This window comes from Methanothermobacter thermautotrophicus (genome assembly GCF_014889545.1).
GTDB classification, from domain to species: Archaea; Methanobacteriota; Methanobacteria; order Methanobacteriales; family Methanothermobacteraceae; genus Methanothermobacter; species Methanothermobacter thermautotrophicus_A.
The window spans coordinates 1-115,343 of sequence record NZ_QKOF01000005.1; the positions used below are offsets into that span (position 1 = coordinate 1).

The window sequence follows — 115,343 nt, forward strand, 5'->3', positions numbered from 1 at the left end:
GGCACATCCTATACACAGCCACCCACCAAACACAAACAAAATCGAAAAAATTGCAGTGCCGGTGGATGTCCCCAAATCCAGGTAATTGTGTAGGAGGTAATTTAATGATATAATGATCACAGCATATAAAGATTGCGGTTCAACTTCTTAGTTGATCAAGTATGATTACCACAGATTCACCCTAGACCTGAAGTCCATCAATATCTGATCATGATGATCCCTGGTCATTGTAGACCAGAGAGTCATCAAAGTAAAGGTGGGATTTATATGACTCAAAGACGTAAAAACAGCTGACTAGCTGATCTTTAAATCAAAAAGTTCATCCTATGGCCTGACATTCTTATTTAAAACTTTCGATTATCTTTAAATAACAAATTATTTTTATAGGCCGGATAAAGTTTTAAATGGTGATAAATTATGAAGTTTGGTATCGAATTTGTTCCAAATGAGCCAATAGAAAAGATAGTGAAGCTAGTGAAACTGGCTGAAGACGTGGGCTTCGAATACGCCTGGATCACAGACCACTACAACAACAAGAACGTATACGAAACCCTTGCCTTAATCGCAGAGGGAACAGAAACAATAAAACTTGGACCCGGTGTGACAAACCCCTACGTGAGGAGCCCTGCCATAACAGCCTCAGCCATAGCCACACTTGACGAACTTTCAAACGGAAGAGCAACACTAGGTATTGGCCCAGGTGACAAAGCCACCTTCGATGCCCTCGGAATTGAATGGGTTAAACCCGTTTCAACAATAAGAGATGCCATCGCAATGATGAGGACACTCCTTGCCGGTGAAAAAACCGAAAGCGGTGCCCAGCTAATGGGTGTTAAGGCCGTCCAGGAAAAAATCCCAATATACATGGGTGCACAGGGTCCAATGATGCTCAAAACAGCAGGTGAAATCTCAGACGGTGCTCTTATAAATGCATCCAACCCAAAGGACTTTGAAGCAGCAGTTCCACTCATAAAAGAGGGTGCTGAATCCGCAGGTAAAAGCCTATCCGACATTGACGTTGCAGCCTACACATGCTGTTCAATAGATGAAGACTCAGCTGCAGCTGCAAACGCAGCAAAAATAGTTGTAGCATTCATCGCTGCAGGATCACCACCACCAGTATTTGAAAGACACGGCCTCCCAGCTGACACAGGAGCAAAATTCGGTGAACTCCTTGGTAAAGGTGACTTTGGTGGAGCAATAGCAGCAGTCGATGACGCCCTCATGGAAGCATTCTCAGTTGTTGGTACACCTGACGAATTCATACCAAAAATTGAGGCCCTCGGCGAAATGGGCGTAACCCAGTACGTTGCAGGATCACCAATAGGTCCAGACAAAGAAAAATCAATAAAACTCCTGGGAGAAGTTATAGCAAGCTTCTAATCCCAGAAAAATTTTATTTTAAATCTTTTTATACCTTAATAAGCTGATTTTACAGGACTTAACATAATCATTCACCTCCTTTTCAACAAGCTACTTCAGTCTCATTCCTTCCCCATCAACCCATGATGGCATTTAGCCACTGAATAAGTTTAAATAAACCTGAAACAAATTAACAATAAAAACTGTTTTAAGATTCAGATGATGGATAGGTTAACATTCACGAGCAGAAAAAGGGCTTTGAAGAGAATAAAAAGAAGAAGTATCAGTGAGCTTGCAGCGAGCTGGGTTCAGGACGATATCCTCTATTCTGGCAGGGGTCGGGCCCTATTCATGATCCTACCAACAATTGGATGTTCATGGGCCCTCTCAGAGAGCGGTGGCTGTAACATGTGCAGCTACATCTCAGACTCATTCCTCGAACCGGTGAAGTCCAGTGAAATCACAGCAATCTTCGATGAAATCATTTCACGCCACGAATTTGATGGTAAGATGGCTGTTAAGATATTCACATCAGGAAGTTTTCTTAACCCCGAAGAATTCCCAGAGGATGCGAGGACATATATACTTAAGAGACTCAGCAGGATTGACGCCGTTGAGGAAATCATCTTCGAATCAAGGCCCGAATATATTGAAGAGAATGTCCTTCGTGAATGCTGTGAACTTGTACCTGAAAAGATAGTTGAGGTGAGCATAGGCCTTGAGACCTGTGACGAAAAAACCAGACTCCTCAAGATAAATAAGGGTTTCACCGGCAGCGAATTTGAAAGGGCCGTGGGCGTCATTCGTGACCTTAAAGACGATTTCAGGCTAAAATCCAAGGCATACATCCTTGTAAAGCCTGTCCTGGTCTCAGAGAAAAGGGCAATAGATGAGGCTATTTCAACAGCCATCTACGCTGAAAAAACCGGTGTTGATAGGGTATCATTCTGTCCATCCACTGTGCACAGGGGGACCATCATGGAGGACCTCTGGAGGAGGGGGTCCTACAGGCCGCCGTGGATATGGAGTCTTGTTGAGATAATTAACAGGACCAGAGAGACCGTTTCAATACCATCAATAATGGATACCTCAGGTTTTGGGACGTCAAGGGGTCCCTACAACTGCAAGAAGTGTAACCGGGACCTGAAGAAGCTCATAATAAAATCAAACCTTGAACAGGCAAGGGTTCCTCCCTATGAATGTGAGTGCAGGGAGCGGTGGAGTGCGGAGCTAAAATTCTCAGAACTCACAGGCTCAACTGACATAAAATATAATGATTACAGCTAGTGATGTAAATCAGGACAAAGACTGATACACATGATAGGTATAAGCGCTGATTTTGACCCTGTACATCTTGGACACGCCAGACTCATAGAAAAGGGACGTGAAATAGCTGATGAAACAGGGGATGATGTAGTTATCTACCTTAACAAGGACTTCAGCGCAAATCACGCGCCCTTCTTCGTCCCCTATGAGGCCCGGAAGGAGATGGCCCTTAAGGCCGGAGCAGACAGGGTTGTTCCCGTTGAGGGCCTGCACCACCGCCTCACCCTCGCCTACACTGTCCCCATAAGGATAGCCATGATGATAGAGGATGGTGTTGTTGACTATGTCGATGCAGCCAATGTTTCAACTGACCTCATAACCAGAAAGGCCAGGGAATTTGCATCAAGGGGAATATTCAGTGGAATACCCCGTGAACTGCCAAACAGGAATGTTATAAGATGGTTTGCTGTCAATGAATTCCTCTATGGTAAGTACGGCCGTAAAATGAGGTTCCATATCATTCCAGAACTCACTGTCGATGGTTCAAAGATTTCAGGCAGGGAGATAAGGCAGAGAATAATTGAAAATAACCTTGAGATCCCTGCCGATGTTGAGAGGGTACTGCCTGATTCAACCATACGCATACTTGAAAGGGAAATAGAGAGGGGTGCTGTTCCAGGCCGTCGAAACCTTGAAATCATAAAGGACAGGATGAACAACCTGTCACAGGCTGATCTCATGGAAATAGCATACCTCAACGCTGACGCTGTGAATTCCATAGTTAGAAACAGGAGATTTTACAGGGAGAATCAGATATGGGCAGCCTTCAGAAAGGCAGGGTATGGGCCAGTCCTCACAAGGCTTGCCATGAGTTCCCTTGAGATGAACGTCACGAGGTCCGAGGTGCGGGACCTGATCGAGCACTACACTGAGAGGGGGTGGATCCCTCCTGATCAGAGCGTGATAAACGTTATAAGGAGGGCCTGGTTCGTATCAGAGAGAGTGGCTGAGGGTGTCAGTTCAAAGAGGGCCAATGAAATGTTTCAGAGCGGTAAACACCATTTGAAGCCCCCATTGAAGGTTGAGGCTGGCCTGAATCTGCGAAGGGATGAGGTTAAACTGGTCAGGGATGGTATGGATGCAAAGATATACGTTGACAGGAGGGGTATGCTCTCCTGTCAGATAAGGGATGGTGTAAAGATAAAAAGCCCCATGCACCTGCCTGCCCAGATGGCAACCTATCTCAGGCTCATAATAGACTCACAGATAATACCCTTCATCGGGAAGGTTAAAAGGAGAAAGGGAGGACTCAGAGTCCTCATAAAAATCAACTGAGCAGACACTATAAAAATCAACTGTCCAGAGAAAGGGCGAAATCAGGGGGCATCTATCCTATCCCTCTTCTCCACAACCGGGCATTTCCAGTCGCGACAGAAGGTCATGACTATCATCCCGGACTCCGTCCTGATGTGTATCCTCCAGCATTCATCATCGTATGAACTGAAGTCAACATCGACTATCCTTTTACCCACAAGTTCCATGAGGTTCTCAGCACACTCCTTCTCAATGTCTGAACTCATTTCCCCACCACAGAATATTATCTATCTTCACACTTATAACTCCATCTAACTCACAGGAATGCATCGATGACCCCATCGAGTACCTCCCGGTAGTCTTCATCTGCAGATACCTCCGCATCCAGCAGTCTCTCAAATACCCTCATAATACATGGGGGCATGACAGGATCTATGACCTCCCCCAGCATATTCTGAACCTCATTCATCTCCTCATATCTTCTTCTGGCATGGATGCATGAACTTTTAAGCCTTGAAATAGCTGATTCCCTGAAATCACGGCCCTCAGTGTATTCAAGCATCTCAAGTACGTCCTCCTCAAGGCCCATCCTGCGAGCTGCAGTGAGTGTCTCCCATAGAAGCGCTGAAACACCCTTTGTGTAGCTGCTCCTCAACATTTTAATTGCCGATGCATCCCCGGGTTCACTTCCCCTTACCTCAATGTTCAATCCATACATGTTGAGCTTCATGAATTCCGTTGCGTCCCTTCCAGAGGCTATGATAAGTACATCGGCGCCCTTCCGCCTCACACTGCCCATTATGGCTGCATCCACAAATCCTCCATTTTCGATGAGGGATGATGCCATCCGCACAGTCCCGGGTGATATGTTGTTCATGTCCACATATATCCCCCTTACATGTCTGCCTGCCCTCCTTGCGGCCTCCAGTGCAACATCGGGTGTCACCGCAGATATGACAACCTCACATGAATAAACATCCTCCTCTGATGCTTCGGTCACCCCCAGGGCCCTGGCCCTCTCGATGGTGGATGGGCTCCTGCCCTCCAGTGATGTGACAACCTCAGCACCCCTGCTAATTAAACGTGAAGCAAGGGTGTATGCGACTTCACCAAAACCTATAAATCCAACTCTCAAAGAATCACCCCTTCATGTCAATGGAATAAGCTGACATTTAAATACCTGCAAGTGTTATCAGTGCCCCTGAAGCCCCCTTAGGTCTCTGGGGCCTCTTAAAAGTCTCCCTAATATCTTTTCAGACATCAGGGCCACTGCTATGAGGGTTATGGTAATTCCCGGGGTGTAAAGTGCCATGTTAATAAGGGCCCCTTTGATTCCTGAATATGCTGAAGAGGCAGTGACGCCTAGAGGTCGGGACTGTAGCATGGTGTCCATGCATGGCATTATCGTGGTCACTGTACCATCTGAAATCATCTTCATTCACTGGAGGGATCTGAGGCGCTCTGGCTGGGCTGCATAGATGATAAGTACAAGGATGAGCCCCGCGAGAAGGCCGCATATGGCCCACTTCCTTACTTTATCCAAATTTACCACCCCCTCTGCAGTTAACGAGGACATCAGTCAGATCTTAACAGCAACATTGTCGCCAACATCAACACCAAGGTCCCTTGCGATTGCAGAGCATTTCGCATTTAGAAGACAGAATATGTCCCTGGAACCATCCGATACCTCTGTTAGGCCCTCATAGTTACCCATACCCTTGGCTATTACGAGTTCTGTTTCATCCAGCATCCTCCGGAATTCATCTGACAGATCCCCGTATACGATTCCCACAGAGTCTGTGCCGGTTGTTACGATTTCAGCCACTTCATCAAGGCCCGCCTCTAGGGCGTCCTCCATGCATGCATCATTGAGTATCGGCTCGCCCTTAACAGCAACCTTCACGCTGACACCGTATTCTGCCAGTTTTTCAATTAGTGGTCTGTCGAATAGTATCTCACCTGTGTTGTCGAGGAGGTAGAGAACCTCTGATGCATCCCTCAGTCTCTCCTCAAGGATTGGCACGTGGTTTATCCTGAGGGGTGCCCTGAGGGATTCATGGATGCCCCTGTCATGATCAAAGTCCAGGCCCAGTGCCCCGAAGTCTATTATGTTACCTGTTATTGCCACTCGAACATGGCTCTCAAGGTCGCTGTGGGCTTCCAGATATTCCCTTACAGCTGGGAGGAACCTCCATGCGATCTCATTGCATCTCCTCTTCTCCTCACGGTAGGGGTCCTCTGAACCTGTCATATCCTTTATGAGTCTGTGCATCCTGGTTCCGAGTTCATTTGATACCTGGCCCCTCCTGAACCTCTCACTGAGGAGTTCAAGGATATTCTCCATGACCCTAATTTTGAGTTCCTCATCATCTGTTGCAAGGTCCAGGGCCTCCCTGGCCTGTCTCAGGAAACATGGTGCGCATTCATAGTATACCTTCATCTACCCACCTTAACCTCCATAGATAACCCTTATGACCTCTATGATATCCCCATCAGAGATCTCCTCTTCCTCTATGACTATTTCACCGTTCCTTTTCACAACAACCGTTTCAACTGGAATCTCAAGATCCCCGAGGATATCCTTTATCCTCCGTGGAACCCTTGATTCAAGTATCTTCTTTCCATCGTCTGTGATTACTGTAAATTTCATGATTCTCACCTTGTATAGCAGTTCATCCCTTTAACTCATCTATAAATGTGCATGCCTTGCAGAGTTTTCCTGAAGCCGGTTCACCGCATTCGGCGCAGACCCCCGACTTTCTGGAGCCCTGCAAATCCCTTCTGAGGATCTCCTTTATCCTGTCGAATCCCCTGAGTGTTGAGTACATTATGGTTGGACGTTTCACTGATATCTGCTTGAGGAAGTCACCTATCTCCCTCCTGAATGAACCTGATGCATAGGGGCACCCTGCAAGGTGGACTTCGAGGCCCCTTGCAAGTACATAAAGGGCCACCTCCTTTTCGGGTATCTCCCTCAGGGGCTTGATCTTTGGTATGAACCTTCCCCCTGCAGATGATGTCATGGGGCCTATCCTCGTGAGGTTCTCAAGATTTCCCTCAAGGTAATTCATGACTATTGCCTGGGTCTCATCGTCGAGGTTGTGACCTGTTGCTATCTTTGTTGCCTGGCTCTTCCTGGCCTCCCTGTTAAGTATCCACCGCCTGAATACCCCGCAGTAGGTGCATGCGCTCCTTGAAGGGTTTTCCATGATCTCATCCAGTGTTATCCCTGCATAATCCTTCAGGCTGACAACCCTGTGGGGTATGCCCCGCTCGGCACATATTTTCCCCGCAATCTTTACCCCATCCTCACGGTACCCGCCTATACCCTCATCGATGGTGACTGCCTCAAGTTCTATTATGTTCCTCTCCCTGAGTTCATCAAGGATGTCAATGACCATCACACTGTCCTTTCCGCCCGATAAACCAACAAGTACCCTGTCTCCGCGTTCTATTAGTTTATATTTCCTTATATCCCTCATTACCTTCTTTCTTGTTGTTTCTATGAAGCAGTCACTGCAGAGTAGCTGTCCTGAGTATTTCCTGTTTATTATGACACCCTCTGATCCACATCTGGTGCACTGCATGGTAAATCTCCTGTAACCTGTAGAAAGTGTAAAAGTCCTTTCAATTCATTGCTCGAATCCAAGGCCCCCACTCAAAGCGGGAACAACCTCTCAAATAGTTCAAAGTCCTGGACATAGCTTTTACCTGTCCTCAGGGCTATCTCTGCCTTCTGGAGCTCCGCCCCGAGGTAGGCTGCATGTTCTAGTCTGCTTACAAGTTTTCTATTTATGATCTCCTCATATAATTTTTTGGCACTGTCTGAGGTGAAGGCAACCTCTGGCTCCATTCCATGATAGAGCACTGCCTTTATTTTTCCACCATCAACCATGATCTTGAAGCTCCCCATTTTGTCCCTTACGAATTTAATTCCCCCCTCTGCCTCAATGACCGGTACATCAACTTCCTCCATAACTCCGCCTGCTCTTCTCTTGTCCTTGAAGAGAACCAGGTTAATACCAAGATCCTTTGGAATCGAACCACGGTTTCGGGCGAGGAACATCATCCTTGATGCCACCGATAGTTCATAAACGCTTCCAAGGGCCTTACCACTCTCTTCGGGCGTGAATAGTATGCTGACACCAAGTTCCATCCCGAATCCTGCCAGGAGGGCGTTTGCGCCGGTAGAGTCAGCGTCGAGGAGCTCCGTTACGTTACCCACCCCGAAGAATATGGGGTCCGGGTTTCTCTCTGCATACATCCTGCAGGCTGTCACCGAGTCAACTATGCTCCTGCTGTTTACAGGGTCCAGTACAGGGTCAGCTATGACATCTATGCCGCTGCACTTCCTTTTAAGTTCTTCTAGGGCTTCAACCCTCTCCTCAACTGTTTCGGGGACCCATCCCTCACTGTAATCTGTTGGCAGGATCACTGCGGGCACTCCATGTTTTCTGAGGAGTGGTAGAACTTCCCTGTAGTTTCCCAGGTCAAGGCTCAGTATCATATCTGCACCGCACTCCACCGCAACCTCAATTTCCGGTGGGTTCATGGTATCCACACTTACAGGAACGTCCCCTGCTGCTGATCGTGCTATCCTCATTATCTCCGGCATAAGCTCAGAGTTGTCCTCACCGGCGAGCATTCCCAGGTCTATCATGTCTGCACCGCTTCTTATGAAGTAATCGATGCGTTCCCTGAGTCTGCCCTCCTTCAGGAGGATGGGTGCATTGGCGACCTCGGCGAGGACCCTCATGGGGAAGTCCCTACCTGTTGGTAAGCCCCCAACAAGTATGTTTTCATCCCTTTCAAGGAGGGCCCTTCTGGTTTCCTGATCATTTTCAAAGTCCTCTATGAACTGCAGCGCCCTCCTCCTCTGTTCCTCCTCTATCAGTTTGTCGGCGGGTTTTTCTGTTGATAGTTCAATTTCCCCCAGGAGGTCGAGGACTATGGGGAGGTCGGCTGCATCTGTGGGTCCCTTGTATGCTGGTATGCCTGTCTCATCCTCAACCATTCCCACATCCTTGGGTATGAGCCCAGGTACAATTATGATGTCAGGTTCTCCATCATCCGAAAAGTTAATCTTCCTGATCTCTGATACTATTCTTCTCGGTGTTAAAAAGGCTGCTATGGGAGTGTCAGCAACGTGAACATGAACTTCATGCTCTGAAGTGGATGATGCTTCCCTTACAGTCTCTGATGCAAGTTTTCCTGTGATTATGAGGACTTTCATTTCGTTACCCCCATTAATTTTAGTTGACCAACATGTATATATATTAAAAATTTATAATGATTAACAATGAGAAATGGAGGTAAACTATGATCGAAATTCGCTTTCATGGACGCGGTGGGCAGGGCGCTGTTACGGCGGCAGAGATTCTAGCTAAAGCCGCATTCGAAGACGGCAAATATTCACAGGCATTCCCATTCTTCGGTGTTGAGCGAAGAGGAGCTCCAGTTATGGCTTTCACAAGAATTGATGACTCGCCAGTCAGGAGAAGGTATCAGGTTTATAATCCAGATTATGTTGTTGTTCTTGATGAGGGTCTGGTTGATGTTGTTGATGTATTCTCAGGTTTAAAGAAAGAGGGCATGGTTGTTTTAAATACTGCAGGGGACTTCACTTCAGAAGATTTTGATGTTCACACAATCGACGCCACAGGAATAGCACTCAAAACCCTTGGAAGGCCAATTGTAAACACTGTTATGCTGGGAGCCCTTGCAGGTGTAACAGGCCTTGTAAGCATCGACTCACTCATAAAGATAATTAAGGAAACATTCCCCGGGAAGATAGGGGATAAGAATGCTGAGGCTGCGAGGATAGCCTACGAAGAGATGAAAAACTCAGGGTGAACATGATGGAATCACTTGGAGCAACCGTTAGAAAGCCTGGAAGCACCGTTAAGAACAGAACCGGGAGCTGGAGAACATTCAAACCGGTTCTTGATAAGGACAAATGTATAGACTGTGACAACTGCATACTTTTCTGTCCGGAAGGGTGTATAAACAGGGAACATGAAATAGACTATGATTACTGTAAGGGATGCGGAATATGTGCAGAGGAGTGTCCCGTTAAGGCAATCAAAATGGAGAGAGAAAAGTAGGAGAGACTTTAAATGGTTCTTAAGGTTATATCCGCAAATCAGGCCGTTGCAGAAGCAGCAAGGCTCGCAAAACCAAAGGTCATTCCTGTTTACCCAATAACACCCCAGACCTCAATTTCAGAGTACCTTGCAAAATTCGTGGCTGATGGGGAACTCAAAGCCGAATACATAAGGGTTGAATCAGAGCACAGTGCAATGAGCGCATGCGTGGGCGCCTCAGGAGCTGGAGTGCGAGTTTTCACCGCAACGTCCTCCCAGGGGTTGGCCCTGATGCATGAGATAGTATATGCTGCAGCAGGACTCAGGAATCCCATAGTAATGGCAAATGCAAACCGCGCCCTCTCCGCACCCCTCAGCATATGGAATGACCAGCAGGATTCCATAGCAGAGAGGGACTCTGGGTGGATGCAGATATATGTTGAAAGTGGGCAGGAAGCCCTGGATTCAGTCCTGCTGTCCTACAGGGTATCAGAGGACAGGGATGTTCTGCTGCCCAGTATGGTGTGCCTCGATGGATTCATCCTGACCCACACCGTTGAACCCGTGGACATACCATCCCAGGAGGATGTTGACAGCTTCCTCCCTGAATTCCAGCCCCAGGTCATCCTTGACCCTGATGAGCCAATGTCGCTGGGTACCTTCACAGACCCCAACTACTACATGGAGGCCCGCTATGAGGTTGAGAAGGCCATGAAACGTTCAAGGAAGGTCATTGAAAGGGCATGCAGTGAATTCAGTGAAATTTTCGGTCGCGATTACGGCTTTGTTGAAGAATATCGCTGTGAGGATGCAGAGATAATCCTGGTGGCCATGGGTTCGGTCTGCAGCACCCTCAGGGAGGCTGTTGATGAACTCAGGGATAAGGGGAAGGCCATAGGACTACTTAAGGTGAGGGTGCACAGGCCCTTCCCTGCTGAGGAGATTGAGAGGGCTGTTAAAAACGCAAGTAAAGTGGCGGTCCTCGATAAAAACATAACATTCAGTGTTGGCGGAGCACTTTACACCGAGATAAGGGCCCTGCTCCGTGACAGGGAGGTTTATGGTTTCATCGTGGGCCTTGGTGGAAGGGACATAACACCCGCACACATCGAGGAAATAGTGAGAATGACAGAAAACCCTGAAAGAAACGTCACCTGGATAGGTCTCAAGGAGGAATCAGAATGAAGATACCTGAAGAAGAATTTCTGGCTCCAGGACACCGCGGATGCGCAGGATGCGGTGCAACGGTTGGAGTCAGACTGGCCCTCAAGGTTCTTGGAAAGAACACCGTAGCAGTATCATCAACAGGTTGCCTTGAAGTTATCACCACACCCTACCCTGAAACCGCATGGAGGATACCCTGGATACATGTTGCATTTGAGAACGCCGCTGCAGTCGCATCAGGCGTTGAGAGTGCTCTGAAGGCAAGGGGCAGGGATGACGTTAACGTTGTGGCCTTTGCAGGTGATGGTGGAACAGCGGACATCGGCCTCCAGGCCCTATCAGGTGCAATGGAGAGGGGCCACAACATCATATACATCTGCTACGACAACGAGGCCTACATGAACACTGGTATACAGAGGAGTGCCTCAACACCCTACGGTGCCTCAACAACCACATCACCCCATGGGAAGGAGAGCTTCGGTGAGGACAGGCCCAAGAAGAACATGCCCCTCATAATGGCAGCCCATGGAGTTCCCTACGTCGCCACCGCATCAATATCATATCCCGAGGACTTCATGGAGAAGGTCAGGAAGGCCAGGGACGCCGATGGTCCAGCCTACATACACCTTCACCAGCCATGCACAACAGGATGGGGTTTCGATCCCTCAAAGACAGTGGAACTTGGAAGGCTGGCGGTTGAAACAGGCTCCTGGATACTCTATGAGATAGAGGATGGTGATTTCAGGGTCACCTACAGGCCAGTGCAGAGGAAACCCGTTGAGGAATACCTCAACGCACAGAAAAGGTTCAGGCACCTTACAGATGAACAGAAGGCCAGGATCCAGGAATACGTTGATAGCGTATGTGAGGAACTCAGGATATAGCGGGGGATGGAATTGCAGAAGATCGTTATCCAGCCGGAACTCTGTGATGGCTGCAGGGACTGTGAAGAGGCCTGTGAAAAACTTTACGGTGCCTCCCGCATAATGATAAGGGAACTCGACGACGTCTACTACCCCATAATATGCCAGCAGTGCGAGGACGCCCCCTGCAGGACTGTATGTCCCACCGATGCCATTGATGATGAGGTTGACCCCGAGAGGTGCATCGGCTGCGGCCTCTGCATGGTGGTGTGCCCCTTCGGCGCCGTCGTCATGGAGGACCGGAAGGCCCAGAAGTGCAGCCAGTGCCCGGACCTTGATACCCCCGCATGCGTGAAGGCGTGCTCAAAGAGGGCTCTCAGCATCATAGACACTGAGAGGCTCAAACTTGAAAGGCAGAAAAAATTCGTATCACGGATGGCTGGTGTCAGTAAGGGCCGGAAGGGATCAGATATCCTCAGCATCCTCACGGCGAAGGGTAAGGCCCGGCAGAAGCTTGAACAGGAGGACTAGAATGAGAGAGCTGGTCTCAAATCCAGAACTGTGCGATGAGTGCATGAAATGTGAGAGGATATGTCCAAAGAACGCCATCCGGGTTATAGATGGTGTCCCGATTTTCTGCATGCACTGCGCACCTGAAAGGGCCCCCTGCCTCAATATATGCCCTGAGGATGCCATAGTCGAAGTTGATGGTGCTGTGGTCATCCTGGAGGACAGGTGCATCGGCTGCGGCCTCTGCAGGGACGCCTGCCCCGTGGGTGCCATAACCCTTAATGAGAGGGGTGTTGCAGTGAAATGTGACCTCTGCATCGACAGGGATAAACCCCTCTGCGTAATGGTATGCCCCAAGGGAGCCCTCACTGAAAGCTCAGAGGATATGATGGCTGCAAAGAGGGATAAAATAGCCGGGGAGCTCAAACGCCTGAAAAATCTGATTAAATATTAAACTAATTTTTTATGGTGATTCCATGATAAGCAGGGAGACCATTGAGGAGACTGTGTGCCGCCTTTTCAGGGAGGCTGTTATCAGGATACCCCCTGATGTTACACTCGCACTTAAAAAGGCCTACCTGCAGGAGGAGGACGAAGTACCCCTCCTCAACCTCAAGGCAATCCTGGATAACATTGAACTGGCAGAGAAGATGGAGGTGCCTGTCTGTCAGGACACAGGACTCCCCATAGTCTTTGTGAGGATGGGTGATGTTGAGGTTGAGAACCTCAATGAGGGTATAGCTGCAGGTGTTGAGAGGGCCACCCTTGAGGTTCCACTGCGCCCAAACGTTGTTGATCCCCTCACAAGGAAGAACACTGGCACAAACACTGGCCATATGATACCACAGATTGACGTTGAAATCACAGACACAGATTATCTTGAAATAACCGTTTTTCCAAAGGGTTTTGGCTCTGAAAACAACAATGCACTCCTTATGGGACTCCCAGGTGATGGGATTGAGGGTGTTAAGGACTTTGTTGTTAAAACCGTTCTGGCAGCCGGTGGAAAGCCATGCCCCCCTGTAATTGTTGGTGTAGGTATCGGTGGCTCCTCTGACCTTGCAATGAAACTTGCAAAGAAGGCCCTCCTTGAACGTGTCGGTGAGAGAAACCCTGATAAAAAACTCGCATCACTTGAGGAGGATATACTCAGTTCAATAAATGAGTCTGGCAGTGGCCCGATGGGTATGGGTGGTAGAACCACAGCCCTTGACGTTAAGATAAAGACTGCCCATACACACACTGCAGGGCTCCCAGTGGGTGTCTGCATACAGTGCTGGGCTGCAAGGAGAGCCACCGCAATTCTAAGGGACGTTTGATTATAGGCAAAGGGCGCCGCCGGGACATGAAAAAACACATCTCATGCAGAGTATGCATTCTGTCCCGTTGATTTTTCTTCTTTCAGAAGATCTCATATCGACATCCATTGGACATTCCATGAGACATCTCATGCAATTTTTGCATTTACTTTCATCAAATTTGACCCTTAAAACTGAAAAGTAGGAGGATAGCTTAAGAATAATACTCACAGGACATATGTACTTACAGAATGCCCTGTTATCCCTCATCTTAGTCGCAAGAGCAACACCCATAAGATAATAAGCAACATTCCCCCCAATAAAAGCCCAGAACATTACATTATCCGGATTTTTGAATGTTTTAATTACAGCGATGGCAATGCATGGCGCAAGGAAAAATAGGGCGTACCTCACTAAACCCAGCCAGCGATGCCTCGAACCCCCTCGATCCCCTGTAGGGTAGCATGTCAAGCACCATGGAAGTCCAGCAGGCGTAACCACACCAACCCCTACCAAAAAAGAGAGGTCCAAAGACCTTAGCAACAAAATAATGTATCACAGCAGACTGAAAGGTTCCAAGAAACAGATAATACCAGAAACCCTCGATCTGCATGTTTTCAGCCATTAAAATTCCAAGATACAGGAAAATGTAGCTCCCCACACCCACCTGAACCATCAATCTCCCGTATTCAAATTTCGAGGCCATCAGATAGATTCCGGTAGACACAAGAAATCCGATGTAGATAAAATTGAAAATATAAAAGAAATTTCCTGTAAATAAGAATAAGATTGCTGCAGATAATGCAAATACAGTGAAAATAAAGGTAGAGATAAGGTTTTTATTCATGGCTTCAGGGCTTCTCACAGGTTATCATGAATATCGTCCTATCAGCGATGCTGACAGCCCTGTCACCGACCCTCTCAAGGAATCTTGCTATGAAGAGGAGGTTGACCAGGTATGAGATTGACTCCTTGTCCTCAAACATGCTTCTTGTTACATGTTCAAGGGTCTGGTCGAAGAGGTCATCAACCTTATCATCGTCATGCCTTAGCTCCCTTGCCATCTCCATGTTCTGATCAAGAAAGGCATAGATCCCCTTTGAGAGCATCATCTGCACGAAGTCAGACATGTGTTTTAAGTCCTCAAGGGGCTTTCTTGGGATTTCCTCATCCTTTAGTTTCTCTGCTGCCTCAGCTATGTTGGCTGCAAGATAGCCTATCCTTTTCAGGTGACTTCCGACCTTAATGCAGGCCTCTATGAATCGGAGGTCTCCTGCAACGGGTTGTTCGGCTGCTATTAAACTTATAGCCTTCCTCTCAAGGTTGAAGACCATGTCATCTATTGTCCTGCTGTTTTTTATTACCTTCTCCTTCTTTTCATCATCGTACTCCATCAGGAGGTCAACTGCGAGTTTATGTGTTTTAAGGGTTTTCTGTGAAACCTCCTCCATATCCTTCCTCAGGTCCTTAAGCCTCTTGCGGAACAGTATCCGCGGATACTTCTTTTCCATTAAAAGTCCTCCTGGATTTATACTATCTGGATTTATAATCCTCAATCAAACTTTCAATTGCCTCATCAGTGGGAACCCTTATCCTGTACATTTCAAGGAGCTCCTCACGGGATGATCTGTCAAGGAACATCTCATTTATTATAATCTCTGCATCGATGGGTATTGAAAGTTTTGATTCATCATTGAGTTCAATTAGAGTTTCGAAGAGGTCCAGATCTGTCTCATAAACCTCTATCACTGAATCATGGTTTATCTCTATCCTCTCCATGGCCTTATGGCTGTGGGTCTCCTTGAGGGTGTTGAGATCAATGTGCCAGACCCCCACAATCTTATCCTCCATTACAAAGATTATTGCCTCATTCTCATTGTCCAGGATCCTTATATATGAAAATTCGGGCATTGAGGCCCTCTTAAGGACGCTGTAGTCCATCTTCCTGGGGTTATCGAAGGGTAGCCACATTGAATCCCTCCAACTACTTCATGAGTACACTGTAGAAGACCTTATGGTGGATAACCCTCTTACCCACTATGAGGTAGGCTATCCTGTCATCCATCCCCATAACATGGTGGCCCATGCTGAGCAGATTCCTTGCGACCAGCATAAGATTACCTGACTCTGATAGGTCCCTGTTTGCATCCTGAAGCTGGTTGTATAGATCCTGGAGCTGGATGTAATTCCTTGTTGACCTTTTAAGTAGCTGGATGTCACGGTTCATGAGGGCGCCGAGTGCATCATTTATCATGTCCTGAACCGTCTGGGACATGAACTCTATGTGTGGAGGTGTCCTGTCCCTTCCATCAATGGCGTACCTTGCAATGTAAGCGAGGAGTATGTTTATCCTCTCAAGTTCAATTGCACTTCTCATTATACTGGATGCCAGCCTCAGGTCCTTTGCAACGGGTTGATGAAGGCCAAGGATCTTGAGGCATTCGTCCTCTATCCTGTAGCTCTTCTCGTTAACCGAGGCAGTTGTCTCTATCAACTCCCTTGCAGTCTCCTCATCCCCCTCGATGTAACTGGATACAGCTCTTCCCACCCTTTCAGAGGTTTCATTACCATACTTGACGGTTTCATCCAGGACATTTGAAAGCCTGTTTTCAAGGAGAGCGCCGATCAACTTCCACACCTTTATCCAAATCTTCCTGTAATGTAGTCCTCAGTCCTTTTATCCCTTGGCTCTATGAAAATCTGCTCTGTGAGACCGCTTTCAACTATCTCGCCATGCAGGAAGAAGGCTGTGTACTTTGAGACCCTGGTGGCCTGCTGCATGTTGTGTGTAACTATAATTATGGTGTATTCATTCTTGAGCCTGTGGATGAGGTCCTCGATCTTGGTTGTTGATATTGGGTCAAGGGCTGAGCATGGCTCATCCATGAGTATAACCTCAGGTTCTATGGCTATGGTCCTTGCTATGCATAACCTCTGCTGCTGTCCCCCTGAGAGTCCGAGGGCGGATTTATCAAGTTTGTCCTTGACCTCATCCCAGAGGGCTGCTGCCTTGAGACTTTCCTCGACACGTTCCTCTATGAAGTCCCTGTCATCGTATCCATGGACCCTGAGGCCATAGGCAACATTTTCAAATATGGACTTTGGGAAAGGGTTGGGTTTCTGGAAGACCATGCCAACCTTCTTTCTGAGCTCCACCACATCCATATCTGGGTCATAGATGTCCTTACCATCAAGGTAGACGTGGCCCTCATGTCTGAAGCCGCTTATCACATCATTCATCCTGTTAAGGGTTCTGATGAATGTTGATTTACCGCACCCTGATGGCCCTATAAGGGCTGTGACCGTGTTCTTGGGTATCTTGAGGTTTATATCCTTGAGGATGTGTGCCTCGTCAAAGTAAACGTTCAGGTCCTCAACTTCGATTCTGTACATGCTGATCACCTATCTTCCCATCATCTTCCTTCTGTATCTATCAACAAGGGTGTTTGTTAGAACTGTGATTAAAAGGACGATTATCACAAGGACAGCTGCTGTACCGTAGGCGTTCTTCAGTGAAAGACCCTCCGTTGCCAGCACATAGAGGTGCAGTGGAAGGGGCCTTCCAGGGTCGAAGATGGATACTGGCATTGAAAGTGCTGACCCCACAACGAACATGACCGCAGCCGCCTCTGATATGGCCCTGGCCATCCCCAGTATAACACCTGTGGTTATACCTGGAATTGCTGCAGGGATTACCACCCTGTAGATGGTCTCCCACTTCGTGGCTCCGAGAGCCAGGCTCCCCTCTCTGTAGGATTGCGGAACTGTCTCAACTGAAACCTGGGCAACCTGGAATATGGTTGGTAGGGCCATTAGTGCCAGTACCAGCCCCCCGGATAGGATTGACCAGCCCAGGCCCAGGAAAACCACGAAGAATGACAAACCGAAAAGCCCAAATACTATTGAGGGTATGGAGGCCAGGGTTTCCGCTCCAAACTTTATCAGCCTCACGATGCGTTCCTCTGTGGCGTATTCTGTCATGTAAACCGCTGCCCCGACTCCCAGAGGTGTTGCTATTATACCCGCGATTAGGGTGACGTAGAGGCTGGATACTATCATGGGGGCTATTCCCCCGGCCCTTCCAGAGTCAACGGGTTCTGAAAGCAAGAATTCCAGGTTCACTGCGGGCAGTCCCTTCAGGAGTATGTAGCCGATTATGATGAGGAGTATCAGCACTGTTACTATTCCTGATGCCCAGAATATTCCCGTCATTATCTTCTGGCTTGTCTTGGGTGATATTATTTTGAAGGACATTTATAAGCCTCCTAGAGATATCCTCCACCTATAACTATCTTCTTCCTGTAGTGGAAGTAGTTGGCAACCACCAGCAGGACCATTATGACAAAAAACAGGATGATGGCGGTCCCGAAGAGTGCGCTGTAGTGTAGCCCGGTGGCATAGCCCATCTCCAGTGCTATGTTGGATGTCAGGGCCCTCACAGGGTCCAGTATGGATGATGGTATCTGGGTGACGTTACCGGCCACCATGATAACCGCGAGGGTCTCGCCGATTGCACGACCCATTCCAAGGATTATTGATGTGATTATGCCTGGCAGTGCCGCCGGGAATATAACCCTCCTTATGGTCTGCCAATGGGTGGCCCCAAGTGCAAGGGATGCCTCCTTGTACTCCAGTGGGACTGATCTTATGGCATCCTCTGACACACTGATTATGGTTGGCATTATCATGACCGTGAGTATGAGTGATGCTGTTAGAAGCCCGAAACCGGTACCTCCAAGGCTGGCCCTTATGAAGGGTACCAGGATGATCAGCCCGAAGAAACCGTATACCACTGAGGGTATTGCTGCAAGGGTCTCTATTACAGGTTTGAGTATCTTCCGCATTATCTCAGGCGCCACCTCAGCCATGAATATTGCGCATAGAATTGAAAGTGGGACGGCTATGGCCAGGGACAGAAAGGTTATATAGAGTGAACCTACGATCATGGTGAAGACACCGTACTTACCATCTGATGGTGCCCAGTCCATCCCAAATATGAAGTTTGTGACCCCATAATCCTGGAATATGGGGAATCCCTCCCTGAATATGAAGATGATTATGAGAAGGATGGCGATTATTGAGAATATTGCGGTTATGAAAAGACCCTTCTCAATGAGTTTTTCCCTTGTCTTGCTGATCATGCTTTACCTCCTATGTATCATCCGAGACATTTGCTATTGCCGGTACAACCTTCTGGCTCCTTACGATTGCCTGCCCTTCAGGTGAGAACACCCACTTTATAAAGTCCTTTACAGCTCCCCTTGGTTCACCCTTTGTGAGGAATTCGAATGGGACCACCAGGGGGTAGGATCCGTCTGCTATTGTGGTCTCTGATGGTGTGATTCCGTTCACCTCGAGTGCCTTCACATCGGAACTCATATGGGCCATTGAAACGAATCCAACTGCATATGGGTCGCTCTTTATGGCCTGTTTAACTGATTCTGTGGAGCCCTGTACGATTGCATCGGACCTTATCTTCTCGTCCTTCATGACAAGTGATTTGAATGAGCTTCTGGTCCCTGATCCCTCCTCACGGACTATAACATGTATCTCTGCATCAGGGCCTCCGACTTCCTTCCAGTTCCTTATCCTTCCGCTGAAGATACCCCTCAGCTGATCAACTGTGAGGTCATTGACGGGGTTCTGGTGGTTAACAGCTATCACTATACCATCCTTACCTATCACATACTCATGAAGGCCGTCCCTTTCATCAGGTTTCAGGGCCTTTGAGCTGGTCCCTATATCGACTATTCCCTGCTGGACCGTCCTTATACCCATCCCGGAACCGCCGCCCTGGACGTTTATCTTAACATTGGGGTGCATCTTCATGTATTCAGCTGCAAGTTCCTCTGCAACTGGCTGAACAGAGGTGGAACCTGCTATTTCGATTCTCTCATACTCTGCCCCGGGTCTTATCATGAGGTATGCCAGTGCAATGATAATGATTATTATGAGAATGTTCCTCGGCTTCAGATCCATGTCCATCACCTTCAGTTATTGATTTCACCTATTGGTTAATAAAGTTCACTTGAAAGTGACGGAAAGAAAAAATTTTGTGGTTTTGAAAACCACTAGGCCTTTGCTGGTACAACCTTTTCTGACTTGACTATTGCCTGTCCCTCTGGACTTAGGACCCAGTCAATGAAGTCCTTAACTGCACCCTTTGCGCTGCCCTTTACAAGGAAAAGGAATGGCCTCTGTATCTTGTAGGATCCGTCTGCGACTGTCTGCTCTGATGGTGCGACACCATCGATTTTAAGTGCCTTGACTGTTTCATCGAGGTTTGCAAGTGATATGAACCCTATTGCGTTTGGATCCTGTTTAACTGCCTGTTTAACTGCCTCTGTTGAACTTTCAACTATGGCGTCCTTCTTTATCTTGGTCTCTTTACCCATCACTATTTCCTCAAAGGCCTTCCTGGTTCCTGAGCCGTCTTCACGTGTTACCACTGTTATCTTTGCATCGGGGCCTCCGACCTCTTTCCAGTTGGTTATCTTCCCGCTGAAGATATCCTTCACCTGGTCCTTTGTGAGGTCTGAGACTGTGTTCTTGCTGTTTACGATTATGGCGATTCCATCCTTACCTATAAGGTATTCTGTGAGGCCCTTCTTCTCGTCGGGCTTGAGTTCCTTTGAACTTGTTCCGATGTCTGCTGTGCCGTCAGCGGCACTCTTGATACCGACACTGGATCCGCCGCCCTGGACGTTTATCTTAACATTGGGGTGTTTCTTCATGTACTCAGCTGCAAGTTTCTCTGCAACTGGCTGGACAGAGGTCGAACCAACAATGTCTATCTTCTGCTGCTGTCCGCCACCTCCAAGTGCCAGGACTGCGCCTGCAATAATTACAATTGCTACCACTATTCCTATGATCAGTTTGGTGTCCATTTTATCACCTCAACCTTTACCTTATCCTAGAACTATTTAAAATTTACTATTTTTGTGTACTTAATTACCTATTTTGTGAACTAAACCCAATGTGCAGAGGAATTTAATTCACAATAAGTGAATAGAGATACACTAAATGCATTAAAATTTAAATACATGAAGATCAGATGGAGTGATATGATGAATGAAGGACTTATAAATGATATAGTGCGGGTTAAAAATCCCAGGTGGAGGACCTCCATTACGCGTGTTGAGCCTAACCGTATTGTTACGAGGGGTTATTCTCAGGAGGATCTGATTGGTGGTGTTTCCTTTTCTGAGATGGTTTATCTTTTGATAAGGGGTGAGCTGCCCCCTCAGAATGTTGCCCGTATGCTTGAGGCTGTCCTGGTGTCCTTCTGTGATCATGGTGTCACCCCTCCGAGTACTCAGGCTGCCCGTATGATTGCTTCGGCTGGTTCCCCGGTTCATGCCTGTATTGCGGGGGGTCTTCTGGCCTTTGGTAAGAATCATGCTGGTGCCATTGAGCGTTCCATGAAGCTTTTCCAGGAGACGGTTTCATCCTGTGATTCTGAGGATGAGATCCCTGATGCTGCGGTGAGGCTGGTTGATGATCACCTCCAGGCCAACAGGAGGGTTCCGGGGTTCGGGCACCGGTACCATAACGCGGACCCCCGGGCTGTCCGGTTACTGGAACTTGCAGAGGATTACGACTGTGTGGGGCCACACACAGCCCTTGCCATGGAGGTCCAGGAGATACTACTGAAGCGCAAGGGCGTCCGCATGAACGTTGATGGGGCCAACGCCGGCATACTCTCAGATATGGGCTTCGACTGGAGGACAGGCGCAGGACTCTTCATGATAGGACGCCTACCCGGACTCATATCCCACGTATACGAGGAAAAGGTCAGGGAACCAGCCTTCAGAAAATTCTTCGAAATCGAAGAAATACACTACGACGGCGAGGAGAAAAGAATATTGGAAGCAGATTACAGAACATTAAGGGGGTCAGAAATATGGAGGACGAGAAATACAAAAGAGCCAGGAAAAGAGTAGAGGATCTCAAGGGATTTTACATCCACATATCTGCTTTTTGCCATAGTTAACCTTACACTCTTCCTCATAAATCTCCTCTCAACTCCCGGGACATGGTGGTTCTACTGGATAACAGTCTTCTGGGGAATAGGAATAATATGGCACGCCTTTGGAGTTTTTCATAGGTGACAGATTCCTTGGTAAGGAATGGGAGGAGAAAAAGATAAAAGAGTATATGGAAAAAGAAAAGAGGAACAGATGGACCTTGTAAAACTCATGAAAAGAAAAATAACTTATAAATAAATCAAGACTGACTCCTTTTCCGCTTCAGCAAGCATCAAAGGTTGCAGAACTGATTAAAATAAATCAGGACTCCTCTCTCTCCCTCCGTCTGAATCTTTCAGGGGTCGTTGTCCTCGGAATGTTCCTGTAGTACTCACCTGCAGTGTCGAATATCTCAATGGATATATCAGCTATCCTCTCAAATGTCTTAACAATCCTTGAGAGAGATATGTAATAGGTGGACCTCTCCTTATCCTCAAAGGGTGTTTCAGCCATCTGGGTGGCGACACAGTTAAGTGCATTCTTCTGGATCCTGTGGATATCATCCTCAAGTGACATTAGAGTTGCCTTAAGTTCCAGTTTCTCATTCAGGAAGGCTTCCATGGCGGTTTTCACCATCTCAAGGGCAATGGAGAACATGTCCTTGAGGTACTCCATCATTGCGGGGTCAACCTCATAGGACTCCTTTATGGCAAAGTTTGCTATTATCGCTGAATGGTCACCTATCCTTTCAAGGTCATAGGCTATCTCTGTAAAGGCCATTGTCTTGCTGAACTCAGAGTAGGGATTCATTGCTATTGCAGTATCAACAGAGGATCGCACCTTCTCATGCATGGTGTTTGTTATGTAGTCCATCTTGAGGGCCTCATTTGCAAGGTCCTCATCGTACTCCTCAAGGGACCTGAAGGATTTGTTGAGCTGCTTGCACACATGCTGTGCCATGTCCCTGAGTATCTCCTTTATGAAGAAGCTTCCAGCATATTCCCTCGAGGTTACCTCCTCACCGAAGAGCTCAGGGAATTCATCAAATTTCTTTATATCCACGATGTAGGCCCTCCTCACAACGCCCTCCCTGATGAGGGGCTGGAGGAGCTTGGTGACGTACCTCCTTGTTATGCCTAGGCGTTCAGCGATTTCGTCCTGTGTGGAGGGGTTCTCATAGAGGATGACGTCTATGATTGACTTGAGAGTCGCATTCTTTGTCTTATTTTTCATTCTCCTCAGACACCTCATCTTCAATTACTATAACAACGGATTCCCTTAATATGGATATGATCATGTAGATAAGGCCAAGAATAACCGTAACGGTTATCAGGACATCGAATTCATAGAAAATCGCCCTGTAAACAGTTACTATGGGTGAGTTAACATCCACAAGGCCCCTTAAAAGGACCATGAAGCCCATGATGAGGAGCACATGGCCATAGGATTTCTTTATGGTCTCTGGCTGAAGTAGAGGATATACTCCCATCACCATGAGGCCCACCCCTATTGACCTGAAGAGGTTCCAGGATGTGGCCTCCTCAAGTAAATAGAATATATGCTGTGGCCTCCACTGGAAATTTCCAAGAAGGTATATGAACTCGATTATCACGATGATTATGAGAGGTACTGCAAAGACCACCCTGCTCTCAACCCTCTCGGTTTTAACATTCTTCAAGGGCTCCCTGAAATAGTGTGAAAGTAGCTGATACAGCATTGAACCCAGAACTGCACCCATGACGGTTCCGCCTACACCAAGCTTTGAGGTCGTGAATGCAACTATCCCTGAGATAATACCCGCCATGAATATATCAAAGGCCTTGGTCAATGCAACCACCCACAGCCATTCATTCTGACATCCTCATTTGAGATCATATTATGAGTATTTATTTTCCCTATTAGGGAACATTGTTTTATTGGTATATCAACCTTTGCATCCAAAGAAACTGTTGAGGATGAAACCCGGAAAATATGGAGTGCAAATGTGTTCAAAATGTGTTCATATGGAGTGCATATAGGAGCATATCCTGTATTCCTCGTCCTCAACCCTGACAGAGTAACTGGCTATTTCCCTGACGGAACCGTTCTCAGTGTTTATGAGGTCAACTGAAATCCTGTCATCGTCTATTCTTAGCTGGTTGTGTGAGGGGAATGTCTCACCCCTCAGTTTCCTTGTTGTGGCTGTGCCCGAGTTCAGTGTAACCATCCCTTCAATCATCCACACATTGGGCACATGCTTGTGTCCGTTGAGAACAAAATCCACACCGTATTCCTTCAGGAGTTTCAGAAGGTCACCGGAGTCCAGGAGGATATTCCTCTCACGGCCGGTGCCGGGTATGGGTAGAAGATGATGGTGAAATGTGACTATCTTGCAGAGGTGATCAGGGACACGTTCAAGTTCCCTCCTCAACCATTCAAGCTGATCCATGCCTATCTGACCATCGTTTATATCTGGCTCAGAGGAGTCAAGGCCTATGACCGCAAATTCAGAGTCATGGTGAACAAACTTCCTCCGGCCTATTAACTTCTCAAAGTGCACAAGACCGACGTTCCTTGCATCATGGTTGCCAGGGATTGTGTAGGTTGAGGTGATATCCCTGAGTTCATCCACAAATTCTGCTGCAAGTTCATACTCGTGTGAGTATCCCTCGGTTGTCAGGTCACCGGAGACTATTATGAGGTCAGGGTTCTCATTTTCAAGCTGACTTAGGAGATTATCCCTGAGCTGATCCGAGAAGTTCTTCTCACCGAAGTGAACATCTGAAATCTGGGCAATTTTTTTCTCCATTAAAACACCTTAAAATCAATAGAAAAGCCTTAGGGGGGATTCGAACCCCCGACCTATGCCTTACCAAGGCATCGCTCTACCACCTGAGCCACTAAGGCAATCAACACATGATTAGAACCGTCAAAATTCTTAGTGCAGGGGAAGGGATTCGAACCCTCGAAGGCCTGCGCCAGAGGATCTTAAGTCCTCCCCCTTTGGCCGCTCGGGCACCCCTGCATGGTAATTGATTAGTAGTAAAAGGTAGTATATTAATTTAACGGTTGTGTGTGAGGTAATCTGATAAACTTTAATTCCATCAAACCAAGATATCATAACGGTGGTCAATTGAAATATGATGGATCAATCTGTATGCGGTGCGGTGCCTGTGTTAGTGTCTGTCAATTTGAAGCCCTTGAACTTGAATATGAACTGATACCAGGTGACGGCTGTATTGAATGTGGTGATTGTGCTGCGGTCTGTCCAGTGGATGCAATAGGGTGCTATCATGAAATATGATGTTGTGGTTATTGGTGGACGTGTATCCGGTTCAACAGCAGCCTACCACGCTGCCAGGCTGGGCCTCAAGGTGCTGGTACTCGAGCGTAACCCGGAAATCGGGACCCCTGTGCAGTGTGCAGGTGGGGTCAGTGATACATTCTTTAAATCAACAGGTCTGAAGCCACTCCCTGAGTTCACATGCACAAGGATAAGGGCAGCTGCAGTTAACGGACCGCTAGGTGCCAGTATTCTGACAAGAAATCCCATTGTGAGGGATATATCCTTGAAAGAAAGTCCTTCGACAAGTACCTTGCACTCAGGGCCGCTGAAGCCGGCGCCGATGTGCTTACAATGTCCATGGCAAAGGATCTCATATTCCGGGAGGGCTCAGTAGGGGGTGTTGTGTTCAGGTGCCCCGATGGAGTCCAGGAGGTTGAATGTGGAATGGTTATTGCTGCAGACGGTGTGCAGTCCAGCATCGCCAGAAAGGCAGGCCTTGAAACAGGTTTCAGACCAGGCGAAATCTGCTCCTGTGTCCAGTATGAGGCTGCAGGGCTGGATGTTGACCCTGAAACCATGGAGTTCTACTTCGGGAGCCGTTTTGCACCATCAGGTTACCTCTGGGTGTTCCCCAAGGGCGAAGGAAGGGCGAATGTGGGCCTTGGAGTACGGAGAAAAAACTGCTCAGAGAGGGGTCCCCTCAGCTACCTTAACAGGTTCATGGAGGATCGGGGATTTAAGAGGATAGAATTCAATGCAGGAGCTGTGCCTGTCTGTGGACCCGTTAAGAGGACCTTCACAGATGGTCTCCTGGTGGTTGGGGATGCTGCTGGACAGGTTGACCCCCTCACCGGTGGCGGGATACACGTTGCAGCTGAATGCGCAAAAATCGCAGGTGAGGTTGCCGCCGAAGCCATCGAATCTGGAAGGGTCGATGGGAAATTCCTCTCAAGGTATGAAATTAGATGGCGCAAAAAGGTCGGTAAAAACCTTGAAAGGTCACTTAGATTCAGGAAGATCCTTGATGGGCTCAGTGATGAGGAACTTGATTCACTGCTGAGATCCCTTGAGGGCAAAGATTTAAGTTCAATTTCAAAGATATCCCTTCTGAGGATTTTAAAGAACTACCCTTCAATCTTAAGAACCCTCAGAGATATGCTCTAATCAGAACAGAATATATTGTTTAAAGGCGGGTGATTTCTTTGATCACTAGAATCAATAGGGAAAGACTCTATCTAACACTGATGGCCATCCTGACGTTTATCGTGAGACTCATACCCAGCAGGAACTTTACACTTGCAGGGAACGACGCATACATCCACCATGATATTGTCATGAGAATGGTTCATGAGGGACCCGGTATTATGGGGCATGATATAACATCCCTTATGGGTCTAAAGGCATATTCATATCCTCCCCTATTCCATCTGATGGGCTATGGACTTTACCTCCTATTCCACTCCGAACTTGTATTCTTCCTCACATGCCCCATACTTGGAACAGTAACCGTTCTTGTTATCTACAAAGTTGCCCTCGAAATATTTGAAAGGGAAGATGTGGCACTCCTTTCAGCCTTCCTCTTCTCAATGGTACCCTCCTTTGTTACAAGGACATCTGTCTTCATACCAGAATCCATGGGTTTGCTGCTCACCTCAGGGATACTCTACATGCTTGTGAAGTACATTAAAACCGTGCCAGGTTACCCTGACATTGATAAATTTGAGCTCAGGGGATTCATCAACCTCTTCAGGGGTGATCTAAGTTACATTCTCGGAGGACTGACTCTTTTCATCATATATGTCTTCACCCACAGGGGATGGGTTTTCCTTTTAATCGCCCTGCTCCTTCTTGGTGTGACTTTTCTCACGCCATCATTCAGGAAACGGCCGGTTGAAATTGGTCTGATATTCCTCTTAATCGGAGCGGGCGTCATTGGATTTATAAACTTTGCTGCGAGGTTCCAGTCAGTTCCAGTTACAATACTCGGCTTTCCAAAGTGGATGGGGGCGCTGCAGCTAATACTCGGGATTTACGGGGCCTTCATGCTCATCAGATCAAAGAATCCCACCCACAGGTTCCTCATAATATGGACCGCCGCCTTCATGATCATAGGAACCTACTCATTCAGATTCAGGGACCCCTACGCAGCCATACCCCTCTCACTTATGGCAGGTTATGCTTTCAGTGAAGTTAAGGACCGGCTGTACAGGCCAGATCACCTTAAGAGTTATTTCCTCATGAAAAGAGACATCACCCCCCTCCTCCGGACCGGTGTTTTTGCAGTTCTCTTGTTGATGCCAGTGGCCCAGGGAGCTGCCATTGCATACACAAGCGTAATAACTCCTACAACTCAGCAGAACGCAGCGTTCAGGTGGATAAATGATAAAACCCCCGCTGACGCGGTTTTTCTATCAAAAATTGATGATTCATACCCCCTGATTGGTAACACCCACCGTAGAGATGTTCTGCTCTGGAAAACCGTTTACGAAGGGTTCATGGGGAACCCCCCATCCCTCAAGGAAAATACAGTGACCCGCGATGAGGTATCAGCCATCTTCCAGTCATCCATACCCTCGGAAGTCCATTACCTCATTGAAAGAAACAACATAAGTTACATATACCTTTCAAAGGCAACGCACATGAACGGTATTGGTCTACAGGTGCCTGTGGATCCTCACTTCAAAACATGCTTTGTATCAGGAGATGTGTCAGTTTACAAGTACATTAAGAAGCCCGAGCTCAAGTCAAATTATTCAGAAATAGCTGTGAACGGTGAATATGGAAAGGTCGTGGAGTACATTGAGAAATTCTGGAATGGGTACTCCTATTCAGAGGTCGGTGCAACAGCATACAATGACCCGGCAGAGGACCTTGAATTTGGAAACCTTTTCAAGGGTTCATATGAGAGTAACGCCATGATAGCAGCTATTTATCTTGATATGGGAGACAGTACAGGGAACAGGGACCTCACATCAAGGGGTGAGTACCTCATGGAATGGCTCAGCTACAAGCAGATGGATAATGGATCCTTCCCGGGAGGTATGCCTCCTGCAGAGTACACCCTGACCACCATGCAGACGATCTATCCCCTCATGGCGATAAGATCATCTAAGAGTCAGGAGATTGTTGATAGGGGTTTGAATTTTGTGGACTCCCAGATAAGGGGAAATGAAATAAATGTGGAGCCCTTCTGGAAATCCAGGGCCCTCTTTGAAAGTGAATACCTCCAGCTCAAAACAGAGTCTCAGGTGGCTGGCATGTACCCATCAGGTAAACAGGGAATTGTATATTCAGTCATTAAAAAACAGAACTCTGATGGCTCATGGAGCTCCCAACCCTACGAAAACATTGAGATACTGAAGGGACTCACACTTTACTACCTCTCCACAAATGATTCCAGGGTCCTGGATTCAATAAAAAGAGGTTCTGAATGGTTAAATTATCATCAGAGACCTGATGGATCATTCCAGGGGGATGGAGAAGAAAATGTCTACTGTCTGGCACATTATGCGGATGCTGCACTGGTCTACAGTGTGGCTGGAGATGAAAAATCACTTGAGAAAACCATTGCCTTCACTGAGAAAAGGGGAGTTAAAAACGACCCCACTCCACTTAAATCATTCCTCACATTCATCTGGGATATGAAGATCATATACGGAGAAGATAGGGCCATGCAGCTCGCCACTGAAATTGCTGGTACCTGAAAAACAGAGAACTTATTTCTCTTCACGTTTATCCCTCAACTCCCGAAAAAAACAAAAAACTTATTTTTTCCAGATTAAATTTATAGAGTAGAGATTGAGGTTTTATGGTTCTTGGGGGTTTTTGGTATCCCCTGAAGATCAAATTTATAGAGTGGGGATTAAGGGGGGATTGTGATTGAATTCACCGATAAGATCAAGGGTCTTCTGACTTCAAATGATGTTTCCGGCCTCATAGAGGCCCTCAAAGATCATGAATTCACTGTTAGAAGGGAGGCCGCCCTCGCCCTTGAGAGGATCGCAGATGATAGATCCACAGATGCCCTCATGGATGCCCTGAGATATGAGGAATGGCAGAGAGAATACCCCATACTTGCAGGTGTGAGGGCAGCTGCAGCAAGGGCTCTGGGAAAAATAGGAAACCCCTCCGCCCTTGAACCTCTACTTGGTGCCCTTGATGACCCTGATGATGAAGTCAAAATAGCTGCAATAAGGTCACTCTCAGGGTTCCCATCAGAGGAGTCCATCAGGGCAATTGAAAGATTTGTGGACCATCCTTCAGAGGATATAAGGAGGGTCACCATTGAGTCCCTTGCAGAACTTGACCATGAACTGGGCCTAAGATACGCAGCCAGGGCCCTGGACGACAGCTCATGGATGGTCCGAAAAGCTGCCGCAAAGGTCATGAGGAAATTCGGTGATATAAGGTGCCTTCAGGTCCTCCTGAATAACCTCAATGACCCGGATACAGAGGTCAGGCATCATATACTGCTTGCTGTGGTTAAGATGGGTGAATACGCTGTTGAACCCCTCCTTGACAAACTTTCAGACCCTCAATGGCAGACCCGTGCCATGGTTGTTGAGGCCCTCGGTGAGATAGGATCAAGGAGGGCCGTTTCCCGCCTTAAAGGGATGCTTGCAGGTCGCGGAAGGGATGAGAACCGTTATGTTCGTGGTAAGGTTGCCGAGGCCCTCGGACGTATAGGTGACCCCGAATCCCTTGAGGCTCTCCACATGGCCCTCAAGGACCCATACCTCTTTGTGAGGAGGAAGGCCCGGCAAGCCATTGACATCCTCGACGTTGAACCGGACCTTGAGAAATTCGATGACGGCGAAATCAGCTTCAGGTACCCCCGTTTCTGGAATCTCTTTGAGACACACGCCGGTGACAGGCTCATTGATGCATGGACTGATAATCTCAAAATAGCCATCAAGAGGAGGAGGGCTGAGGGTTTAAATGCCGATGAATTTTCAGAGATCATACTTGAAGTTCTGAACATGAGGGGCTTCCTTAACATATCAAGGAGCAATATAACAGTGGACAGTGAACATGGATACATGTTAAGAGGGGATACCAAGAATGAAAGGATACTGACCTTCATCTTCAAAAAGGGAGGATACATATACTACATCTACTTCAGAGGCCCCATTGAGGAGATGGAGGAATCATATAAATATATAAGGGTGTTCATGAACACCCTTCACATTAAGATCTGAAGCTGGGAGGTGCTGGATGCCTAGATCTTTTTCCCGTATATCTTCATTGCCTCCTCAAGGATCTCACTGAATTCGGCGCGATCCCTAAGCTCAGCAAGGTCATCCAGGGAGACCAGTTTAAGAACGTTCTCCTTACACGCCTCCACACAGGCTGGCAGTATGCGGTCTGAGTCCATGCAGAGTGTGCATTTCTCTGCTGATTTCTTCTCAGTGTTCATAACAATCATGCCAGCCGGGCAGGCCACCATGCAGAGCTTGCAGAGTATGCATGACTCCTCATCAACGACAAGTGCCCCTTCGACTTCCCTTATGGCGCCAACAGGACATATCCTTGCGCAGGGGGCCTTCTCTGGATGGCACTGAAGACAGAAGAGGGGCATCCTCTCCCCCTTCCTCGCCCTGGCAACTCCATGGGTCTCCCTGCACGCATTTATACAGTCATCACAGCCACTGCACCTTGCAGGGTCCATGACCATCAGCATCTTCACTGAAACACCCCTCACTCTGATGCAAGTTTTTCAAGGTAGTCAGGTATTCCAGAGGAGTCCCTTGGTCCAACAAGGACCTTCCAGCCGGTATCATCCTCTATCTCACCGCTTGCAGGGGCTGCAAGTCCAGGAATTATCATAACCTTATCCCTGACCCGCTCCTCTATACCTGTTTCCTTTATGAGGTCAGCCACGGCCGGGCCATTGAGCTGTCCACCAGCCAGTGAAACGTCCACAGCCCTGCCCTCTGTATCAAGTACGAGGAGGTACGCCGTAACATCACCTGACTTGAGGTCCCCCTCAACCGTGTAGTAGGTGAGTGCGAAGTTGGTTGTGAGTATAACAGGGGAGTTCTCATCAACATCACCGAATTCATAGACACCAGGATCAACTGCCTGGGGCTTCCTTGGGTCTGTGTACAGGCCCTGTCTCAGTGTAAGGACAGGCATGATCTCCCATATCTCTGTCCCTGCGAGTATGAGGATGTCAGCGTACCTGTTCATGAGGGTGGCTGCAACTGTGGCCTCCCTTATGTTTGCCTCGATTTTATCGGATACTGTGAGCCTTGAGAGTGCGGGTATACCCATGATGGGGAAGCGGAAGTCCTCGTCCCTGTCCTCAACTGCAAGACGCCTTATCATGACAAAGTTGTCTATGGTGTCACCTATCCCCTCCCCGGTGAACGTGCCAGGGTCAAGGACAATTTCCGTGACCCCCATGGACCTGAGTCTCCTTGAAAGGTTCTTCATCTCCTCGAGGTCGCCTGGTGAGAAAAGCACAAGGGGACACCCGTATGAAACTGAAAGATCCGCCATTTCCTGGAGGTTGTCCTCCCTGGCGGCGTAGAGTAGCGGTCTCTGATCACCCAGAACCTCGAGGGCCTTCCTCATTGCCTCAGCATCGAAGGTGCACAGGACCACAGGGAAGTTGAGTTGACTGATGGCTTCTGCTGCCTCTGCAAATTTTTCAGGGCTTCCTGATTTGTTCCTGAGTGCTATAGCATCGAGAGTGAGTTTTTCACCGGTACGCTCAAACTCCAGATCCATGATCCTCTGAGCTCTATTAAGGAGCTCCTCTGATGGTAGATCGTCTGGAAGATCAACCACGAGGGCGGTGGGGTTGTAGTATGTGAGTTCATACCTGTAGAGGACCTCATCACCACCCACAACCACTGGATTCTCCTCTGGCCCGAAGGTGATTTCCTTCACGGCAGGGGCCAGAAGGTCCTCCAGTTTCTGTTTTTCATCTCCACTTAGCTGTGGGCAGTCGTCAGGTGTGACCTCCTTTTCTATGAGTTTAGTGGCAAATGCCATGCATGAGGCCTCATTGCATTTACCACAGTTTGTTTTTGGAAGTAAACGGTATACATCCATGGCAGTGACCTGCAATTTTAAACCTCCTGGTATTCGAGTTCAGTTATCCATTCCTTCAGATCGGGTGTCTCTGCTGTCATGTACTCCCTTGTGAAGGTTTCACCTATCTCCCTCAGCAGCCTCACTGAGGTGGGGTGCAGCATCATGAATATGTCCACACCTGAGAGCATCATGGTAAGTCCTGTTACGATTTCCCAGAGGGGACCCCTGTAGTCTGTTGGGCCCCATTCATCCTTCTTCATCCAGGCCTCCCTTGAACCCCAGGCGTTTGTGGTACCTGAGGACATCGGCATCTGGAGGTCAGAATCCCCCTTGAGGGCTGCGAGGCGTGTCCTTGTGATGACGTCTATTGAGAATTCTATACCGTAACCCAGGGCGCATGTCGTGGGGTCCATGACTATGTCCTCACGGTTAAGTCCCTCCTTCAGGAGGTAACGGTTAAGGGTCTTCTGCATGTTGACATCTGTGATGGCCCATGAGAGAACTGCATGGTTGTAGTCAAGGGCTGCCCTTGCAACCTTCCGGTAGTCCAGGTCAAGGTTGGCAGATGCTAGTAGGCACCTTTCACCTTCAGCTGCCTCGGCAGCCTTTTCAAGGACCAGGGGGTCCTTTTCAGGGTCCCCGGACCCCCCTATCACCAGGGGGACATCCACTGCCTGGAGGACCTCCTCAATATCCTTTGCTGCCTCCCGGGGGGATTTGTCCATGACCTTTGGACCGGTCCCTATGAGGTGTATTGTGACCATGTTGGCTCCGTATTCCTTCACAGCCTTACGTGCCCAGTCCCCCGGGTCCTCCATGACGTCACTGAAGTGCTCCCTTATTGGCCTCGGGAGGCCAGGCATGGGTATGTCAAATACGTCGAATGTGACAACCGGCGGGTTGGGTTGTGGCTCCTCAAACCTGTAGAGGGCCTTCTGCCCGCCCAGGTAAACACTTTTCCGGGTGCCCTCCCCAAGCTTCACCTGGGCAACCTCACCAGGATATGACCTTATGGGGGGGTTGAACTCCTCCTCAGGCAGAGCCTCCACTGCCTCCCTCATCTCAACTGTTTTCTGCATGGCCTGCTGGACTGCAGGAATCAGGTAGAGTTCCAGTTCCTCAACATCCATCCTGAACTCTTTTATCTCGATGGACTCCGTGTTCTGGAGTAGTTTCAGAAGTTCCGTTAGTTTATCCATAAGCACACCTCTATAAACTTAAAATCTTCTCTGCAACCTTTTTTATGGCCCTGAATGATTCAGAGTCTTCAGGTAACTCATAGAGTGGTCTGCCCTCCATATCGTAACTGGATACCAGGGGGTCCTCCGGTATGACACCTATGACCTCAAGGTCATCATCCAGTTCCAGCCTGTCAAGGTCCCCCTCCCTTACCCTGTTGAGGACCAGGAAGACCCTCCTGAATTTTATCTCAAGTTCCTGTGAGAGTTCCACTATCCTCCTTGCTGTGAGTATCCCCCTCTTTGATGGGTCGGTTACAACTATCATCACGTCAACGTTCTGGGTTGTCCTACGGCTGAGGTGTTCAAGGCCTGCCTCGGTATCTATGACTATGTAATCATAGTTCTCTGCTATGTTCTCGATTATCCTGCGCAGCATGGTGTTGACTGCACAGTAGCAGCCGCTCCCCTCTGGTCGGCCCATGACAAGGAGGTCAAAGTCACTGGTTTCAGTTATTGACTCCATTATCCTGTAGTCTAGCATGTCCCACTTGTTTGCTGAGGGGGGTATCCTGCCTGCAGCTGTGTCCCTCTTCAGCTGTTCCCTGACATCACCCACGGTGCCGCTGACCGGAACTCCCAGGGCCTCAGGGAGGTTTGAATCAGGGTCAGCGTCTATCGCAAGCACATCTGCACCCGTTGATGCCAGGATTCTTATGAGGGAAGCTGAAAACATCGTTTTTCCCGTACCGCCCTTGCCACTTACTGCTATTATCACATAACCACTCGGGTTGATTTATTTGCGTTTTATTATTACCTTCTCGGCGTAGATCTTTGCATTCTTGAGCACTACCCTGAATCCTCCTGCTGCAGGGAGGGTCATCTCAGGTGCCGCCATTACAGGGACCCCCTCTGGAATGGGAGTCTCCTCATGATATGCTTCTTCAGCCGCTTCTTCTTCGGGTTCAGTTTCTTCAACGGCCGCCCTTTCAAGGACAGGATGGCCATTCTCCCTCAGGAATCTTCTGAGATCCTTTATTGATGTAGCGTCCTCCTCCGTCGCAATCTTATCCCTGACGTCCTCAGGGATGAATTCCAGGACAGACTCCTTGAGTTCCCGGGGCATCCAGATCACTCTGTGGTATCCCCCGTCTGCCTGGAGGAACTTGGGTGACCTCATGTATTCAAGACTGAGACCTGAAAATCCTTCAACCTGTTTTCCTCCTGAGCACTGCCCGGCCATTGCTGAGAATGGTATCCCGAGGGGTGTCTCTCCCCTGAAGTCCCTGTTAACGATGCCTATACCGTCAAGTTCAGGTATGTAGAATGCCACCGCCTCGAAGCATCCGCAGGACGTGTGGGGGTAGCCGAATACGCTGTGGAGGTATACCCTCTCTGTTGTGCCCTGAGAATTTTCTGCAACCGCTGCGTTAACATTTGCATACTCTCCCCTCTCAGGGTCCAAAACTTCGCCCTTTTCAATTTCAAATATTGGGCCATCAGGGTCCATCTTGTATGCTGCACGGCAGTCGAACCAGTTTATGGCGCCGCAGAGGGCTGTTCTGTCCGGTGTTACCACACATACATGTGTCGGTGCAAAGGACTGGCACATGAGACATCCGTAGAAGACGTCAACGTCCTCATCTGAAAGCTCCCTTGCCCTTGAATCCCTTATCTCATACTTCTCCCTTGCTGTCTCAAGGAATTCCTGGACTGCTGTCTCATCTGTCATGAGTGTTACTGCTATTGATTCTATTATGGGGAACTCCTCCCTGAAGAGGACTGAGAGTGCCTTTCCGAGGTGTTCGAGCCTGAAGCCTGCGTCCTTTGCCTCTGTGCTCACACGGCACCATATCTGGTCCCTCTGGTTGAGGTGCATGAATCCCTTAACATAGTTGCAGAGCTCATGGAGCCTCCTCTCGATGACGCTTTCAAGTTCCTCCTCGAGTTCACTGCCAGCTATCTCAACACTTATGGCGAAGGGGTACACCTGGCCCTGTTCCATTTCATCTATTTCGGGCCCCCTGACCTCCACCTTTCCATCCTCAACCTCGTCCTTAACCTGGACCAGTTCTGCTCCGATGGACTTGGGACCTGCCAGTTCAACGAACATGTTGGCTGATCTTATCCTCTCCCCCTCATGCATGGGACTTACATCAACTGGTATGTCTTCAAACATTGAATTCCTCCATTATCCTGATCATTCAGCGTACATCTTCTCAAGGTATCTAAACCATTCATCATCATCCATGTTCGGGAATGATGCATCTGCATTTGAGTGGAATGTCCTGCATATTGTGAGTGTCTTTATATGTGGTGCGAAGTGTTTGAGGGTTGATAGACCCTGTGATGCGATGTAATATATGCAGCCTATGAATATTACAAGGTCATGCTGCCCCTCACCACGGACCCCCTCCCATGAGGGATCCTTCAGGAGGTTTGTTATCTCCACGATACCTCGGGGCTCTGATTCTATGCCAGCCTCACTCAGGGCCCTGTAGGTGTCTGCAGTTGTCACCACAGGTAAATCGAAGTGCCTTATTATTTTAACCACATGTTCAAGCACCGGCTGGCGCTTGGCGAGGGGTCCTACAACCATGAGTGGCCTCCTGGCCTTTTTTATCATCATAGTTGCGGTTTCTGGTGTTACAAGAATTGCCTGCTTTGGCCCGGCTATAACCGTGGGCTGCCATGGTATTATTCTGTCATTCAAGACTATCACCTCTCCAGGAGTGAGGGTTCCTTTGGAAGCTTCCTGGGTTTCCAGTTCTTCTCCTCAAGGATCTTCATAACGTCCCTCTTGTAGACTATGGGGATGTCCTTCTCCGTCCTTATGAACCTGTCTATATCGTCAGGGATTGTGCCGAAGTATTTTCTGTGGAGGTCTATGTAGTTGCTGAGTTTCATCTGGCGGCCCTTGGGCGTGTCTGTTGGTCTTATGCACAGCTTTGCTATCTTGACCGTCGCCTCCTCACGGTTCTCTGCTGCGTAGAGGAGGTGCTCAGGTGCTGGTTCTCCATCAATAACTTCACCCGTCCTGAGGTCATTAAGTTTCCACTTCTCCTCATCATCTGGCCTCCCCAGGAATAATCTGCGGTACTTTGATCCGTGTGGACCCAGGACGACTGGTATTCCCCACCGGTTCACACCCGTTGCGATGGCAGCCGCCTTCTGGGAGTAGGCACCCCAGGCAACTCCACATGCCCCCACACGGTTCAGTATGTAGTCTGCTATCTCTTCAAAGTTGCCCTCAAGGGGTTTCTGTGCGAATATGTTGGCTATTTTTATGGCTGCGCCTGATACGTGGGCATTTGATACACAGGAACCCATGTTGACCAGCCCCCTTGCATCAAACTGGCCACCGTATTTTTCATATAGTGTCTGACCATCCTCGTCCCGGTATTCGCCTATTGACATTGCTCCGCAACCCGTGGTGACCACTATGTAGTTCCTCTCAAGGAACTCCTTGGCCATAAGTGCAACGTCCTTCCCACCCTCAGGGTAGTTTGAACATCCCACGAAAGCCACCACTCCGGGTATATCCCCCAAGACGATGGGTGCTCCGACCCTCCTTATCTCAACGTCCTGGGCAGGTCCCCTTCCAGCCCGGATCTTGTATTTCTCGTCCTTGACTCGCCTCTCACCCGCCTTTGTAACCATGGATACTATGGGTATGTTCCTTTCACATTCCTGCTCGCAGCGTCCGCAGGTGTAGCAGAGCTCCTCGATGGCCATCTCTTCAAGTTTGCTGAGGTCACCCTCAGCCGCCTTCTTCACTGCATCCATTACAGGCAGGCTGTTGGGGCAGACCCTCTGGCACCAGCCACAGTCTGTACACTCAGATGCCAGCCTGATTATCTCATCAAGATCTGGCAGTTTTTTGAGGGATTTCCTTATGGGTGCAAGTTTCATTGCAGTTTTAACTGCAACCTCACCCACCTTTTCAGGGTCCAGTATAAGGGCGCCCTCTATGTTGCCGTTTATGAGGTCATTCACGATTTTATCCGGGTCCTCCCCTGTCAGGTCCGGGAGTCCGAGGCACATCTTATCAGTTGTGGCTATGACCGCTGACCTGTTCTTGAGGGCCTCCTCCAGCACATCCGTCCTGACGCACTGCTCATCAACAACTATCACGTCTGCAACACCACTTCTTATAAATCTGAGCTGTTTTGATAGTGGACCTACAACCTTTGCGGCCTCACTGTACCTTGTCACGTCTATTGCAGCGCAGCATATTCCACAGACCTCAACCTCGTCCTCCATTCCCTGCTCATCAAGGTAGTCAACTATGTCTGCGCCTGGCAGCACGTTGTGGCCTATGCAGAGAACAACTGGTTTCTCTGTATCTATGGTCCCGAATCCAAGTTCAACCAGTGGTGCGTCCTCGTCACCCTTTGGAAGGTCCAGGGCCACTATCTGGGCCAGGTCTGCAACTTCCCTTGTAAGGTCATCCATGAGGCCGGCGTGGAATGCCTTTGATTCGAAGTCCTTGCTGTCCCCCTCCTGTCCCGTGTGGCAGGCTGAGAGGAGGTGTGACATCTGTTCCTCGGCGTAGTCCAGCACTTCCCTGAGGTCGCCGAGTTTGGAGGGTCTTTTACCCATCACCGTCCTTGTTATTGGTGCCTCTATATCCACGTTGCTGCCGAGGTCTATCTTATAATCCTCCCCGAGTCTCTCTATTAGGTGTTCAACCAGGTGCCTTGCGTGTCCTGCGTGGGCGGCTGTTCCTATCAGGCAGGCCAGGAGAACTGTCCTTGCCTGCTGTGTGGCTGCGTCTATACCGCAGGCTCCCTTCTTACCGAGGAGTTCGCATTTGCCGTAGGTGCAGAGACAGCACATATCACAGAATGGTGCATAGAATGGTTCATATCTTTCAAGTAGTTTCATGTCCCATGATCTCAGGTCAGTCACGTGGGGACGGGGTTTTGGGCCCTTAACCTCTTCTTCCTGAGGTTTTTCCTCAGTTATTATTTCTCCTATGGATATCTGGATGTTCTTGGCATCCCAGAAATCCCCTTTAAGGTTCTTGGCTTTTTTTGATTCAGGCGCCACATCTATCACCAGTATTACTAAATGCAGATTGACAATTATTAATGATTTATAATGATGTTTTTCATTTTATAAAATGAATATATAAAGTTTGTGTATTGCCACTTAACACATAACTTTGAAGACCCTCTTAATAATAAGATCCCATAATGAGGACCCCTAAGTTTATTACCCTCCCAGATGTACATGGGGCCCGGTCCAGGATCATGCTCCCTCAGTATTACCCCAATATAAGTTAAGCTGGAGATAAGTAATACTCACTTCAACCTTTATATTATATGAATGGTTGATATAGTGATGGAATTAAAAAACTAAAAGGAGGCGAATACCTTGCACATTCCAGATGGTTTCATACCATTCCCACAGTACCTCGTGTACTGGGTCATTGCCCTTGTAGCCCTCTACTTCAGCATGCAATGGGCGAGAAGGGACCTTAAAGAAAGACAGATACCACTGTTTGCAGTCCTTGCAGCGGGAATATTTGCGATACAGGCTATGAATATACCGATACCCTGGGGTACCAGCGGCCACATGGTCGGAGCAGCCCTGGTTGCAATAATCTTTGCAAGCCCCTGGGCAGCTGTTCTGTTGCTCTCAATTGTACTCATACTGCAGGGACTCATATTCGGTGATGGTGGAATAACAGCCCTCGGTGCCAACATATTCAACATGGGTATAATCGGAGGATTCGCCGGTTACTACCTCTTCCAGGCACTGAGATCCGCAGGTGAAATACCTGCAGTGATCCTGGCATCATGGGCCTCAATATTCCTTGCAGCCATCGCCTGTGCAGTGGAGATGTGGATAGCAGGGACATTCCCCCTCGTACCCGGCCTCTGGATGATGGGACTCTACCACGCAGTTATAGGCATCATAGAGGCTGCCATAACCGTGGTGGTTGTTCTTGCAATCCAGAGCACCCGCCCTGACCTTTTCTCATTCAGGGACTGGGGAAAGAAAAGTGCCGAGGTGTCATCAAAATGAATGCCCGAGACAAAAAATTTCTGACTGCCGGCATCATAGTTGCCCTCATAATAGCCGTGCTGGCACCATTCCTTGCCTCATCAAACCCGGACGGCCTTGAAAGCACCGCCGAGAAGGTGATGCCCAACCCTGAAACAGAACCCGTGCTGAAGTCACCGCTACCAGACTACACCCTCCCTGCGCTGGGTGACAGTCCCATTGGTGGTGTCATATCAATGATATTCGGTACGATCCTGGTACTGGCCCTAGCCTATGGTGTGGGCGCAGTTTTCAGGAGCAGGAAAGCTGCAGGTGAAGATGGAGGAGAGGAATGATCCTCCCATTAATTTTTTCTGGTGTGTCTGAATGGAAGACCTCATAAACATCGAAAGGGAAAGCCTGAAGGAGAGCTCAATCCACAGGCTGGATGGGCGCATCAAACTCATAATAACCTTTATAATTATAGCCTTCGCTGTTTCAGCCAGCAGCATCGTTACACTGATATTGATGGAGGCATATCTCCTCCTGCTCATACTCCTATCAAATGTGTCACCATCATATGCCATTAAACGTATAATCCTTATACTCCCCTTCGGGGGCTTCATTGCACTCTTCCAGCCCTTCATACGGTCGGGGACTGTTATCTGGGCCGGTCCCCTTGGGATGGATGTGACACTGGAGGGGCTGATCTTTGGTGCACTGCTACTCGGGAAGGTAACCGTGAGCGTGACAGCGGTGATCCTCCTATCCTCAACAACTTCAATGCAGGAGCTGGTTGGATCAGCAAGGAGAATCGGTGTCCCATCAGACTTTGCAATGCTACTCAACCTCACGGTAAGGTACCTCTTCTTCTTCTATGATGAACTTGAGAGGATAAGGAACGCCCAGAAGACCCGCTGCTTTGATATATGGAACAAAAGGACATCCTACAGCTGGAGGCTCAGGAAGGTGGGTGAAACAATTGCGATGATGTTCCTGAGGGCGTATGAACAGGGGGAAAGGGTGTACCTCAGCATGCTGAGCCGTGGATACAGCCAGGACAGCCAGATGTACACTGCAAGAACCGCCCTTGCCGGCCGGGATGTCCTATTTGCAGCTGCAAACATCTTTATAATCGCGCTGCTCCATATACTCCAGCAGGGCTACTGGTGATTGGATGATTGAGCTGAGGGGTTTAAGCTACAGTTACCCCGACGGCACCCCCGCCCTCAGGGGCATTAACATGAAGATAGATAAGGGTGAACGCGTTGCCGTTATAGGGCCCAATGGGGCGGGCAAATCAACACTTTTTCTCCACCTCAACGGGATACTGAGACCCACCACAGGTGAGGTCATAATCGATGGGAAGAAGATGGAATACAGCAGGGATCTGATTAAGATCAGGCAGAAGGTTGGAATAGTCTTTCAGAACCCTGATGACCAGCTCTTCTCACCCACAGTCCGGGAGGATGTTGCCTTTGGGCCCATGAACCTGGGGCTTCCCATGGACGAGGTCGAGGAGAGGGTCAGGGATGCACTCCAGAAGGTGGGTATAACCGGCTATGAGAATAGGGCGCCACATCACCTCAGCGGAGGGGAAAAGAAGAGGGTGGCCATCGCCGGTATACTTGCAATGAAGCCTGAGATCATGGTACTTGACGAGCCAACAACCGGTCTGGACCCGGAGACAGCCGATGGTATAATCAGGATACTCCTTGAACTGAGCATGGAGGGCATAACCGTCATAATATCCTCCCACGACGTTGAAATAATAAGCCAGTTTGCAGAGAGGGTTTTTGTACTTAATAATGGGAAACTTATTGCAGAGGGCACACCTAGAGAGATCTTCAGGGATGCTGAACTGATCAGTAGGGCCAGTTTAGGGCTTCCAAGGACTGCTGATCTAATGAACCGTCTCAGAATGGCTGGTTTTGAAGTTGATGTGAAGCTTACTGTTGAGGAAACCTACCATGAACTCCTGCACCTCCTCGGTGGAGATGCATACCACCTGTTACTCCATTTCCTGCGTGAAGAGAAACAGCACAGACTCATACATATCCTTGGAGAGGAGAAGTACCACCAGCTACTCCATGCTCTGAAGGAAAGCTAACAGAAAAATTAATTCAGTTTTCAAACATGCGTCAAGGCGGGCAAAATTCTAGAGCTTTGGCTCAAGTCTCTTGATCATGAAGGCCATGAAGCCCACGAGCATCGGGAAAAGGAAGAGGTATATCATTATTATGGCTATTGGTGGTAGAACTGAGCCCATGACCGTGGAGGCTGCAAGGAGCATGACAAGGAATATGACCGGGCCGAGAATCGCCAGGAACATGTATATCATTGTGAAGGAATTAAGCTTCTGTGAATAGTCCTTGAGCTTCATCCTCATCTCATAGGCAATATCATCGGCGATGACATTGAGGGTCTTTGATAGGTCCCCACCACTGTTGAGGGTCCTCGTGATCTGATAGACCGCCCTCTTAAGACCATCAGATTCTATGCGGTTGCTCATCTCAATGAGCGCATTCTCTGTTGTCTCACCATACTTGATCTCCTCAAGGGTCCTTGCAAACTCCTCAGAAAGTGCGCCGTAGCCTGACATTGCAACTGATCTCATGCTGTCATGGAGCCCGAGGCCTGATTTGAGCTCGGTTGCCATCTGACGGAGGGCGAAGGGAAGTTCCCTTGAGGCCTCACTTGAACGTTTACCCTTCTGGAGGTTCGGGAGGAAGATTACAATTATCGCCATGAAGAGGACCGCGAGCATCATTGCAAGGCCTATCTCAATTCCAAAGCCAAGGAGGACCATCACCACCAATAGAACTGCGCCTGATCCTCCCCCGAGGATCATTATGAGTTTCGGGTCCAGCTGTTCCTTCTCCTCCTCCTTCAGGAGTTCCTCAAGAGACGCCCTCTCAAAGCTGGCTCTGGTTGCACTGTCCTCACCCCGCTCCTCCAGCCTCTTATCCGCCTCTATAAGACCCTTGAAAACCTCTATCTCTTCAGGCGTCATTTTCATCCGGCTTATAACACGGGCGGATCCCCTTCTTGAGAGAAATCCGGGTTTAGGTTTTTCTGAACTCCTCTTCAGAAGTCCGCCAGGCCTTCCGATGGGGGGTGCCTTCGGCTTTATTTCACCCATCTTCTGAACAGGTTTCTGGACACCCTCACCCACCTTCTTTGTGGATGTGAGGGTTATGCCGCCAAGCTTGTCAAATATTTCCCTGATGGAGACCATGATACACCTCAGAGTATGCTGTCAAGGACACCGTCAGGGTCCCTGTAGTATTCATGTATGTAGCGTCCCACCTCATCTATGCTCCTTATGTTCTCATCGGCCATGTACTCCAGTACTAGCCTCCTCCTCTCAATTTCCTCCTCGATTTCATTTATGCTTATGGCCCTCAGTTCAGCTATCTCCCTGAGGGTCTGGCTGGCTATACCAACATATTCAACCTTATCAGCCACACTGTTCCACTCGAAGACCCTGTTGAGCTGGACGTTACCCTCCTCCATACCCACGACCTCGGCGACCTCAGTTATCCTCCTTATGGAGCCCCCCTCAGGTCTGTACATTCTGTTCTGCATTATTATGAAGTCAAGGGCGGGTATCATTATCCTCGGCACATTCATGGGGGGGTTTATGAGACGGGTTATGGTTTCCCTTGCTGTGTTGGCGTGGAGTGTCCCGAATCCACTGTGACCCGTGTTAAGGGCTGTGAACAGGGTTATGGCCTCACTGCCCCTCACTTCCCCCACGATGACCCTGTCTGGTCTCTGACGGAGGGAGTTCTTGACGAGGGTATCCATGTCAAGTTCCCCCTTGCCCTCTATGTTGGGTGGCCTTGTCTCCATCCTGAGTACATGGGTGTGGGGGAGCTGGAGCTCCAGTGTATCCTCAATGGTTATGATACGCTCGGTTGGAGGCACGAAAGCTGATACCGTGTTGAGGGTTGTTGTTTTACCGGACCCGGTACCCCCCGCCACTATGGCGTTGCATGGTTTCACGCCCAGACCATCTGTGCATACCCAGAGGAAGGCTGCAAGGTGGGATGACATGGTCTTGAAGTTTATGAGGTCAACAACAGTGAAGGGGTCCTTCCTGAATTTTCGGATTGTGAGTGTCGAACCATCAGGAGAGACCGGAGGTATTGTTGCATTGACCCTTGAACCATCAGGGAGCCTCGCATCAAGTATGGGTGTCTGCTGGTCTATGCGCCTGTTAACCTGCCTTGCTATAAGGTCTATGATGGACTTTATGTCGTCATCGTTGTTGAAGACGACATTGGTGATCATCATTCCCAGCTTCCTGTGGTAGACGAAGACAGGTTTTTTGACACCTATTACCATTATCTCCTCTAGGTCATCGTCCTTTATGAGTGGGTCCAGTTCACCGTACCCAAGCATCTCCTGGGATATCTGTTTTGCCAGCTTGTCAACATTACGGACTCCCTTCATCCTTAGGAATTCCTTGACCTCTGACATGAATGTGGATTCATCTATTCTGAACTCTTCACCCTTGGAGACCGCAACCTCAACCAGTTTTTCCCTGATCTCATTTAGGAGTTCTCTCTCCTTCTCAGAGAACTTTGGAAGGGAAACCCGGTACTGGGGTATCAGGTCCCCTTCAATTATCTCAACATCCTTTAAATCCACCCGAGGGGAGGCTGGTTTTGGTTTGGGATTCTCAAGCACCTTTTCGACCTTGAATTCTGATTTTTCTGGTCTTTCCTTCCTTTCCTCCCGGGGGGATTCCTCCTCATCCGTTGCAAATTCCCCAAGGATCTCCTTCAGAATTTCCTTCCTCTTATCCCTCATATTACTCAACTCTTTATATGTGAAGGATGATATTTAAGTGTATGTCAGCAAGGTGTCCTGTCTGTGGGGAGGACCTTCCTGCCTACAGGGGTGGTGTCGATATCTACGACCCCTGCGATGGGTGCATGGACCTCCACCTGAGTAAGTTCAGACCCATCAATGAGGTATCCGGTTCAATTCCAGGGGCTTGTGAATGCGGCCGGAGGCATCTTGACGCTGTCATGGCCCATATCGCAGGGATCATGATTAGGGATGGATGTATACCCGAAGATGCGAGGCTCAGGGACGTCGGGGCTCCCCTCATAACTCCAGCGCTCCCCCTTGAATCCCCTCCATTCCTTCCAGAAAGATCCCTTGTTCTTCTATCACCCCATGTTGATAAAGGGGTCGCTGAAATCATCATGGACCATGTTCCAGAGGTTAAGGGTGTTTTAAGGGGTGATATGAGCACTGTTCCCGGTATGATGGACTCTAATAGCCAACCACATGTATATGAGCTCCTGGCAGGTTGTGATATGAGATGTGACATCATTGAAACACCCTCCGGGACCCTCTCAATATACAGGAGGCAGAGCAGACTTCACATAGAGTTTTCATCCGGGAAGAATTTGAAGATTCAGGCTGCTGCACGCGAGATACTCTCACTGCGTCCTGAGAATGTGCTGGATGCGACATGCGGCCCCGGGACCCTGGGGATATTCTCCCTTATGGCAGGTGCCCGGAACGTTGTATTCAATGACATCTGGAGGGAAGCCTGTGAGATGACCCGCCTGAACCTGCAGGTCAATGGATTCAGTAAAGGGTTCAGGGTGTGCAACAGGGATATAAGGGAACTGCCAGATCTGATTGATGAGAGGTTTGATCTCTGCATAGTGGACCCCTTCCCTGGTGTTGATGCCCGTGAATTTATTGATGCTGCAGAGAGACTTGCAGAGAACGTCCTCCTGATAGGGTGAATACCCTAAATGCCAATGTAGACAGCAACTGCAGGGATCACGAGTACACCCATGAGGTGAGACTTACTTGTGCCGGTACAGTGGGGGATGAGTCCAAAGGAGGTTGATGCTATAAGTGCAAGGGTGATGAATGGTAGGCTGGCCCCCTCCATGACTGCAAAAAGGAATATGGAAGCTGTCATGAATAGCATGACCGCCAGCGAAATTTTTCCGTAATTGATCCCCGATAGATGGGTGCAGATATAATCAGCAGCCTTAATGGATATTACAGCCGCCAGGGATACAGCCAGGAGTGAGGCTGAGATGAAAAGGAAGATGTGGCCTGCATCTATATCATGCATTATCTGGGATATGTAGACGGCAATCCCACTCCTCGGGTTTCCGATAATGTAGAGTGTCATGAGAGAAAAGAGGGCATCCGAGGTGTTAAGGCATGACAGTGCAGTGATGAAGTCCCCTGGCGAATCCTCCCCACCCGAACCCGTGAGGGAACATGATATCATACCGCCCTGGGCGGGTCCAAATCCTGGTAAAAATCCTAGCAGGACCGATGCAACACCTCCTGCAAGAACAGACCTGGCAGTACCTGCATCAAACACTGTGAATGGCTCTGTTTCCTGCTCAGGCAGAGATGATCCTGAACTGAAGCTGTAGATAATGGTGCTGAGACCGAAGAAACCCGTGAATAGTGTCATCAGGCCAAGTCCAGGGGATATCGGTGCCTGGAAAATAACCCACCCCATGGCCCCTGAGAAAAGAAAGAGGACAGCTGCCCAGAACAGTGTCTCAGCATTCCTGCTGAGCTTAATCATCATGTAAACAGAAACAAGGATGAGTATTAACCAGATTTGTGGTCTGATAAATCCATAGATGGGTGGCAGTGCCAGGAGAAGGAGTGGTAAAAATATTATTGTCAGCAGGATTCCAGCCACACCACCAATTGTTGCAGCCCTTATGGCTTCACCAGCCCTACCCTCAAGGACCATACGGTGCCCTGGGAGAACAGAAAGTGCGGTTCCCTCATCAGGAACCCCAAGCAGGGTTGAGGGTATGAATTCAAGGAGGGCATGGGTTACAGAGAGTGATAATAAAAAAACAGCCAGAGCTTCCTCCGGGATGAAACTCAGAATCTGACCGGATACTGCAAAAATGAATGCCCCGACGGTATTAACATGGATACCCGGAATCAGACCTGTCAATGTACCGGTTATAACTCCAAGAAAACAGGCAAAAAGGATTTCAATTATCCAGATCACCTGAAATAATCTGAGGTGTGTGTAAGAAAGGCTTGAAGATCACATCAGCCTTCTTACATCAGTAACTTTCAATTCAATACTGTGAAAGGCTTGAAGATCACATCAGCCTTCTTACATCAGTAACCTCTATGTTGCTGACACCCTCAATTCCGGAAAGGCTCTCCTCAGCAGCCTCTGTTCCGCCCTCTGCGTCACCAACAACAACCATCACATTTAGGGCCACCAGACCAAATGCTATGGGTTCCTCATCTATCTTGTGAAGTTCCGTGCCCTCAGGTATTCTATCCTGGATCTCCTTCTTCAGAGCCTCAAGATCAACATCGGGGCTCTCAGGCATAACCTTTATGGTGGCTACTACATCTCCCATTAATACTACCTCCCTGCATGGTATTAAATTAATACTTATTTATATATTTTTCCTATGGTCCCTCGAATCCACACTTGCACCTGTAGGTGTGGCCGAAGGTCCTGCACTTCTGGCACCTGTAGATCATCTCACCGCACATTGGACATTCAAATTTCACATATGTCTCAACCAGAGGTATCTCCTGTTTACAGGATGTACATTCCATCTTGGTCATTTAATCACCTCTTATAACTGTACATACACATTCCGAAGCACCTGCCCTTAAAATGGACAGCACTCTGGAGGGATATTTCCCATTCACAACATAACAATCAGATTTTAATTCAATCAGAAGTTCAGGTAGTGCTTCATCCACTGATGTCTCACCAAAAGATAGTAAGTCTTTAGCACTTATATCATTTATAAGTTTAGCATCACGGGCAGGTGGCCTCTCAGTGTATATACCATCTACATCTGTTGCTATTAAAAGTTTCGCTTTTATCATATGGGCGATCATGAGTGAGAGGGAATCAGAGGTGACCCTCCATGAGTGTTCAGCCGGGTCAGTGAAACGCAGAAGCTCCGAAGGGATTATAACCGGAGTTAAACCCGCACTAATAACTTCTCTGCACTCTGCAATAGTCCTGACAGGAACTGCTGATTCGACAATGTCTGAAAGAAGCCTTCCAGTTATGTCCATGCACAGTATTGCTGCTTCATGGTTTGCAGTATCAGAAAACCCGAATTTCTCATCATAATACCTCACCATATCTGCAAAGGAGCCTCCACCACAGACCACCGCTGCGCCGACACCCTCAAGGCTCTCAAGGAGGGCTGCAGCATGTTCTGGAAAAAGACTTCCACCTATCTTAACGACCCACTCCATAGCAAACACATCTCCCCTAGAACCACACATCTAAAGCAGCTTCAGGTCCCCTGTTATTTTATCTATCTCCTCATCATCATCGGGACCTATACCCAGACAGGTTATGGTGCCGGCAGGTATCTGGGTATGTCCTGCATCCCTCACCAGGTAGTGTGAGATTCCAGCCTCCTTAACAGCCTCATATATCTCAAGGAGTTCATCAAGACTGTTCACCGAAACAATGACCTTCTTTGAGCCTTCAAGTTCCCATTCTCTTATTTTATCATGACCCGTCCTTTTAAATGATCCTATGGAAGCATGACAGGCCTGGGCAGCTATTTTTCCCTTCCCCATCTTCAGATCGGATCTCACTATTATGACCTGTTTCATTTTCCCACCACTGGGTTCTATCTCCCTTACCGCTAATAATGATTTCCAGCAGGAAGGAATGGGAAGCTACCAGCGACCATCTGATGCACATGTAAACCATCATGATCCTTACACAGTAAAAGGTCTGTGTTAGTGTTACAGTTAAATTCTACGAGGCTGAGTGATATAGAATCAGGATATGGGTGCAAAAAAGAGCCGAAAAAACGATAAATTTAAATACCATTGAGTTAAATATAGAATTGAGGTGATATTATGGCCGAATTACCCATAGCACCAGTTGGGAGAATCATAAAAAATGCCGGTGCCCAGAGAATAAGCGACGACGCAAGGGAAGCACTTGCAAAGATTCTGGAAGAAAAAGGCGAAGAAATAGCAAAAGAAGCTGTTAAACTTGCAAAACACGCCGGCAGAAAAACTGTTAAAGCATCAGACATAGAACTGGCCGCTAAAAAATTATAAATGGCCAGATATTTCTTATTTTTAATTTTTCACCGCTTTCCTCCAGTAATACCCGTTTCCTTCTAGGCCCAAGTAATTCTTATTAACCCATAAAAAACATAATCATTTCAGGACTGATTTTTTCATCCCATTATCCATGGTGATAGAATTGACCAGAATCTCAATACTCGATCATGATAGGTGTCAGCCAAAGAAATGCAACTACGTCTGCATAGAATACTGTCCCGGCGTGAGGATGGATGAGGACACAATAACAATCGATGAAAAGACAAAGAAGCCCATAATATCCGAGGAGCTGTGCTCGGGATGTGGTATATGCACAAAGAGATGTCCGTTCAATGCAATAAGTGTTATAAATCTCCCGGAGGCTCTTGAAAACCCTGTGCATCGTTACGGGCAGAACCAGTTTGAACTCTTCGGGCTTCCAGCAGTCACATCCGGAGACGTTGTTGGATTAATAGGACCCAACGGTATCGGTAAATCCACCATCGTAAGGATACTATCAGGGGAACTCCGCCCGAACCTCGGTGATTTCCAGGACCCACCTGCCTGGGAAGAAATAATAAACCACTTCAGGGGATCCCAGCTACAGGATTACTTCCAGAGACTGAGTAAAGGAGAAATAAGTGTTGTCCACAAGCCCCAGATGGTGGACAGGATCCCCAGGTATGTTAAGGGGAATGTTGAGGATCTTCTAACAGGTATAGGGTCAGGCAGAACCGATGATGTCATTGAAACCCTGGAGATCCAGGAAATACTGGGCAGGGATATCTCAAACCTCAGTGGCGGGGAGCTCCAGAGCGTGGCCATTGCAGCGGCGGCTCTGAGGGATGCGGACTTCTACTACTTCGATGAACCGACATCCTGGCTTGATGTGAGGCAGAGGCTCAATGCAGTGAAGGTAATAAGATCCCTCGCAGAGGCAGGTAAGTCTGTAATGGTTATAGAGCACGACATGGCAGCCCTCGATGCAATGTCAGACTACGTCCACATCCTCTACGGTAAACCTGGCGCCTACGGTGTTGTATCCAACAGGAGAGGTGTGCGTGTTGGAATCAACACATACATAAGGGGTTTCCTCAGGGAGGAGAATGTCAGGTTCCGTAAAAATGAGATAGAATTCAAGGTAAAGCCCCCGAGGACCGGGGAGGAGGGTGATGTTCTTGCGGAGTACACAGCCCTCAGCAGGAGATACCCTGAATTTAAACTTGATGTCGATGAGGGCACCCTCTACCTCAACGAGGTGGTTACAGCCTTCGGACCCAACGGTATAGGTAAAACAACCTTCGCCAGGATCCTTGCAGGTGTTGAAAAACCAGATAGCGGCAAGGTTAAAAAGAAGATAAAGATATCCTACAAACCCCAGTACCTCTCATCAGACTATACCGGAACCGTGGAGGAATTCCTATATGCCAACGCCCCAACATACGGCTCAAATATCTTCAAAAGTGAGATCATGAGGCCCTTCAACCTTGAGGAGATACTTGATAAACCCGTCAACGAGCTGAGTGGTGGTGAGCTGCAGCGCCTTGCAGTTGCAGTTGCACTCTCCAGGGAGGCTGATCTCTACGTTCTTGACGAGCCAACGGCCTTCCTCGACGTTGAGCAGCGCCTGATGGCTGCAAAGGCAATAAGGAGGATCATTGAGGGGAGTAACTCCTCTGCAATGATCATAGACCATGATATAATATTCATTGACTATGTCTCAGACAGGGCCATGGTCTTCAGCGGAATGCCAGGAGTTGAGGGACATGCATCAGCTCCCACAGAACTCAGGGATGCCATGAACACCTTCCTCGGGGAGGTGGGAATAACCTTCAGGAGGGACAAGGAGACGAAAAGGCCAAGGGTCAACAAGCCTGGAAGTTTCCTTGACAGGGAGCAGAAGGAACTCGGGGAGTACTACTACCTGAAAACTGAATGAAGCAGCGAATTTACTGACGAAGTCCCTCACTTCCTTTTTGACCATGATACTTTCTCCAGAGAACATTTGAGGGTAATGATTCAACACCACCCCTTGAACCATACTTCCACATGACAGCCCTGCTCAGCAACACTAACCAGCGCCATCAATGGATTCCAGAACTGAAGAAGATATCTTGAATGAAAAATATTCAGAGCAGAGGAATATACATTTGATCCAGTTGAATTCCAAAAAATAAGGGTGAGTCAGGATGGTCTGAGGAATTCCATGACATCCACAAAGTTTTCAGCGAATATCTCAACCTGCTCCCTAGGTATTGAGAAGCTGAGGCGTATGTACCTATCCCCAAATATCTTGCTGGTGTATGCGCCCTGCCTCACAAAGATCTTTCGCTTAAGCAGATAGTCTGTAAGGTCAACGGGGTTAACCCCGGTTTCATGAATATCAATGGCCATCATGTTACCATTTGATGGGTAAACCGGGAGGAAGGCACCTTCTACCTCATCGACTGCGTCCTTAATGATCTTCTGATTGGTGAAGGTCTCCCTACGTATCCTTTCAACCCAGTTGTCCTTTGTTTTGAGGGCTGCAATTGCCCCTGCCTGTGAGACAACATTTGTGCCGAGATCATTTATGACTATACCCTTGACGGACTCGATGATATCTGAGGTTGCGACAATTGCACCTATCCTCAGACCGGCCATTCCACAGATCTTGGAGAAGCTGTAGACAGTGACCGTGTGATCTGGTGCATATTCTGCTGCTAGGTGATGCTCCCTTGCAAAGTCCCTGTAGGTTATATCATGGAGGAGGTAAACGTCATGGTCCTCTGCTATGTCAGCGAATGCTCTTATCTCATCCAGTGTATAGGATGAACCCAGTGGGTTCAGTGGATCTATGAGGGATATGAGGCGGGTGTTGCGGTCCATGTTTTCAAGTACAAGGTCAGGTGTTAACTTGTAGTCGCATTCGCTGCTGTATATGGGGACCGATGTTACGCTGCATGCAAATCTGCTTGCGAAGTTGTCGATTATAAGGTACCCTGGATCACAGGTTATGGCGTTATCCTCAGGTTCAAGTATATCGTTCATGCATAGGTAGAGTGACTCAGTGCCCCCGGCAGTTATGAGGGCCTCGAAGTCATCTTCAAGTCCTAGATCCTTCAGTACAAGTTCTTTGAGCTCAGGAAAGCCTTCAGGTGGTGGATACTTGCAGTAGCTGCCCTCGTTTATACAATCAATCATGGCTTCCGCTATTTCAGAGTGATCGTGAAGATGGTTGGTGTTCTGACCCATCCATATCATTTCTTTGTCCTTAAAGACATGGTTAAAAAACTCATTTGAAGTCTTAAAGCCATTTGGTGGCACTTTTGCAGCTTTAGCATATTTTTTAGGAGAAATCATTTTATCACATCAGCACAGGAGTATCCATGCGAAAGAGAAGAAGGCTTCTCTTACCTACCCGAGGCTGAACCTCAATTAAACTCCAGTTTAGGGTTTCTTATATCATATTAAACAAACCTATTAATAAACTTTGTTTACAGGAGGGGCTTTCGTAATAAAATCAGACCATAGGGTCCTACATTGGCTGGAAATACTCAAAGCTCGGGGCTCATAGAATGCCGCCAGAAACAATCCTGAAACCCACACGAGAGCCCTCCAAACGATTCCTGTGCCTCCTGAGAACAGCGAACCTCTCACCGGGCCTTTCACCCATCTCAAGCTCCACAATGTCCTTGGACCAGTAACGGAGTATGGTGCCGCCAACGGGGCTAACATGCTCCCTTCCATCCTCCCCGGTGATGGAGTATATCTGGTTGGTTATGACCGCTGCAAGGTCAAATCTTCTGGCCATCTGTAGAAGGAGGAACATCTGCCTTCCAAGGTCAATATTAAAGCTGGATGCATTGCCATCCTTCAATCGGTATAGCGCGACCGCAGAGTCAAGGACAACAAGGTCCGTTGAGTCCCCATGGCTTTTGAGGAACGATAATGTCCTCTGAAGGGCTTCTCCCTGCTCTTTAAAGCTTGAGGGCTCAAATACTATTATACTATCTGCAACCTTATCAAAAATGTCGCCTGCGACCTGTCTTATTCTCTCAACAGAAAGACCACCCTCCGTATCAATGAAAACCGTATTTTTACCCCTCTTTGCAGTTTCAACCGCAAGTTTGATGGCTATGTTGGTCTTACCTGAACCAGGAGGCCCATAGAACTGGGTTATGGTTCTTCTTTCAACTCCCCCTCCCAGTATCCTGTCAATGGAGGACTCCGTTGGTATCCTCTGGTTTTCATCAATATCCCTTAATTTCTTCATTCATCTCCAACCTTCATTTTCACAGTATAGTGTCAAGGGGGCCCTTACCCCTCCTCAGAACCCTCGGAGGGTTCACTGTCAGGTCAATCACCGTGGATGGCTCCATGCTCTGGCATTCCCCTGCATCCAGCACAAGGTCCACACCATCCAGGTCCCTAAGAATCTCCTCAATCCCTGGTGATGGAGGTTTACCCGAGATATTTGCACTCGTTGCTGTAACCGGGAACCTTGCTGTGATGAGTCTGCATACCTCATCGTCGGGCACCCTTATACCCACCCTTGAAGATCCCCCTGTTATAACATCAGGGATCAGTTCATTCCTCTCAAGTATCAGGGTGTAGGGACCGGGCAGTATCCTCTTCATCAGATCCATTGCATGCCTTGATGGCCTTGAAAATCTGGGAATCTCGTCAACCCCTGATACACATATTGATACTGGCTTATGTGGTGGCCTTCCCTTAACCCTGAATAGTCTCCTTACCGCGTCCTCATCCAGTGCATTAACTCCGAGGCCATAGATTGTATCTGTGGGGTATATAACGATCCCTCCCCCCTCCATCACAGATATGGCCTCCTCAACAACTTCAGGGGAGGGGTTCCTCCTTGTAATCTTTCTGATCAGCATTGGAACACCTTGAATGTCAACCATCCACAAAACCGGCACCTAATCAATATATATCTGTGCCAGATATAAATGAGTCCATGTTAAACCAGTTCAGACCTGTTCTCAGAAGATTCATTGACCCCATTGCAGACAGGATTGCCGTGCCGGCGGATTATATAACATTGACGGGCTTCCTGGTTGCATGTGCTGCCAGCGCAGGATACGCATCCGGGAGCCTCATCACCGGAGCACTCCTCCTCGCAGCAAGTGGATTCATAGATGTCCTTGACGGGGCCGTGGCAAGGAGGAGGTTCAGGCCAACGGCCTTCGGTGGCTTCCTCGACTCAACCCTTGACAGGCTCTCAGATGGTATAATAATCATAGGGGTAACTGCGGGGGGATTCACAGGACTCCTAACAGGGCTGCTGGCACTGCACTCTGGCCTCATGGTGAGCTATGTGAGGGCCCGCGCAGAATCCATGGGCATTGCATGCGCTGTTGGAATCGCTGAAAGGGCGGAGCGGATCATCATAATCCTTGCAGGGTCCCTTGCAGGATACTTCATCCACCCATGGTTAATGGACGCCGCCATCATTGTACTGGCAGCTGCAGGATACTTTACCATGATTCAGAGGATGATCTACGTGTGGCGAAGCACGAAATCAAATTAACGAATACTGTGAGAACATAGCCATGAAATTCTACCCGTGGCGAAGTACGAAATCAGATTAATGAGTATGGAAGAGGTGTTTCAATGGACTGCAGGGAACGTATAGAAAAGGACCTTGAACTTCTTGAGAAAAATTTAATGGAAATGAAATCCATAGATTTGAGTGATGATGAGGAGGCTGTTGTTGAGAGGGCCCTGAACTACAGGGATGACTCAATCTATTACCTTGAAAAGGGGGACCACATCACATCATTCGGCTGCATAACCTATGCCCATGGCCTTCTAGACAGCCTCAGAATGCTCCACAGGATAATATGATGGGATAAAATGAAATTTTTCCTGAAGGAAAGTAAAGTGGAAAAGCATGGGCGTCAACACCTCGAAAAGGTCATGGAATGTTACCTGAAGTTCGAGGAACTGATGGAGGCATTCTACGCTGGAAACTGCAGACTTGTATCCGAACTCACAAAGGAGATAGCCATAAAGGAACATGAGGCAGATGAGATAAGGAGAAAGATGGAACTTGAATTCTATGAGGGCGCATTCCTCCCATTTGACAGGGAGGACCGTATAATGCTCGTTGAAAGCATAGATAAGGTTGCGGATATTATTGAATCAGCGGCATTCACAGTATCCCTCGGGAAGGTCGCATTCCCGGCTGAGTTCAGGGATGACTTCAGGGATATGATGAAGGTTACGGGGAAGACCATCAGGGCCCTCTATGAGTGTCTTGAATTCCTTGAAACGGATCTCGGCGAGGCCATGAGGAAGGTCCATGAAATCGAAAGGTTTGAGGATGAAGCCGATGTAATTGAGAGGAAGATCATAACTGGCCTCTACTCCGCCTACCGGGAGGATAGGATAGGTGTTGTGAAGTTTCTGGACATGAAGGAGATAGCCCGTAAGGTTGCAAACATTTCAGACAGGGCCGAGGATGCCTCCGACCGTGCCCTCATAATAATTGCCAAGAGAAGAGGTTAATGTCCCTTGAAATGGCTGCTGAGGACCTGCGCTACCTCCTAAACAGGGGCTACCGTAAGCGTGTTGCCCTGAACTTTGTTGCGAACCACTATCTCCTTGGAAGGGATGAGAGGAATTACCTTGCCCGTTGCGTCTTCTCAGATGAAACCGTTGCCAGGAGAAGTTCCCGCAGGGTGGACCGAGATGCGCTGCGCGGTTCCTGCGTTTTTATTGATGGATACAACGTTCTCATAGGTACAGAAAGCCTTCTCACAGATCAGTTTTTCATAGCCCAGGATGGTTTTCTGAGGGATATCCAGGGCGTATCTGGCAGTTACAGGATGGATGATAACACTCTGAGGGCTCTTGACATCATAATGGAATTCCTTGCTGATTCAGGAGTGGATAAGGCCATATTTTATTTTGACAGGAATGTGAGTCACAGCGGAAGGCTGAGGGGCCTGGTTGAGGACCTCATGAACTCCAGGGGTATTGAGGGCTGCGCCATGCTCTCAGAATGTGTGGACAGAAGACTCAGGGAATCTGGGGGTATTGTTGCAACAGCGGATGGTGCTGTGATTGATTCTGTTGAAAGGGTCGTTGACATACCCCAGGAAATAATGAAGAGAAAAAAAGAGGTTAAGAGATCCTGAAAAAAGGGGATATGCTGATGAGGAGCTTATGGACCCATCAGTCCATGTCCTCAAACCTGTCGCCGAGTTTTTCAAGGACACCAGGGAGTGATGTGTACTCCATCTCATCTGATGGGAGCCTGTGTGGCTCAAATGGACCGTGCCTCCTCATATACTCGGCAACCTCAGAGGCTAGCTGCCTTGAGCGGTCGAAGGAGGGGTCATCAAACATGTCAACAGGTCCCACAAGCTTGCAGTCAGCTACCTGGAATCCAAGGGCTATTACCCTTGGTGGTCCATCGAATCTCACAGGTGTTGCGTCCCTCTGGGCTACAGGCATTAATGGTCCGTTGTGGGATCCCCTCATCCATCCGCCGACGAGGTGTGGGAATGCAAAGGGCTCAACAACCTCACCAGCTGCAGGGAATCCTGACTGTGCCCTGACAATTGCGACGGGGTCGTCCTTACCTATGTATTTACCTGCCATGAGGTTCAGCCTCTCTGTGCTCACTGAGGCCGCGATTTCACCATCGTCCCTTCTGTGTATCCTCTTGATGACGTAGCGGCTGATTGAACCAAGGAGTGCCAGGAGGTCATACATCTCATCAGGGCATGCCATTGTAACCTTTCTGTGTTCAACGACGTCAAAGACCTCAAATTCGTATCCATTGTGGAGTGATGGGTCGATGACAAGACCCGCTGTGTTGAATGGATCAGCGAACATTCTGAAGAGGGGGAGGTTAAAGGCACCGGGTTCTGTTTTGTCGCAGCAGAAGATTATAACAGGGTCGCTTGGCCTCTCCTTGAACTCCATCTCGGCACAGCCAGGACCCATACCCTTTATGTTGCCTGAGAATGTATCCAAGAGGAGATCCTGTCCAGCTCCATACAACTTTAAACCTCTTGCAACATCTGTCGCTTCCCTGAAAGCATTCCATGCTGTCTGGTGGACCTCCTCGTTTTCTTCACCGTTCCTGTGGGTCATTATGAGGTCTATATCATCCCCACAGTTGGTTATATAGTAATCCTCAAGGATCCCTGTTTCCTTTGCGCCGGCCAGTATCTCGTCGCATTTCTTCTTTAAAGCTTCATGGGCAACTGCATGACCGGCTACACTTCCAACGTCTGCTTTAATTACACTAATGGTTGTTTTCATGTATTACACCTCCAGAAGATAATGAGTTGATGAAATGGCTTACTATATAAAGATGTGAATCTGATTATTTAAAAAGTTATCCACACACCTCCACTCCGGGGATCAGCTGAATATCCTTGTCTTTTAGCAATGAATTAGAAACAAAAACACAACTCCTCAAAACCAGAATCAGCTGAATATCCTTGTCTTTGAGCCCTCCCTGAAGATCTCCGAAAGTTCTTCCTTAACATTGATCTTCTCTGATGCCTCCTTGACTGCTTCTGGACGTGAGGCTGTTGATGGGTGGGCCGGAACGGCGCTGCAGCCCTCATCTGGTATCACGGAGATATCATAGGTGCCTATCCTCTTTGCAAGGTTCTCAATCTCCACCTTATCCATGCCTATGAGGGGGCTCAGAATGGGGATATTCACACCCATCCTTGTGGCAAGGATGTTGGGGAGGGTCTGGGATGCCACCTGACCGAGGCTGCTCCCATCGACTATCGCAAGGGCCTCCTCCTCCTTTGCAACCATCTCTGCAAGATGGTACATCCCTAATTTGCATAGAACGCAAGTCATCTTCTCAGGAGCCCTTCCACGACACATTTCAAGATATCTTCCATAACTGAAGGTTCTCAGTTTGAATTCCACGCCTGCAGAGTACTCTGCGAGTTTTGCAGCGATCCTCTCAACCTTCTCCTCTGCTTTCTCCCCTGTGAAGGGTGAATTGTTCATGTGGACCGCCACAACCTGGCAACCCCTCTTCATCATCAGGTAGGTGGCCACAGGGGAGTCAATGCCCCCAGATAGGAGCGCCACCACCTTTCCCTGGCTCCCTGCAGGGAGGCCCCCAGGTCCAGGTATCACCCTGTGGTAGATGTATGTCTCGCCCTCCCTTATCTCAAGGTGAATCTCCAGCTCAGGCTTTCCAAGATCAACCGGGGCCCCGGTCTCCCCTACAACAACTGAACCCGCGAATGCTGCCATCTCCTGGCTCGTGAAATCATGGACACCAACCCTCCGGCACCTTATGGCGAAGGGTGTCCTGCTGCTGAGGAGACCCTCAGATCTCAGCTCATGAATGTATTCCCGCAGTGCATCCTCTATGCTATCAAAACCTGTCCTGGCGGTCACAGCCGGAGAAAATGAGACAATACCAAATATCTTTGATAGTCTATCAAGGGCTTCATCCATGTCTTCAGGAAAAATGAATATCCTCCCATGTCTGATCTCTGCTCTGCAGCTGAAGGCCGACTTTATATTGTGGAGCAGTTTTCCTTCGAATCTTCTCCTTACTGAGGGTCCCTTGATGGCGACCTCGCCGTAGCGTGCAAGTATAACATCATAATCAAGAATCATAACACCCCCGTCATCTTAATTACCTCATCTGCTCATGAGGAAATCCCCATTTTCTATCAGTTCCTTAAGTTCCAGTGCCAGTTCACGGGCCCTTAACCTGTCAGACTGTCTGCATATGATGGGAACTGACATTTCACCTATCCTGACAGTCCCTGTATCCATCTCATATGCCCCTGATGGACAGGACCATGCGCATACTCCACAGCCAAAGCACCTATCAAGGTCCAGACCGTTATCGATGGCATGTGTGGGGCACCTCCTGGCTGCAATGCAGACCCCACAGTCTGTGCACATCCCCGGTTTATGGGTCGGCCTCTCCTCACCACCCCACACATCCTCATAGGTTATCTCGGTTATAACCCTTGAACGATCCCTTACATCTGCAACAGGAAGTTTTATATCTGAATTCAGGACCGTGAGGTTCTCAAGGACCCTCTCTGATGTTACAGGGACTGGAAGCGCCACTGTGTTAAATATCTCTGGACCCGCCGCTGTCCTGAATCCCCCGATGTACCGGGGGTCCATATCATGGAGGTCACCGCTGATCATGAGGTTCGGCTTTAGGGGGCTGCTTCTTGTACCCTCACCCAGTACTATGGCCCGGGCCCCGTTCAGAAGAACCCCGGTCCCCTGATGCACTGTCTCCATTAATGGGTCGTTTTCAAGGGGGTTGAGGTCACCGCAGCCAGAGAATGAAAGGCCGCCGCAGTTTTCAGGCATTTCAAATGCATTGAATATGGATTTCACTGGTTTTTCTCCTGGATTAACAAGGGCCGTGTAATTCCTGAAGGCCATGCGTGTACCAACTATCCTGGCTGTTTCAATATCATCCATGGTGACCGTGGACTCGACCACCCTGCCCTCCACAGATGTGACCCTCACATGGACCTCGGATCCCATGAGCAGGTCCCTGAATAGGAAGCCCCCCCCATATTCAGGGTCCTCCCTGCTGTGGCCTGTCCCATAGATGAAAAGGTCGACTGATCCAAGGTTCTCATTTGGGCAGGGACCAGGGTAGGCGGGTATCCCGTTCAGCTCAACACTGGCTGCCTTGCGGAAGGAACCAGGCTCTGATACTTTAAGGTGCATGACCGCTGCTGTGCCTGACATGACACCACATGTGGCTGTGGTTACAACGTCAACCTCATCGGCTGCCGGGAGGTCACCATCACGGACCATGTCCTTTATCTCATCTGCTGTAAAGACAGCTGCATCCCCTTCAAGTATTCTTTCATTTATTTCAGAGACAGGTCTGTTCAAATTGAACCCCCTAAACAGTCAGAGAGGATGCCTTCATATTCTAAGGGCTGCTCTAGCCTCATCAAGGGCATCATCAAGCTTCTCAGTTCCGGGGCCTGCTCCCTGTGCAAGGTGAGGTCTGCCTCCACCTCCACCTCCAAGCAAAGCTGCAGCCTTTGATATGACCTCGTTGATCCTCAAACCAGCCTTTACGGCATCTTCAGAGGCTGCTCCAACGATTTTACCCTCATGGTTCGCTAGTACCACTGCGTCGACTGTGGCTGATAGTTCAAGGGCCATGTTCTTCATCTCATCCATATCAGCGTCAACGGTGTCGATTATCACTGTGAGGTTATTGATCTTCTCAGCCCTGTCCTTCATCTCAAGGATCTTTAGTGACGCGACCTCCTCCTTGAGGCGGGAGACCTCATTTCTGAGGGCCTTCCACTCCCTGAAGAACCTTTCACATGTCCCTGGGAGCTGTGATGGGGTGACCTTGAATATGTCCGAGCTTTCCCTCAGTATGTCCCCTGCCTTCTGCATGAGCTCTATGGCCGCTGACCCTGCAGAGAACTCTATCCTCTCCACTCCGTCCTGTATGCGTTCTGTTCGGTTTATCCTGATGAGTCCAATGTCTCCTGTTCTGTGGACATGGGTGCCTGCACAGGCCTGGACATCTATGCCTGGAATCTCAACGACCCTTATCCTTGAGCCAGGTACAACTCCGCCCTGGTAGAGTATGAATCCATACTTCCTCTCTGCAAGGTCCCGGTCCATCCACCTGACATGGAGGGGTACGTTCATCATGACATACTCATTTGCGAGTCTCTCTATCTCCTGGAGCTCTTCCAGTTTTATTCTTCTGTAGTGTGACAGGTCTATGCGTGAACTTTTAACTCCCTTCTGGGCCCCCGCCTGCCATATGTGATCTCCCAGGACCTTTCTTGCCGCTGAAACTATGAGGTGGGTTGCTGTGTGGTTCCTTGTGAGCTGAAGCCTTCTATCGGAATCAATAAAGCCTCTGATGGTTGTTCCTGGTTCGATGCAGATTTCATCGTCTGTCCTGTGAACAACGACGTCCCCTATCTTCTCTGCATGTTTTATCCTGACCTTGCAGCCTTCAGCTGTGATGTATCCTGTATCTGATGGCTGACCGCCCCCCTCAGGATAGAAGAGTGTGCGGTCGAGTATTATGCCATTCTCATGTATGCCTATGACCTCTGCCTGGAATTCCAGTTCATCGGGTTTCCTGTAGAATAGGAGTTCAGTTGCAGGGTAGTCAAGGTGTACGTCCTCCCCGGGCATGTCGGCTTCGGTTTCATTCCTCTCTGCTACGAGGGTGTAGAAGTTGTCTGGAATTTTAACCTTGAATCCGGATTCCTCTGCCATCTCCTTGATGGTCTCGGGTGGGATTCCGTGGGAGTCATACAGTTTTATGAGGGTCTCCAGGGGCATCTCTGCTTTTCCATCCCTTTTAAGGTATTTTATTGTTTTCTCGACAATCCTGCGACCCTTCTTCACTGTCCTTGCATAGCGGTGTTCCTCGAGGTCTATGATATTCAGTATGTGCTCATGATGACCCCTTATCTCAGGGTAGTGGCCCTCAAGGAACTCCACCTGGATGTTCATTATATCCTTAAGGGACTCCTTCATGCCAAGGTCCTTCATGAGCCTAAGGGTCCTCCTGATTATGAGCCTTGCAAGGTATCCCTCCTTCACGTTTGATGGTATCACCCCATCTGCAAGCATGAATGCCAGGCACCGGGTATGGTCTGCTATGGCATAAACCGATTCCATTGGGGAGGCTGCACGTTCCAGTTCCTCCACAGAGATACCAAGTTTATCCGCTACCCTCTTCCTGAGTTCCCTTAAATCGGCGTAGGTCTCTATGTCCATCATCCCTGCAACCCTGGCATTCTCTGCAAGTATCTCCTCATCGATTTCCACACCTGTCAGCTGGAGCAGTTTCTCAATTACCGGGCCAAAGCAGGCATCGTAGGCTGTTGGTGTCCCCTGTGATATCCAGGCGAACCTTTCAAGTCCATAGCCTGTGTCAACTATCTTGAGGGGGATCTCCTCCCTGCCACCATCAGGGAGAGTCCGGTACTGTATGAAGACAAGGGTTGCAAGTTCAACACCCCTGACGCATACCTCATAGCAGGGCCCCTCGTTTCCACCCCCCTGCCACCATGACTCTATGAATGTTATCTCAGATGGATCAATTCCTATGTGTGTTAAAAAGTCATGACAGTACTTTATTGTCTCCTCTTCCCAGTAGACAGTGTTATCCTCAGAATTGAATGCGTGATGACCCCCCATTGTGAAGCATGTGAGGTGTCTTCCTGTTCTTCCAACATTATCAACATCGTTGAGTCTTATTGATGGCTGCGCAACCACCAGGGGGTTTGCGGGGGGTTTCACCAGGCCAGATGTGACCCATGGCTGGAAGTTGTATATGGATGCGCCCACCAGGAATACATCGTCCCGCCAGCGTTTTGCAAGTACAGGGTACCTCCTGATGGGTTCATGACCCCTTTCAGCGAAGAACTCCATGAACTCATCCTGTATCTCATAGAGGTCATAGCTCCTATCTGTGGCGGGGTTTCCTATGAATCCGTATTCGTCACAGGGGGCGTCTCCACATGTTTCGCGTTCCTTCATAGACCAGAAGATGTTTCCACAGGACCTGCATTCATATTTTCTGTATCCAAGTTTTTCAAGCTGACGGGACATGGTAATCATTGAAAACAGTTTTTATAAATAGAATAAGAATTAAGAAAAATAAATTTTTTGCCATTAAACACTGGAAGAGAAAAAAATAGGGAGGAGTTTAACCGAAGAGTGCGCCGAGACCGGCAGCTGCTTCCTCTTCAGCTTCCTCTTCTTCTTCCTCTTCTTCCTCAGCTTCTTCTTCAGCCTCTTCGGCTGCTGCTGGTGCTGCTGCCGCTGCTGGTGCTGCGGCTACAGCTGTTGTTTCCATTGCCTCTTCGATGTCAACGTCTTCAAGGGCTGCTATGAGAGCCTTGACCCTTGCATCGTCCACTTCAGCGCCTGCTGCTTCAAGGACGCCTTTAACGTTTTCTTCGTTGATTTCCTTACCTGTTGTATGCAGTAACATTGCTGCGTATATGTATTCCATATGATCACCTCAAATTTTATTTTTTAATGGGTTAACTGTTGCCAGTAAAGTGTTTATCCGAAGAGTGCGCCGAGACCGGCAGCTGCATCCTCTTCTTCCTCTTCTTCCTCTTCAGCTTCTTCTTCAACCTCTTCCTCTTTTTCTTCAGGGGCTGGTGCTGCTGCCCTTGAAGACAACTTCTCCTTCAGTTCATCATCAACTGCCTCATCATTAACCTCTGCAGCTGCAGCGGCCAGTGCAAGCATCTGTGCATAGGCCTTTGCAAGCAGGAGGTCAGTTGTTTCTGATGTGAGTATTGATGCATTGTATGCAAGGTTGAATGACTTTGAAGCTGCCTTCTGGATGATGGCAGGCATTGTCTCCCTGGTGTATATAACCGCGTTGACGGAGAGGTTAAATGCCTGTGAAAATGCCTTCTGGATATCAGACAGGGTCTTCTCTTCATCGATGGTTAATACATCTGCAGTGTATATTGTCTGGTTTTCATATGCTGCTCTGAGGTCTATTCCCACCTCAAGTGGCTGTATATCAAGTCTTGTTAATATTCCGGCCACCTTGGGTGGTATCTCCTCCCCTGCCTTCACAACGACGTGGTCATTTGAAACCACGATCTTGCCCTTCTCGATCTTGGCAGGGATACCTATCTGCTGCAGTTCACCCAGTATTGGACCTGGTGCAAATCCGGTATCCCCCTTGGGGACAACTATGTCAGCCGGGGCGATGGCCCCTGGTTTGGCTGGAGCAGGAGTTTTACTGTCCTCAAGGATCTTGAAGAGCTTAAATGGATTCATATCTGTGAATATAAGTGCAGGCTGCCCCTCCATGTATTCAGAGAGTGAATCAACGTTTTCAAGTTCTCTGCCAGCTTTCTCAAGGGCAAGGCTGATCAGGGTCTTCTTGGACATTCTGATGAGTGCACTGTCACGGAGTGTCTGGCGCATCTTCTGGAGCTGCCTTGCAGGTATGTCTGCAAGGTTGGCTATACCAACCACTTCATGACCTTTGATGAGGTCATGGAGCTCCTGAACCTCTTTCTTCTTCCATTCAGCCACGTGAGCCATTTAAATCACCCTCACTACCGGGCCCATGGTTGTCTTAACGTACATGGACTTTAACTGGTTTCTTCCCTTCTCAAGTTTGCGGTCAATTGTCTGAAGAACCGCCTCTATGTTCTCGGCGAGCTTCTCATCGTCCATGTCCTCGGTACCAACCACGGTATGAACCACTGGCTGGTCCTTGATTCTGACCTTAACAGTGTCCCTGAGTTTCTTCAGGATGGGCTCCGGGTTTATTGTTGCTGGCACTGGTTTGGGCATCTTCTTTCTGGGTCCGAGAACGGGTCCCAGGAATCGACCCACCAGGGGCATCATGTCTGCCTGAGCCACAAAGAATTCATACTGGTTGGCAAGTTTCTTTGCTTCCTTACGGTTTTTGCCAAGTTCTTCAAGTTCATCCTTGGTTATCACAAGGTCGGCCCCTGCATTTTTAGCCTGGAGGGCCAGTTCCCCATCGGCTATCACGGCAATCTTTACATCCTTACCGCGGCCGTTGGGTAGAGAAACTTCCTCGTCAAACCTGTTCTCTGGTTTATTGACGTCAAGGTCCTTGATGTTAAGAATAACATCCATGGACTGTGTGAAGTTTCTCGGCCTTGAAAGTTCCTTGGCCTTCTTCACCGCTTCCATTATCTCTTGTTGCATTCTGAATCCTCCATGAACTTCAAAAAATAAGTTCATATAATGGGGTTAGTTATGTGGTTTTCAAGATTTATAAATTTTTATGATGTGAGGAGGTCATCATAGGCTCCCTGGTCAACCTCCCTCTGAACCTCACGGGGGTCCTTACCATTCACTGTTATGCCCATGCTGACACAGGTGCCCATGATCTCCTTGACTGCACGTTTGTAGTCATTTGATAGCAGTGCATCGAATTTCATCCTGGCAATCTTCAGCACCTGTTCCATTGAGATGTCTGCTATCTTATCCATCCCAGGGTCCTGGGACCCCTTCTCCAGCTTGAGTTCATCCATGATGAGGGCGGTTGTTGGAGGAGTACCCACTTCAACCTCAAATTCCCTTGTATCCGTGTCCACTATGATCTTCACAGGGACCTTCATCCCCTCAAAGTCAGCTGTCTTGCGGTTTATCTCCTCAACTACCTGCATCATGTTAATTCCAAGCGGACCAATCGCAGGACCCAGAGGTGGTCCTGGAGTGGCTTTTCCACCATCAATAAGAATTTCAACGGTTTCTTTAGCCATTAATCAGCCTCCTTTTGTATTATTCTAATCTGATCACCTTTAACAGTTACTGGAATGGGCACGGCCGCCTCTATGAGTTCAAGTACAACTTCCTCCCTTGACTCATCTATGCGGATAACCTTTGCCCTTTCGCCCTTAAAGGGTCCGGATATGAGTTCAACAATGCTTCCCTTCTTAATGGATGATATGATGGGTTCTGGCTTGAGGAACCTTTTAACCTCTTCAAAGTCTATCTCGGCCTCACCCTCTGTTTTACTTTCAACTACACCCCTGAGGTGGGGCACCCTTATTGCAGGGTTTCTCATGTCAATCTTTGATGAGGACTCAACCAGGATGTATCCCCTCAGTGATTCAGGGACAAGAATAGCGTTTATCTCTATACCACTATCCCTCACCTTCCTTGCAAGCATCCTGGCCACATTTTTCTCCTGACCCACGGAGGTCTTAAGGGCATAGATGGAATTTTTACTATCTTCCATTAAGAACACAACCTCATATATATAATTCACTGTACAACCTTTAACCCACCCTGATGCTAGCCCCCCAGGAGCTGGGCGATTATGCTTATTATGAATCCTATGACACCTATTATTATTATACCTATACCGGTTACCTTTGACACGTTGAGGTATTCCTCACGGCTAGGTTTCTTTGAAACCTTCAATACTCTCTTTGACTGTTTTATAAAATTTAAAATAGACTCCCTGTATTTCATGGTTTATCCCCGCTATTACTATGGGTTAAAAAACAAGGGCTATGATCAAGGATGAGTGATGGAGTAATCTATAATTCAAGATTTATAAATGTTTTCCTTAAGGTGGGGGTGTGTGGAAGAATATCAGAATACTCCATCTATAAATTCTTCCAGGACAGACTCATCAACGGAGCCCCTTTCACGCTGTTTTTCATCCATGAACTCCTTCTCTGCAGATCCATGGGCCCCATAGATGTAGGGTGATCTTACACCTGCAACGACGATTGTTGTCCGTATGACGTTCTGAAGGTCATCCTGAATCTGGGCACCCCATATTATGTTTGCATCCGGATCAAGTTCCTCGGCAACAACCTCCACGATCCTTTCAGCCTCCTGGAGGGTGAGGTCTGAACTTCCAGATATGTTTATAAGGGCTCCTCTTGCATTGGATATGTCCAGATCCAGCAGTGGACTGTTAAGGGCCTCATAAACTGATTCAAGGGCCCTGTCACCGGATTCTGCCTCACCCATTCCAATCATTGCCATTCCTGAACCCTTCATTATGCTTCTAACGTCAGCAAAGTCAAGGCTAACGAGGCCGGGTTTGGTTATGAGTTCAGTTATGCCCTTAACTGCCCTTCCAAGGATCTCGTCTGCAACCATGAAGGCCTTATTCAGGGGCAGATTGGGTGCGACCTCAAGGAGCTTGTCATTGGGTATGACGATGACGGTATCTGCGGCGTTCTGGAGTTTCTCAAGTCCCCTCTCAGCATTCTCCCTCCTCTTAAGACCCTCTGCACTGAAGGGCATGGTTGCAACGGCTATCGTGAGGGCGCCCGCCTTCTTGGCGAGTTTGGATATCACGGGCGCTGATCCTGTCCCTGTACCACCCCCAAGGCCACAGGTTACAAAGACCATATCAGCCCCTTCAAGTTCCCTGCGGATATCATCCTCACTTTCCTCTGCACATTCCTCTCCCACTTCAGGGACACCGCCTGCACCGAGACCACCACATACATTCCTGCCTATGAGAAGCTTCCGGTCAGCTACCGAGTAGAAGAGGTCCTGGGCATCCGTGTTAACGGCTATGGTCTCAGCACCCTCAACTCCAATCTCACTGAGCCTTGTTACGGTGTTGTTACCTGCTCCGCCGGTCCCAACAACGTATATCTTGGCCCTGCTATTTTCGATTATTTCCTGGAGTTCCCTGTCAATTTCTGAATTCATTGAGGTGGAAGACGGCTTTTCCCTTTTCTCAGATTCCTTTATGGCATCGTTAATGAATTTCAATTACTACCCCCACACTTATCTATGAAATATGTTATTGTGCTAAGACATATTTAAAAGCAACGGTTAATATGGCACCAATGGGGCCATGGCTCACATTCAAAATTAAAAATCAGTTTCTGTGACCTCTGAAAATACCGGGTCAAAGTTGGGGCAAAATAAAATTATTGATGGCCCGCGTGGCCATGAATAGCATGAATCTGGGTGGGACCATCATGAGCTGTCATGAGACAGTTATGGTCTGGGCATTGCAATTACCTCATGGATCCGGAGGTCAAATACACTGTTCATGTGGGCGGGTGTGAGTACAACGGCTGTGTCAGCACCCCAGGCGGTTCCACCTATGGCTATAACCTCCTCATCAACGGGGATGAGTCCAGCGTCTGCGGCCATTATGGCTATCTCTACACATACCTTGAATCCCTGGGAGACCATCCTCAGGGTTTCGGCCATCACCTCCACGGGCGTGACGCCCCCAAACCTGTTTGATATCCCCCTTCCAACACCACTGAGGGCATGTGAACCAGCATAGACCTTCACACCCCTCTCGATGAGGTCATCCCTTGCATCAGCCTCCAGTTCAAGCTTTCCCTTCTCCCTGAAACCTGCATGGTGGGTTACAGATACAATGTTGCCCTCAACCATTTCAGATAACATGAGGGCCGTCTCGCCTGAAACCGATGCCACAACAAAATCCCTGATTCCAAGCTGGTCAGCCCTCTCCCTTACAAGTTCAAGGACCCTCTCAGTGTTTTCCTTACCTGGTTCCTCAAAGTAACATATCTTCTTCTCCATGACTAACACCTACTTATATATACCTTGATCTCAAATTATATTTGGATATATCATGCAAGTATAGGAAAAATTTTTATAAAGGTAGTAAACATATGAATCCCAATTAATATGATCCCGTGTTATTTCTGACTCAAAGCAGAAGGTGATGCTATGAACGCCTTTGATTTTCTCGCCCCGTCAAGGAGTGGGAAACCCCGAAAAATTGGAATAACCATGGTTCTTGATAAGGGAATGGGACCTGCGAGCGCCCGTGACCTCATGGAGATATCATCAGATTACGTTGACTTCATAAAGTTTGGATGGGGAACACTACCCCTCCACAGCCGCTCCACTGTAAAGGAAAAGATAAATATGTACAGATCATTCGATGTGGAGCCCTATCCAGGGGGTACACTATTCGAGATAGCCTACCTCAAAGGTAAGGTGGAGGAATACTTCCAGGAGGCCCGAAGCCTCGGATTTGAAACACTTGAAATATCCAACGGGACTGTGGAAATTGAAACCGAAGAAAAATGTAGTATAATTGAAATGGCCGTTGATGAGGGATTCCGGGTCATATCCGAGGTTGGTAAAAAGGATCCATCCATGGACAGACTTCTTGAACCCGAGGATAGGGTCACGCTGGTGGAGGCTGATCTCAGGGCAGGAGCATCCATGGTCCTCATGGAGGCCCGTGAGAGCGGACAGAACATAGGTATATACGATGAGAGGGGAAACATCAAGGAGGACGAATTCAACTATCTCACTGAAAGGCTCCCCATGGAGAGAATAATATGGGAGGCGCCCCAGAAAAGTCAGCAGGTTTACTTCATTTTAAAGATTGGACCCGATGTTAACCTTGGAAACATACCCCCCGAAGAGATAACAGCCCTTGAAACAATACGCAGAGGCTTGAGGGGAGACACTCTCGGAAAGGTGAATCTTTAATGATAGAGAAAATTACTGTAATCGGCGGTTATGATAAGTTCGGAGAAAAGGAACCCGTAGAACTGGTTGAAATAAGGAAGGGTGAAATATTTGGAGTTGTTGGTCCCACAGGTAGTGGTAAAAGTTCACTTATAGGTGATATCGAACAGCTGGCACAGATGGACACCTTCTCAAAGAGGAAAATCCTTGTAAACGATGAGGAGCCAAGTTATGAGGATCGTACAAATCCCAGGAAAAAGATGGTGGCCCAGCTATCACAGAACATGAATTTCCTGGCTGATATGACCGTCGGGGAGTTCCTCAGCCTTCATGCCAAGTGCAGGGGTGCCAGTGAGAAGTGTGTGGACCGCGTCATCGAACTTGCAAACACCCTGACAGGGGAGCCCATTAAAAAGGAGCATGACCTCACAATACTGAGTGGAGGCCAGTCAAGGGCTTTGATGGTTGCAGACGTGGCAATAATAAGTGACTCACCCATTGTACTGATAGATGAAATTGAGAATGCAGGTATACGGAAGCATGACGCCCTCAATGTGCTGGCAGGGCATGGTAAGATCGTCCTTGTTGTAACCCATGACCCTGTACTTGCACTCATGACCGATAAGAGGATAGTCATGAAGCACGGCGGTATGCAGAAGATAGTTACAACAACCCCCCAGGAGAAGAGGATATCCCGGGAGCTGAACAAGATCGATGAACTCATGCTCAGCCTCCGTGAAAAGGTCCGGAGGGGGGAGCTGGTCGAGGATATAGACCTGAGCGAAATAATAAATGACTCCAAATAGTTGATCCATAAAATCGAATAAATCCCAATCAGGTTGAACCAAAAAGTCCATAAACCTATCAGCAGAGAGAAGTGAAACCCATGAGAATGGTAATTGTTGCAGGAACGCCTGGATCTGGAAAAACCGCGGTTCTGATGCACACACTCAGGAGCCTCAAATCAAGGGGACTGAAGTCATCGGTTGTAAAGATAGATTGCCTCTACACCGACGATGATAAGAAATTTGAGAAGGTCGGGGTGCCAACACTGGTGGGCCTCTCAATGGACATGTGCCCTGACCATTATGCCATCTACAACATAGACGACATGATAAAGTGGGCTGAGAAGAACGAATCAGACTTCCTAATCATTGAGACAGCAGGACTCTGTCACCGCTGCGCCCCCTACACAAAGAACTGCCTCGGAGTATGTGTCATAGATGCCACCAGCGGACCGAACACGCCCCTCAAGGTTGGTCCGTTCCTCTCAACTGCAGATATAGCAGTGGTGACCAAGGGTGACATGATATCCCAGGCCGAGAGGGAGATATTCAGGGAGCGCATACTGGAGGTTAACCCCTCAGCAAAGATAATAGAGGCCAACGGTCTCAGCGGGCAGGGATGCATGGAACTCGCAGAGGAGATGATCGAGAGCAGGGAGGTTTCCCTTGAAAACGAGGAGCTCCGTCACTCAGCACCCCTTGCAGTGTGCACACTATGTGTCGGTGAGACAAGGGTTAACAAGAAGCACCACAGGGGAATACTCAGAAGAATAGACGGCTTCCAGACCTATGAAGGAGAATGAGGAGAGGATCTTTCAGATGTCCCAGGATAAATCCCTTAAAGAAGAGGTAACTGCCCTCCTCCCAGGATACAACTGCGGAATCTGTGGGTATGCAAGGTGCGATGAGTATGCGGCTGCTCTGCTCAAGGGGAGGGCAGAAATCGACAGATGCCACTTCATGTACCAGGAACTCTTTGCAGATAACCTGAAAAGACTCCAGGACATCCTTAAGGAGGAGAATATCCTTGAGGAGGAGAAGAAGATCTTCGGTGTCCTTGACGGGTACGAGGCAGACTTCATACTGAAACCCCTCCCTGATGAGGGCTCCTGCAGGGAGATCCTCTTCCCATTCACGTCCACCAAGCTGCGGAAGGGGGATATAATCAGATACAGGCCCCTTGGATGTCCAATAACCCACTTTGCAGAGATACTGGATGAGAACCATGGCCTCATAACCGTGCACATCGTTGGACCATGCCACCGCCTCGGCATGGATGACTTTGAATTCATGGACATAGGGGTCTGCATGGTTGGTGGCTTTGAGGGTGTAATCGAGGGTGAGCTACCGAATATCGGTGAAACCGTGCGCTTCCTGCCAGCCCACTGCATGATGCAGAAGGTCCACTCGGGAGTTGTTGTCCAGCTTGAGGGTCGAAGGGCTGTTATAGAGGGTATAGACCTTAAGGTATGGGCACCACCAGTGAAGGCCAGATGAAAATGTCCCAGGATTACCTGACAGTGCCCGTGGTGACGGGTTACATAAGACCCGGTGAGGGGTTCTCAGAGATCATCGAGAGGGCCGGTGCGCTTGCAATGGATGGTGATTTCCTGGTAATCTCAGAGACACCGGTCTCGGTTGCCCAGGGAAACCTGGTCGATGAATCCCGGTTCAGACCATCCATAACCGCGTTGATGCTGGCAGATATCTGGTCAAAGTACATATGGGGGTACCTTCTCGGTCCGATCCTCGGCATGAAGAGGAGGACCATAATGAACCTCAGAAGACTGCCGCCCGAGGCAAGGGCACATAAGGAGGTTGTCCTGAGATACTATGGACTTAAACATGCCCTTAAGCCTGCTTCCGAGGCCGGTATTGATCTGAGTAATGTGCCGGGAACCCTTGTTTCTCTTCTACCTGAAAATCCTGGTGAAGCGGCGAACTTTATTGCCAGCGAGATCAGACGAAAATTCGGTGCAGATGTTACCACTGTCATAATCGATACCGATGCAACCTACAGTATACTTGGAAGGTACTTCACCTCACTCCCCATCGCTGTGCCTGGCATAAGGTCAGATACAGGGTTTCTGGGTTACCTTGCAGGACGGTTCGCTGGAAGAACCTGGCCCACACCCCTCGCATCATCAAGGCCCGTTAAACTGGAAGTTCTCCTCGAGGTTGCATCAGCTGCAGAGGAATACCACCGCAGGAATGCCGGGAGGGCCACGGTCTATGATATGGCCAGGGAATTCAGTGACAGACCAGGGAATATCACAGTGGAGATGCTATCCTCAGTTGAACACACACCGGCGGTTATTGTAAGACCCCCATGATAATACTCATATGATAAACAATTTTCGTATTAAACCGGCCCTTTATAAAATTTTAAATAAGATTAGGCACATAAATTGAAGTGCACTCAAAAATTTGATGACAAGCATACCCGGTATGCAGTTATTTCTCAAGCTGGAGGATTTCAATTGATTGATGAGCAGGTGCTACAAGAGTTGATCCATGAAATTATCACTGAAGAGGAAGAGGAAGAGGCCATACCAGTTCTGGAGTGCCTCATGAAGGGCAAGGTAACAGATGAGGAGATATCAGAGAAAACCCAGCTTAAACTCAACATAGTCAGAAGGATACTTTACAAGCTCTACGATGCCGGTGTGGCGAGTTACAAGAGGAGCAAGGATCCTGAAACACAGTGGTACACCTACACATGGAAATTTGAGCCTGAGAAGGTTACAGAGATGATAAGAAGGAAGCACAGTGAGATAGTCCGAAAGCTCAGGGAAGCCCTTGACTTTGAGGAAAACAACATGTTCTTTGTATGTGTGAATGGCCACTACAGATTCACATTTGATGAGGCCACCGAAGAAAACTTCAAATGCCCTGAATGCGGCTCTAAAATGGAATTCATGGATAACTCTGAGATAATACAGAAAATAAAGGAAGAACTCAGCCTTTATGAGAACAACGGATTCGACTCAACAGACACGACAGTAAACTCCTAGAACCGGATTAGAACCAACAGCTCTTTATGTGCATTTGTTCTGATTGATCATGAATGGTGTCCCCTTGAGCATCCGTTTACTTCGAATTGTTGGATGTCCAGAGTGGGTGATAGATCACTCCCTTGCGGTCAGAAAAAAGGCCCTCGAGTTATCACGTGACCTGCCGGTTGACAGGAGGCTTGTGGAGGAGGGCGCCCTTCTTCATGATATAGGCCGCTGCAGGACAGACGGTGTTGAGCATGCCGTCGAGGGTGCCCGTATACTTGAAGGATTCGGTTACCCCCCTGAGGTTGTGAGGATAGTTGAAAGACACGTGGGGGCGGGTATAACCCCAGAGGAGGCAGAGGCCCTTGGACTTCCACCAGGGGACTACATGCCAAGGACCCTCGAGGAAAAGATTGTTGCGCATGCAGATAACCTTATCAATGGTTCTGATGAAGTTGATATCAACTTTGTAATTAAAAAATGGTCTGATCGCCTCGGTGAAAAACACCCCTCAATAGAGAGACTTAAAAAGCTCCATGAAGAGCTTCTGGGACACCCCTAGGTCCATAGACTTAAAGGCCATCATCATGTATACCCCCTGAAACTGAGGGTTTTAACATATAAACCTAATTCTATGAAAAGGAAACCACTTTAACCAGTATTCACATATTATGCTATAATACCAGCGGGAGGGGGTTATATAAACAAAAAAACGGAATGTCTGTGCCCGGATTGTCCCAGCTACCCGGATCATGGTGACGACGAAATTCTCTTCTGTGCAGGAGGGAGCAGCCGCTACTATGTTGAGGAAAGGGGGTGCCTCTGTGCATCATGCCCCGTGTACCAGAGTTATGGCCTCAAGGAGCTTTACTTCTGTAACACAGAATCTCTGAATGGTATAAGGATGAGGAGACAGAGGAGATCCGAGGAAGACCGTGAATACCTCAAAATAGTCCAGATAAAAAGGATAGCCCATGGCGGTGATGTGCCGGTTGAGTCCATGGGATCCGAAAAGAGGCTGCCTGTGGGACTTGATGATATACACTTCCTGCCCGCCCAGGTATCATCCATACCCCTAAATGCAGAGGACCCTGTTAAAACCGATGTGATAATCGGGGTCGAATCAGAGAGGCCCCTGAGACTCAGATCCCCCATAATAATAAGTGGTATGAGCTACGGGGCGGTTTCAGAGAAGACCCGTATTGCCATCGCATCCGTTGCAGCCAGACTGAAGATCGGATTCAACTCAGGTGAGGGTGGAATACTCCATGAGGAAATGGATAAGGCCGGTGATTACCTCATAATCCAGTATTCAACCGGAAGGTTCGGTATCACCAGGGATGTGCTCAGGGGCGCTGCTGCAATAGAGATAAGATTTGGTCAGGGCGCATATCCCGGGAAAGGGAGTTATCTCCCTCCAGACAAGATAAGCCCCGATGTTGCAAGGGTCCGTGGCCTTGAGCCAGGGGAGGGGTCATATTCCCCTGCACACCACCCTGATATACGGAATCAGAAGGAACTTGAGGAAAAGGTTGAAGAGCTCAGGAAAATTAGCAGGGGAGCGCCCATAGGTGCCAAGATAGGGTGCGGCAACGTAGAGGATGATGTTAAGGCCCTGCTTGATGCTGGAGTAGATTTTATAAGTATTGATGGTTTTGGTGGTGGTACCGGGGCTGTTAATCCACATATAAGGGACAACACCGGCATCCCCATCATCGCAGCCCTGCCAAGGGCCGTTAAGACCATCATAAATGAGGGTCATGGTGAGAGGGTGTCCCTCATTGCTGGTGGGGGTCTAAGGACAGCCGCAGACATGGCAAAGTGCCTCGCCCTGGGCGCTGATGCTGTCTACACAGGTACCGCGACACTCATAGCCATCAACTGTCAGCAGCACAGGTTATGTCACACCGGAAGGTGTCCGACAGGGATAACAACCCATGACCCTGACCTCCTGAAACACATGGATCTGGAAAGGGCCATTGAAGGCCTTGAAAACTTCATAAGGGTTTCTACGGCTGAGATTGCCGACTTTACCAGGATAACTGGAAAGGATGATGTGAAAAAACTGAACCATGAGGACCTGGTTGCCCTTAAAAAGGATGTTGCCGAATTAACAGGCGTAAAATGGCTGAAAGGTACTTAAGAGGATACTTCTTAAAAAAGGATTCTTTCAGTGAAATGTATATGTTGTTGAAAGCTTATGCTGCATTGTGCTGTGTGAACTGCGGATAGGCGCTGCATGAAATATGATGTGATAAAGGTTGATAGAATGAAGGTCATATGTTCAATCGAGGAATCCCTCCACAGACCTGAGGCTGTCAGGTGGCGGGAGAGAATGAGGTTAATGAGGCCCATGGGAGATGTTGTTGTGGTGCTGCCCTGCAGCATGAAAAAGCCCTACTCAACCTCAAAGTCCCACAGAAAATTTACGAGGCTCACCAGGGGCTTCCAGGAACTCATACTGACATCACCCTTTGGGATATGCCCCCGGGAACTTGAAAACACCTACCCCATCTCCTCCTATGACGTATCAACCATCGGGGAGTGGTCCCATGAGGAAAAGAAACTGGTGGGTGATGTCCTGAGGGAATATGTGGGTGACCTTGATGTCATAGCCCACGTGGATGGAGGTTACCTTGAGGTCTGCATGGAGTACCTTGACTCATTCACGCCAACCAGCATGGAATCACGTCCAACCTCACCTGAGGCCCTGGAGAGGCTTAAGAGGGAACTGAAGGGTTATGATAAGATCCCTGCCCGGAAGAGGCTGCTGCACATGCTTCGTTCGGTTGCTGTCTACCAGTTTGGACCCGGCGGAGAAAGGATCATACCGGAGGATTGCCGTGTAACCGGAAGGTACCACCGGAAGATCCTCAAATCCGACGGCACCCAGATAGGAACCTTCATGATGGACCGCGGGCTCATCTCGCTATCACCGGAGGGTGGGAGATCCCTCCACAGACTCGGATTGAAGTGGGTTGAGATAGATTTCAAACTTGAAAGCAGCACACTCTTTGCACCGGGTGTTTCTGATGCCGACAGGGAAATCATACCCGGTGATGAGGTGGTCATAGTGCACGAAGGAGAAGTTGCAGGTGTTGGGAGGGCTGTGCTCAGCGGAGATGAAATGGTGAGGGCTGAAAGGGGTGTGGCAGTCAGGGTAAGGCGAAGGAATGCTTGATACTGTCTTAAAAATCAATTCAGGTATCATCATTCCCTCCCCTGGTGACGGGATAATGGACACTTTTAAATATGGTTAGCTTAAATAATAGAGAATCACTACAGTGATTATCAAAATAGCATCTGAGGTAATAATAATGTCAGAAGAACTCCTGGAAAAGGTTAAGGAAGCTCTCAAGAAGGTTGCAGACCCACACATGGGCATAAGTATCGTGGAGATGGGTCTTGTTGAGAACATCGAAATCGAAGAGAAGGGTGAAACCATAGCAAAGATAACCATCCGGCCCACAAATCCGGGATGCATGAGCGCAGCGAGGATGGCGATGGATGCAAGGAACGTTGCCGAGCAGGTTGAAGGGATTGACCGGGCCGAAATCACGGTGGAAGGCCACATGATGGCCGATGCCATAAGTGAAATGGTGAACAAATAGAGCCTCAAACTCATGACAGGGGTCCCGGGGATCGTTGCGGTTGTTGGAGTTCCAGGTACCGGTAAAACAACCGTATGCCAGATCCTATCCCGGATTGTGAGGCACACCTACATAAATTATGGGGAACTGATGCTCCAGGTTGCAGGTGAGTGGAACCTTGCAGAAAACCTGGAGGACCTCTTCAACCTCTCCCTGGATCAGCAGCACCTTATCTGGGTTGAAGCCGCCCGCAGGATAAGGCGACTGGATTATGTGCTTATGGATCTCCATGGAATAGATCTTTCTCCACTGGGTTACCTTATTTCTCTCCCGGTTGACCTAATAACCCCGGACATCATTGTAATCCTTGAATCGGAGCCCCAGAGTATATTTGAGAGGAGGCTGGTTGATTCGAAGAGGAGGGTCATGGAGAGTCCTGGGAGTATCAGGGAGCATATGGAATTGCTCAGGACGTCCATGTTCGTGTGTTCAGCAATCCTTGGCTCACTGGTCAGCATAGTGGAAAACAATGACCCCCATGAGGCCGCCCTTGAGATCCTGAGGATAATTGAAGCTGCAGGGGATGCTACCACCCTCCCCTGAAGTGGTTGTGACACCGGATCACAGAAAAGCATATATATGAGTAACTCCAAAAGTTGGAATCACCCCACTGATTCTTAATATGGGCCCGTGGCTCAGGTGGTTAGAGCGCACGGCTGATAACCGTGAGGCCCTGGGTTCGAATCCCAGCGGGCCCATCTCAATCTTTACATCATGAACAGCTGATAACTGACTTCTCACCCAACGTGTATGACTCAAATACAGGAATATGGGGAGTGGGATTTCAGCATAGTACTCGCTTCTCAGCCCACATGTATGACTCAAATCCTAGCTAATAACCGCTGACTTCTCACTCCATGTGTATGATGCAAATTCTTTGAGGAGCTTCAGGGCAGCTCCAGATTTAACTGTTCTTCTTGCCGTCTCTGTTCCCTCAGGAAGTGCGTCAGCAAGCCCTGCAAGATAGATCAGGGCCCCTGCATTTGCAAGGGCAACATCGAGTCTTGATTTCTTTGCAGGGGTATCATCGCGTCCACTGAGTACATCCATGAACATCTCAAGGTTCTCATGGGGGGTTGAACCTGCCCTCAGATGTTCAAGTCTCCCTGCCTCAACTCCAAAGTCAGTGGGCATCAGTCTATCGATCCTGATTTCATCATCCTCAAGGAATGCCACCAGGGTGGGGCCAGCCGTTGATATCTCATCCAGGGCAGGGTTAAGGTTTGCATCGAATCCATGGACAACCATGGCGCGGCGTGTTCCAAGGTTCCTGAGTACCTCAGCCACCGGACCCACAAGCTGAGGATCAAATACTCCTAGGAGCTGTATTTCAGCGGCAGCAGGGGACGTCAGGGGTCCCAGTATGTTGAAAACCGTCTTGAAGCCCAGGGCCCTCCTTACTCCGGCCACCCTGGCAGTTGCCCTGTGGAATAATGGTGCAAACATGAATGAGATGCCGACCTCAGTGAGGGATCTTGCAGCTGCATCTGCATCCAGCTCTATGTTCACACCTGCAGCCTCCAGTATATCTGCACCCCCACAGGATCCTGTGACAGCCCTGTTACCATGCTTTGCAACCCTCACACCTGCGGCTGCTGCTATTATGGCGGCTGCTGTGCTTATATTGTATGATCTGAAGCTGTCGCCCCCTGTCCCGCAGGAATCAACGACCTCAAGGGACCCTGGAACCCTGACCTTGAGGGCTTTATCCCGCATGGCCCGTGCGAAGCCTGTTATCTCATCCACAGTTTCCCCCTTCATGGCAAGGGCCGTTAGTATTGCTGCTATTTTTATATCATCAAGTTCACCGGCCATTATCATCTCCATCAGACTGTAGGCCTCATCCTCGGTGAGGTTCCTGAAGTCCATTATCCCTGCGATAAGCCTCCTGAATCTCATTCTAATCCTCCTGCGGCTTTAAGATTGGCCGCCATCTTATGGATCCTCCGTAACATGAGATCCCTGTCCCCCAGGTTCTCGGATATCACGTCTATGATGGCGCTTCCAACGATAACCCCATCGGCTCCTGCATCCACCAGCATCCTCACATGTTCGGGTCTTGAGACACCGAAACCAACCATGACAGGGAGGCTTCCATCAGCCTTAACCCTCTCTATGAGTTCAATCGTTGCATCCTCAACCCTTGATCGTGCACCGGTGACCCCCATCACCGATACGAGGTAATGGAATCCCGCTGATACCTGAGAGATCCTCTTGAGGCGTTCACTACCGGTTGTTGGTGCAACTATGAATATCTGGTCTACACCATATTTTTCAGCGGCCCTGAGTGCATCTGAGGCCTCCTCAGGTGGGAGGTCCGCTGAGAGTATCCCTGTGACCCCTGCTTCTGCAGCCCTCCGGTAGAACTCATCAACACCCATCCTGTAGATCAGATTGTAGTATACCAGGAGGCCTATGGGTATGGAGGTGAATTCCCTGACCCTCTCTATAAGCTGGAAGCACTTCTCTGTTGTCATGCCTGCCCTGAGGGCCCGCAGATCAGCCCCCTGAACGCTTGCACCGTCGGCTATTGGGTCAGAGAAGGGGAAGCCTATTTCAAGACCATCTGCCCCTGCATCCACAAGGGTCCTTATGATCTCAATGGATGTCTCCATGTCAGGGTCCCCTGCAACGACGAAGGGGACGAAGGCACATCCATCTGCCCTCCTGAACATCTCAGCATAACTCATTGCTCTAACTCCTGATACCAAAATCATCACCTCCCAGCAAACCAGCGACCATGAACATGTCCTTATCACCCCTCCCTGAGAGGTTTACAATGACCGTTTTTCCCTTATTCTCTGGTTTCTCAGCGTACTTTTCAAGGCAGGCTATTGCATGGGCACTTTCAAGGGCCGGCATTATACCCTCATATTTAGAGAGAAGCCTGAAGCCCCTGAGTGCCTCAGTGTCTGTTACCGGCTCATACCTTGCCCTGCCTGTATCCATGAGATGGGCGTGTTCTGGTCCAACACCCGGATAATCGAGGCCAGCTGAGACGGAATGGGCCTCGTTTATCTGCCCATCATCATCCTGAAGTACATAGGACAGTGAACCATGGAGGATTCCCTCTGAACCGGCAGAGAGGGTGGCTCCGTGACTGCCTGACTCTATACCTTCACCGCCCCCCTCTGCACCTATGAGTTCAATATCATCGTCCATGAAGGCCGAAAAGATGCCTATGGCATTGCTTCCACCCCCCACACAGGCTATCACAGTGTCGGGGAGTTCACCCTCGGCTTCGAGTATCTGTTTCCTCGCCTCCATTCCTATGACGCTCTGGAAGTGTTTCACCATGGTAGGGTAGGGGTGGGGGCCCATGGTGGAACCTATGAGGTAGTGGGTGTCATCCACGTTGCTGATCCAGTCCCTCATGGCCTCGTTTATGGCGTCCTTAAGGGTCCTTGAGCCTGAATCAACCGGTATGACCCGTGCCCCCGATACCTCCATCCTGAATACATTGAGCTTCTGCCTCTCAACATCCTCTGTACCCATGTAGATGTCAACGTCCATTCCAAACAGGGCCCCTGCAACTGCAGTGGCTATCCCGTGCTGCCCGGCCCCTGTCTCGGCTATGAGCCTGGTCTTGCCCATGTACCCTGCAAGGAGGGCTTGGCCTATGGTGTTGTTTATCTTGTGGGCCCCTGTGTGCAGCATGTCCTCCCTCTTGAGGTACACCCTGCATCCAAGTTTCTCTGACAGGTTCCTGGCATAGTAGAGGCCCGTGGGCCTTCCAGCATACTCCCTAAGATGGTATTCTAGTTCAGCCATGAACTTCCTGTCATCCCTGTAATTGAGGAAGGCCCTCTCAAGTTCCTCAAGGGCTGGTATAAGAAGCTCCGGCACGAATATGCCTCCATATTTACCGAATTTTCCATCCATTATCATGATAATTCACCTCTCTGTAATCCAGGCGGGTCCTGAAGGTCCCCACCAATCCTTCCCATGCATTCCATGAGTTCAACCATCAGTGCATGGTCCTTTATCCCCGGTGCAGTCTCAATGCCTGAGTTGAAGTCCAGGCAATCAAATTGCCGGAGGTATTCATGGTTAAGCCTCACAGTGGATGGGCCGAGGCCCCCTGCAAGGGCCACCTCAACTGTGCTGTCACGACTCCCTATGAGTCTGAGCATCCTGAGGGCCAGTTCGGGTGGAATCATCCTCCCTGTTCCCCCTGTCCTGCCACCTGAGCTTGCATCCACCAGAACACATGAACATGAGATGCTGTCAAGAACATCCAGTGCACCGGCTTCAGGTGGGATTGCGACTGTTATCCTGGCATTAAACCCGTTCTCATTGAGCACATTCTCTATACCCTTGGCATCCTCAGTGGAGAGGGAGTGGAGCTGGATTCTCTCCACACCTGTCCTTTCCATCACCTCAACTACCTCCACTGGATCGGATGGTTCAAGGACGATTACGGCCTTCTCGGTGGGTATGAGTGAAAGGATATCCTCCATCTCCTCCAGGGAAAGGTTTCTAGGGGATCTATCTATGTGTATGAGTCCCAGGAGGTCAGCGCCGAGTTTATCTGCCATGACGGCGTCCTCTGGCCTTTTTATGCCGCATATCTTAACAAGCACATCGGCGAGGGACTCATGCGAACTGTTCAAAGAACTCATCCCCCCTGTACCTTCTTCTATGGTCTCTGCAGTGGCTTACTGCATCCAGTATCTCTTCAAGGAGTTCCCGCGGGTTCTGGGCCGACATGGGTGCTGTGCCAGTGAGCAGAGCATCTGCACCGTAGCCTGCCAGTATCTCAGCATCCTCGGGGCCCCTGACACCGCTCTCTGATACGAGTATAAGTTCATCGGGTACCAGGGGTGCCAGTGCACGGGTTCGTTCAAGGTCCACATCAAAGGTTTCAAGGTCCCTGTTGTTCACACCTATTATCTCTGCACCGGCTTCAAGGGCCCTGTAGATGTCAAGTGAGGTGTGACACTCAACCAGCGGCTCCATTGAGAGCTCCCTGCATTTCTGAATCCCTGACTCAAGGTCAGGGAATATTCCTGTGATGAGGAGAACCGAGGATGCCCCCGATGCCCTTGCCTGGTAGATCTGGTATTCGTCGACCAGGAAGTCCTTCATGAGGAGGGGTATCCTGTAATGTGCTGCCTGGCCAAGAAGATCAATTGAACCATTGAAGTATCTGCCCTCGGTTACTATGGATACTGCATCCGCAAGGTCCATGTATACCTCCATCATCTCTTCAAGGCCCCTGCCGGATATCGTGCCAAGGGATGGTGAAGCCCTCTTGTATTCGCATATGAGGGATACTCTGCCTCCTCCAAGTGCAGCCTGAAAGCTCAGTGGCTCGTCCATGACTGTTATATCATCCTTGAGGATGCTGAGGGGCCTTTTTCTCATGAGTTCCTTAACTTCGAGTTTCTTTGACCTTATAATATCCCTGATCATGTGTTCACATCCTGAGGAAGTTTCTAATTAGGGTTCTTCCGCTGGGGGTTCCGGCTGACTCCGGGTGGAACTGCAGCCCATAGATTGGATATTCTCTGTGCTTTATGGCCATTATAATTTCATCTGATGTCACCGCAGTTACCTCTATATCCCCGGGTGTGTCTTCGGGTCTGCATATGAGTGAATGGTACCTGGTTGCCCTGAATGGGTTTGGAACGTCCCTGAAGAGTTCTGATCCATCATGGAATACCTCAACTATCTTCCCGTGGACCGGTTCCCCGGGTTCAACCCTTCCACCGAAGGCGTGGAATATGCCCTGGTGTCCAAGGCATACGCCGAGGAGGGGCCTGTCAATGAATTCCCCTATCACATCCATGCAGACACCGAAGTCACTCCTCCTTGAAGGGTTACCGGGGCCCGGGGATATGATTATCCTTTCCGGATCCAGGGCCCTAAGATCTGATATCCTGGCCTCATCGTTCCTCAAAACCATTATCTCCTCATCCATCCCCTCATCCCTGAGGATCTCCCCTGCAAGCTGGTAGAGGTTATGGGTGAATGAGTCATAGTTATCAATTATCAGAATCAAGGCCCTCACCTGCCAGTTCCATTGATTTAAGGACTGCCATGGCCTTGTTCTGGCACTCCACGTATTCATTTTCAGGGATGGAGTCATGTACTATGCCTGCCCCTGCCTGTATTCTCCCACAGGCTCCGTCAGCGACCATGGATCTTATGGTTATTGCAAAATCGGCGTTACCGTTCAGTGACAGATAACCGAGGGCTCCTGCGTAGGCATTCCTCGGCACCCCCTCAAGTGACTCTATTATCTCCATGGCCCTTATCTTGGGGGCTCCGCTCACCGTACCGGCCGGGAATACTGCTGCCAGGGCATCAAGGGCGTCCATACCATTCCTGAGTCTGCCGGTTACATGGGAGAGGATGTGCTGAACATGGGAGAACCTCCTTATGGTCATGTACTCTGGTACCTGGACCGTGCCAAACTCAGATATCCTTCCAAGGTCGTTTCTTGCAAGGTCAACGAGCATGAGGTGCTCTGCGAGCTCCTTATCATCTGATAGCAGTTCTGATGCTATCCTCTCATCCTCATGGGGTGTTTGCCCCCTTGGCCTGGTTCCTGCAATCGGGAAGGTTTCAATCTGTTTATCCTCCACACGTACCAGCATTTCAGGGCTTGAACCTGTTATCTCCCTGCTGCCAAGTTTCAGGTGGTACATGTAGGGGGATGGGTTAACCCTCCTGAGGGCCTCGTAGAGGGCAAGCCTGTCACCGCGCAGCCTGTAGTCAGTGGCATTTGAGAGGACTGCCTGGAATATTTCGCCCTTAGCTATCCTCTCCTTTGCCTCCTCCACCATTCCAAGGTATCTCTTCCTTGAGAACAGGGCCCCCCTATTCCTGTATTTAAGGTGCCCTGTTGGGGTTTCCTCACGGAGCAGTTCTGATATCTCGGGGAGTCTGTTCCCCTTGAGGCTGATGTAGCTGCATTCTCCTGTGAGGTGGTTGAACATGATACCATCAAGGAAGAGTCCGAATTCAAAGTCCGGGAAGTTTCCAGGGCTGAGGTTGATGCTGTCAAAGAACCTTGCAGCCTGATAGGATATGTAGCCAACAAGGCCCCCACAGAAGCCCCTGGCTTTTCCAGTGGGTCTTGTGAACTGCCTCAGGAATTCAAAGGGGTTTTCTGTATCAAGCTCCTCCCGTGATCCCTCATGTTCAACTTCTATAAAACCTGAACGGGCCCTTATTATCATGTGGGGCTCGAAGCCCATGAATGAGTATCTTGCAAGGCCCGTGTCGCTTTCCATTGACTCAAGAAGGAATGATGAGTCGTATTCAGAATAAACACTTTTGAATAGTTCAAAGGGTTCTTTAAATTCTATCCTTTCCTTTATTGGGTTTTCCAGCTCTGTAATGCCAAAAACATTCACTCCGGTACATGCATATCACCTCTGTATCCACAAAGTACATATACACGGAGGTACTATTTAAATCTTGTCTGTATAATGATGTACATCAATGTGGTGAAGTGTATGTGGAAGCAGATAAAGCACAGATTCGAGAGATACCCCTCCCGCATGTATGTGGCGAGGAAGATCATAGACCTTGGATTCAGAATAGACAGAAACGGGAAGATATACTGTGACGATGTTGAGATAAGTGATGTTGCCCTTGCAAGGGCAGTGGGAGTTGACCGGAGGACCGTAAGGGCGACAGCAAACACCATAATAAAGGATGAAAAACTGAGGGGCATCTTTGAGAACCTTATGCCTGCAGGAGCCCTTCTTAGGGATGCTGCAGGTGAACTTGACTTCGGTGTGGTGGAGATAGAGGCCGACGCCCGGAACCCCGGGATACTTGCATCTGCAGCAAGACTCATCGCAGATAAGGGTATAAGTATAAGGCAAGCCCATGCAGGGGACCCTGAACTCGATGAAACACCCAGACTCACAATAATAACTGAAAAATCCATCCCAGGGAGTCTTCTCAAGGATTTCCTTAAGATAGATGGTGTTAAGAGGGTCTCAATATACTGAGACGGGGAGAAAACAGCGACCATCATGCAATCATAGCCTTAAATCCATGAGAACTCTATGAGCATCAGTGAAAGTGGCGGAATATCATTATCTGAAGACTTTCCTGGAGTAACATGATCCCCTGATCAGCTAACTGCTTTGAGGCGTGACACTCTAAGGACATTTTAATCCATTTTTACGGTATGTGTGATTTTTTAATCCCAGCCCCCCGACTGCCTTCAATCAACGTAATAAGTCATTGCTGATCCGTAATATATATATATGAGTTTTTTGTATAATCTTATTATCAACTGATTGGAGGTGTTTAGGTGAAGGATTTTTATGTCCTGTTGCTGGCTGTTCTTATCTTTATGGTGTCTGTTAGTTCCGCAGCCGCTGCAGACAACTCCACAGCGAATGCTACGATCTGCATAGGCAACACTACAGCCATTGAGGCCCAGGGGGGGTGATGTAGCGGGTGCGCTGCCCCATAATGTTACAGTGGATTCTGAGGGTGTGGTCCTCCAGACAAGGAACTACACCTGCGGACCCGCAGCACTCGCCACCCTCCTCCAGAGACTCGGAGTGAACACCACAGAGGATGAACTCGCAAGCCTTGCCGGAACAACCGAAGACGGGACCACCATGCAGGGCCTCCTGGAAGCCAGCAGGGCCAAGGGAGTGAACGCAACCGGCATGAAACTAAACATATCTGAACTCAGAGAAAACATGATCGCCTATACCATCAATGACGGCACGGGACACTACACCGTAATAAACGGAATCACCAATGACACGATCAAACTCGCAGATCCAAGCCTCGGGAACATCGAAATGAATATAGAAGAGTTCACTGAGATTTATAGCGGATATGCACTGGTTATAAGTGATTCTAATAATCCGGCGCAGGTTAACGAATCCACGGATCAGACAAATAATCAAACAGACCAAGGCAATGAAAATACAAACTCGTCAGAATCCGCAAATAACTTGATAGATACCAGCTCAACCGGTGTGCAAACAGACAACAGGACTTTGACTGATGAGGAAATGAAGAAAATCCAGGGTAAGTGCTGGCAATTCTTGGCGCCTGTTGCAATAGGTACAATAATCATTTCAGTTAGGAATAAATACGTGCCAAAAAAATACTGGTGTTACATTGCTTATCATCCTCCGTTCAAAAAAGTGAGATCTTATATCGGGAAAGATCACAAGATCCATTATATAGAATACGATCCGTAGACAAATACACATCTGAAAAATATGTCTATTACATTTTATTTTTAAAATAATATGGGAGGGTACTAAATGGAAAATAAGCCAATTATAATCAGCTTACTGATAGCATTCATAATAACTGCCATTATATCCCTTACGGGGTATATGGAAGGTGCTGGACTGATACCACCAAAAAGTGCCATAAATTTGGGGATAGTATTAGCAGATATATTTGTTGTAGGTGTGACATATGCTTTAATAGAGGCTATTTTGGGTTGGATGAAAGGAAAAGGAACCTATGTTAATATTAGAAATTACCCGAAATATTTTTTAATCGGTGTTTTAGTTACACTGGGATTCAATTTTTTGGGTTTGTTAATTTCTTTAATCTCAAAGGTCCCTTTTGAAGAAAGTATATTTGCAACTACAATGATCGGTTTCATGGTAGTTGGTCTAATGGTGCTCTTGTATAGCACTCTGATAATAAGGCAAGCACCTGCGTGAAACATGAAAATCGCGTGAAACATGAAAATCAAAGCTTAAAACCGTATGATGAGAGGTGGACTATCCCAAAAAAATAGTTTTCCTAACAGGGAGCCAGGGGATTCCAAGCCTTTAAGCTATAGAGGATGGCGTCATGAGGATATACAATGGATACGAGGCTGATACCTGAAGATAGAGGTCGAGCTGCAGTAATGGCATCATGAGGATATACAATGGATACGGGGATAATTATCCCCCTATATTTTTATTCATATATTCATGATGGACATATCCACATCAGAAATCACAGATAGGGATCTGCAGATAGGGTATACCCTGTGAAAAATGAAAAAACCCTATTTTTCTTAAATTTATTTTCGTTTTTTCCGAAACCAATCAAAGAAAAATAAATGGAATGGATCTGTTGATCACAGCTCCAGGTTGTCCTCCTCTTCGAGGGCCTTCAGAAGTTCATCCCAGGCTTCAAGGGACTCCCTTGCCGCCTCATCCGACATCACCTCAATGGCGTAGCCTGAGTGAACAAGAACATACTTGCCCTCCTCAACATCATCTACAAGGTCAAGTTTGACCTGTTGCCTCACACCACCGAAGTCAACGGTGGCAATGTTATCCTCGCTATCAATTTCAACAATCTGAGCAGGTGCTGCAATACACATTCAATAACCCTCTCCAAATTAATAGGATTAAAGTCAGAATACACTAATGTTTAGATAAAGATCCGTCACATATAAAGATTTGTGGGAAACAATGCCGCTGAATTAATACCATGGTGTCTGATATGAGATGTGTTGTTATAGGGGGAGGACCGGCTGGGAGGGCCGCTGCAATGGAGCTTGCAGCCCTCGACAGGGAAGTAATACTTGTTGAAAAGAATTTGATTGGTGGGACAAGCCTGAACGAGGGCTGTATGGTTGTATGTGGCCTCAATGACGTTGCAAGGTTCCTTGAGGAGGCCCGGCGGCTCAGTGATCTTGGGGTGCTGGATGTTGAATGCTCAGCAGACTACCGCCGCATAGCCGGGGGTGTGAAGAGGACCCTTGAACGTATAAGGAGGGTGACAGAGAGGGAGACCCTGGATGCCGGTATTGAAATAATGTACGGAGTGGCAGGGTTTGAGGATGATGAACTCCACGTTGATGGGGAGGAGATGGACTACGACAGACTCATAATCGCGACCGGAGCATCTCCCCTCATACCCCCCATTGAAGGCGCCGGCAATGCCATAACATACAGGGACATCCTTGACCTCAACAGAATCCCTGATAAGCTCGTTATAATAGGTGGGGGGGTTATAGCGGCTGAATTTGCAGGTATATTCTCTTCCCTGGGCTCGGAGGTCACCGTTGTATCAAGAAGCGGCTTTCTCAGTGAACTGGACCCTCTGATAAGGGAGTATGTGTCAGAAAAGATCCTGGGTGATGTCAGGATACTTGAGGATACATCAACCACAGAAATAGAGGGATCAGGTGTTCAGACATCAGAAGGTTACATCGAGGGCCTCCCACTGCTTGCAACTGGCCTAAGACCGAACTCAGATTTCCTGAAGGGTTTCCTTGAACTGGGACCCCGTGGAGGCGTTAAGGTGAATGACCGCATGGAGACCTCACGTGAGAATGTATATGCCGCCGGTGATGTCACAGGGGGCCACGGGACAACACCTGTTGCAAGGATGGAGGGGGTGGTGGCGGGACTCAACGCCGCAGGTGTTGAGAGGAGGGCTGATTACCGTTACCTTCCCTACTCAATCTCCCTCAGATACGATGTTGGGTTCGTGGATATCTCAGGTGAGGGTGGGAGGGAAGCCGTTATACCTGGTCTTGCAGGACCGGGGTCATTCTGGAGTGTTAACACTGGTAAAACAGGGCTCAGCAAGGTTAGAATCCTCGATGACGGTACTCCATCAGCCATATATTCAGTTGCGCCGGGTGCAAGGCTCATCATGCCCTACCTCTCCCTTCTGATGAGGCTCGGTGTTTCAATGTATGAGTTTGAGGGCTTCGTTGAGACCCACCCCTCCACGGACTCCATATACAAGCTTATGAGGTTCCTCTCAAGGTACTGAATGGTTGCCCCTGACTAACTGCGGCGTGCCTCCTCCTCTATTATCCCTGCAATCCTATCTGCAGCCCCTATCACGTCTCCACTGTACCTCCTGGCTGCCCTACGAAGCTCATCTGACCTCTCAAGTGCAGCTGAAACAGCCTCCACGATATCCTCAGGGTCAGCCTCAAGGACCGCTCCCCTGAATACAGCGCCCATATTGTGGTACCTCCCATACTTGACACCCCTGAGTGCCACAACAGGGACCCCCAGTGCAATGGCCTCATGGACCATCACACCATCATCTGAGAGCACAGCCAGGTCAGCGATGCTGTAGAGGTCCTTCACCCAGTCAATGTAGCCCAGGTTTATTATCCCCTCATGGTTGATTATCCTGAGGTACTCGTCCCTCAGTGGGTGGCCCACCACCATAATATTCGCCTCCATGCCTGAATCTACCAGCCTCGATGCGGCCTCGGCCATGGCCTTAAAGAGGGATGACCCGGATGAGAGGACTATGGTCGGTTTCTTGGGATCAAACTGTGGGGGCATCCTTCTGTAGGCACTCTCAGGGTCACCGAGGGTTATATCTGGGCTGATCGGTGAGTATATGCTTTCAACGCCCTCAATGTCCCTGCCGAAGATGTTTGACTCTGGCAGGGCCACGTTCCTGTTGAGTCTGGTGCATACCCTGGCATCGGTGGGTGTTATCAGGACCCCGACTGCAGGGACACCTGCAAGCTTTGCTGCCAGGCACCCCACAACGGCGCCTCCCCCTATTACACCGACAACCACGTCTGGCCGGATGCGTCTTATGAGCCTCCATGCCTCATAAACTGCCCTCGTGGTTCTAAGTGCTGCAGACAGGAGTCTGGTTTTGCTTGCTGCATGGCCGCCTGCCTGGGGTATTCTCACACGGTGCCATTCAATTCCCCTCTTCCTGAACAGTATCCCTGGTGCGCTGTGGTCAAGTGCGAATTCACATTCAAATCCCTTCTTTTCAAGTGCAGATGCTATATTAAGGGCTGTTATGGCGTCTCCTCCCATTCCGCGACCTGTTACCGTGAAAAGTGCCTTCATAATCATCACCAGCCGTGTCAACATGATCTGTGAAAAAAATTTCAGTGCGAAACCATCGTCTTAAAGTAGATTTAAATATTATACATTAAATAAGTGGTTAATATGAACATACCCCCCTATAATAACAGACCTGATATGGGTCGCCTCAGGGAGATCATAAGGGTCATGACCAAGTACCAGTTCGGGAACATCCTTGAGGCGGTTGGCCTTAAAAACAGGCTCTTCGAGACCCTTAAACTCTATATAAAGAGTCCTGAGGAGGTCCACGAACCCGCACATGTACGTCTCAGGCTGGTTCTTGAGGAACTTGGAACAACCTTCATAAAACTGGGGCAGGTCCTGAGCACAAGGGCCGACCTTGTGGGTAGGGAGGTGGCTGATGAACTGGCGAAGCTTCAGGACGATGCACCGCCATTCCCATTTGAGGACGTGAAGAGGGTCATAGAATCCGAGCTCGGAGTTCCCCTTGATGAAATTTTCTCTGAATTTCATGAGAAACCCGTTGCATCAGCATCCATAGGACAGGTCCACAGGGCTCGTCTGAGGAATGGTGATGCTGTTGCAGTTAAGGTGCAGCGCCCGGGCATAGCTGAAACCGTAAGGAGCGATATAATAATAATGAAGTACCTCGCAAGAATTGCCAATGACCGGGTCCCGGGCTTGAGGTACTACAACCTTCCAGGGATAGTCTCTGAATTCGAAAGGGCCATCAGAAAGGAACTTGACTACCACCAGGAGGCCAACAATGCAGAGAGATTCCGTGCAATGTTCATGGACGATGAGACCGTCTATGCACCCCATGTTTACAGGGAGTACTCAACAGATAAGGTGCTCACCATGGAATATGTGGAGGGCGTTAAGCTCACAGATATCTTAAAGTCAGATATAAAATTCAATGCGAGGGTGATAGCCGAGAGGGGTGCCCGGTGTTACTTTAAACAGATATTTATACACGGTTTCTTCCATGCGGACCCCCACCCAGGTAACATACTCGTTCAGAAGGGAAATGTCCTCTGTTTCCTCGATTTTGGTATGATGGGGCATCTTGATGCTTCATTCAGGGACAGACTGGCAGAACTCTTCATACTCCTTATGAACTATGACGTCAATGGCATAGTTAACCAGCTGAGGTACATGAACATCCTGACAGAGGATACAGACCTTGAAGAGGTCAAGTATGACATAATAGACCTCCTTGACCGCTACTATGGTGCAGATGTCAGGAAGGTTGGGGAGATACTTACAGAATTCACAATGCCTGTTATGATAAGGAGGCACAGGATAAGGATACCCCGTGACTTCGTGCTGCTTGCAAGGGTCATGAGCATGGCAGAGGACCTTGGTGAGAGGCTTGATCCCAGGTTCAATGGCCTTGAGGTTGCATGGGAGATGACCCATCAACTTATAAGAAACCGGCTAAACCCCCTGAAGAACCTTGATGACGTGCCCGGGGCCATCATTGAACTCGAGCACATAATGAATGACCTTCCCCGTGGCCTGATAAGCGCCCTCAGGAAGCTGGAGGAGGGTAAATTGAAGATGGAACTGGAGCACAGGAACCTTGACGAGATATCGGTGCGGATTGAACGTTCAACCAACAGAATATCGGTTGCCATGCTCGTATCCGCCCTCATAATAGGTTCATCACTGGTCACGCTTCCAAGGGAGGCCCTCATACTCGAGAGATTCCCCTTCCTTGGAATATTCGGTTTTGCTGTGAGTTTCCTCATAGCCCTGGCACTCATAGTATCCATAATAAGGTCAAGACGGATGAGCTAATGGCTAAATCCACCATTACCCTAGAGAGCAAAAGGATAAGAATGAACTGAGCACTGAATCCCTGATTATCCATCGGATGCATATGGATTGAAGAGAAGCCTCCTGAAACCCAGTGCAATTAAAAAAGGGTTATCCACCCTGAAACTTCTTTTTCCGAGTAAAATTCTCCTGAAGAGATCCCCGAGGCCTCCGCCGGTCAGCACATCCATGTAGAGGTCGCCGAGGGTTGGGTTTCCGATTCCAAGTTTCTCTTCAAGGAACCCTGAGAGGTTCCTCATTCTTAGGATGGCTGTGACAAGGGGTGTTGAGAGGAAGAGGAAGATAAGGGCCCATAACCCACCGGCGAGATAGAATGCGATTCCCAGGGCCACTGCAAAGCTGTGGTTTCCAACCTCGCCCATCATTATCTTTCCCCTGTAATCAAGTGGGGAGTAGGCAGCGCATACAGCCAGTAAGAGGAGGGGAAGGTAGATATCCGAACCACCAACAAATGCAATGGCTGTCGCCAGTAGGGACATGATCATTGTCAGGCTGCATGCAACACCCGGCTGCATATCTGCAATGTTGAGGGGCTGTATCATGAGGGCCACAAGCAGGCCGGCCGGTCCCATGAGGGGGTATGTGATGATTGTGACCGCTATGATCCCAAGGCCCCTTGAGAGCTGACCCCACTCAACTGGCAGATCCAGGATCTTTTTCCTTCCGGAGAGGTCATCCATGAAGGCCAGGAGCCCCATTATGGCAACAGGTGGCCTCAGCGGGTCTGGCATGAAGGCCAGAAGAACAAGCCAGGGCGCCAGACCCGCCCCCCTTGGTGTTCCTCCCCTCACATCGGTGTAAAGGTTGGAATACCGCATACGTGATATCAGAGCAGCCATGAGAGGCGTCAGTAAACCTGCAATTGCTGCAGCTACCATTATGGAATAGGGATAATGTGAAGCATCCGGTATCATGATCAGCGCATCCATTCCTGTCACCTGAAACCTGATGATGTCTGGACCACAACGTTCCTGAGGCCCTCATCAATCATCAAATCCTTCACCCTCAGCATCTCATCCTCATCTGGCCACTCAATATCCCTGCTCCTGAATTCAGGTCGATAATCCAGGATGGTTACCTGAACGTCCCTGTCTATGGATGATATCCTCGAGGCCATTGCGGTAATCTCATCGCTGGATATGATTGACCTGCTGTAGGGCACCCCCAGGCCCAGGAAGATGTCCGGGTGATTCTCTGAAAGGTACCTGAAGGCATTCCATGAATTCTCAAGGTAAACCCTGGCAGTTTTCTCATCATGGAGCCCTGATATCTCCATGAAGGTTTCAGTCCTCAGACCTTTGAGATCAATCCCTATCAGGTTCATCCCTGAATCCACGAGTTCATCAAGGTATTCGGGGGTCAGGATAGTGCCGTTGGTATCAACGTGAACGTTGACATCCCCTTTGAGTTCCCTGATTGCCCTGATGGTCGATGAGAGCCAGGTCCTGTTGAGGGTGCATTCACCCCCTGATATGGTAACAGTACCGGTTCTGTAGATGGATTCAAGGCCCAATAGGATCCCTGCTGTTTCATTGGGGTCGAGCAGGTTCCCCAGTGATGTGAATGCAACCTGGCTGTTCTGGCACTGGGGACACCTCAGGTTGCAGCCATGGGTGAAGCACACCACCTCAACAGGGGTCCCTGTCTTCTCAGAAAATGGGGTTCCAACTCCACCGGCTGTGTGTGGACCGAAGCTGCTCACAAACCTCAGCGGGGGTTCAGGGGCTGTCTCTATGACCATGCCCTCAGAGAGGGGTGTTACACAGGATGGTGCGATGCAACCATCAATGGATACACTGCAGGCCAGGCATGCCCCTGAACCGCAGGGTGAGAATATATCACCGTCATCAGGGATCATGCTCCTTTTAAGGCCCGCCCCCTCCAGGGCATCTCCAACTGTACCCCCCGCTCTGACCTCCCTGCCATTCACTTTTACTGTATATTTTTTAAGGTCAGGGTCACCTGGCAGGATTGCGTCTTCAGGGCATACAAGGAGGCAGGCCCTGCAGCCAGTGCAGTTTTCACTGCATTTCAGTTCGCGACAGTTTCCACATCCCCTGCATCGATCCCCAAGTCTCCGGAACATTCTGAATCCCCCTGAAATCACTGGATCTTGAATCTTAGAATACCAGCCAGACCTCCCAATGATTCCAGCTGTTTTCCGCCCTCATGTTCACTGCTTATGAGCACCACGGAGCCACCCATGCCCTCAACCATGTCGAGGTAGCCCTCAATGTCCTCCCTGCTAACAACCCTATCCAGGACCAGGAGCTTCTCAACGGCCCCCATGTTAATGGCATCCATAACCTCCACCTTACCATAGACAACGGAGTCAGGGTCCCTGGCCAGCTTCTCAAGGAACTCATTAACGTTCCTTATCTCAGAGGCTATCCTCTTCTCTGATGAGACCCTTTCAACCGTCCCCTTCCTCAGAACCTCAGAGATGCCTGAGCGCCCACCTGTCCCGGTGTTCTCAAGCACCGCCTTCTTTGCGATTTCAGGATACTTCTCCATGAGGTAATCATGGAAATCTGACTTGTAAAACCCTGGCCCCGCTATTATGATGGTCTCAAGGTCTCCATACTTCTGGAGTGACTCCACGATGCTCTCATAGAATTCACGCCTCAACTTACTCCTGTCCCTCTGCTGTATTCTCTTGCCAGGAATGTGGCCGGTTATGGGGCCCCTGTATTCAACCCCGTACTGTCTTATCAGTCCCATTTCAGCGACGTCATCCTCTATTACAAGGATGATCGCCCTCAGATTCTTTGATGCCCTTACAGCCTCCCTGAGCCTCTTAAGTGTCCATCTGCTCCAGTGCTCCTTCTGGATCCTCAGAGATGTGTTGAGCTTGACCTCCAGGGTGTGGTGGGAGCCCATGGGCACAAGGTCCTCAGGACCCTGCTCAATAACTCCTGTGGCCCTCAGTCTCCCGGTGTAGATGTGGAAGCTGACATTTTCAACCCTTATACCAAGATAAAATGTCTTTTTAACTCCCCTGTCACTTCTTATCTTCTCTCCACTGGTATCCTGTATTCTCCTTGTGGTTCTGGCTGATAGGAGGTCTCCCTCCTCTATTATGTGTGAGAGGTGCCAGAGGTCATCAAGGGTTTCGGGTACGACTTCAATGACGCCGTTCTTTTCATCCTCTTCAACTATCCTCATGGATTCACCCTGAAAAAATCATTGGCGGAGTTAATGATAATATATAAGAATGCCATTATAAAACTAGGAGTATTCTCATGTAAGGTTTGGAGTGTAATGTGATGGGTGACTATGAATCTGGAAGTGCAATCTTCCTCAGTATCCTCGCCGGCTTTGTGATGCTCTTCTTCATTGACGGACTGTTTGTTTATACCTTCACAGGTTTTCTGGCCGCCTACCTCACAAGGCCAGATAGGAGAAGCGCAGGGGAGGGGGGTACTGCATCCCTCATACTGGCTATTCTCAGCTTTGCATCGGGGATGATATTCGGGCCTGAAATGCCTGGGAGAATCGCTGAAATTGTTGGACCTGATGTTTTCACTCTATCAGTGGGATTCTTAATTGTATGTGCCATCAGCCTCATCCTTGGAAGTATCGGAGGTTACATAGCTGTTAAGGCCTTCAGAAATGAGGTTTGAGATGCTCGAATCTCATGAAATGAGATTTTATACATCCAGAACCACAATGGAGATATAATTGATGATTATCAGCATCATAGGGGGTACCCGTGGGCTTGGATACTGGATTGCAAGGTTCCTGAGGAAGGAAGGCTTCAGGGTCATAATCACAGGGAGGGACCATGAGGCCGGCAGATCAGCCGCCGCGAGGATAGGTGCAGAGTACTGCCCTGCCAATGTGAGGGCTGCCTCACTTGCTGACGTTGTGGTTGTATCTGTACCTATAGATGTGACCCCTGATGTCCTCAGGGAGGTGGCGCCCCATGTGAGGGCTGGCGGGCTGCTGATGGATGTGACCTCAGTCAAGGAGGAACCGGCCAGGGTCATGGAGAGGTTCATAGCCAGGGGCGCCCACTACATCCCTGCCCATCCCATGTTTGGGCCCCGTGTATCATCCCTTGAGGGCCAGGTGGTGGTCCTGACACCCACCAGGGATAACCCATGGCTTGAGGACGTAATCAGATTCCTTGAGGAGAGGAAGGCACGTGTAATAGTCACCGATCCATCCACCCATGACCGTATGATGAGTGTTGTCCAGGTCCTCACCCACTTCGCCTACATAAGCATAGCAGCCACCCTTGAGGCTGAGGGTGTTGACATAAGGGAGTCCCGTAAGTTTGCAAGTCCCATCTACAACCTGATGATAGATACAATAGCAAGGATAGTGGCCCAGAACCCCTACCTCGCCTACTCAATTCAGACCCATAACACCTACGGCCAGGAGATGCGTGATAGTTTCCTGAGAACTGCCGCCAGGCTAAACGATATGCTGAGGGATGGGCTTATGGATGATTTCGTGTCAGGGATGAGCCTTGCAGCCAAGAACATAGATGACGTGGAGGCATCCCTTGGCAGGTCAGATAAGGCCATAGATGCACTTAATCATGATTTAATCGTGCTGAGGGACTCTGTTGGTCAGGAGATTGGCCTCAGACATATCTATTCCGGTAAGGTGCATGTTGGTGTACTTGAGTCTGTTACCCCGGATTATGCAATTTTAAGGTCTGGTAAGAGGGTCATGAAGTTAAAGATTTCCAACATAACTGTGCTGTCAGAGGATGAGCTCCGTCGCTGGAAGGTTGAGAATCTTGATCTGCGGGTTTATGATGTATCTGCTGTTTTTCCAGAATCTGTGGATCCAGGGGTCATAGAGCGCATGGTGGGCCTCCTTGATTGTGTAGTTGAAGTGGAGGTTGTTGATGTTTACAGGGGGCCCCAGATACCCCACGATCACTTCAGTTTAACCCTCAGGGTGAAGGTGTTTGATAGGGAGTGCTATGAGGAGATTCTGAAGGTCCTGAAGGGTATAGGTGCCTCAATAAGATAACATGACCCCCCCTTCTGCGAATCTATCTTAATACTCATCCCGGGAGGGTCTATCTAATAGTATATAAACTTTACCGAAACATTTATATATGAGTATTTGGACATGTATTATAGTAACCTAAATTTACTAAAAAACTTCCGTTAAATTAAATATTAAACGGAATCATAATAATCTAATAATCACAAAGAGGTGGGTTGTATGACAGAAAAAGATATGAAATTAAAGGTTGCAGAGGCCCTTGCCCAGCAGGACGTGGGGAGGGGAATAGCCCGTGTGGACCCTGCATGCATGGAAAAACTGGGTCTCTCAGATGGGGACATCATTGAGATAGAGGGCAAGAAACTGACAGCTGCAACTGTGGTATCATCACAGTCCGACATAGGACTCGGAATAATAAGGATAGACGGTTACCTCCGTAAAAACGCCGGAGCATCCATAGGTGAAGAGGTGACAGTCAGAAGGGCTGACGTCAAGGACGCCCAGAAGGTCGTTCTGGCCCCAGTGGATCAGGAGGTCATAATAAGGGGAGACATAAGATCCGCATTCCTCAACAGGGTACTTGTTAAGGGAGACATAATAGTTTCAGGGATCAGACAGCAGATATCCGCCGGAGGACTCTTCGACGAGTTCTTCAGGGACTTCATGGACATATCCCCCCTGGGAGAAATCAAACTGGCAGTCGTATCAACAAGCCCTGCAGGTGTGGTGCGGGTAACACCATCAACACAGGTCGAGATGCAGCAAAAACCCGTGGACGTCAGCAAACTCGAGGGCGTCAAGAACCTAGTTGATGTGACCTACGAGGACATCGGAGGCCTCAAGGAGGAGGTCAAAAAGGTCCGTGAAATGATAGAAATACCCCTCAAGAGACCGGAACTCTTCGAGAGGCTCGGCATAACACCACCAAAGGGTGTCCTGATGCACGGACCACCAGGAACAGGTAAAACACTCCTGGCAAAGGCCGTTGCCAACGAGAGCGACGCCCACTTCATAGCCATCAACGGACCCGAAATAATGAGCAAATACGTCGGTGGATCCGAGGAAAGGCTAAGGGAATTCTTCGAGGAAGCAGAAGATAACGCCCCATCAATCATATTCATAGACGAGATAGACGCCATAGCTCCCAAAAGGGAGGACGTGAGTGGAGAGGTTGAAAGGAGAATCGTAGCCCAGCTCCTCACCCTGATGGACGGCCTCAAGAGCAGGGGACAGGTGGTTGTCATAGGTGCAACCAACAGACCAGACGCCCTTGACCCTGCACTCAGAAGGCCGGGCAGGTTCGACAGGGAAATCGAGATAGGAGTCCCTGACAGGGAGGAGAGGAAGGAGATACTCCAGATACACACAAGGGGAATGCCCCTTGCAGATGACGTTGACCTCGATGAACTGGCAGAGATAACCCATGGATTCGTGGGTGCAGACCTGGAGTCACTCTGTAAGGAATCCGCCATGAGGGTCCTGCGAAGGGTGCTCCCAGAGATAAAGGCCGATGAGGAGATACCCAAGGAAGTCCTGAAGAAGATGGTGGTCACGAGGGCGGACTTCAAGGACGCCCTCAAGGAGATACAGCCATCAGCCCTGAGGGAGGTCCTTGTGCAGGTACCAAACGTCTCATGGGACGACATAGGGGGCCTGGAGGACGCCAAGCAGGAACTGAGGGAGGCTGTTGAGTGGCCACTCAGGTACCCCGACAAATTCAAGAAATTCGGAATCAGACCACCCAAGGGCATTCTCCTGCATGGATCCCCTGGTACCGGTAAAACCCTCCTGGCAAAGGCCGTTGCCAACGAGAGCCAGGCAAACTTCATAGCGGTCAAGGGTCCGGAACTGCTATCCAAGTGGGTTGGTGAATCAGAGAAGGGTGTACGTGAAGTCTTCAGGAAGGCACGTCAGACAGCACCCACAGTGATATTCTTTGATGAGATAGACTCAATAGCCTCAGTGAGGAGCGGAAGCACAGCCGACTCCGGCGTAACCCAGAGGGTTGTCAACCAGCTGCTCACAGAGATCGACGGACTTGAAGAGCTACAGGACGTGGCGGTTATAGCTGCCACGAACAGGCCTGACATCCTTGACCCGGCACTCCTCAGGCCCGGAAGATTCGACAGGCACGTCAAGGTTGACGACCCAGATAAGGAGGCGAGACTCGCAATATTCAGAGTCCACACCAAAGACATGCCCCTTGCAGATGACGTTGACCTTAAAAAGCTTGCAGAGAAAACTGAGGGATACGTGGGTGCAGACATTGAGGCTGTATGCAGAGAAGCAGCCATGCTAACCCTCAGGGATAACATGGAAGCCGAGGAAGTACCAATGAAGTACTTCCTTGATGCCATGGAGAAAATAAAACCAAAGGGTGGCAGAGAGGAGCAGGTCCATTACCATTAAATCCTCGATAACTCCCTTTTGTAACTTCTTTTATTTTTGCAGAACTTCTATTTTTAAGGTCTCCGGTGATTAAATGGTAAACCGCTTAAAGATCATCAGCATAGTTTCCATAACCTTATTCTCCAGAAGTTCCTTTAGAGTTTTTTCAAATCGCTAATTTCACAGATTGCAAGATCTTTAAGATTTGAATATTTGCTCTCTAAATCAAGTATATCTTTTAACTTGTTCTCTAAGTCAGATAATTGCTCACTCTTTTACCCTCTGGGCTGATCTGGAACTGTAATTAGAGAAGAAGTGGAGATTCCACATCATAAGGTTTTTCATTAATTTTAACTATACGTGTTAGTGCGTAGAGTGGGATTGGCCCGGCAATTTCTTTGGGAGTGGCCGCAGTTTTTGCCTCGATGGCAAGGAAGGGTTCTTCATCATCAAAAATCATGATATGAGAAGTCCCTACCCAATGAGCTCTGGCCTCTCCCTCATGCAAATCGGTCTCATCAAATAATCTGATGCTTGTTATACCCCCTCTGTTCTGGACATATATGTTTTGATCCTTGAAGGGACCTGAGATATCCCTATAGATTTTATCTAAATACTCAGCTATTTCACTCATTATAACCCCAAACCATGTACTTTTTCCTTTATTGGATTTAACAACCTTCTAAATTTATCAATTTTTGATCAGATGCTTAAAACTAGATGGTACTCATGAAAACAGGACATATTACAAAAGAATTGGTATGGACACCATCACTCATTCTTACAAGATCTGATTCATGAACTCCAGTGCACTGAATGGCGTTATTGAGGGCCTCCCTGAGTTCAGTGATCTCCCCGGAGATTAACACAGGAGACCCATTAATTATTTTTAAGTGATGACCCACAACCTATTATCTACAGACAAGGAACTCCAACATGTTAATCGGGTGATGCGATGCCATACAGAGTTAAAGATATTTCATTGGCCCCTCAGGGCGAAAAAAAGATCAGATGGGTTCAGGAACACATGCCTGTACTTGAAAGGATAAAAAGTGACTTCTCAGAGGAGAAACCCTTCAGGGGGGTCACCATAGGATCCTGTCTTCACCTCGAACCAAAGACCATAAACCTTGGCCTCACACTCAAGGCTGGAGGTGCAGAGGTCGCCATGACCGGATGCAACCCCCTATCAACCCAGGACGACGCCACAGCCGCCGGGGCGAAGATGGGACTCAACATGTACGGGTGGCGTGGGGAGACAAAGGAGGAGTACTATGAGAACATACACCGCGTCCTTGACCATGAACCGGAGATCCTCATCGATGACGGTGCAGACATGATATTCCTTGTCCACCGGGAGAGACCAGAACTCCTTGATGGGATAATAGGTGCCTGTGAAGAGACAACCACAGGTATAAACCGGCTTAGGGCCATGGCAGCCGACGGAGCCCTCAAGTTCCCTGTGATGGCTGTGAACGACGCCTACACCAAGTACCTCTTCGACAACCGCTACGGTACCGGACAGTCAACCTTTGACTCCATAATGGGGACCACAAACATGCTGATAGCCGGGAAGACCGTCGTGGTATGCGGCTACGGCTGGTGCGGTCGAGGTATAGCCATGAGGGCTGAGGGGCTTGGAGCCAGCGTAATAGTGACCGAAGTGGATCCTATAAGGGCTCTTGAAGCCCGTATGGATGGTTTCAGGGTTATGAAGGTTTCGGATGCTGTTAGGGAGGCTGATATACTTATAACAGCCACAGGGAACACCGATGTTGTTTCTGAATCTGAATTCCTGAACATGAAGGATGGCTGTGTAATGGCAAACTCCGGCCACTTCAACGTCGAGATAAACAGGGATGTCCTTGAAGAACTATCAAGGGATAAGAGGGAGGTTAAGGAGGACATCGAGTTATTCATAATGCCTGATGGACGTAAATTATACCTCCTGGCTGATGGAAGGCTGGTAAACCTTGCATCCGAGCGCGGCCAGGGCCACCCCGCAGAGATAATGGATATGAGCTTTGCAATGCAGGCACTATCAGCAAGACACCTCCTCCATGAGAAACCAGACCCTGGCGTCTACAGGGCACCCGATGAAATAGACATGATGGTTGCCCGGATGAAACTCGATGCCATGGGCATTGAGATCGACGAACTCACAGAAGAACAGAGGCTTTACCTTGAAAACTGGGAAGAAGGGACCTGATCTATCTGCGGGTGACCATATTGGGATTTTTCAGATTCATAGATAAGGGGGATGGCCCTGTAAGGTTATTTGTGGGTGGTGTGCATGGAAGGGAAGGCCTCACAACCATAAGGGCCCTCCGGAGGCTGGGTTTCAATGACATAAAGCGTGGCAGGCTGATCATATACAGCTGCAACCCCACCCCCTACATAAGCACCCTGAACCCCGACTACTACACGACCCCCCGGGGGAAGGAGATACTTGGACTCATAGAGAGGTACCGACCATCAACCTACCTGGAGGCCCACTGCTACCGCAGGGAGAACTACGGCAGGCTCACAGATCCTTCAAGGAAGGCGTCTGAGGGTGTGCCCCCCCTCATAGAACTTGAAGAGGGTGTGCTTATAGGATCTGTGTCTCCACACATACGCAAGAAGCTCTTCAGGCGGGAGGATATCTGTCTCACAGTTGAGATGCCATGCCTGGATGGGGGATCCGATAAGAGTCTTGAGGTCTATGTGGAATTTCTGAGGACAGTTGCCTCCTCAGAAACAAGAGAAGAACTTGAACTTCGCCTTGGAAAGAGGTACCCTGAACAGGTTGAAACCGCTAGAATATATGCCCGGGAGTTCTTCGGGGAGTACCCCCCATTCTAAATCAAATCCGCTTTGCAGGTTCAGAATCCTCAGGGACAGCAGGGAACCTGAATGGCCGAATATATACAGCCTGTCAGGACAATGACAGAATCCAACAGCATAGCCCCAGGGCAGGATAGTATAGACGTCAACCCAGATCATGGAGGGACACCAGATAAAAGGACAGAATATGAGATGGATTGGAGTTTCCATAAATATCAAGAGGGTGAGAGAATCAGCAGGGTGAAATCATACATAAAGAGGCTCATAAGGCTTGTTGAAATGGAGAGGGAAGCCGAGATAAACGCCATGATGAATGAGATAAGGAGGCTCTCCCCCCGCCAGCGTGAGAGAGTCGGGAGGGCAGTGAATGGGTTGAACGGTAAGATAACCGGGAGGGAGCTCGGATTTCACCTTGTCAAGTATGGAAGGCGGGACCCGATAGACACCCAGATATCCGTGGGTGACCTCGTCCTGATAAGCCGGGGAGATCCCCTCAGAAGCGACCTTACCGGTACCGTTGCAGCGAAGGGTAAGAGGTTCCTGGTTGTTGCCCTTGAAAATGTGCCCAGGTGGGCCCTCAAAAATGTCAGGATAGACCTCTACGCCAATGATGTGACCTTCCAGAGGATGATTGACAACCTCAAATCCCCAACCAGAAACGTGCTCAGGGTCCTGGGTTTCCTGTGCGGTACAGAGGAACCTTCAGGTGGGGCTGATTCGGTTGATTTCCATACTGTGGACCCTGAACTCAACGAATCGCAGAGGGAAGCCATCGGTAGGGCCCTTGGATCAGAGGATTTCTTTCTGATACACGGCCCCTTCGGAACCGGTAAAACCCGCACGCTCCATGAGCTCATAAGGCAGGAGGTCATGAGGGGCAGCAGGGTCCTTGTAACCGCCGAGAGCAACGCCGCCGTTGATAACCTCCTGGAGGGAATCGCAGGGCATGTTAGATGCGTCCGCCTGGGGCACCCCCAGAGGGTTTCAAGGGAAAACCTCAGGGAGACCCTCGCCTATAAAATTGAAAATCACCCCGAATACAGGACTGTCCTGAAATACCAGGAGAAGATCGATGAGCTCATAGAAGAGCGTGAGAGGCACCAGAAACCAACACCACAGCTAAGGAGGGGCCTCAGTGACACACAGATACTCATCAACGCCACGAAGAGGAGGGGTGCGAGGGGCGTCTCACCTAACGTCATGATCTCAATGGCCAGGTGGATAGAGACCAACAAAAGGATAGATGAGCTCCACAGCAGGCTTCAGGAGGCCGAGATGAGAATCGTTGACAGGATAATCATGGAGAGTCAGGTGGTCCTTTCAACCAACTCCTCGGCGGCACTGGAGTACATAGACGGTGTAAGCTTCGATGCTGTCATCGTTGATGAGGCATCCCAGGCAACAATACCCAGCATACTCATACCCCTTGCACGTGCACCAAGATTCGTACTGGCAGGGGACCACAGGCAGCTTCCGCCCACAATACTCAGCAGGGACGCATCCGAACTTGAGAGGACCCTCTTTGAAGAGCTCATTGGACGCCACCCTGAGAGGTCCTGGATGCTGAACTGCCAGTACCGCATGCACCCTGATATAATGGAGTTTCCCAACCGTGAATTCTATGGGGGTAGAATAAGGGCCCATCCATCCCTTGAGAGGATATCCATCATGGACATCATTGGGGATGTCCCTGACTCAGGTATCTGCCGGAAACTCGCAGATCCTCGGCCCGTCCTCTTCATTGACACCTCAAGACTGGATGGTGGTGAACGCAGGTTAAAGGGTTCAACCTCCATACAGAACCCCCTTGAAGCGGACCTTGCAGTCCTATTATCCCGTTCCCTCATGAGGATGGGTGTTAAGGCAGATGCCATCGGCATAATAACCCCCTACGATGACCAGGTGGACCTCATATCCTCAATGGTGGATGTTGAGGTGAACAGTGTTGACGGCTTCCAGGGCCGTGAAAAGGATGTTATAATAATATCAATGGTTAGAAGCAACAGGAATGGTGGAATCGGGTTCCTGAAGGATCTGAGGCGTCTAAACGTTTCACTCACCCGTGCCAGGCGTAAGCTAATAATAATCGGGGATAGCAGGACACTCTCAGCCCACCCCGCCTACAGGAGACTCATTGAATTCTGCAGTAAGAGGGGATTCCTGGATGAACCCGACCTCGAGGAGGTAAGGGAGTGGGGGACTTCATAACCTGTGCAGAATAAACACCTGATAAGGACATTGGTAAGAAGCCGGAACAGAGCAAAATTAATTGTTCCAGCATTCCAGATGGAACTGCTTCAATTGCCAGATTGGTGCATCTAGAACCAGTCCTCGAGGCTTTTCTGTGTGGAGGACACCCCCTCAAATTTTTTAAGTGCCGCCCTCACACGTTCCTCTGAAAAACCGTGTTCAAGGCAGAGGAACTCGATAACACCATCCACGTCAGGTTTTCTCCACCGGATCTCATAGTCCTCTGAAACCTCTGGCTCCAGGAAGATCCTCCTTAGGACCTCAGGGTCGCCGCCTATGTCAGCTTCAAGGTCCCTGATGACCTTGAAAATGTCACCCTTCTCCCTTATGAGTTTGAGTCCGCGCCTTGCACCTATTCCCCTCACACCCTCATTGAAGTCGGTGCCAACCAGGAGCGCCATGTCAACGAGCTGTTTGTGGCTTATTGAGAGTTCCCTAAGGGTTGACTCGAGTTCAATGATCTCGGGGTCCTCAAGTTTTCCGCTTAGTGTGAGGTTTCTTAGAACTCTGGGGGCGCCGAAGAGGAGGCAATCATAGTCCTGGGATGCCACTGCCCATGCATCGCCCCTCTTAACCATGTAGGATGCCTGGGCCTCCCCCTCTCCTGGTGCCTGTACATAAGGTATCCCGAGGAGTTCCAGGAGCCTCTTTGAACTTTCTACTATATCCTGGGACATCCTTGAGGACCTTACAGCATATTTCCTTGCCCTATCAATGTCTCCCTCCTCAAGGGCCCTCTTCCACTCCATCTCCGATTTCTTCCGGTCATCAACCCTCCTGCTCACGGTCTCTCCCTTGAGGTGGTGGGACCGCCCATCGAAGACATATACTGGCCTTATCTCCCTCTCCATGACTGCGGCTGTCCTGTAGAGTATGCCGCTGAGGTGTGATGTTACTCTACCCATGGAATCCATGAGGGGTGTTCCATCCCTCTGCCTTATACTTGATAGGAACTGGTAGAGGGTGTTGGCTGCGTCGACTGCCACCGATCTACCCCTCAGGTCCTCGAGGCGTATCCTTCGTGGCGATACAACATCCCTGAGTTTAACTCCCATCTGAACACCCCCTGATCTTTAAAACTCCTCCCTGAACCATTCAAAGGGGAAGGTCTCCTTTATCCTTATGAGAACCTCGCCCTCATGGATGATGTTGTAGGTCCTTGTTAGCATGGGGGAGTCAGTCCCGAATATCTCCCTCAGCTGGGGGGTCGGATCCTCAATATCCAGGACCTCTATCTCCCTCCTTGACTCTATGTTATGCTTCCTGAGAATCCTCCCGATGGGTATATCGGCCCTTATAAGGTCCTCCCTGAATCCATCGTCGAGCCTTGAAAGGGGTATGTATGATACGGCATGTATTAGGGGCTCCCTGTTTCCTATGACAACAACCCTGTAGTTCACAGGATCTCCCAGGGATATTTTTAGTTTATCTGCTATCTCCTGGTTGCATGGCATGAATTCCTGTTTTAGGGTCCTTATGGTCACCGTCCCCCGCAGGACGTCAAGTATCCTTGTCACCGAGCCGTCTGTTGAGAGCAGTATCTTCTGGGTGTTTGAGAGTTTCCCTATGAGCCTCTCAATACGCTCAATCTCCTCCATGACATTAACATCCATTTCCTGCCTCCTGTTCAGGGGCGCTTATTACCCCTTCAATGGCTGATTCTGCGACAACTGCCGGGTTGGCCAGGTAGACACTGGATGATGGGTCACCCATCCTTCCCCTGAAGTTCCTGTTGGTTGTTGCTATGCTGACCTCCCCTGGAGCAAGGACTCCCATGTGGGCTCCCAGACAAGGCCCGCAGCCAGGGTTGCATACTATGGCCCCTGCCCTGATGAAGGTCTCTATTATACCGTCCTCCAGTGCCCTGAGGTAGATCTCCCTTGATGCTGGTGAGACTATGAACCTCACATCCTCATGGACCTTCCTGTCGCCTATAACCTCTGCAGCGATTTTCAGGTCCTCGTATCGGCCGTTGGTGCATGAACCCAGGAAGGCCTCGTCTATGTGGGTTCCCTGGACCCTGTGGACAGGGCAGACGTTGTCCACGTCGTCTGGGCAGGCCACCTGGGGTTCAAGGTCTGAGACATCGAATTGATGATCTTCAATGTACTGGCTGTCCTCATCTGAACTGTAAACCCTGAAGTCCCTGCCTGTGCGCGCCCTCAAATAGTCCAGCGTCTCCCTGTTGGGCTCCATTATACCGTTCTTTGCACCCATCTCAACTGCCATGTTGCAGATGGTCATCCTCCCTGCAACATCCATGCTCTCGATGGTGTCACCTGTGAACTCCACGGAACGGTAGGTTGCACCATCAACACCAATCTCGCCTATAATGTGGAGGATGACGTCCTTTGCATAGACGTGTCCCCTGAGTTTCCCTGTGACCTCCATCCTCATTGCCTCAGGTACCATGAACCAGGTCCTGCCTGTTGCAAAGACCATGGCCATGTCAGTGGCCCCCATACCAGTTGCGAAGGCCCCGAAGGCCCCGTAGGTGCATGTGTGGGAGTCCGCCCCGACGATGACCATCCCGGGCCTTAAAAATCCCTTCTCTGGCAGGACCTGGTGGCATATGCCTGCTGCGTTCTGGAATATGTTCACTATACCCTGTTCCCTGGCGAATTCCCTTGTGACCTTCTGGAACTCAGCAGCACCGATTGTGTTGGGTGGTACGTTGTGGTCAAATACCATGACTATCCTCTCAGGGTCCCAGACCCTGCCGGGGCCTCCCCTTGAGGCTATGTCCCTGAAGGTCCTGATGGTGGGGGGTGAGGTGCCGTCATGGGTCATGGCGAGGTCAACCCCTGCCTCTATTATCTCGCCGGGTGTGACCTCCCTCAGTCCTGCTGCCTCTGCAAGGATCTTCTCCGTCATGTTCATTTTAACCACCTAGAAGTCTACGGGTCCCCTTACGGATTTCACGATTCTATAGAAGAGTTCATCGTTGATGTACCTGCCCTTCTCCCTGTTTTTCTTTACCTCCTCGACTATCCTGCAGAGTTCCTCCCGGGTAACATCGATGCCGTACTCCTCAAGTTTGGCCTTGACTGCACGGCACCCTGAGTGTTTACCCAGCACTATCTTGCGCTGGTGACCTATCATCTCAGGGAGGAAGGGCTCATAGGTCAGGGGCTCCTCTATGACTGCGTCGACGTGTATACCTGATTCATGCCTGAATACGTTCCTGCCGACTATGGGCTTGTTCTCAGGGACCTTCATTCTTGTGTGTCTCTCCACCAGCCTTGAGAGTTCATATAGGACGCCCACATTGAATCCAAGGTCAACCTCGTAGATTATCTGGAGGGCCATGATCAGTTCTTCAAGGGACGTGTTGCCTGCTCTTTCACCTATACCGTTAACGGTTGTTGAAACTGCAGTTCCACCTGCAAGCAGCCCTGCTATTGAGTTTGATAGGGCCATTCCAAAGTCGTTGTGGCAGTGCAGTGCTATGTCAACCTTTATGTCCCTGCGCAGTTCCCTTACAAGGTAGTCCATGCCCTGGGGGCTTATGGCGCCCACGGTATCTGCAATGTGGACCCTATCTGCACCATAGTTTTCGGCCCTGCGGTATATCTGCTTGAGGAAGTCAAGGTCCGTCCTTGTTGCATCCTCTGCTGAAAATGCCAGGAAGAGTCCATGGTCCTTGGCATACTCTATGGAGTTCATGCAGACGTTCAGAGCCTCTTCCCTTGTGAGTTTAAGTTTGTGTTTCAGGTGGAGGTCTGATGTTGCCATGAATGTTATGACACCATCCACGTCACAGTCTATTGCTGCATCTATGTCATCCTTCTTTGTCCTGCAGAGTGCCAGTATCTCTGCATTGAGGCCCTCATTTGCAATGGTCTTCACTGAAACTCTTTCCTGTTCTGATACAACGGGGAAGCCACTCTCTATCTGATGTATGCCGAGTTCATCAAGTTTTCTGGCTATTTCAAGTTTTTCTTCTGTTCCGAGGCATACACCGGGGGTCTGTTCCCCGTCACGCAGTGTTGTATCGTAAATCGTGATCCTGTCAGGAAATTTTAATTCAGCTTCTTTATTGAAGGGGCTAACAAAGTATCTCAAGGGATTACCACCTTAATGCTTTATTAAAATGAAGACTTGGCATTTATTTAAAATTAGGTATATTAGTATAAAAGGTTTGAGAGTGCATGGATCTTCCGGCGCTGATAATACTGAGTGTCATCATGTTGGTGAGAAAACCCACCGCCTTCCATTTGCATGTTCGAGCGCTGATAATACTGAGTGTCATCATGTTAAAGGGAGAGGTGCGCTTATACCATTGCAAAGATCCTCCCTTTGAATCAAGCCCCATGATCTGGAATATGAGATACAGTGGTGACCATCATCCTTATTCCCTGGCCAGTTCAAGGAGCTCAAGGTACGACCGCCTCTCAAATCCATCCTCGACGCCAAGTTTTCTGTAGAGCTCAAATATCTCACTGAGGGCCTCCCCATAGTCACTCCCATCGGGTAGATCAGTCTCAATTTCAAGGTAGGTCCCGAGGCCCCTTACGGTATCAATGGAAACTGTGAACTCTCCAATACTGTAGATACTGCGTTCCTTTACAACCTCCCTCACCCTCCTGAAACCCAGGGATTCCAGTATCTCTGCGGCTGTTTGGTGATCAGAAACCTCTGTTTCGAGTTCCTTCCTTGTCTTGCTCTCTTCATCTATCTTAGGGCCCTTGTAGGTTATGAATGTCTTTCCCCCGGACCTCCTTATCCTCAGGGCCTCATCTGTCAAAGCAAAGTCCCTGTGGGGTGCATTGAAGTAGAGGTCATGCTGTTCCTCGTCGGAGACATGAGAACCTCCAAGTGCGAGTATCCGCTGAAGCATATCATCCCTATCATTGATCTTTGCCTTAACCTCAACCTCGATCAAGTTACCACCCCTTGATTCTATAAAATGCACCGATCATAACCACTACCAGCCTTCAGTGCCGGCAGCATCCTCAAGACCTGCATACTCCCTAAGGGATATGGCTGCCTCCTCCAGCTGGTCAAGGAGGGTGTCAATTATCCTGTCCACTCCCTCATAGGGGCCCAGAGTACTGTCCCTCTCATCAATAAGGGCCCTTCTCCTTTTAACATCGGCCCTGACCTGAGGGTCCTTCAGTTTCTCAAGGTACTCCCTCCTTATTAATCTCATATCCAGGTGGAGGTTGTACCTTATCCTCTTCAGGTTCCTTATGGCCTCTTCAACCTCCCCCAGAAGCTCAAGGGCCTCCTCCTCAGATGATGGGTCTATTTCAAGGCCCTCAATCCCAAGTTCATCAAGCTGTTCCTTGTAAAACCTTGGATCAATAACCACTTCATCCCCCCATATTCAGTAAGTATGTTAAATTATTTAAGGGTGATGCTGAATAATGAAAAGAGTTTGATTTCAGTCTCTCTCTGTAAAGAATTTTTCATTGGTAAAGGATATGGGCTGCAGAATTATTAACCGTATTATTATTCATAATAACTAGTTTTTTACGTCAATATTAATATAGTTGCATTTAAATTTATATGTAGGTTTAACTTCACCGGGAGGTATCTAGTTGACAGATGTGGATATCAAAATAGAAAATATTGTTGCTTCAGCAACCCTTGGAAAATCCATTGATCTTCAAACAGTTGCGGAAGCCCTTGAGAATGTTGATTTTAACAGGGAACAGTTTCCAGGACTTGTATACAAATTAAAGGAGCCCAAGACAGCCGCACTGATTTTTGGATCAGGTAAACTTGTATGTACAGGGGCCAAATCAATAGAGGACTCCAAGAGGGCCATAAAACTGACAGTTGACATGATGAGGACCATGGACCCGGACATACCCGAGGAATTTGAAATAAAGATCCAGAACATTGTGGCCTCGGCAAACCTCGGAAAACCACTCAACCTTGAGGCTGTTGCCCTTGGACTTGAGAATACTGAATATGAACCCGAACAGTTCCCTGGACTCGTTTACAGACTGGATGAACCCAAGGTGGTGCTCCTGTTATTCGGTTCAGGCAAGGTTGTGTGTACAGGGGCCAAGAGTGCAGAGGATGCTAAACTTGGAGTTGAAAAGACAAAGGCAAGGCTTGCTGAGTTAGATCTGATTTAATGGTGATATTTTTGATTAAACTTGTAGTTTTCGATCTTGACAATGTCATTATTGATGGTGAAGCCATAGACGAGATAGGAAAAATCGCTGGCGTTGAAGAGGAAGTAATGGAGATCACCGAGAAGGCAATGCAAGGTGATGTTGACTTTGAATCCTCAATACGGGAGAGGGTTAAACTCCTCAAGGGGACAGCGGTGGAAGATATAAAGAAGGTTGCAGATGAACTGCCCCTTATGGAGGGGGCTGAGGAGACAGTAAGGGCCCTCAAGGACAAGGGGTACCTGGTTGCAGTTATAAGTGGAAGCTTTGACCTTGTGGCTGAGCCCATAAAGGAGAAGCTTGGCATAGACTACCTCTTCTGCAACAGGCTCCATGAGGAAGATGGTATACTTACCGGTGAAGTAAGCGGGCCCCTCGTGGAAAAGTCAAAGTATGACATCCTCTGCGGGATCCTCGAGAAGGAGGGCATAAGCCCCAGGGAGTGTGTTGCAGTTGGTGACGGTGCCAACGATATATCCATGATAGAAGCTGCACGTTTGGGCATAGCCTTCAATGCCAAACCAGCCCTCCGGAAGAAGGCTGATGCCGTTGTTGAAGAGAAGGACCTCCGCAAGATACTGCCCATCATTGAAAAGGTTGCAGAGGCTGATGATAAATTGAATAAGATGAGTTACGAGGAAGTAATGGAACTCAAAAACGAGTATGAGGATAAACTCTCAGCAATCGCCTCTGAAAGGGATGAACTGAACAAAAAAGCGCGTGAAATGAAGGAACTGAGGGACAAACTCAACAGTGAACTTCGTGAAACACTCAACAGGGCTGTTGAACTGAGGGACAAGCGTAATGAAATAAACTCCCAGGTCGAGGAAAACAAGAAGCTGAGGGACCAGATAAACAATGAGATACGCAAACTTGAATGGTCATCAGGAGGAAGGGACCGTATAAAGATTGAAAACGAGATCAAGAGGATAGACAAGATCATTGAAACAAGGGTCCTTGACATTAACAAGGAGAATGAACTTGTCAAGACAGCGAACGAGCTTCGGAAGAAACTCATGAAGATTCAGGAGGACGATGAAACCCGTGAAAAGGCACTTGAACTGAGGAAGAAGTCAGAGGAGTACCATGAGAAGGTTGTAGCCCTCTCAGAGGAGGCCCAGGGTTACCATGAGAAGATGCTGGAGTACTTCAGAAAAACAGATGAGATACGCAAGAAGGCCGATGAGGCCCATGAGAAGTTCCTCGAATTCAGGAGGATGGCCTCAGAGAAGCATGAAGAATTCAAATCAACCCTCGGTGAGATACGCCAGATAAACGATAGGATAAACGCCCTGAGATCAGAGAATAGAAGTGTCAGGAGAAGAGAAAGTCGGGAAAGGGATAATGAAGAGAAGGAAAGAGCCCGTGAAATATATGAGAAATTCAAAGAGGGTAAAAAACTTACAAAGGATGAGCTTCTTCTTCTCCAGAAACACAGGATAGTTTAGGGGATCTTATGGTTGGAAAAAAATCCTCAGTCAGAGAGAATATGGAACCGGACCATGAGAATCCAGGCAGTGCTGACCAATCAGAAGGCTCAAGAATAGACAATCCCTGTATTGAAGAAATATCAGATGATAATAAGATAGAAGAGTGCTTCATATGCCATAAGAAGTTCAATATAAACGCCGATGATTCAAGTCATTATCATTACGGTAAGTACCCCATGTGCAGTTACTGCAGTGACTTCTATGGATTCTACAGGTGAGATCCCTGAGTGGTAAGATGCATGAAGTTATAATATGTGAGAAGCCCAAATCATCAGAGAAGATTGCAGGGGCCCTGTTTCCAGATGCCACCAAGAAAAAACAGGGAAAGGTGTCCTACTGGGAACACGTGGAGGGTGATAAGAGGGTCACCATCGTATCCGCTGTGGGGCACCTCTACTCCCTCCGCCCCAAGAAAAACAGCGAAGAACACTTCTTTGATCTTGAATGGGCACCAATACACGAGATCGATAAGAAGAAGGGTTATGTTAAGGATTACCTCAACGTTATAAAGAAATTTGCAGCCGGTGCCGACCGCTACATACACGCCTGCGATTATGACATTGAAGGTACCCTCATCGGTTTCAACGCCCTCAAATATGGTTGCGGTGATGAGGCCCTCCAGAAGACCTCAAGGATGAAGTTCTCAACCCTCACCCGGGAGGAGATACAGAGGGCCTACCAGAACCCCATCGAAGTTGACTATGGACAGGTTGACAGCGGCGCTGCAAGGCACATACTTGATTTCATTTTCGGAGTGAACATATCCCGCTCCCTCATGAAGTCTGTTAAGGCGGCCACCAATCGTTTCATAAAATTATCCGCAGGAAGGGTTCAGACCCCCACCCTCGCAATACTTGTTGAAAGGGAGAAGGAGATAAGGGACTTTAAACCTGTCCCCTACTGGATAATACGCGCTGAACTCCAGGAAGGAATCACCGCCGAGAGCAAGAGGGGTAAAATATTCAAGCAGGAGCTGGTTGACAGTATCCTCGAGAAGTGCCAGGGCAGGGACGCTGAGGTTAAGGATGTTAAGGTACGGGAGACCATCAGAAAGCCCCCGGTGCCCTTCGACCTGGGTACCCTCCAGTCAGAGGCCTACCGTGTCTTTGGATTCAGCCCCAAGAAGACACAGACGATCGCACAGAATCTGTACACCGAGGGTTACACATCATATCCCAGGACATCCTCCCAGAAGCTCCCTGAAAGTATAGGGTACGAAAAGATCCTCAAAAACCTTGCAAAGAACCCCAGCTTCGGAGTCCACATTGAAAGGCTCAGGGGCCCCCTCAAACCCCATGAGGGAAAAAAGGAGGATGAAGCTCACCCGGCCATACACCCCACAGGTCTGCTCCCATCAGAGCTCTCAAAGGATGAGAAGAAGGTTTATGACCTCATAGTACACCGGTTCATAAGCGTGTTCGGAGAGGATGCAGTCCTTCAGACAATGAAGGTCGAACTTGAAATTGGAGAGGAGGAGTTCAGCTTCTCAAGGAAGAGGGTCAGTAAGGGTGGCTGGATGGAGAGCTATCCCTACACGAAGATGGAGGATGAAGAATTCCCTGATATATCCAGTGGAGCCTCTCTGGCTGTCCGTAACGTCAGCGCAGATGAGAGGGAGACGAAGCCCCCGGCAAGGTACAACGAGGCCTCCCTCATCAGGGAACTCGAGAGGAGGGGTCTTGGAACCAAGTCGACACGTGCTGATATAATAGCCAAGCTCTATGACAGAAAGTACATTGAGGGGAAGAAGATACGTGTCAGTCCCCTGGGTGAGAACATCATTGACACCCTCACAAGGTACTGTGAGAAGATCACCAGCGAGGAGCTCACAAGGCAGTTCGAGAGGGAACTCGAGGACATCATGAGGGGGAATATAAGTAAGGACAGGGTTATAGATGAGGCGATCACAGAGGTAAGATCCATACTCAGGGATATAGAGGATAACCTCATGGACATTGGAAGGGACCTCTACAGGGCCTACCAGGACAGCAGAGTTGTGGGCGAATGCCCGGCCTGTGACGGTAAGCTCGTTATAAAGTACTCTCCCAGGAACAGGAGCACATTTGTGGGTTGTTCCCGCTACCCTGACTGCAGAACCGTTTACTCGCTACCAAAGGGTGCAACTGTACTTAAAACCCGCTGCGAAAAGTGCGATCTCCCCATTATATCCTATGGAAGGCCGCGCCAGAGGGCATGTCTTGACCCCAACTGTGGTAAAGAGAAATCAGATGTTGAAGAGGTTGTCGGTAAATGCCCCGAGTGTGGTTCAGACCTCATAAAGCGCTCCGGCCGTTACGGGGAATTCGTGGGTTGCAAGGGTTTCCCCCGGTGTCGCTTCACATGTTCAGTTGATGAGGTCCCTGAGGGTTGATTCAATTCAATGACATTTCTGAGAACCGGGGTCAAAGAATCCAAGGAAGCAGGTGCATGAAGCCCACATGAAAACTTATAAGTCACCACACTAAAACCTTATATAACATCATCAATGTCCTGAATTTATTACCAGATGAAAGAGGCGGTGAAATGGATATCCAAGGTGTGCTTGAAAAATTGAAGCCATTCATAATCATTGTCCTGCTCTTCTCGGTTGTCTTTTACATAAGAGCAGAGGCCAGTAACATTGGCGGAGTCCCTGCCGACGCCAAGAAGTTCTATGAAGATGCAGATGGACTCCCATACTTCAGTGAAATGGACTCCTACTACAACTACAGGTTAACAATGAACTACCTGAATAAGGGCATAATGGGTGATACCCTCGTTGATGGAAAACCCTATGACCTCCACTCCTACTATCCGCCAGGCAGACCGGTTGACTACCCACCCCTCATCGTATACGTCACATCGGCTGCCTACAGGATACTGAACTTCTTCGGGGACTTCAGCCTCAAGGAGGTCGCATTCTGGATGGGGTCCTTCATAGGTTCCCTCTGCGTGATCCCGGCCTACCTGTTTGTGAGGAGGATAACCAATGACTACGGAGGTGTTACAGCCGCCCTCATAGTGGGGCTTGTCCCTACATACGTCGCCCACACCTATGCAGGGTTCTTTGACACAGACATGTTCAACTTCGTCCTCCCCCTATTTGTGTTCTGGTTCTTCACAGAGGGTATGCTGGCTTCCGATATCAGGGGCAGGGCCGGATATGCCCTTGCAGCGGCAGTTTCAGTCCTTGTATTCTCAGCTGCCTGGGTGGGTTACATATTCTACCTGGCTGTTCTCATCGTATTCGTTGCAGCCTACCTTATCATTTCAAGGTACATCCTGGGAGAAAAACCAGAAGGTGAATTTGATGGTAGACTCGACTGGTTAATTCATCAGAGGGAACTCTTCCCCCTTGTGGTTCTCCTGATAGCTGGAGGAGTCCTGGTAGGACTTTTCGGAGGATTCTCAAGCCTCGCTGGTGCTGTGAGCGGACTCATAGGCGCCACCCAGATACAGGCAACCGCCCAGACCACGGCCTACCCCAACGTCTATGTCTCAGTATCAGAACTGCAGGTGCCTGACTTCATAGCAACGGGTGCCGGGAACATCTTCCTCCCTGGTCAAAACTCAGTCGTTGGGGGTGCTGGTGGCCTCCTGGTATTCATACTCGGTGTTCTGGGTGTTGGATCCCTCATCTGGAAATACCGTCAGCCCGAGATTGTGGTGGATGAATCAGAAAATAAGCTGAGGGCCGGGAAGAAGAGCAAGTTCATGAGGAAGAAGAGGATCCCTGTTGCAAGCAGCGAGATGAGACACCGCTACCTGCTCTACGCTGTCCTCATGGGCGTATGGCTCATAATGAGTGGATATGCTGTTACCAAGGGTTCAAGGTTCATACCCACATTTGCAATGCCCCTGGGACTCTCAGCAGGGATATTCACAGGATTCCTTGTTGAGTACCTGAGGGTGAGGTTCACAACAACATCATCACTGGCACTGATCGTATTTGTGGCAGCAGTTGCCATGGTTATGCCCTTCGGGGTCTCGGTGGCTGTTAAGCTCCTTGCAGGGGTGCTTGCGGCTGGATTCATCTACTCAGTGAAGAAGCCCGAGATCAGGGCCCCCTTCATGATGGTCCTGGTTGTCCTTGCGGCTGTGGCCCCCTCTGTGAGTGGAGCCCACTCAATCACAACATCCGTGGCCCCGGGTACAGATGATGGTATGTGGAACTCAATGCAGTGGGTAAAGAAGAACACCAGCAGGGACACCGTGGTCATGTCATGGTGGGACTTCGGACACCTCTTTGCAGTTGCAGCGGACAGGCCAGTCACCTTTGACGGTGGTAGTCAGAACACGCCAAGGGCCTACTGGATAGGTAAGGCCCTCACAACGAGTAACGAGACACTTTCAAGGGGTATACTAACCATGCTCTCATCAAGTGGTGATCTCGCCTATGAGACCCTTGACAACTACACAAATGACAGCGGGAAGACCGCCGAGATACTGACAGCAACCCTGGGCCTTCCAAGGGAAGAGGCCCGGGCTGTTATGATAGGGCGCTACGGGCTCAGTGACAGTGAGGCTGACACTGTTCTCAGGTATTCACACCCCACAAAGCCAAAACCCTTTGTGCTTGTCCTCAGCTCAGACATGCTGGGTAAGGCGCCATGGTGGACGTACTTTGGAACCTGGGACTTCAAGAAGAAGACAGGTTCAAGGTATGGCTACTACCCATCCATGGGAAGCTCAAAGCCCCAGGTGGTTAACAACACAACAGTTATCCAGACCGTGAACACCATGGTGGACCAGAATAACGTGCTGGGAACAATAATAGAGAAGAAGGGTAACACCACCAATGCAACCATAGCAGTGGGTAACAACATGACGGTCCAGAAGATAAACCCCCACAAGCTCATGATCATCGAGGGCAACCTCCTTGTTAAGAATGAGATTGTTGACAGTGACGCCCAGCTGAGCCTCATAGTCATCGGAAGCGGTAACCAGTACACGACCATA

At 49.0% G+C, this 115,343-nt stretch carries 123 protein-coding genes and 3 tRNA genes (1 of these 126 running past the window's edge); 56 read left to right on the top strand and 70 right to left on the bottom strand.

What is annotated here, in order from left to right; translation table 11 throughout:
- Positions 1-417 precede the first annotated feature (417 nt).
- The 3 genes from mer (at position 418) to DNK57_RS02510 (ending at position 3,963) form a co-directional block, all read left to right on the top strand.
- Positions 418-1,383 (top strand): 5,10-methylenetetrahydromethanopterin reductase, encoded by a 966-nt coding sequence (gene mer, locus DNK57_RS02500; protein ID WP_115892542.1) that lies wholly within the window; start codon positions 418-420, stop codon positions 1,381-1,383.
- A gap of 201 nt (positions 1,384-1,584) precedes the next feature.
- Positions 1,585-2,649 (top strand): archaeosine biosynthesis radical SAM protein RaSEA, encoded by a 1,065-nt coding sequence (locus tag DNK57_RS02505; protein ID WP_394354486.1) that lies wholly within the window; start codon positions 1,585-1,587, stop codon positions 2,647-2,649.
- A gap of 30 nt (positions 2,650-2,679) precedes the next feature.
- Positions 2,680-3,963 carry an adenylyltransferase/cytidyltransferase family protein gene (locus tag DNK57_RS02510; protein ID WP_192961494.1) on the top strand — a complete coding sequence of 428 codons (1,284 nt, stop codon included), beginning with the start codon at positions 2,680-2,682 and terminating at the stop codon, positions 3,961-3,963.
- 41 nt (positions 3,964-4,004) lie between these two features.
- Here the strand turns inward: DNK57_RS02510 and DNK57_RS02515 are convergent, their stop codons facing one another.
- From DNK57_RS02515 to DNK57_RS02545, 7 genes are all read right to left on the bottom strand, one after another.
- Positions 4,005-4,208, bottom strand: a complete 204-nt coding sequence (locus DNK57_RS02515) for a hypothetical protein (protein ID WP_192961495.1) — start codon at positions 4,206-4,208, stop codon at positions 4,005-4,007.
- Positions 4,209-4,258: 50 nt separating this feature from the next.
- Positions 4,259-5,077, bottom strand: coding sequence for an NAD(P)-dependent oxidoreductase (locus DNK57_RS02520; protein WP_192961496.1), 819 nt, complete (start codon positions 5,075-5,077; stop codon positions 4,259-4,261).
- 57 nt (positions 5,078-5,134) lie between these two features.
- Positions 5,135-5,374, bottom strand: a complete 240-nt coding sequence (locus tag DNK57_RS02525; RefSeq protein ID WP_226891006.1) for a hypothetical protein — start codon at positions 5,372-5,374, stop codon at positions 5,135-5,137.
- A 147-nt stretch (positions 5,375-5,521) separates the two neighbouring features.
- A complete protein-coding gene (locus DNK57_RS02530) occupies positions 5,522-6,382 on the bottom strand; it encodes a damage-control phosphatase ARMT1 family protein (protein ID WP_192961498.1) in 861 nt (286 codons plus the stop codon).
- A 9-nt stretch (positions 6,383-6,391) separates the two neighbouring features.
- Positions 6,392-6,592: a MoaD/ThiS family protein gene (locus DNK57_RS02535; RefSeq protein WP_192961499.1), complete on the bottom strand. Its 201-nt coding sequence runs from the start codon at positions 6,590-6,592 to the stop codon at positions 6,392-6,394.
- Between the two features lie 22 nt (positions 6,593-6,614).
- Positions 6,615-7,529 carry a TIGR00269 family protein gene (locus DNK57_RS02540; protein WP_192961500.1) on the bottom strand — a complete coding sequence of 305 codons (915 nt, stop codon included), beginning with the start codon at positions 7,527-7,529 and terminating at the stop codon, positions 6,615-6,617.
- Between the two features lie 71 nt (positions 7,530-7,600).
- Positions 7,601-9,175, bottom strand: a complete 1,575-nt coding sequence (locus tag DNK57_RS02545) for a dihydropteroate synthase-like protein (RefSeq protein WP_192961501.1) — start codon at positions 9,173-9,175, stop codon at positions 7,601-7,603.
- Between the two features lie 86 nt (positions 9,176-9,261).
- Here DNK57_RS02545 and porC point away from each other — a divergent pair, with 86 nt between their 5' ends.
- The 7 genes from porC to DNK57_RS02580 are packed head-to-tail and all read left to right on the top strand — an operon-like array spanning position 9,262 to position 13,881.
- Positions 9,262-9,795 (top strand): pyruvate synthase subunit PorC, encoded by a 534-nt coding sequence (porC, locus tag DNK57_RS02550; protein WP_192961502.1) that lies wholly within the window; start codon positions 9,262-9,264, stop codon positions 9,793-9,795.
- 5 nt (positions 9,796-9,800) lie between these two features.
- Positions 9,801-10,046: a pyruvate synthase subunit PorD gene (porD, locus tag DNK57_RS02555; RefSeq protein ID WP_192961503.1), complete on the top strand. Its 246-nt coding sequence runs from the start codon at positions 9,801-9,803 to the stop codon at positions 10,044-10,046.
- A gap of 12 nt (positions 10,047-10,058) precedes the next feature.
- Complete coding sequence (gene porA / locus DNK57_RS02560) at positions 10,059-11,210, top strand: pyruvate synthase subunit PorA (protein WP_192961504.1); 1,152 nt, start codon at positions 10,059-10,061, stop codon at positions 11,208-11,210.
- Positions 11,207-12,073 carry a pyruvate synthase subunit PorB gene (porB, locus tag DNK57_RS02565; RefSeq protein WP_192961505.1) on the top strand — a complete coding sequence of 289 codons (867 nt, stop codon included), beginning with the start codon at positions 11,207-11,209 and terminating at the stop codon, positions 12,071-12,073. Before porA ends, porB begins: the two co-directional genes overlap by 4 nt.
- A gap of 6 nt (positions 12,074-12,079) precedes the next feature.
- On the top strand, positions 12,080-12,583 hold the full coding sequence (locus tag DNK57_RS02570) for a 4Fe-4S dicluster domain-containing protein (RefSeq protein WP_192961506.1): 504 nt from the start codon (positions 12,080-12,082) through the stop codon (positions 12,581-12,583).
- Between the two features lies 1 nt (position 12,584).
- Positions 12,585-13,016, top strand: coding sequence for a 4Fe-4S dicluster domain-containing protein (locus DNK57_RS02575; RefSeq protein WP_192961507.1), 432 nt, complete (start codon positions 12,585-12,587; stop codon positions 13,014-13,016).
- A 22-nt stretch (positions 13,017-13,038) separates the two neighbouring features.
- Positions 13,039-13,881, top strand: coding sequence for a fumarate hydratase (locus DNK57_RS02580; protein ID WP_192961508.1), 843 nt, complete (start codon positions 13,039-13,041; stop codon positions 13,879-13,881).
- Here the strand turns inward: DNK57_RS02580 and DNK57_RS09365 are convergent, their stop codons facing one another.
- From DNK57_RS09365 to DNK57_RS02625, 10 genes are all read right to left on the bottom strand, one after another.
- Positions 13,882-14,196 (bottom strand): 4Fe-4S binding protein, encoded by a 315-nt coding sequence (locus DNK57_RS09365; protein WP_394354488.1) that lies wholly within the window; start codon positions 14,194-14,196, stop codon positions 13,882-13,884. It lies immediately after the preceding gene.
- 25 nt (positions 14,197-14,221) lie between these two features.
- A complete protein-coding gene (locus DNK57_RS09000; RefSeq protein WP_226891008.1) occupies positions 14,222-14,707 on the bottom strand; it encodes a hypothetical protein in 486 nt (161 codons plus the stop codon).
- Positions 14,708-14,711: 4 nt separating this feature from the next.
- On the bottom strand, positions 14,712-15,371 hold the full coding sequence (gene phoU / locus DNK57_RS02590) for a phosphate signaling complex protein PhoU (protein WP_192961509.1): 660 nt from the start codon (positions 15,369-15,371) through the stop codon (positions 14,712-14,714).
- Positions 15,372-15,393: 22 nt separating this feature from the next.
- Positions 15,394-15,831, bottom strand: coding sequence for a DUF2226 domain-containing protein (locus DNK57_RS02595; protein WP_192961510.1), 438 nt, complete (start codon positions 15,829-15,831; stop codon positions 15,394-15,396).
- A gap of 13 nt (positions 15,832-15,844) precedes the next feature.
- Positions 15,845-16,498, bottom strand: a complete 654-nt coding sequence (locus DNK57_RS02600; RefSeq protein WP_192961511.1) for a phosphate signaling complex PhoU family protein — start codon at positions 16,496-16,498, stop codon at positions 15,845-15,847.
- A gap of 2 nt (positions 16,499-16,500) precedes the next feature.
- A complete protein-coding gene (pstB, locus tag DNK57_RS02605) occupies positions 16,501-17,253 on the bottom strand; it encodes a phosphate ABC transporter ATP-binding protein PstB (protein WP_192961512.1) in 753 nt (250 codons plus the stop codon).
- A gap of 9 nt (positions 17,254-17,262) precedes the next feature.
- Entirely contained in the window at positions 17,263-18,114 is an 852-nt protein-coding gene (gene pstA / locus DNK57_RS02610) for a phosphate ABC transporter permease PstA (protein WP_192961513.1), read from the bottom strand.
- A gap of 11 nt (positions 18,115-18,125) precedes the next feature.
- Positions 18,126-19,001 (bottom strand): phosphate ABC transporter permease subunit PstC, encoded by an 876-nt coding sequence (pstC, locus tag DNK57_RS02615; RefSeq protein ID WP_192961514.1) that lies wholly within the window; start codon positions 18,999-19,001, stop codon positions 18,126-18,128.
- Between the two features lie 10 nt (positions 19,002-19,011).
- Entirely contained in the window at positions 19,012-19,839 is an 828-nt protein-coding gene (locus DNK57_RS02620; protein WP_192961515.1) for a phosphate ABC transporter substrate-binding protein, read from the bottom strand.
- Positions 19,840-19,931: 92 nt separating this feature from the next.
- Positions 19,932-20,747 (bottom strand): phosphate ABC transporter substrate-binding protein, encoded by an 816-nt coding sequence (locus DNK57_RS02625; protein ID WP_192961516.1) that lies wholly within the window; start codon positions 20,745-20,747, stop codon positions 19,932-19,934.
- A 177-nt stretch (positions 20,748-20,924) separates the two neighbouring features.
- Between DNK57_RS02625 and DNK57_RS02630 the strand changes: the two genes are divergently transcribed.
- Together DNK57_RS02630 and DNK57_RS09370 are read left to right on the top strand one after the other, a co-directional pair.
- Positions 20,925-21,803, top strand: a complete 879-nt coding sequence (locus DNK57_RS02630) for a citryl-CoA lyase (RefSeq protein WP_192961517.1) — start codon at positions 20,925-20,927, stop codon at positions 21,801-21,803.
- A 66-nt stretch (positions 21,804-21,869) separates the two neighbouring features.
- Positions 21,870-21,971 (top strand): 2TM domain-containing protein, encoded by a 102-nt coding sequence (locus DNK57_RS09370; RefSeq protein WP_394354489.1) that lies wholly within the window; start codon positions 21,870-21,872, stop codon positions 21,969-21,971.
- Between the two features lie 177 nt (positions 21,972-22,148).
- On the opposite strand, the gene DNK57_RS02640 is transcribed toward DNK57_RS09370, so the two are convergent.
- The 5 genes from DNK57_RS02640 to DNK57_RS02660 all read right to left on the bottom strand — a co-directional run bounded on the left by DNK57_RS02640 (position 22,149) and on the right by DNK57_RS02660 (position 24,831).
- Positions 22,149-23,060 (bottom strand): phosphate signaling complex PhoU family protein, encoded by a 912-nt coding sequence (locus DNK57_RS02640; RefSeq protein WP_192961518.1) that lies wholly within the window; start codon positions 23,058-23,060, stop codon positions 22,149-22,151.
- On the bottom strand, positions 23,050-23,664 hold the full coding sequence (locus DNK57_RS02645; RefSeq protein WP_320056848.1) for a hypothetical protein: 615 nt from the start codon (positions 23,662-23,664) through the stop codon (positions 23,050-23,052). The genes DNK57_RS02640 and DNK57_RS02645 overlap by 11 nt, the downstream gene beginning before the upstream one ends.
- A 162-nt stretch (positions 23,665-23,826) precedes the next feature.
- A complete protein-coding gene (locus DNK57_RS02650) occupies positions 23,827-24,615 on the bottom strand; it encodes a metallophosphoesterase family protein (RefSeq protein WP_192961520.1) in 789 nt (262 codons plus the stop codon).
- 25 nt (positions 24,616-24,640) lie between these two features.
- Positions 24,641-24,713, bottom strand: a tRNA-Thr gene (locus DNK57_RS02655).
- Positions 24,714-24,748: 35 nt separating this feature from the next.
- A tRNA-Leu gene (locus tag DNK57_RS02660) sits at positions 24,749-24,831 on the bottom strand.
- Positions 24,832-24,939: 108 nt separating this feature from the next.
- Between DNK57_RS02660 and DNK57_RS02665 the strand changes: the two genes are divergently transcribed.
- From DNK57_RS02665 to DNK57_RS02680, 5 genes are all read left to right on the top strand, one after another.
- The gene (locus DNK57_RS02665) at positions 24,940-25,110 is read left to right on the top strand and encodes a 4Fe-4S binding protein (protein WP_226891011.1); all 171 of its coding nucleotides are present in this window, start codon (positions 24,940-24,942) and stop codon (positions 25,108-25,110) included.
- Positions 25,100-25,486: an FAD-dependent oxidoreductase gene (locus tag DNK57_RS09315; protein ID WP_320056849.1), complete on the top strand. Its 387-nt coding sequence runs from the start codon at positions 25,100-25,102 to the stop codon at positions 25,484-25,486. The genes DNK57_RS02665 and DNK57_RS09315 overlap by 11 nt, the downstream gene beginning before the upstream one ends.
- Complete coding sequence (locus DNK57_RS02670) at positions 25,372-26,256, top strand: NAD(P)/FAD-dependent oxidoreductase (protein ID WP_320056857.1); 885 nt, start codon at positions 25,372-25,374, stop codon at positions 26,254-26,256. Before DNK57_RS09315 ends, DNK57_RS02670 begins: the two co-directional genes overlap by 115 nt.
- Before the next feature lie 38 nt (positions 26,257-26,294).
- Positions 26,295-28,796 (top strand): glycosyltransferase family 39 protein, encoded by a 2,502-nt coding sequence (locus DNK57_RS02675; RefSeq protein WP_192961521.1) that lies wholly within the window; start codon positions 26,295-26,297, stop codon positions 28,794-28,796.
- 171 nt (positions 28,797-28,967) lie between these two features.
- A complete protein-coding gene (locus DNK57_RS02680; protein ID WP_192961522.1) occupies positions 28,968-30,290 on the top strand; it encodes a HEAT repeat domain-containing protein in 1,323 nt (440 codons plus the stop codon).
- 20 nt (positions 30,291-30,310) lie between these two features.
- On the opposite strand, the gene DNK57_RS02685 is transcribed toward DNK57_RS02680, so the two are convergent.
- From DNK57_RS02685 to cdhA, 7 genes are read right to left on the bottom strand one after another with little or no spacing between them, the layout of a single operon-like run.
- Positions 30,311-30,772, bottom strand: a complete 462-nt coding sequence (locus DNK57_RS02685) for a 4Fe-4S dicluster domain-containing protein (RefSeq protein ID WP_226891049.1) — start codon at positions 30,770-30,772, stop codon at positions 30,311-30,313.
- 17 nt (positions 30,773-30,789) lie between these two features.
- Complete coding sequence (acsC, locus tag DNK57_RS02690; protein WP_192961524.1) at positions 30,790-32,166, bottom strand: acetyl-CoA decarbonylase/synthase complex subunit gamma; 1,377 nt, start codon at positions 32,164-32,166, stop codon at positions 30,790-30,792.
- 2 nt (positions 32,167-32,168) lie between these two features.
- Entirely contained in the window at positions 32,169-33,332 is a 1,164-nt protein-coding gene (gene cdhD, locus DNK57_RS02695; protein ID WP_192961525.1) for a CO dehydrogenase/acetyl-CoA synthase subunit delta, read from the bottom strand.
- 10 nt (positions 33,333-33,342) lie between these two features.
- Positions 33,343-34,089, bottom strand: a complete 747-nt coding sequence (locus DNK57_RS02700; protein ID WP_192961526.1) for an ATP-binding protein — start codon at positions 34,087-34,089, stop codon at positions 33,343-33,345.
- Positions 34,090-34,107: 18 nt separating this feature from the next.
- Positions 34,108-35,490: a CO dehydrogenase/CO-methylating acetyl-CoA synthase complex subunit beta gene (gene cdhC, locus DNK57_RS02705; protein ID WP_192961527.1), complete on the bottom strand. Its 1,383-nt coding sequence runs from the start codon at positions 35,488-35,490 to the stop codon at positions 34,108-34,110.
- 21 nt (positions 35,491-35,511) lie between these two features.
- Positions 35,512-36,033, bottom strand: a complete 522-nt coding sequence (gene cdhB, locus DNK57_RS02710) for a CO dehydrogenase/acetyl-CoA synthase complex subunit epsilon (RefSeq protein WP_192961528.1) — start codon at positions 36,031-36,033, stop codon at positions 35,512-35,514.
- Positions 36,030-38,372: a CO dehydrogenase/acetyl-CoA synthase complex subunit alpha gene (gene cdhA, locus DNK57_RS02715; RefSeq protein WP_192961529.1), complete on the bottom strand. Its 2,343-nt coding sequence runs from the start codon at positions 38,370-38,372 to the stop codon at positions 36,030-36,032. Before cdhA ends, cdhB begins: the two co-directional genes overlap by 4 nt.
- A 318-nt stretch (positions 38,373-38,690) precedes the next feature.
- Between cdhA and cbiM the strand changes: the two genes are divergently transcribed.
- From cbiM to DNK57_RS02735, 4 genes are read left to right on the top strand one after another with little or no spacing between them, the layout of a single operon-like run.
- Positions 38,691-39,344 carry a cobalt transporter CbiM gene (gene cbiM / locus DNK57_RS02720; RefSeq protein WP_192961530.1) on the top strand — a complete coding sequence of 218 codons (654 nt, stop codon included), beginning with the start codon at positions 38,691-38,693 and terminating at the stop codon, positions 39,342-39,344.
- Positions 39,341-39,658 carry a PDGLE domain-containing protein gene (locus DNK57_RS02725; RefSeq protein ID WP_192961531.1) on the top strand — a complete coding sequence of 106 codons (318 nt, stop codon included), beginning with the start codon at positions 39,341-39,343 and terminating at the stop codon, positions 39,656-39,658. Before cbiM ends, DNK57_RS02725 begins: the two co-directional genes overlap by 4 nt.
- Positions 39,659-39,689: 31 nt before the next feature.
- The gene (cbiQ, locus tag DNK57_RS02730; protein WP_192961532.1) at positions 39,690-40,475 is read left to right on the top strand and encodes a cobalt ECF transporter T component CbiQ; all 786 of its coding nucleotides are present in this window, start codon (positions 39,690-39,692) and stop codon (positions 40,473-40,475) included.
- 4 nt (positions 40,476-40,479) lie between these two features.
- Positions 40,480-41,412: an ATP-binding cassette domain-containing protein gene (locus DNK57_RS02735; RefSeq protein ID WP_192961533.1), complete on the top strand. Its 933-nt coding sequence runs from the start codon at positions 40,480-40,482 to the stop codon at positions 41,410-41,412.
- A 48-nt stretch (positions 41,413-41,460) separates the two neighbouring features.
- On the opposite strand, the gene DNK57_RS02740 is transcribed toward DNK57_RS02735, so the two are convergent.
- Both DNK57_RS02740 and DNK57_RS02745 read right to left on the bottom strand, forming a co-directional pair.
- Entirely contained in the window at positions 41,461-42,540 is a 1,080-nt protein-coding gene (locus DNK57_RS02740) for a type II secretion system F family protein (protein WP_192961534.1), read from the bottom strand.
- Positions 42,541-42,548: 8 nt separating this feature from the next.
- Positions 42,549-44,120 carry a CpaF family protein gene (locus DNK57_RS02745; RefSeq protein WP_192961535.1) on the bottom strand — a complete coding sequence of 524 codons (1,572 nt, stop codon included), beginning with the start codon at positions 44,118-44,120 and terminating at the stop codon, positions 42,549-42,551.
- Between the two features lie 41 nt (positions 44,121-44,161).
- On the opposite strand from DNK57_RS02745, the gene DNK57_RS02750 reads away from it, so the two are divergent.
- Positions 44,162-45,076, top strand: a complete 915-nt coding sequence (locus DNK57_RS02750) for a methyltransferase (RefSeq protein WP_226891013.1) — start codon at positions 44,162-44,164, stop codon at positions 45,074-45,076.
- Between the two features lie 5 nt (positions 45,077-45,081).
- On the opposite strand, the gene DNK57_RS02755 is transcribed toward DNK57_RS02750, so the two are convergent.
- The 5 genes from DNK57_RS02755 to pth2 all read right to left on the bottom strand — a co-directional run bounded on the left by DNK57_RS02755 (position 45,082) and on the right by pth2 (position 47,933).
- Complete coding sequence (locus DNK57_RS02755) at positions 45,082-46,275, bottom strand: tripartite tricarboxylate transporter permease (protein WP_226891014.1); 1,194 nt, start codon at positions 46,273-46,275, stop codon at positions 45,082-45,084.
- 154 nt (positions 46,276-46,429) lie between these two features.
- Positions 46,430-46,699, bottom strand: coding sequence for an elongation factor 1-beta (locus tag DNK57_RS02760; protein WP_192961537.1), 270 nt, complete (start codon positions 46,697-46,699; stop codon positions 46,430-46,432).
- Positions 46,700-46,751: 52 nt separating this feature from the next.
- A complete protein-coding gene (locus DNK57_RS02765) occupies positions 46,752-46,913 on the bottom strand; it encodes a zinc finger domain-containing protein (RefSeq protein ID WP_010877306.1) in 162 nt (53 codons plus the stop codon).
- Positions 46,914-47,564 (bottom strand): amino acid kinase family protein, encoded by a 651-nt coding sequence (locus tag DNK57_RS02770; RefSeq protein ID WP_192961538.1) that lies wholly within the window; start codon positions 47,562-47,564, stop codon positions 46,914-46,916. It abuts the gene before it with no gap.
- A 30-nt stretch (positions 47,565-47,594) separates the two neighbouring features.
- Positions 47,595-47,933, bottom strand: a complete 339-nt coding sequence (gene pth2, locus DNK57_RS02775) for an aminoacyl-tRNA hydrolase (protein ID WP_192961539.1) — start codon at positions 47,931-47,933, stop codon at positions 47,595-47,597.
- A 252-nt stretch (positions 47,934-48,185) separates the two neighbouring features.
- Here pth2 and hmtA2 point away from each other — a divergent pair, with 252 nt between their 5' ends.
- On the top strand, positions 48,186-48,392 hold the full coding sequence (hmtA2, locus tag DNK57_RS02780) for a histone HmtA2 (protein ID WP_010877303.1): 207 nt from the start codon (positions 48,186-48,188) through the stop codon (positions 48,390-48,392).
- Positions 48,393-48,540: 148 nt separating this feature from the next.
- Positions 48,541-50,316 (top strand): ribosome biogenesis/translation initiation ATPase RLI, encoded by a 1,776-nt coding sequence (locus DNK57_RS02785; protein ID WP_192961540.1) that lies wholly within the window; start codon positions 48,541-48,543, stop codon positions 50,314-50,316.
- A gap of 245 nt (positions 50,317-50,561) precedes the next feature.
- On the opposite strand, the gene DNK57_RS02790 is transcribed toward DNK57_RS02785, so the two are convergent.
- The 3 genes from DNK57_RS02790 to DNK57_RS02800 all read right to left on the bottom strand — a co-directional run bounded on the left by DNK57_RS02790 (position 50,562) and on the right by DNK57_RS02800 (position 53,257).
- On the bottom strand, positions 50,562-51,719 hold the full coding sequence (locus tag DNK57_RS02790) for a pyridoxal phosphate-dependent aminotransferase (protein ID WP_192961541.1): 1,158 nt from the start codon (positions 51,717-51,719) through the stop codon (positions 50,562-50,564).
- Between the two features lie 208 nt (positions 51,720-51,927).
- Positions 51,928-52,632 (bottom strand): DNA repair and recombination protein RadB, encoded by a 705-nt coding sequence (radB, locus tag DNK57_RS02795; RefSeq protein WP_192961542.1) that lies wholly within the window; start codon positions 52,630-52,632, stop codon positions 51,928-51,930.
- 19 nt (positions 52,633-52,651) lie between these two features.
- Positions 52,652-53,257, bottom strand: a complete 606-nt coding sequence (locus tag DNK57_RS02800; protein ID WP_192961543.1) for an L-threonylcarbamoyladenylate synthase — start codon at positions 53,255-53,257, stop codon at positions 52,652-52,654.
- Between the two features lie 77 nt (positions 53,258-53,334).
- Here DNK57_RS02800 and pgsA point away from each other — a divergent pair, with 77 nt between their 5' ends.
- The 4 genes from pgsA (at position 53,335) to DNK57_RS02820 (ending at position 55,519) form a co-directional block, all read left to right on the top strand.
- Positions 53,335-53,907 (top strand): archaetidylinositol phosphate synthase, encoded by a 573-nt coding sequence (gene pgsA / locus DNK57_RS02805; protein ID WP_192961544.1) that lies wholly within the window; start codon positions 53,335-53,337, stop codon positions 53,905-53,907.
- A gap of 83 nt (positions 53,908-53,990) precedes the next feature.
- Positions 53,991-54,224 (top strand): DUF357 domain-containing protein, encoded by a 234-nt coding sequence (locus tag DNK57_RS02810; protein ID WP_192961545.1) that lies wholly within the window; start codon positions 53,991-53,993, stop codon positions 54,222-54,224.
- Positions 54,225-54,233: 9 nt separating this feature from the next.
- On the top strand, positions 54,234-54,887 hold the full coding sequence (locus DNK57_RS02815; protein WP_192961546.1) for a TIGR00153 family protein: 654 nt from the start codon (positions 54,234-54,236) through the stop codon (positions 54,885-54,887).
- The gene (locus tag DNK57_RS02820) at positions 54,887-55,519 is read left to right on the top strand and encodes a DUF434 domain-containing protein (protein WP_192961547.1); all 633 of its coding nucleotides are present in this window, start codon (positions 54,887-54,889) and stop codon (positions 55,517-55,519) included. The genes DNK57_RS02815 and DNK57_RS02820 overlap by 1 nt, the downstream gene beginning before the upstream one ends.
- A gap of 37 nt (positions 55,520-55,556) precedes the next feature.
- On the opposite strand, the gene fbp is transcribed toward DNK57_RS02820, so the two are convergent.
- The 12 genes from fbp to DNK57_RS02880 all read right to left on the bottom strand — a co-directional run bounded on the left by fbp (position 55,557) and on the right by DNK57_RS02880 (position 67,406).
- Positions 55,557-56,654 (bottom strand): fructose-1,6-bisphosphate aldolase/phosphatase, encoded by a 1,098-nt coding sequence (fbp, locus tag DNK57_RS02825; protein WP_192961548.1) that lies wholly within the window; start codon positions 56,652-56,654, stop codon positions 55,557-55,559.
- A gap of 168 nt (positions 56,655-56,822) precedes the next feature.
- Positions 56,823-57,992, bottom strand: coding sequence for a tRNA uracil 4-sulfurtransferase ThiI (gene thiI / locus DNK57_RS02830; protein ID WP_192961549.1), 1,170 nt, complete (start codon positions 57,990-57,992; stop codon positions 56,823-56,825).
- Positions 57,993-58,016: 24 nt separating this feature from the next.
- Positions 58,017-59,252: a methanogenesis marker 16 metalloprotein gene (locus DNK57_RS02835; RefSeq protein ID WP_226891015.1), complete on the bottom strand. Its 1,236-nt coding sequence runs from the start codon at positions 59,250-59,252 to the stop codon at positions 58,017-58,019.
- Between the two features lie 33 nt (positions 59,253-59,285).
- Positions 59,286-61,973, bottom strand: coding sequence for an alanine--tRNA ligase (alaS, locus tag DNK57_RS02840; RefSeq protein WP_192961550.1), 2,688 nt, complete (start codon positions 61,971-61,973; stop codon positions 59,286-59,288).
- Between the two features lie 88 nt (positions 61,974-62,061).
- On the bottom strand, positions 62,062-62,370 hold the full coding sequence (gene rpl12p, locus DNK57_RS02845) for a 50S ribosomal protein P1 (RefSeq protein ID WP_192961551.1): 309 nt from the start codon (positions 62,368-62,370) through the stop codon (positions 62,062-62,064).
- 53 nt (positions 62,371-62,423) lie between these two features.
- Positions 62,424-63,431, bottom strand: coding sequence for a 50S ribosomal protein L10 (locus DNK57_RS02850; protein WP_192961552.1), 1,008 nt, complete (start codon positions 63,429-63,431; stop codon positions 62,424-62,426).
- Positions 63,432-64,070 (bottom strand): 50S ribosomal protein L1, encoded by a 639-nt coding sequence (locus tag DNK57_RS02855; protein WP_192961553.1) that lies wholly within the window; start codon positions 64,068-64,070, stop codon positions 63,432-63,434.
- 77 nt (positions 64,071-64,147) lie between these two features.
- Positions 64,148-64,630, bottom strand: a complete 483-nt coding sequence (locus tag DNK57_RS02860; RefSeq protein ID WP_192961554.1) for a 50S ribosomal protein L11 — start codon at positions 64,628-64,630, stop codon at positions 64,148-64,150.
- Positions 64,630-65,109 carry a transcription elongation factor Spt5 gene (locus DNK57_RS02865; RefSeq protein ID WP_048061118.1) on the bottom strand — a complete coding sequence of 160 codons (480 nt, stop codon included), beginning with the start codon at positions 65,107-65,109 and terminating at the stop codon, positions 64,630-64,632. The genes DNK57_RS02860 and DNK57_RS02865 overlap by 1 nt, the downstream gene beginning before the upstream one ends.
- 56 nt (positions 65,110-65,165) lie before the next feature.
- Positions 65,166-65,345, bottom strand: coding sequence for a protein translocase SEC61 complex subunit gamma (locus tag DNK57_RS02870; protein ID WP_192961555.1), 180 nt, complete (start codon positions 65,343-65,345; stop codon positions 65,166-65,168).
- A 123-nt stretch (positions 65,346-65,468) separates the two neighbouring features.
- Entirely contained in the window at positions 65,469-66,614 is a 1,146-nt protein-coding gene (ftsZ, locus tag DNK57_RS02875; protein ID WP_192961556.1) for a cell division protein FtsZ, read from the bottom strand.
- A gap of 231 nt (positions 66,615-66,845) precedes the next feature.
- On the bottom strand, positions 66,846-67,406 hold the full coding sequence (locus DNK57_RS02880) for a pyruvate kinase alpha/beta domain-containing protein (RefSeq protein WP_192961557.1): 561 nt from the start codon (positions 67,404-67,406) through the stop codon (positions 66,846-66,848).
- 150 nt (positions 67,407-67,556) lie between these two features.
- Between DNK57_RS02880 and comA the strand changes: the two genes are divergently transcribed.
- The 12 genes from comA to DNK57_RS02940 all read left to right on the top strand — a co-directional run bounded on the left by comA (position 67,557) and on the right by DNK57_RS02940 (position 76,444).
- Positions 67,557-68,333 carry a phosphosulfolactate synthase gene (gene comA, locus DNK57_RS02885; protein ID WP_192961558.1) on the top strand — a complete coding sequence of 259 codons (777 nt, stop codon included), beginning with the start codon at positions 67,557-67,559 and terminating at the stop codon, positions 68,331-68,333.
- Positions 68,333-69,118 (top strand): ATP-binding cassette domain-containing protein, encoded by a 786-nt coding sequence (locus DNK57_RS02890; RefSeq protein ID WP_192961559.1) that lies wholly within the window; start codon positions 68,333-68,335, stop codon positions 69,116-69,118. Before comA ends, DNK57_RS02890 begins: the two co-directional genes overlap by 1 nt.
- An 80-nt stretch (positions 69,119-69,198) precedes the next feature.
- The gene (locus DNK57_RS02895; RefSeq protein ID WP_192961560.1) at positions 69,199-69,900 is read left to right on the top strand and encodes a GTP-binding protein; all 702 of its coding nucleotides are present in this window, start codon (positions 69,199-69,201) and stop codon (positions 69,898-69,900) included.
- A 16-nt stretch (positions 69,901-69,916) separates the two neighbouring features.
- On the top strand, positions 69,917-70,594 hold the full coding sequence (locus DNK57_RS02900; protein ID WP_192961802.1) for a (Fe-S)-binding protein: 678 nt from the start codon (positions 69,917-69,919) through the stop codon (positions 70,592-70,594).
- 2 nt (positions 70,595-70,596) lie between these two features.
- Positions 70,597-71,430, top strand: coding sequence for a coenzyme F420-0:L-glutamate ligase (locus tag DNK57_RS02905; protein ID WP_192961803.1), 834 nt, complete (start codon positions 70,597-70,599; stop codon positions 71,428-71,430).
- Positions 71,431-71,577: 147 nt separating this feature from the next.
- Positions 71,578-72,111, top strand: coding sequence for a transcription factor E (gene tfe / locus DNK57_RS02910; RefSeq protein WP_192961561.1), 534 nt, complete (start codon positions 71,578-71,580; stop codon positions 72,109-72,111).
- Between the two features lie 64 nt (positions 72,112-72,175).
- Positions 72,176-72,658: a TIGR00295 family protein gene (locus tag DNK57_RS02915; RefSeq protein WP_192961562.1), complete on the top strand. Its 483-nt coding sequence runs from the start codon at positions 72,176-72,178 to the stop codon at positions 72,656-72,658.
- 159 nt (positions 72,659-72,817) lie between these two features.
- Complete coding sequence (locus tag DNK57_RS02920) at positions 72,818-74,239, top strand: glutamate synthase-related protein (protein WP_226891054.1); 1,422 nt, start codon at positions 72,818-72,820, stop codon at positions 74,237-74,239.
- 126 nt (positions 74,240-74,365) lie between these two features.
- Positions 74,366-75,277 carry a DUF5591 domain-containing protein gene (locus DNK57_RS02925; protein WP_192961563.1) on the top strand — a complete coding sequence of 304 codons (912 nt, stop codon included), beginning with the start codon at positions 74,366-74,368 and terminating at the stop codon, positions 75,275-75,277.
- A 136-nt stretch (positions 75,278-75,413) separates the two neighbouring features.
- Entirely contained in the window at positions 75,414-75,707 is a 294-nt protein-coding gene (locus tag DNK57_RS02930) for a metal-sulfur cluster assembly factor (RefSeq protein ID WP_048176688.1), read from the top strand.
- A gap of 12 nt (positions 75,708-75,719) precedes the next feature.
- Positions 75,720-76,289, top strand: a complete 570-nt coding sequence (locus DNK57_RS02935) for an adenylate kinase (protein WP_192961564.1) — start codon at positions 75,720-75,722, stop codon at positions 76,287-76,289.
- Positions 76,290-76,370: 81 nt separating this feature from the next.
- Positions 76,371-76,444 (top strand) — tRNA-Ile (locus DNK57_RS02940).
- A gap of 130 nt (positions 76,445-76,574) precedes the next feature.
- Here DNK57_RS02940 and trpD read toward each other — a convergent pair.
- Genes trpD through trpE form a run of 7 tightly spaced genes read right to left on the bottom strand, consistent with a single transcriptional unit; the run spans position 76,575 to position 83,110 of the window.
- On the bottom strand, positions 76,575-77,645 hold the full coding sequence (trpD, locus tag DNK57_RS02945) for an anthranilate phosphoribosyltransferase (RefSeq protein WP_192961565.1): 1,071 nt from the start codon (positions 77,643-77,645) through the stop codon (positions 76,575-76,577).
- Entirely contained in the window at positions 77,642-78,463 is an 822-nt protein-coding gene (gene trpA / locus DNK57_RS02950; RefSeq protein WP_394354487.1) for a tryptophan synthase subunit alpha, read from the bottom strand. The genes trpD and trpA overlap by 4 nt, the downstream gene beginning before the upstream one ends.
- Positions 78,441-79,634, bottom strand: coding sequence for a tryptophan synthase subunit beta (gene trpB / locus DNK57_RS02955; RefSeq protein WP_192961566.1), 1,194 nt, complete (start codon positions 79,632-79,634; stop codon positions 78,441-78,443). Before trpB ends, trpA begins: the two co-directional genes overlap by 23 nt.
- Entirely contained in the window at positions 79,631-80,359 is a 729-nt protein-coding gene (locus DNK57_RS02960) for a phosphoribosylanthranilate isomerase (protein WP_192961567.1), read from the bottom strand. Before DNK57_RS02960 ends, trpB begins: the two co-directional genes overlap by 4 nt.
- Positions 80,343-81,161 (bottom strand): indole-3-glycerol phosphate synthase TrpC, encoded by an 819-nt coding sequence (locus tag DNK57_RS02965; RefSeq protein ID WP_192961568.1) that lies wholly within the window; start codon positions 81,159-81,161, stop codon positions 80,343-80,345. Before DNK57_RS02965 ends, DNK57_RS02960 begins: the two co-directional genes overlap by 17 nt.
- Positions 81,162-81,165: 4 nt before the next feature.
- The gene (locus DNK57_RS02970; RefSeq protein WP_192961569.1) at positions 81,166-81,750 is read right to left on the bottom strand and encodes an anthranilate synthase component II; all 585 of its coding nucleotides are present in this window, start codon (positions 81,748-81,750) and stop codon (positions 81,166-81,168) included.
- A complete protein-coding gene (gene trpE / locus DNK57_RS02975; RefSeq protein WP_192961570.1) occupies positions 81,734-83,110 on the bottom strand; it encodes an anthranilate synthase component I in 1,377 nt (458 codons plus the stop codon). Before trpE ends, DNK57_RS02970 begins: the two co-directional genes overlap by 17 nt.
- 102 nt (positions 83,111-83,212) lie before the next feature.
- Between trpE and DNK57_RS02980 the strand changes: the two genes are divergently transcribed.
- The 3 genes from DNK57_RS02980 (at position 83,213) to DNK57_RS02990 (ending at position 85,417) form a co-directional block, all read left to right on the top strand.
- On the top strand, positions 83,213-83,716 hold the full coding sequence (locus DNK57_RS02980) for an amino acid-binding protein (RefSeq protein WP_192961571.1): 504 nt from the start codon (positions 83,213-83,215) through the stop codon (positions 83,714-83,716).
- Positions 83,717-84,196: 480 nt separating this feature from the next.
- Positions 84,197-84,937, top strand: coding sequence for a C39 family peptidase (locus DNK57_RS02985; RefSeq protein WP_320056850.1), 741 nt, complete (start codon positions 84,197-84,199; stop codon positions 84,935-84,937).
- Positions 84,938-85,003: 66 nt separating this feature from the next.
- Positions 85,004-85,417, top strand: a complete 414-nt coding sequence (locus DNK57_RS02990) for a hypothetical protein (protein ID WP_192961572.1) — start codon at positions 85,004-85,006, stop codon at positions 85,415-85,417.
- A gap of 407 nt (positions 85,418-85,824) precedes the next feature.
- Here DNK57_RS02990 and DNK57_RS02995 read toward each other — a convergent pair whose 3' ends face one another.
- Positions 85,825-86,073: a HypC/HybG/HupF family hydrogenase formation chaperone gene (locus DNK57_RS02995; protein ID WP_192961573.1), complete on the bottom strand. Its 249-nt coding sequence runs from the start codon at positions 86,071-86,073 to the stop codon at positions 85,825-85,827.
- Between the two features lie 122 nt (positions 86,074-86,195).
- Between DNK57_RS02995 and DNK57_RS03000 the strand changes: the two genes are divergently transcribed.
- The gene (locus DNK57_RS03000; protein ID WP_226891017.1) at positions 86,196-87,479 is read left to right on the top strand and encodes an FAD-dependent oxidoreductase; all 1,284 of its coding nucleotides are present in this window, start codon (positions 86,196-86,198) and stop codon (positions 87,477-87,479) included.
- Positions 87,480-87,493: 14 nt separating this feature from the next.
- On the opposite strand, the gene DNK57_RS03005 is transcribed toward DNK57_RS03000, so the two are convergent.
- Positions 87,494-88,537, bottom strand: coding sequence for a glycosyltransferase (locus DNK57_RS03005; RefSeq protein ID WP_192961575.1), 1,044 nt, complete (start codon positions 88,535-88,537; stop codon positions 87,494-87,496).
- A gap of 102 nt (positions 88,538-88,639) precedes the next feature.
- On the opposite strand from DNK57_RS03005, the gene DNK57_RS03010 reads away from it, so the two are divergent.
- Positions 88,640-90,316, top strand: coding sequence for an ABC1 kinase family protein (locus DNK57_RS03010; protein ID WP_192961576.1), 1,677 nt, complete (start codon positions 88,640-88,642; stop codon positions 90,314-90,316).
- Between the two features lie 65 nt (positions 90,317-90,381).
- On the opposite strand, the gene DNK57_RS03015 is transcribed toward DNK57_RS03010, so the two are convergent.
- Genes DNK57_RS03015 through DNK57_RS03025 form a run of 3 tightly spaced genes read right to left on the bottom strand, consistent with a single transcriptional unit; the run spans position 90,382 to position 93,520 of the window.
- Positions 90,382-91,284, bottom strand: coding sequence for a hypothetical protein (locus tag DNK57_RS03015; protein ID WP_226891018.1), 903 nt, complete (start codon positions 91,282-91,284; stop codon positions 90,382-90,384).
- 5 nt (positions 91,285-91,289) lie between these two features.
- Positions 91,290-92,441: a radical SAM protein gene (locus DNK57_RS03020; protein ID WP_226891019.1), complete on the bottom strand. Its 1,152-nt coding sequence runs from the start codon at positions 92,439-92,441 to the stop codon at positions 91,290-91,292.
- 17 nt (positions 92,442-92,458) lie between these two features.
- Entirely contained in the window at positions 92,459-93,520 is a 1,062-nt protein-coding gene (locus tag DNK57_RS03025) for an mRNA surveillance protein pelota (RefSeq protein ID WP_192961578.1), read from the bottom strand.
- A gap of 101 nt (positions 93,521-93,621) precedes the next feature.
- On the opposite strand from DNK57_RS03025, the gene DNK57_RS03030 reads away from it, so the two are divergent.
- The 3 genes from DNK57_RS03030 (at position 93,622) to DNK57_RS03040 (ending at position 97,732) form a co-directional block, all read left to right on the top strand.
- A complete protein-coding gene (locus tag DNK57_RS03030) occupies positions 93,622-93,978 on the top strand; it encodes a hypothetical protein (RefSeq protein ID WP_192961807.1) in 357 nt (118 codons plus the stop codon).
- A gap of 61 nt (positions 93,979-94,039) precedes the next feature.
- Positions 94,040-95,344, top strand: a complete 1,305-nt coding sequence (locus DNK57_RS03035) for a prephenate dehydrogenase (RefSeq protein ID WP_192961808.1) — start codon at positions 94,040-94,042, stop codon at positions 95,342-95,344.
- A gap of 198 nt (positions 95,345-95,542) precedes the next feature.
- A complete protein-coding gene (locus DNK57_RS03040) occupies positions 95,543-97,732 on the top strand; it encodes a CDC48 family AAA ATPase (RefSeq protein WP_192961579.1) in 2,190 nt (729 codons plus the stop codon).
- A 283-nt stretch (positions 97,733-98,015) separates the two neighbouring features.
- Here the strand turns inward: DNK57_RS03040 and DNK57_RS03045 are convergent, their stop codons facing one another.
- Positions 98,016-98,345 carry a hypothetical protein gene (locus DNK57_RS03045; protein WP_192961580.1) on the bottom strand — a complete coding sequence of 110 codons (330 nt, stop codon included), beginning with the start codon at positions 98,343-98,345 and terminating at the stop codon, positions 98,016-98,018.
- Between the two features lie 321 nt (positions 98,346-98,666).
- Here DNK57_RS03045 and ahcY point away from each other — a divergent pair, with 321 nt between their 5' ends.
- Genes ahcY through DNK57_RS03060 form a run of 3 tightly spaced genes read left to right on the top strand, consistent with a single transcriptional unit; the run spans position 98,667 to position 102,745 of the window.
- Positions 98,667-99,920, top strand: coding sequence for an adenosylhomocysteinase (ahcY, locus tag DNK57_RS03050; protein ID WP_192961581.1), 1,254 nt, complete (start codon positions 98,667-98,669; stop codon positions 99,918-99,920).
- 11 nt (positions 99,921-99,931) lie between these two features.
- Entirely contained in the window at positions 99,932-100,555 is a 624-nt protein-coding gene (locus DNK57_RS03055; protein WP_320056851.1) for a DUF2119 domain-containing protein, read from the top strand.
- Positions 100,556-100,606: 51 nt separating this feature from the next.
- Positions 100,607-102,745 (top strand): IGHMBP2 family helicase, encoded by a 2,139-nt coding sequence (locus DNK57_RS03060; protein WP_226891020.1) that lies wholly within the window; start codon positions 100,607-100,609, stop codon positions 102,743-102,745.
- Positions 102,746-102,855: 110 nt separating this feature from the next.
- Here DNK57_RS03060 and fen read toward each other — a convergent pair whose 3' ends face one another.
- The 6 genes from fen to DNK57_RS03090 all read right to left on the bottom strand — a co-directional run bounded on the left by fen (position 102,856) and on the right by DNK57_RS03090 (position 108,101).
- Positions 102,856-103,842 (bottom strand): flap endonuclease-1, encoded by a 987-nt coding sequence (gene fen / locus DNK57_RS03065; protein ID WP_192961583.1) that lies wholly within the window; start codon positions 103,840-103,842, stop codon positions 102,856-102,858.
- An 18-nt stretch (positions 103,843-103,860) separates the two neighbouring features.
- Complete coding sequence (locus tag DNK57_RS03070; protein ID WP_192961584.1) at positions 103,861-104,400, bottom strand: chorismate--pyruvate lyase family protein; 540 nt, start codon at positions 104,398-104,400, stop codon at positions 103,861-103,863.
- Entirely contained in the window at positions 104,390-105,667 is a 1,278-nt protein-coding gene (hacA, locus tag DNK57_RS03075) for a homoaconitase large subunit (RefSeq protein WP_192961585.1), read from the bottom strand. Before hacA ends, DNK57_RS03070 begins: the two co-directional genes overlap by 11 nt.
- A gap of 9 nt (positions 105,668-105,676) precedes the next feature.
- A complete protein-coding gene (locus tag DNK57_RS03080) occupies positions 105,677-106,852 on the bottom strand; it encodes a homocitrate synthase family protein (protein WP_192961586.1) in 1,176 nt (391 codons plus the stop codon).
- A gap of 286 nt (positions 106,853-107,138) precedes the next feature.
- On the bottom strand, positions 107,139-107,672 hold the full coding sequence (gene cyaB, locus DNK57_RS03085; RefSeq protein ID WP_192961587.1) for a class IV adenylate cyclase: 534 nt from the start codon (positions 107,670-107,672) through the stop codon (positions 107,139-107,141).
- 42 nt (positions 107,673-107,714) lie between these two features.
- The gene (locus tag DNK57_RS03090) at positions 107,715-108,101 is read right to left on the bottom strand and encodes a hypothetical protein (RefSeq protein WP_192961588.1); all 387 of its coding nucleotides are present in this window, start codon (positions 108,099-108,101) and stop codon (positions 107,715-107,717) included.
- Between the two features lie 229 nt (positions 108,102-108,330).
- Here DNK57_RS03090 and DNK57_RS03095 point away from each other — a divergent pair, with 229 nt between their 5' ends.
- From DNK57_RS03095 to DNK57_RS03115, 5 genes are all read left to right on the top strand, one after another.
- Complete coding sequence (locus DNK57_RS03095) at positions 108,331-108,876, top strand: TATA-box-binding protein (RefSeq protein ID WP_013295048.1); 546 nt, start codon at positions 108,331-108,333, stop codon at positions 108,874-108,876.
- 11 nt (positions 108,877-108,887) lie between these two features.
- Positions 108,888-110,363, top strand: a complete 1,476-nt coding sequence (serB, locus tag DNK57_RS03100) for a phosphoserine phosphatase SerB (protein WP_192961589.1) — start codon at positions 108,888-108,890, stop codon at positions 110,361-110,363.
- Positions 110,364-110,371: 8 nt separating this feature from the next.
- Positions 110,372-110,623: a hypothetical protein gene (locus DNK57_RS03105; RefSeq protein ID WP_192961823.1), complete on the top strand. Its 252-nt coding sequence runs from the start codon at positions 110,372-110,374 to the stop codon at positions 110,621-110,623.
- Positions 110,624-110,640: 17 nt separating this feature from the next.
- Positions 110,641-112,776: a DNA topoisomerase I gene (topA, locus tag DNK57_RS03110; protein ID WP_192961590.1), complete on the top strand. Its 2,136-nt coding sequence runs from the start codon at positions 110,641-110,643 to the stop codon at positions 112,774-112,776.
- 152 nt (positions 112,777-112,928) lie between these two features.
- On the top strand, positions 112,929-115,343 hold the 5' portion of the coding sequence (locus DNK57_RS03115) for a dolichyl-diphosphooligosaccharide--protein glycosyltransferase subunit STT3 (protein ID WP_192961591.1). It continues 123 nt past the right edge of the window; only the first 2,415 of its 2,538 coding nucleotides appear in the window; its start codon is at positions 112,929-112,931; the stop codon falls past the right edge of the window.

Bases quoted from the DNA above. Each gene is read 5' to 3' on its own strand.
- mer (WP_115892542.1), top strand. From the start codon at position 418: ATGAAGTTTGGTATCGAATTTGTTCCAAATGAGCCAATAGAAAAGATA.
- DNK57_RS02505 (WP_394354486.1), top strand. From the start codon at position 1,585: ATGGATAGGTTAACATTCACGAGCAGAAAAAGGGCTTTGAAGAGAATA.
- DNK57_RS02510 (WP_192961494.1), top strand. From the start codon at position 2,680: ATGATAGGTATAAGCGCTGATTTTGACCCTGTACATCTTGGACACGCC.
- DNK57_RS02515 (WP_192961495.1), bottom strand. From the start codon at position 4,208: ATGAGTTCAGACATTGAGAAGGAGTGTGCTGAGAACCTCATGGAACTT.
- DNK57_RS02525 (WP_226891006.1), bottom strand. From the start codon at position 5,374: ATGATTTCAGATGGTACAGTGACCACGATAATGCCATGCATGGACACC.
- DNK57_RS02530 (WP_192961498.1), bottom strand. From the start codon at position 6,382: ATGAAGGTATACTATGAATGCGCACCATGTTTCCTGAGACAGGCCAGG.
- DNK57_RS02535 (WP_192961499.1), bottom strand. From the start codon at position 6,592: ATGAAATTTACAGTAATCACAGACGATGGAAAGAAGATACTTGAATCA.
- DNK57_RS02540 (WP_192961500.1), bottom strand. From the start codon at position 7,529: ATGCAGTGCACCAGATGTGGATCAGAGGGTGTCATAATAAACAGGAAA.
- DNK57_RS02545 (WP_192961501.1), bottom strand. From the start codon at position 9,175: ATGAAAGTCCTCATAATCACAGGAAAACTTGCATCAGAGACTGTAAGG.
- porC (WP_192961502.1), top strand. From the start codon at position 9,262: ATGATCGAAATTCGCTTTCATGGACGCGGTGGGCAGGGCGCTGTTACG.
- porD (WP_192961503.1), top strand. From the start codon at position 9,801: ATGGAATCACTTGGAGCAACCGTTAGAAAGCCTGGAAGCACCGTTAAG.
- porA (WP_192961504.1), top strand. From the start codon at position 10,059: ATGGTTCTTAAGGTTATATCCGCAAATCAGGCCGTTGCAGAAGCAGCA.
- porB (WP_192961505.1), top strand. From the start codon at position 11,207: ATGAAGATACCTGAAGAAGAATTTCTGGCTCCAGGACACCGCGGATGC.
- DNK57_RS02570 (WP_192961506.1), top strand. From the start codon at position 12,080: ATGGAATTGCAGAAGATCGTTATCCAGCCGGAACTCTGTGATGGCTGC.
- DNK57_RS02575 (WP_192961507.1), top strand. From the start codon at position 12,585: ATGAGAGAGCTGGTCTCAAATCCAGAACTGTGCGATGAGTGCATGAAA.
- DNK57_RS02580 (WP_192961508.1), top strand. From the start codon at position 13,039: ATGATAAGCAGGGAGACCATTGAGGAGACTGTGTGCCGCCTTTTCAGG.
- DNK57_RS09365 (WP_394354488.1), bottom strand. From the start codon at position 14,196: ATGTTCTGGGCTTTTATTGGGGGGAATGTTGCTTATTATCTTATGGGT.
- DNK57_RS09000 (WP_226891008.1), bottom strand. From the start codon at position 14,707: ATGAATAAAAACCTTATCTCTACCTTTATTTTCACTGTATTTGCATTA.
- phoU (WP_192961509.1), bottom strand. From the start codon at position 15,371: ATGGAAAAGAAGTATCCGCGGATACTGTTCCGCAAGAGGCTTAAGGAC.
- DNK57_RS02595 (WP_192961510.1), bottom strand. From the start codon at position 15,831: ATGTGGCTACCCTTCGATAACCCCAGGAAGATGGACTACAGCGTCCTT.
- pstB (WP_192961512.1), bottom strand. From the start codon at position 17,253: ATGTACAGAATCGAAGTTGAGGACCTGAACGTTTACTTTGACGAGGCA.
- pstA (WP_192961513.1), bottom strand. From the start codon at position 18,114: ATGTCCTTCAAAATAATATCACCCAAGACAAGCCAGAAGATAATGACG.
- pstC (WP_192961514.1), bottom strand. From the start codon at position 19,001: ATGATCAGCAAGACAAGGGAAAAACTCATTGAGAAGGGTCTTTTCATA.
- DNK57_RS02620 (WP_192961515.1), bottom strand. From the start codon at position 19,839: ATGGATCTGAAGCCGAGGAACATTCTCATAATAATCATTATCATTGCA.
- DNK57_RS02625 (WP_192961516.1), bottom strand. From the start codon at position 20,747: ATGGACACCAAACTGATCATAGGAATAGTGGTAGCAATTGTAATTATT.
- DNK57_RS02630 (WP_192961517.1), top strand. From the start codon at position 20,925: ATGATGAATGAAGGACTTATAAATGATATAGTGCGGGTTAAAAATCCC.
- DNK57_RS02640 (WP_192961518.1), bottom strand. From the start codon at position 23,060: ATGAAAAATAAGACAAAGAATGCGACTCTCAAGTCAATCATAGACGTC.
- DNK57_RS02650 (WP_192961520.1), bottom strand. From the start codon at position 24,615: ATGGAGAAAAAAATTGCCCAGATTTCAGATGTTCACTTCGGTGAGAAG.
- DNK57_RS09315 (WP_320056849.1), top strand. From the start codon at position 25,100: ATGAAATATGATGTTGTGGTTATTGGTGGACGTGTATCCGGTTCAACA.
- DNK57_RS02685 (WP_226891049.1), bottom strand. From the start codon at position 30,772: ATGCTGATGGTCATGGACCCTGCAAGGTGCAGTGGCTGTGATGACTGT.
- cdhD (WP_192961525.1), bottom strand. From the start codon at position 33,332: ATGGATAAACTAACGGAACTTCTGAAACTACTCCAGAACACGGAGTCC.
- cdhC (WP_192961527.1), bottom strand. From the start codon at position 35,490: ATGTTTGAAGACATACCAGTTGATGTAAGTCCCATGCATGAGGGGGAG.
- DNK57_RS02725 (WP_192961531.1), top strand. From the start codon at position 39,341: ATGAATGCCCGAGACAAAAAATTTCTGACTGCCGGCATCATAGTTGCC.
- cbiQ (WP_192961532.1), top strand. From the start codon at position 39,690: ATGGAAGACCTCATAAACATCGAAAGGGAAAGCCTGAAGGAGAGCTCA.
- DNK57_RS02735 (WP_192961533.1), top strand. From the start codon at position 40,480: ATGATTGAGCTGAGGGGTTTAAGCTACAGTTACCCCGACGGCACCCCC.
- DNK57_RS02740 (WP_192961534.1), bottom strand. From the start codon at position 42,540: ATGGTCTCCATCAGGGAAATATTTGACAAGCTTGGCGGCATAACCCTC.
- DNK57_RS02745 (WP_192961535.1), bottom strand. From the start codon at position 44,120: ATGAGGGATAAGAGGAAGGAAATTCTGAAGGAGATCCTTGGGGAATTT.
- DNK57_RS02750 (WP_226891013.1), top strand. From the start codon at position 44,162: ATGTCAGCAAGGTGTCCTGTCTGTGGGGAGGACCTTCCTGCCTACAGG.
- DNK57_RS02760 (WP_192961537.1), bottom strand. From the start codon at position 46,699: ATGGGAGATGTAGTAGCCACCATAAAGGTTATGCCTGAGAGCCCCGAT.
- DNK57_RS02765 (WP_010877306.1), bottom strand. From the start codon at position 46,913: ATGACCAAGATGGAATGTACATCCTGTAAACAGGAGATACCTCTGGTT.
- DNK57_RS02770 (WP_192961538.1), bottom strand. From the start codon at position 47,564: ATGGAGTGGGTCGTTAAGATAGGTGGAAGTCTTTTTCCAGAACATGCT.
- pth2 (WP_192961539.1), bottom strand. From the start codon at position 47,933: ATGAAACAGGTCATAATAGTGAGATCCGATCTGAAGATGGGGAAGGGA.
- hmtA2 (WP_010877303.1), top strand. From the start codon at position 48,186: ATGGCCGAATTACCCATAGCACCAGTTGGGAGAATCATAAAAAATGCC.
- DNK57_RS02790 (WP_192961541.1), bottom strand. From the start codon at position 51,719: ATGATTTCTCCTAAAAAATATGCTAAAGCTGCAAAAGTGCCACCAAAT.
- radB (WP_192961542.1), bottom strand. From the start codon at position 52,632: ATGAAGAAATTAAGGGATATTGATGAAAACCAGAGGATACCAACGGAG.
- DNK57_RS02800 (WP_192961543.1), bottom strand. From the start codon at position 53,257: ATGCTGATCAGAAAGATTACAAGGAGGAACCCCTCCCCTGAAGTTGTT.
- pgsA (WP_192961544.1), top strand. From the start codon at position 53,335: ATGTTAAACCAGTTCAGACCTGTTCTCAGAAGATTCATTGACCCCATT.
- DNK57_RS02810 (WP_192961545.1), top strand. From the start codon at position 53,991: ATGGACTGCAGGGAACGTATAGAAAAGGACCTTGAACTTCTTGAGAAA.
- DNK57_RS02815 (WP_192961546.1), top strand. From the start codon at position 54,234: ATGAAATTTTTCCTGAAGGAAAGTAAAGTGGAAAAGCATGGGCGTCAA.
- DNK57_RS02820 (WP_192961547.1), top strand. From the start codon at position 54,887: ATGTCCCTTGAAATGGCTGCTGAGGACCTGCGCTACCTCCTAAACAGG.
- fbp (WP_192961548.1), bottom strand. From the start codon at position 56,654: ATGAAAACAACCATTAGTGTAATTAAAGCAGACGTTGGAAGTGTAGCC.
- thiI (WP_192961549.1), bottom strand. From the start codon at position 57,992: ATGATTCTTGATTATGATGTTATACTTGCACGCTACGGCGAGGTCGCC.
- alaS (WP_192961550.1), bottom strand. From the start codon at position 61,973: ATGATTACCATGTCCCGTCAGCTTGAAAAACTTGGATACAGAAAATAT.
- rpl12p (WP_192961551.1), bottom strand. From the start codon at position 62,370: ATGGAATACATATACGCAGCAATGTTACTGCATACAACAGGTAAGGAA.
- DNK57_RS02850 (WP_192961552.1), bottom strand. From the start codon at position 63,431: ATGGCTCACGTGGCTGAATGGAAGAAGAAAGAGGTTCAGGAGCTCCAT.
- DNK57_RS02855 (WP_192961553.1), bottom strand. From the start codon at position 64,070: ATGCAACAAGAGATAATGGAAGCGGTGAAGAAGGCCAAGGAACTTTCA.
- DNK57_RS02860 (WP_192961554.1), bottom strand. From the start codon at position 64,630: ATGGCTAAAGAAACCGTTGAAATTCTTATTGATGGTGGAAAAGCCACT.
- DNK57_RS02865 (WP_048061118.1), bottom strand. From the start codon at position 65,109: ATGGAAGATAGTAAAAATTCCATCTATGCCCTTAAGACCTCCGTGGGT.
- DNK57_RS02870 (WP_192961555.1), bottom strand. From the start codon at position 65,345: ATGAAATACAGGGAGTCTATTTTAAATTTTATAAAACAGTCAAAGAGA.
- DNK57_RS02880 (WP_192961557.1), bottom strand. From the start codon at position 67,406: ATGGAGAAGAAGATATGTTACTTTGAGGAACCAGGTAAGGAAAACACT.
- comA (WP_192961558.1), top strand. From the start codon at position 67,557: ATGAACGCCTTTGATTTTCTCGCCCCGTCAAGGAGTGGGAAACCCCGA.
- DNK57_RS02890 (WP_192961559.1), top strand. From the start codon at position 68,333: ATGATAGAGAAAATTACTGTAATCGGCGGTTATGATAAGTTCGGAGAA.
- DNK57_RS02895 (WP_192961560.1), top strand. From the start codon at position 69,199: ATGAGAATGGTAATTGTTGCAGGAACGCCTGGATCTGGAAAAACCGCG.
- DNK57_RS02900 (WP_192961802.1), top strand. From the start codon at position 69,917: ATGTCCCAGGATAAATCCCTTAAAGAAGAGGTAACTGCCCTCCTCCCA.
- DNK57_RS02905 (WP_192961803.1), top strand. From the start codon at position 70,597: ATGTCCCAGGATTACCTGACAGTGCCCGTGGTGACGGGTTACATAAGA.
- DNK57_RS02925 (WP_192961563.1), top strand. From the start codon at position 74,366: ATGAAGGTCATATGTTCAATCGAGGAATCCCTCCACAGACCTGAGGCT.
- DNK57_RS02930 (WP_048176688.1), top strand. From the start codon at position 75,414: ATGTCAGAAGAACTCCTGGAAAAGGTTAAGGAAGCTCTCAAGAAGGTT.
- DNK57_RS02935 (WP_192961564.1), top strand. From the start codon at position 75,720: ATGACAGGGGTCCCGGGGATCGTTGCGGTTGTTGGAGTTCCAGGTACC.
- trpD (WP_192961565.1), bottom strand. From the start codon at position 77,645: ATGAGATTCAGGAGGCTTATCGCAGGGATAATGGACTTCAGGAACCTC.
- trpA (WP_394354487.1), bottom strand. From the start codon at position 78,463: ATGATTTTGGTATCAGGAGTTAGAGCAATGAGTTATGCTGAGATGTTC.
- trpB (WP_192961566.1), bottom strand. From the start codon at position 79,634: ATGATAATGGATGGAAAATTCGGTAAATATGGAGGCATATTCGTGCCG.
- DNK57_RS02965 (WP_192961568.1), bottom strand. From the start codon at position 81,161: ATGATCAGGGATATTATAAGGTCAAAGAAACTCGAAGTTAAGGAACTC.
- DNK57_RS02980 (WP_192961571.1), top strand. From the start codon at position 83,213: ATGTGGAAGCAGATAAAGCACAGATTCGAGAGATACCCCTCCCGCATG.
- DNK57_RS02990 (WP_192961572.1), top strand. From the start codon at position 85,004: ATGGAAAATAAGCCAATTATAATCAGCTTACTGATAGCATTCATAATA.
- DNK57_RS02995 (WP_192961573.1), bottom strand. From the start codon at position 86,073: ATGTGTATTGCAGCACCTGCTCAGATTGTTGAAATTGATAGCGAGGAT.
- DNK57_RS03000 (WP_226891017.1), top strand. From the start codon at position 86,196: ATGAGATGTGTTGTTATAGGGGGAGGACCGGCTGGGAGGGCCGCTGCA.
- DNK57_RS03005 (WP_192961575.1), bottom strand. From the start codon at position 88,537: ATGAAGGCACTTTTCACGGTAACAGGTCGCGGAATGGGAGGAGACGCC.
- DNK57_RS03010 (WP_192961576.1), top strand. From the start codon at position 88,640: ATGAACATACCCCCCTATAATAACAGACCTGATATGGGTCGCCTCAGG.
- DNK57_RS03015 (WP_226891018.1), bottom strand. From the start codon at position 91,284: ATGGATGCGCTGATCATGATACCGGATGCTTCACATTATCCCTATTCC.
- DNK57_RS03020 (WP_226891019.1), bottom strand. From the start codon at position 92,441: ATGTTCCGGAGACTTGGGGATCGATGCAGGGGATGTGGAAACTGTCGC.
- DNK57_RS03025 (WP_192961578.1), bottom strand. From the start codon at position 93,520: ATGAGGATAGTTGAAGAGGATGAAAAGAACGGCGTCATTGAAGTCGTA.
- DNK57_RS03030 (WP_192961807.1), top strand. From the start codon at position 93,622: ATGGGTGACTATGAATCTGGAAGTGCAATCTTCCTCAGTATCCTCGCC.
- DNK57_RS03035 (WP_192961808.1), top strand. From the start codon at position 94,040: ATGATTATCAGCATCATAGGGGGTACCCGTGGGCTTGGATACTGGATT.
- DNK57_RS03040 (WP_192961579.1), top strand. From the start codon at position 95,543: ATGACAGAAAAAGATATGAAATTAAAGGTTGCAGAGGCCCTTGCCCAG.
- DNK57_RS03045 (WP_192961580.1), bottom strand. From the start codon at position 98,345: ATGAGTGAAATAGCTGAGTATTTAGATAAAATCTATAGGGATATCTCA.
- ahcY (WP_192961581.1), top strand. From the start codon at position 98,667: ATGCCATACAGAGTTAAAGATATTTCATTGGCCCCTCAGGGCGAAAAA.
- DNK57_RS03060 (WP_226891020.1), top strand. From the start codon at position 100,607: ATGGCCGAATATATACAGCCTGTCAGGACAATGACAGAATCCAACAGC.
- fen (WP_192961583.1), bottom strand. From the start codon at position 103,842: ATGGGAGTTAAACTCAGGGATGTTGTATCGCCACGAAGGATACGCCTC.
- DNK57_RS03070 (WP_192961584.1), bottom strand. From the start codon at position 104,400: ATGGATGTTAATGTCATGGAGGAGATTGAGCGTATTGAGAGGCTCATA.
- hacA (WP_192961585.1), bottom strand. From the start codon at position 105,667: ATGAACATGACGGAGAAGATCCTTGCAGAGGCAGCAGGACTGAGGGAG.
- DNK57_RS03105 (WP_192961823.1), top strand. From the start codon at position 110,372: ATGGTTGGAAAAAAATCCTCAGTCAGAGAGAATATGGAACCGGACCAT.
- topA (WP_192961590.1), top strand. From the start codon at position 110,641: ATGCATGAAGTTATAATATGTGAGAAGCCCAAATCATCAGAGAAGATT.